The following is a 103,666-nucleotide window of genomic DNA, read 5'->3' as shown; positions in this document are numbered from 1 at the left end:
CTCTCCATAAAAGAAATTTGATTAGCTCAAATTGTTTTGCTGGCATCAATTTTGATGTCCAAAATTTTTGTTTCGTTCACTAACCGAAGTTAGCTTAGAAACTATATTGATTACGTCTTGCTTGTTCAGTTTTCAAGGTTCATTTTGTTTCGTTTAGTGCGTCACCTCTTGGCGACTCATTAATAATATCAAGATTCATAAACTATGTCAACACTTTCTCTTAAAAAAATAAAATAGTTTTTAATATCATACTATCACCCTTATATTAAGCCAATAAAATAAGGCAGTCACAATGTTTAGTGACTGCCTTATTAACACTTTCATTATTCTATTCATTTGTAATGATTCTTGAAATATAAAAAGTACGGTTTTTTCCTAAATCGAATATTTCACCAGTAATACTTAGTTTAATAATCGGACGAGTTGGTGCATATCTGTTTACAAACATAACTTCTCCTCGTTCTAGATTAGAAAGTTCAATAATTGTTCCAATAGGTAAGTCTGCCACTACATCGATTAATGCTCTTACTACTTTAATATCAAACTTTCCAAACTCAGACTCATTAATCATTTCGATTACTTTAAATGATGATTGCTTAGCTCGATAGACGCGCTCACATGTCATCGCATGAAAAACATCAGCAACCGCTATAATCTGTGCAAAAATAGAGATATTAGCGATTTTCTCACCCTTTGGATAGCCGCTGCCGTTTAGGCGCTCATGGTGCTGGAATATAGCTTCTTTTATAGTATCTTTTAAGATTGTTAAATCCTTTATCATATTATAACTATAAATAGGGTGTTTATAAATCTCTGAAAACTCTTGTTCAGTTAAAGTTGTTTTTTTATCTCGAATACGCGGATGAATTTTTGCCATTCCGCAATCTGCTAATAAACCACCAATGGCAATTTGAATCGTTAACCCTTTATCATAGCCTAATTTTTGCGCAATGACCGAAGAAATTAATGCTGTTCCTACACAATGATGATATAAATAATCTTTCGGATTCGAATACTCGTTTAAATTAAAAATAATCGTACGATCTTCTAATACCATATCTAATAATGGCAATAGGATTGTACGCGCTTTTGTAATATCTACCTTTGCTCCTGCTTCCCAATTTTTAAACTCTTTTTTAAATTGGTCAACGGAATTACTGTATACTTTTTTAAAGGTTGGGACTGCTTCTGGTTGGATAGCAACATCAATTTCTTTTTCACTCTCCACTGAAACATCCTTTAAATTATCTTTATATACAGGAGCTCTTGAAATATTAAAAGCACTAAAAACTTGCAAATGCTCATGTGATACGACTGTATCCTTAAAGATAATTGGATATTGTGTATTGGCAAAAATATCTTCAGAAATAACTTTTCCTAAGCGTAATTCTGAAATGGGGACAAGTACCGTTTCCACGAAATTAAACACCTCTTTACTATTTCACTTACTTTATTTAAGGTCTAAATATATATTATCACGAATTTCAAAATTATTACTTATTTTTCATGATATATAATAAAAACCGATGCGCGCAGCCACAAGTGCTGTCGTCATCGGCTTTTTTGTTATTCTTCTATTTGTTCATCTTCATCAGATGGATCTTCGTCTTCTTTTTCAACCTTCGCAACCGTAGCAACTAATTCATCATCACCTAAACGAATTAATCGAACACCTTGCGTGCTACGACCGATTAATGAAATATCATTCACGTCCATGCGGATCAGCATTCCATTAATAGTAATAAGCATTAAATCTTCAGAACCATCAACCGTTTTAACAGCTACCATAGGACCGTTTTTATCAGTAATTTGGATTGTTTTTAAACCAACGCCACCGCGACTTTGTAAACGATACTCTTCTTCGGTTGTACGTTTACCATAGCCTTTTTCGGTAACAACTAAAATTTCCTGTCCTGGTTCAACAATTTCCATGCCAACTACTTCGTCACCTTCACGAAGTTTAATACCACGGACACCACCTGCTGTACGGCCCATTGAACGAATGTCCTCTTCTTGGAAGCGCACAAGCATTCCATCACGCGTTCCGATAATAACTTGCTTTTGCCCATCCGTTAAACGAACAGCAATTAAGTCATCATCTTCTCGTAAACTAATCGCAATTAAGCCATTCGTACGTATATTAGCAAATTGTGATACAGGCGTACGCTTCGTAATACCTGTTTTCGTCGTAAAGATAAAGTAAGCATCCTTGTCAAATGAGTCAACACGAATCATTGCCGTTACTTTTTCACCTTTATCGATGTTCAGTAAGTTCACGATTGGTAACCCTTTAGCTGTACGACCATACTCAGGAATTTCATAGCCTTTTGCACGGAATACTTTGCCCTTAGTTGTGAAGAATAAAATAGTATCATGCGTAGATGTATTCATAAGATGTTCTACGAAGTCATCTTCGTTTGTACCCATTCCTTGTACACCACGGCCACCACGCTTTTGACTGCGGTATGTATTGGCAGCTAAGCGCTTAATATAGCCATTATGTGTTAAAGTAACAACTGAATTTTCTACAGGAATTAAATCTTCATCTTCAATCATTTCCATTCCGCCAGAAGTAATCTCTGTGCGTCGAGCATCATTGAAGCGCTCTTTCACTTCTAATATTTCAGTACGAATAATCTCAACAATTTTAGCTTCATCCGCTAAGATCGCTTTTAACTCCGTGATTAGCACTTGCAATTCTTGATATTCCGCTTCAATTTTTTCTCTTTCTAATCCACTTAAACGTACTAAACGCATATCTAAAATTGCTTGCGCCTGACGTTCAGATAAATTAAATCGCTCCATCAATTGCGGTTTTGCTTCTTCACCACTACGAGAACCACGAATAATCGCAATAATTTCATCGATATGGTCTAGGGCAATGCGTAAGCCCTCTAAAATGTGTGCACGATCTTCCGCTTTCTTTAAATCAAATTCAGTACGACGGCGAATAATGACCTTCTGATGCTCTAAATAATGATAAAGCATCTCTTTTAAGCCCATTACTTTAGGCTGCCCATTTACTAACGACAGCATATTAACACCGAAGCTTGATTGCATTGCAGTTTGCTTATATAGATTATTTAATACGACATTTGCATTAGCATCTTTTCGCACTTCAATAACTACTCGCATACCACGGCGGTCAGATTCATCACGTAAATTTGTAATGCCATCGATTTTTTTATCGCGAACGAGCTCAGCAATTTTTTCGATTAATTTCGCTTTATTTACTTGGTAAGGTAATTCATGAATAAGAATTGTTTCTTTACCATTTGATTTTTGTTCGATTTCTACTTTAGCTCGAATAACAATGGAGCCACGTCCAGTTTCATAAGCACGGCGAATACCACTGCGTCCTAAAATTAATCCACCAGTAGGGAAATCTGGTCCTGGAACAATTTCCATCAATTCTTCAGTCGTAATGGCAGGATTTTCGGATAATGCTAACACCCCGTCAATCGTTTCCCCTAGATTGTGTGGAGGAATGTTCGTTGCCATACCAACTGCTATCCCAGCTGCACCATTTACTAATAAGTTTGGATAGCGACTTGGTAAAACGACTGGTTCTTTTTCAGAGCCATCATAGTTATCTGTATAGTCAATTGTATTTTTATTAATATCACGCAGCATTTCCATAGCAATGCGAGACATACGTGATTCGGTATAACGCATCGCTGCCGCTCCGTCGCCATCGACAGAACCAAAGTTCCCGTGACCATCAACTAGCATATAACGATAACTAAAATCTTGCGCCATACGTACCATTGCATCATAAATAGAGGAGTCACCATGTGGATGGTACTTACCCATTACATCCCCAACAATACGTGCTGATTTTTTATACGCTTTATCTGCTGTATTCCCCAGCTCCTGCATGCCGTATAAAATACGACGATGAACGGGTTTTAATCCATCGCGTACATCTGGTAATGCACGCGAAACGATTACACTCATAGCATAATCGAGGAAAGATGTTTCGATTTCTTCTGTTATATTAACTCCTTTTACTCCGGAGCGTTCTTGTTCTGACAAAGTGTAGACCTCCCCTCAAGAAAAATTAAATATCTAAATTAGCGTATACCGCATTTTCTTCAATAAACTGACGACGAGGTTCTACTTCATCGCCCATTAAACGTTCAAAAGCTTCGTTCGCTTTAATTGCGTCATCTAACTCAACTTGCAATAATGTGCGGTGCTCAGGATCCATTGTTGTTTCCCAAAGTTGCTCTGCGTTCATTTCCCCAAGACCTTTATAACGTTGCACAACAGGCTTTGGCATACTTGATAGTCTTCCTAAAATCTCTTGTAGCGCTATATCGTCATAGCAATATTCTACATGCTTACCTTGCTTCACTTGATAAAGCGGTGGCTGTGCAATATAAATATAACCAGCATCTATTAGAGGGCGTAGGAAACGGAAGAAGAATGTTAAAAGTAACGTACGGATATGAGCTCCATCTACGTCGGCATCCGTCATAATAATGATTTTATGATAACGAGCTTTTTCTAAATTAAATTCTTCACCAATACCAGTACCGAACGCTGTAATCATTGCTCGAATTTCTGCATTGGACAATATTTTATCTAATCGGGCTTTTTCAACGTTCAAAATTTTACCACGCAACGGTAAAATTGCTTGGAAATGACGGTCACGTCCAGATTTTGCTGAACCACCGGCAGAGTCACCCTCTACAATATAAATTTCACATTCAGCTGGATTAGTAGAAGAACAATCAGCTAATTTACCAGGTAAGCTTGATACTTCAAGAGCAGACTTACGGCGTGTAAATTCACGAGCTTTCTTCGCAGCTACACGTGCGCGGGCTGCCATTAAACCTTTATCAATGATTTTACGCGCTACAGTTGGATTTTCTAACATGAAGCGTTCAAAACCATCTGAGAATAAAGCGTTCGTAATTTGGCTCACTTCCGAGTTACCAAGCTTTGTTTTCGTTTGTCCTTCAAACTGTGGATCAGGGTGCTTAACAGATACAATAGCCGTTAACCCTTCGCGCACGTCTTCACCTGTAAGGTTCGTATCAGCCTCTTTTAACAAACCATTTTTGCGTGCGTAATCATTAATAACACGCGTAAGTGCTGTTTTAAAGCCCGATTCGTGCGTACCACCTTCGTACGTATTAATGTTATTAGCGAATGAGAAAATATTCGATGAAAAACCAGCGTTATATTGCATAGCAATTTCAATTGAAATACCATCCTTTTCACCAAGAACATCAATTGGTTCATGGATTGGCTCTTTCGATTTGTTTAAGTGCTCTACGTAAGAACGAATACCACCTTCATAATGATATGTAGTAGAACGCACTTCATCTTCACGCTCATCTGCAATTGTTATGCGGATACCACGATTTAAATAAGCCAATTCGCGAATACGATGTGCTAAAATATCGTATTCATAAACAGTTGTTTCTTTAAATATTTCTGGGTCTGCTTTGAAACGAGTAGTTGTTCCGTTATGATCTGTTTCTCCAATAACAGTTAGCGCTTGTTTCGTTTGACCACGCTCAAATTTAATTTCGTGAATTTGACCTTCACGATGCACTTGAACAATTGTCTCAACTGATAAAGCATTTACAACAGATGCCCCTACACCATGAAGACCACCAGATACTTTGTAACCTCCACCGCCGAATTTACCACCTGCATGGAGTACAGTCATAATGACTTCAACTGCTGGTTTACCCATTTTTTCTTGAATACTTACAGGAATACCTCGCCCGTTATCTTCTACACGAATCCAGTTATCTTTTTCAATCGTAACTGAAATATCCGTACAAAAGCCTGCAAGTGCTTCATCTATACTGTTATCTACTATTTCCCACACCAAATGGTGAAGTCCTTTAGAGCTTGTTGAACCGATATACATCCCCGGTCTTTTACGAACCGCTTCTAAACCTTCTAATACCTGTATCTGATCGGCTTCATACGCTTGATCTTGTAAACCTTCGTTTTCTATAGCCACGGCTTCCATCTACTCCTTCATAACATCGTTGTGTGTAAATGAATGAACAGTCAACCGAGCTGACTATTACCATTCTTTTATAATCTAAAAAACTCCCTGGCTAACTTTCTTCAATCGCACCTTGTTTCACGTGGAACAGCTGTGCATGTTCCATCGTTTCATGATGAATACCATCCACACTTGTAGTCGTTACAAACGTTTGGACTTCACCTTGAATGGTATTTAATAAGTGCGATTGGCGATAATCGTCGAGTTCCGACAATACATCGTCTAAAAGTAGAATGGGTGTTTCATTTGTTTCTTGTTTAATTAACTCAATTTCGGCGAGTTTTAATGACAATGCTGTTGTACGTTGCTGCCCTTGGGAGCCATATGTTTGCACATCATAATCATTCACTAAAAATTGTAAATCATCACGATGTGGTCCTACTAGCGTGACACCACGATCAAATTCACGATCCTTAACCTCTACTAGCTTTTTAAGCAATTGATCTTCAATTTCACTCGTCGTATGCCCTTTATCAATACCAGCTACGGTGCGGTATTTAATCATGAGCCTTTCCTTGCCTTGTGAAATTCCAGCATGGATTGGTTCTGCCCACTCCTGCAATAAATCCATAAATTGAAATCTTTTTCGAATAATTTGGGTAGCTGCATGAATATACTGCTCATTATAAACATCATACATCACGTCATTTGCCATTATTTTACCCTGATTCATCTTCAAATAATGATTACGCTGTTTTAAAATCTTTTGAAAGGTTAATAAATCATGTAAGTAGACTGGCGAAATTTGCCCAATCTCCATATCAATAAATCGTCGGCGTATTTGCGGACTGCCTTTAACAACATTCAAATCTTCTGGCGCAAACATTACTACGTTCATCTGACCAATATAATGACTAAGGCGACTTTGTTCAATATGATTAATCTTACCTTTTTTGCCCTTTTTCGTAATAGTAAGCTCTATCGGTAAAATACCATGTCTTTTTTGAACGGCCCCTTCTATTTTACCATAGTCTGAATCCCAACGTATCAATTCTTTATCGTTCGTTGTGCGATGTGATTTTGCCATCGCTAATACGTAGATTGATTCCATAACATTTGTTTTACCTTGAGCATTTTCACCAATAAATACATTTATTTTTGGAGAGAAATTTAGCGTCAAAGCATCATAATTACGGTAATTTGTAAGTTTTAACTGCTCTATATGCATAATTTATTGTCCAGTTGGCCCAACAATTCGGAACCGGCCACATCCAGGGATATTTACAACATCTCCGTTACGTAATTTGCGACCACGGCGATCATCTACCTCGCCATTTACGTAAACATCATTTTCGTGTAAAAACCATTTGGCCATGCCTCCTGAGCTAATAGCATCGGTCATTTTTAAAAGTTGCCCTAACGTGACAAACTCAACATCGATTTCAATGTCTTTCATAGATGTGTTACCCTCCAAATACAGAATGTCTATCTCTCTATCATACCTAAAAATGCTCGATAAGTAAAAAAAGATAGCCGCAACTAGCGACTATCCGAAAGTTTATTAACTCAAGTTAGTTTTATTTCTCCCTAAACGGGGTAACAAATAAAGCAAAAGCTAATTAATATGTGCGAACTGGTAAAATCAATTGTAAAATGGCATCATCATGAACCGAACGTAAAATAAACGGTCTCATTGCGCCTGTAAATTGGATTACTACATCTTGGCCATCAATTGCTTTCAATGCTTCCATCATGTATTTTGCGCTAAAGGAAATTTTTAAGCTATCCCCTTCTAATGCTTCTACAGGTATTTCTTCTTGTACTTTACCAATCTCCGGAGAATTCGATGAAACTTCAACCGCTTGATTGTCTAAAATTTCAAATCGTACGACATTATTACGATCACCTCGTGCTACAAGGGATGCACGATCAATGGCTTGTAATAATGCTTTACCGTTAATCGTCACGTTTGTTTGATATTCATCTGGAATTAAACGTGATGTATCTGGATAGTTTCCTTCAAGCAAGCGAGAGAAGAATAGAACATCGCCTGTTTTAAATAATACTTGCTGACTTGTAATAACAATTTGTACAAGGTTTGTAGAATCTTCTAATACTTTATTTAATTCATTCAAACTTTTACCAGGAATGACTACACTATGTTCCACTTCTGGTAATTCTTCTAATTGCACCTTACGTCTTGCTAAACGATGACTATCTGTTGCAACACAGATTAATGTTTCATTTTTGATCTGCCAGTTTACACCTGTCAACACCGGTCTGCTTTCAGAAGTAGCAACGGCAAATACTGTTTCACGGATAATTGATTTCAGTAGGTCTGCAGGTATAGTAAATTTTTGATCCTCTGTTAATTCAGGTAGCAAAGGATATTCAGCAGCATCAGAGCCAATTAAATGGAATTCTGATTTACCTGAACGAATATGCGTTTGGAAACCTGTTGTTACTTGGATTTCAACCTCATTTGTTGGTAATTTACGTACGATTTCATTGAACATACGTGCTTGTACAACAATTGAACCAGTTTCTGCAATGTGAATAATTTGTTGTCCATCTTCTTCTACTGGGATAAATGTTTGGATTGTAATATCAGCATCACTACCAGTTAGACGAATTCCTTCGTTTGTTACATCCATTTTGATCCCTGTTAATATCGGAATAGTCGTTTTAGAACTTACGGCTTTCATGACATCATTTAAACCCTCTAGTAAACGGTCACGTAAAATATCAAATTTCATTTCTTTTCCCTCACATATTTATATTATTTATTTATTAAAATATAAAAGATATAGTAATAGGCCCTGTGGATTTGTGGATAAGTGTCTTTATGTGAATAAAATCAGTCTATCCACATGTAGATAGACTGTGTATAAGTTTGTGTTTAAATATTTGAGTTGTCCACAAGATTATTTCCCTAGCATGCTCCGTATTTGTTTAATATCTTGTTGAAGTTGCGTGTCATTTTTCAACATAGAAGATATTTTTTCATGCGCATGAATGACAGTAGTATGGTCGCGACCACCAAATTCTTCGCCAATTTTCGGCAGCGAGAAATCTGTTAATTCGCGTGATAAAAACATCGCAATTTGTCGAGGAAAGGCGATTAGCTTTGTACGTTTTTTAGCTGAAAAATCTTCTAAACGAATATTAAAGTGCTCTCCTACGGCATTTTGAATATCTAAAATCGTGACAGTTCTTGGCTTCGAATTCGGAATTATATCTTTTAACGCTTCTGCGGCCAATGTAGCAGTAATATCTTTATTGACTAGTGATGAGTACGCTACGACGCGAATAAGCGCACCTTCAAGCTCCCGGATATTGGAGTCAATCTGGTTCGCGATATAGAGCATTACTTCGTTAGGTACATCTAAACCGTCTGCTTTTGCCTTTTTGCGAAGAATAGCAATACGTGTTTCTAAATCCGGAGGTGCTATATCTGTAATAAGCCCCCATTCAAATCGAGAACGTAAGCGATCTTCCAAAGTAGGAATTTCCTTTGGTGGACGGTCACTTGAAATGACAATTTGTTTGGATTCCTCATGCAATGTGTTAAACGTATGGAAAAATTCTTCTTGTGTAGATTCTTTTCCAGCAAGGAATTGAATATCATCAATTAGCAGTACATCTACATTACGATATTTGTTGCGAAAATCGAGTGCTTTATTATCACGAATAGAGTTAATAAATTCATTTGTAAACTTTTCTGATGATAAATACACGACTTTTGCATTTGGATTATGTTCTAACACATAATGGCCAATTGCGTGCATTAAATGCGTTTTGCCAAGCCCTACTCCCCCATATATAAAGAATGGGTTATATGCCTTTGCAGGGGCTTCTGCGACAGCTAATGATGCAGCATGCGCAAAGCGGTTTCCAGAGCCAATAACGAACGTATCAAATGTATATTTCGGATTTAACATCCCTGGTGAAATATCATGTTGGTCGTCATTTTTAGCTTGGATAATCGGCGCTGGTAAGTCAAAATCGTCCGAATCCTGGTTTTTTTGAACAACAAATTTAATAAGCAAGTCTTCGCCTGTTAGCTCCGTTAATATACCTGTAATCAAATGAATATAATGATTTTCAAGCCAGTCCCGAGCAAACGAATTTGGCGCGGCAATTGTCACGGTTGAACCACTTCCATTGTAAGAAAGTAATTTTGTAGACTTTAGCCACGTTTCAAAGCTTGGTTTAGAAATTTTTTGTTCAACTTGAGCCAGGACATTATTCCATAATTCTTCTAAATGTTCCAAGCTGCTATTCTCCTTTACAGTTCAATACATATACAGCAATAAAAAATAAAGTGCATTTATGATAAGTAAATACGTTCATTTTACGACTAATCCACAAAATCACAAGCTGTGGATAATAGTTAACCAAAGGCTGTGATAAAAATTATCCACAGCATATCAACAGTTGTGGATAAAAGATTAGTTCGTTTTAGTTTTCAACAAAGTGAAGCACAGTTATCGTATCAGAAAAACAAAGCTATTTCAATAGTTTATGAAACTTATCCACATAACTTTAATTTACCCACTTTCAAGTTGTCCACAAGCACTGCTTATGTGAAAAAGCTGTAGATAACGGTTGTGGATAAAAAATAATGCAAAAAATACTATACACAGGTCTGTGTAAAAAAAACAAGTATTCTGTGGATAATTTAAAAGAGAGGAAAGGGAAAGATAGAATAGCTGGATTGAAAGAAATTTATAAAATACATTGACAAAATAGCTAATTACTTTATATAATATGCAGGTCTGTATGTTGAAAAATTCAACTTTCATTCAGGAGGTGTCTATATACAATGAAACGTACTTACCAACCAAAGAAACGTAAGCACAGCAAAGTTCACGGTTTCCGCGCACGTATGAGCACGAAAAACGGTCGCAAAGTTCTTGCTGCTCGTCGTCGTAAAGGAAGAAAAGTTTTATCAGCATAAAATAAGTCCACTGAGCCACATCAGTGGTCTTTTTTTTCTTTATTTTTTGAAGCCGATAAGGATCAAAAGAATAATTAGTAGCAGGTGAAAGTCATGAAAAAACGCCAACGAGTGAAAAAGAATGAAGATTTTCAAAAGGTGTTTAAAAAAGGTAAGTCTTTCGCAAATCGTCAGTTTGTTGTTTATTTTTTACCGAAAGAGGGACAAACGGAATTTCGCGTAGGTTTATCAGTTAGTAAAAAACTAGGCAATGCGGTAACACGCAACCAAATTAAACGTTATATTCGACAAAGTATTCATGAGTTAAAAGATGAAATAAAGCCGAATATGGACTATGTTATTATCGCCAGACATCCGGCGGCCACTATGGATTTTCATGAAGTGAAACAAAGTTTGCAGCATGTACTACGAATTGCTAGAGTATTGAGGAAATCGTAATACATACGGCAACCTAAGTGGCGGTAAAATACACTTTTAAAAAGATTCCACAACTACTTATGTAAAATTAGTTAACAGCTTTACTGCATGTGCATAGAAGATTTGGCATATTTAGTAGAGTGAAAGCTAATTTGCATGTTAAAATAACTGATAACTTTATTCAGTCGAAAATAAAATTGAATAGAGACAATGCATATAGATTTTAGAAAAGTGAATAGTATTTGTAGGGGGAAGACGGTTGAAAAAACAACTTTGGGTAATTTTGTCGCTAGTATCAGTAGCATTACTGCTATCTGGATGTACAGAATTTAACGAACCAATATCCAAAGATAGCCAAGGCTTCTGGAATGAATTCATTGTTTGGCCGTTAGTATCAGCGATAAAATATTTTGCTGATTTACTTGGTACGTATGCATGGGGAATTATTGCCGTAACGATTATTATTCGTTTAGCGATTCTTCCGTTGATGATTAAACAAACAAAGAGCTCGAAAAAAATGCAAGAAATTCAGCCGAAATTGAAGGAATTGCAGAAGAAGTATGCTTCTAAGGATGCACAAACACAGAAACAATATCAGCAAGAAATGATGAAGCTGATGAGTGAGTCTGGCGTAAACCCAGTTGCTGGATGTTTACCAGTAATCATTCAAATGCCGATTTTAATGGGTTTCTATCACGCAATTAGCCGAATGAATGCTACAGCTGCTTTTGATTTAGGGAATTTCTTTATTTTCCCATTAGCAGATCCGGCGCCAGCATTGGCAATCATAGCTGGTATCATGCAATTTATCGTTTTACGTACGGGCCCAGCAATGGATAACCCTCAAATGAAAATTATGATGTATATTATGCCTGTCATGATTATCGGTTTTGGTATAGCTTTACCAGCAGCATTATCACTATATTGGGTAATCGGGAACATTATCTCGATTCTTCAAAACCTTTATATTTATAAACCTTGGCAAAAAAATAAAACACAACCTGCTCAAAATGGAGGGGCTAAAAAGTGAAACAACTTACGCAAATAGGCGCAACAACACAAGAAGCGATCTCATTGGCGTTACAGAAACTTGGCAAAACCCGTGAACAAGTAGATGTTGAAGTTTTACAAGAAGGCAAAAAAGGATTTTTAGGTTTTGGAGCACGTTCTGCAGAAGTGCGTGTGACTGTTAAAGAAGTACAAGTTCGTCCAACAACAGAAGTCGCTGCGCAAGATGACACGGTTAAGACTGAATGGAACGAACAAAAAGTAGTGGAAGACGTTGAAATAGTAAGTTCACAAGTTTCAGAACAACCAATGAACATCGAAGCTGTCCAACAAGACGTAAAAGAGGCGAAAAAAGAGGAAGAAGATAACGCTGTTAATCCAATTGACGAAGCAAAAGCTTACTTAGTTAGTATTGCAGAGCAATTAGATATTCAAGATCTTGAAATTGAAACGACGCGAGAAGGTAAAAATGTGCTGTTTCAATTAAAAAGTGAAAAGGCAGCGCTATTAATAGGGAAACGTGGTCAAACGTTAAATTCCTTACAGCAATTAACGCAACTTGTCTTAAATAAAACTGCTAAACAGTTCTTAATGGTCAAATTAGATGTCGAAAACTACAGAGAACGTCGCCAAGTTGCTTTAGAGCAATTGGCGGATCGTATGGCTGATAAGGCACTTCGATTAAATCAACGTGTGGCATTCGAGCCGATGCAATCATACGAAAGAAAAATTATTCATAATCAATTAGCGAATCGCCTTGATATTGAAACATATTCAGAAGGCACAGAACCAAATCGCTATTTAGTTATTGAACCAGTAAAGCACGCTTAGACGTACTTTACGATCATGCATACAGACATATGCTATGATAAACGGTCATTTTATCGTTGGGATAAAGTGACCGTTTTTTGCTGTCTGGAAAGCTGGAATAGAAATGTGTCAGGACGATAAGTCGTAATTTGTCGGATATTGTGAGTGTTAAGTTAAACGCAATTAAAAGATAATTTAATTATCCACAATTGGCAATTATCCTTACTTTAGATTTTGTTGAAAATATGTTAGTCTAAGATGTTAGAAAGTGTTGCTCGGTTTTAATTATCCACATGTGGATAACGTTAAGGAGGTAATGAAATGGAGTTCGATACAATTGCTGCGATATCCACACCGATGGGTGAAGGTGCTATTGCCATAGTTCGTTTAAGTGGGGATGAAGCAGTAGCCATTGCAGATAAAATATTTAAAGCGCCTAGTGGGAAAAGTTTAACGAAGCAGGCATCACATACAATCCATTATGGACATTTAGTGGATCCTAAAACAAATGAGGTAGTAGAGGAAGTAATGCTATCGTTAATGCGAGGACCGAAGACGTTCACGCGTGAGGATGTAGTAGAGATTAACTGCCATGGAGGACTTGTATCAGTTAATCGCGTATTAAAATTAGTATTAACGAATGGGGCAAGACTTGCCGAGCCAGGAGAATTTACAAAACGGGCGTTTTTAAATGGTCGTATTGATTTATCGCAGGCCGAAGCGGTAATGGATTTAATTCGAGCGAAGACAGATCGTGCGATGAATGTAGCGCTTGGTCAAATGGATGGGAAATTATCTCGCCTTATCGGTGATTTACGCCAAGCATTACTAGAGACTTTAGCGCAAGTAGAGGTTAATATAGATTATCCAGAGTATGATGATGTAGAAGAAATGACTGTGCCGGTATTACTCGAAAAATGTACATGGGTACGTGATGAAATCATTAAACTTTTACAAACATCTTCTCAGGGCAAAATTTTACGTGAAGGTTTATCGACTGTTATTTTAGGTCGACCAAATGTAGGGAAATCTTCACTATTAAATAGTTTAGTGCAAGAAAATAAAGCGATTGTGACAGATATAGCAGGTACAACTCGTGATATTATAGAAGAGTATGTAAATGTACGTGGCGTACCACTACGTTTAGTTGATACAGCCGGTATTCGCGAAACAGAAGATATTGTCGAGCGAATTGGGGTTGAACGTTCCCGTGAAGCGCTACGTGGCGCAGATTTAATTTTATTCGTTTTAAACTATGCGGATGAGTTAACGATTGAGGATGAACGTCTCTTCGAAACAATTGAGGCGATGGATTATATCGTCATTGTCAATAAAACAGATTTACCGCAAAAAATCGATTTAGCACGTGTGAAAGAATTGGCAGGTCATCATCGCATTGTGACGACGTCTCTTTTACAAGAAGAAGGCATAGCAGAGTTAGAGGAAGCAATTGCTGCATTATTCTTCGAGGGTCAAATCGAAGCGGGCGATTTAACATATGTATCAAATGCACGCCATATTGCATTACTGCACCAAGCGCAGGCGACAGTAGAGGACGCATTAGCTGGAGCTCAAGCGGGTGTACCGGTTGATATGGTGCAAATAGATGTAACAAGAACGTGGGAGATACTTGGTGAAATTATTGGCGATACGATGCAAGAAAGCCTAATTAATCAGCTATTTTCACAGTTCTGTTTAGGGAAATAATTCTACTAGAGAAGGGAAGATACGAGCATGCCAACACAATATGAGGCAGGCACGTTTGATGTAATTGTTATTGGAGCAGGACATGCAGGCGCAGAAGCTGCGTATGCGAGTGCCAAAATGGGCGCAAACACGCTCATGTTAACAATTAATTTAGATATGATTGCATTTATGCCATGTAACCCATCCATTGGTGGTCCTGCAAAAGGGATTGTCGTACGTGAAATTGACGCACTAGGTGGCGTCATGGGGAAAGTCATTGATAAAACGCATATTCAAATGCGTATGTTGAATACAGGGAAAGGTCCAGCAGTACGTGCATTACGTGCACAAGCGGACAAAGTACTATACCAACATGAAATGAAACGTGTGTTAGAAGAAAATGAAAACTTAACGATTCATCAAGCAATGGTGGAAGAACTTATTATAGAAGATGGCGAAGTAAAAGGTGTGATTACCCAAATTGGCGCTATTTATCGTGCCGATGCAGTAATCGTTACAACAGGTACATTCCTTCGTGGTGAAATTATAATTGGTGACATGAAATATTCAAGTGGTCCAAATAACCAACAGCCTTCTATTCGCTTAGCAGATAATTTAAAAGAATTAGGTTTTGACCTTGTACGCTTTAAAACAGGTACACCACCTCGTGTTAATAGCCGTACAATCGATTATTCGAAAACAGAAATACAACCAGGGGATGATGTACCACGTGCATTTAGTTTTGAAACAACTGAATTCATCATGGATCAACTTCCTTGTTGGTTAACTTATACAAGCCCTCAAACACATGAAATTATTGAGGCGAATTTACATCTTTCACCAATGTATTCAGGTATGATTAAAGGAACTGGCCCGCGCTATTGTCCTTCAATAGAAGATAAAGTTGTGCGATTTAATGATAAGCCGCGCCACCAAATTTTCTTAGAGCCAGAAGGTCGCAATACAAGAGAAGTGTATGTGCAAGGTCTATCAACTAGCTTACCTGAGCATGTACAACAACGTTTACTAAAATCAATTCCAGGTTTAGAACAAGCTGAAATGATGCGTGCAGGTTATGCTATTGAGTATGATGCTATTGTACCAACGCAATTATGGCCAACGTTAGAAACAAAACGCATTAAAGGTTTATATACAGCTGGTCAAATTAACGGAACATCAGGTTATGAAGAGGCTGCTGCACAAGGCTTAATGGCAGGGATGAATGCTGCTGCTAATGTTCTTGGTAAAGAAGAGCTGATTTTAAGCCGTTCAGAAGCTTATATTGGTGTATTAATCGATGATTTAGTAACAAAAGGTACGAATGAGCCTTATCGTCTCCTAACATCTCGTGCAGAATACCGTTTACTACTGCGTCATGATAATGCAGATTTACGTTTAGTAGAACACGGTTATAGAATGGGCATGTTATCAGAACAACGTTACGAAAAATTCATGGAGAAAAAAGCGCTAATTGAAAATGAAATTGCCCGCCTTCGTGAAGTCATTATTAAGCCAAATGAAGTAACACAAGCTACTATTCGTTCAGTAGGTGGTAGTGAACTAAAAGATGGCATCCGTGGCGCAGATTTATTAAAACGTACGGAAATGCACTATGATTTAGTAGCGTCATTAATACCAGCTGATATTGAATTTTCAGAGGAAGTAAAAGAGCAAATTGAAATTCAGCTAAAATATGAAGGCTATATTGAAAAGGCATTGCAACAAGTTGAAAAGCTTCATAAAATGGAAAATAAAAAAATACCAGAAAACATCGATTATGATGCCATTTCAGGTCTTGCAACAGAAGCACGACAAAAATTAAAACAAGTAACACCACTTTCTATTGCACAGGCGTCACGAATTTCAGGTGTAAACCCTGCAGACATTTCGATTTTACTAGTCTATATTGAACAAGGTAAAATCGCGCGTGTAAGTGGCGAATAATAGAGTAACAGTAAAGTGAATAAGAGGCGGGCATACCATTGTGCCCGCTTCCTATTTTTAGGCAATGTTATGCTCAAGGTTCATTGTTTGCTTCCTAATGAGCATGGCAATGAACAATCAGACAAATACTGAGCCATTTTTTAAAGGAGACCTTACATGAACGAACAACAATTTATTGAGGCATTGAAGGATAAGGGCATCGAGCTTTCTGACAAGCAAGTCGCACAGTTCAAAAAGTATTTTGAAGTGCTTGTCGAGTGGAATGAAAAAATGAACCTAACGGCTATTACCGATTTAGAAGGTGTCTATTTAAAACATTTCTATGATTCAATTAGTGCCTCGTTTTATTTTGATTTTACACAGGTAACAACGGTTTGTGATGTAGGAGCAGGAGCTGGCTTCCCAAGCATTCCAATTAAAATCTGCTTCCCACATTTACAAGTAACAATTGTAGACTCGTTAAATAAACGTATTACATTTTTAAATCATTTAAGCGAAACATTACAGCTAGATGGCATGCATTTTGTCCATGCGCGTGCAGAGGAATTTGGTCAAAATGTAACCTATCGTGAGCAATTTGATGTTGTGACAGCCCGTGCAGTAGCTCGCTTGTCTGTACTTTCAGAACTGTGTGTGCCATTGGCAAAACAGGGTGGTTATTTTGTGGCATTAAAAGCTGCGGCAGGTCCAGAAGAATTAAAAGATGCTAAAAAAGCATTGAATACTTTAGGTGTGACATTAAAAGAAGAATATTCTTTCTCTCTACCTGTTGAAGAAAGTGAACGTACTTTATATGTTTTTGATAAAATAAAAGGAACACCAAAAAAATACCCGCGTAAGCCTGGTGTACCAAATAAAACACCTATTCAATAATTAGTGTTTCATGTGAAACGTCTCAAACTGGAAAAATATTTTTTCTAGTTTGAGCATACATACTAGTTATGGATGGTTCACGCAAATGACATCTATGAACTATATACATTTTAGGAAATATAATAAATAATAATAGAATGAGACAGAGCAAGATAGTTACTTAAAGGTGGTGCCACTTGGATGAAAAGTCCTTTTTCACGTTTTTTTGGAGGCGGAAATAAAGCAGAGCCTATTGTGGAAAATGAAGTAGAACAAGCAGAGGCGGTACGTACAGCAGAAGAGGTTATTAAGCTTCCAATCGATCAAATTGTACCAAACCGTTTTCAGCCACGTACTATTTTTGATGACGAAAAAATTGAAGAATTATCAAGAACCATTCATACCCATGGTGTGATTCAGCCAATTGTTGTACGTAGCACAGCAAACAACCAATATGAAATCATTGCTGGTGAGCGTCGATATCGCGCAATGAAAAAGCTGCAATGGACAGAAGTACCTGCGATAGTACGAAATTTAACCGATAAGGAAACAGCATCAATTGCATTAATTGAAAACCTTCAACGTGAAGAGTTAACAGCAATTGAAGAAGCAGTGGCCTACCAAAAATTATTAGAGCTTCATGAGTTAACACAAGAAGCTTTGGCCCAACGACTAGGAAAAGGACAATCCACGGTAGCCAATAAATTACGTCTATTAAAGCTTCCTGAAGAAGTGCAGCAAGCTATTTTAAAGCGTCAAATTTCTGAAAGACATGCACGTGCGTTAATTGCTATTAAAGATCCAACATTGCAATTAGAGATTTTACAGCAAACGATTGAGCATGATTGGAATGTACGGCAATTAGAAGAACATATCCATACATTGCTCCATCCAGAAGCGGTGGAACAAGAAGAAGAAACACCTAAAAAAGTGAAGCCGAAAAGAAAAGCAATCAGTAAAGATGTTCGAATTGCCTTAAATACCATTAAACAATCGCTTTCGATGGTGACGAAAAGTGGTATAACGGTGAAGACCGAAGAAGAAGATACGGAAGAATATTATCAAATTACAGTGAAAATACCTAAAAAGAAGAAATCTTAAATTATATTACAAAAGTAAATATCACTGTACTATAACGTCCGTACAGAGGAGGATCTTAGAAATAATTCTAAGATGCCTCCTTTTTTGTATATATTCTTAATATTTTATACAACTCTGTTCTGTTTTTTTGATAGAATGATAGTTAAGATAATGGTATTGAACAATGATTTTACAAATGGATTTATCAAAGTGAACTTTGATGGATGAAAGCAGGTGCTTTTAAATGGGTAGAATTATAGCAATCGCCAATCAAAAGGGTGGCGTAGGTAAAACAACAACATCAGTCAATTTAAGCGCTTGTCTCGCATACTTAGGAAAAAAAGTGCTATTGATTGATACAGATCCACAAGGCAATACAACAAGTGGGCTTGGCATTAATAAAGGTGAAATACAAAGTTGTATTTATGATGTCCTCATCGATGATGAAGATGTTGAAAATGTTGTGCTACAAACAAATGTAGAAAATCTATCAATTGTTCCTGCAACCATTTCATTAGCGGGGGCAGAGATTGAATTAGTGTCAACGATTTCTCGTGAAGTACGCTTAAAGCATGCACTTCAAGACATTAAAGAAGACTATGACTATATTATTATTGATTGCCCACCCTCATTAGGACTATTAACAATTAATGCATTAACAGCTTCTGATGCATTGATTATTCCTGTGCAATGTGAATATTATGCATTAGAAGGTTTAAGTCAGTTATTATCTACTGTCCGTTTAGTGCAGAAGCATTTAAATCAGCAACTTTATATTGATGGTGTATTGTTAACAATGCTTGATGCAAGGACGAATTTAGGTTTGCAAGTAATTGATGAAGTGAAAAAATATTTCCAAGATAAAGTATATAAAACAATCATTCCTCGTAATGTCCGATTAAGTGAGGCACCAAGTCATGGACAGCCTATTATCATTTACGATGCAAAATCAAGAGGTGCAGAAGTATATTTAGAGATGGCGAGGGAAGTGATAAAAAATGGCTAAAGGTTTAGGAAAAGGTATTAGTGCGCTATTTCCAGGGGAATCATTAGAACAAAGTGGGCAAGTAGAAGAACTACAACTACAGCTAATCGTCGCGAATCCATTTCAGCCTCGTAAAATATTCGATGAAGAAGCATTGCAGGAATTAGCAATGTCGATTCAAGAACACGGTATTTTACAACCAATTGCTGTACGCAAAAAGGCGCGGAAATATGAAATTGTGGCGGGAGAGCGCCGTTTTAGAGCGGCCCAATTAGCTGGGTTAGACATAATACCGGCAATTGTCAAAGAACTAACTGACTCACAAATGATGGAATTAGCGATATTAGAAAATCTTCAGCGTGAAGATTTAACCGTTATAGAAGAGGCTGAAGCTTATCAAAGTTTAATGGAAAACTTACACTTAACGCAGGAGGAGCTTTCTAAGCGTTTAGGTAAAAGTAGACCACATATTGCGAACCATGTCCGATTATTAGCTTTACCAGAAGATGTCCGAGCCTTAATGAATGATGGCACACTATCAATGGGGCAAGGGCGTGCATTACTTGGCTTGAAAAATAAACGGAGAATTCCTGAAATTGCACAAAAGATTATTAAACAAGGCTTAAATGTACGCCAAGTGGAAATTTTAGTGCAAAATTTAAATGAAGAAGTTTCACGTGAAACATCGCAGAAGAAGAAGGATATTTTCGTTGTGGCAAAGGAATCGCAATTGAGAGATTATTTTGGTACAAATGTCCAAATAAAAAAAGCAAATAATAAAGGTAAAATAGAAATTGAATTTTACTCAGAAGACGATTTGGAACGCATTTTAGAAATATTAAATATCCAAAATGATGATGAATAGATTATTAATGTAATTAGAGCGCCAACATGCTAGGCGCTCTCTATTTTTCTAGAGAGAAAGAAGGCCTTTATTGTGGTTATTTTAGGATCATTAATTAATGCACTACTCATCATAGTAGGCGCATTGATAGGGCGCATTTTTAAAAATATTCCTGAGTCGATGAAAGCCACAGTATTATCGATTATTGGCTTATCTGTTGCGCTATTAGGGATAAAAATGGGCTTTGAGAGTAATAATTTTATTATTTTAGTGGTAAGTTTAGTAGTAGGTACGGTAATAGGAGAATGGCTCGATTTAGATAAGCAAATGAATCGACTAGGTAAATGGGTAGAATCACTTTTTAGTAAAGGACGTAATAGTGACAATCAAATTAACATTGCAGAAGGTTTTGTTACTGCATCATTAATATTTGTCGTGGGCTCCATGGCGATAATAGGTGCACTTGATAGTGGTCTACGTCAGGATCATAATGTATTAATAACAAAAGGCATTATAGATGGCTTTACCTCTATTATTTTAGCCTCTACTTTAGGTATTGGCGTACTATTATCAGCCGTGCCAGTATTTGTGTATCAAGGAATCATAGCTGTTTTTGCAGGTGTTATAAGCGCTTATATTCCAGATGATGCATTACAAATGTTTATTACAGAAATGACGTCTGTAGGTGGCGTTATGATTTTAGCAATAGGTTTAAATATTGCAGGCTTAACAAAGATCAAGGCTGCTAACTTGTTGCCGGGTATCGTCGTTGTCGGCATCTTGGTTGCTATCATCTATCCTTTTCAATGAATAACGATGTGCAGCAAGTAGTAAAGCCCTTGAAAGCTTCTCAGCCATTGCGTAAGATATATGCAATCGCGTATTTTGTAATACGAGCATTTCCATAAAGCCTCCAATATTGACGATTCCTTTAACGGAAATGTCTCCAATTGGGGGCAATTCTTTTTTTACCGCTTTTCCAGGCAGTATAGGCCCATCTTGTACAGCAATATGCCCAACATTTTGTTCGCTACCGAGACATGCATCAATCGCAATAATAAATGGTTTCGTAGTATGATGGTGTAACTGTTGAATCGTCGTATCTAAGTTAAGGGCATGCAATGGATCTTCTAAAGTTCCTACAACTTCATATGGGAAACTAACAGATTTTTTCAAAAAACTACCTGTTAATGGTCCGAGTGTATCGCCAGTACAACGATCACTTCCGATACAGCAAAAAATAAGACGTTCGTGATGGAAGGGAATATACTCTAAAAATAATGTACTTAATTGCCAAACGGCATTTTTACTTTCGTGATGAAGCGAATAAGGTAGTACTAAATTAGAAATAGTATTCATAAAAAAACTCACTTTCATTATTATTTGGAAGAAGTGCTCAATTTTTATGCAGTATACGCAAATTTTTAACAAGTTATTCAAGAGGTGGTAACAATGAATTTATATACGAAATGGATACAGAAGAAATGGGATATACTGACGTCCGAAAAATTTTGGGACAATGTAATTGGGGCAAGTTTTAAGATTACAGTCATCCTCATTGCATCGTTTTTAGCGGTGAGGTTAGGTAAAAAAATTATTAAAAAAGCATTTTTAATAAGAATGCGTTCACCATTAAATCACTCAGAGCGTCGCCAACGAACAATTGCGCGATTACTACAAAGTGTGATTTCCTATGTAGTCTACTTTTCAGCTATAATAGCGATTCTCTCTGTGCTGCATATTAAAGTCGCTGGTTTACTTGCAGGGGCTGGGATTGTCGGGTTAGCCATCGGTTTTGGTGCACAAAGCTTAGTGAAGGATGTCATTACAGGATTCTTTATTATTTTTGAAGACCAATTCGGTGTAGGGGATTATATTAAAATAAATGCAGCAGAAGGAACTGTAGTAGAAATAGGATTACGTACTACAAAAATTAATGGTTCCACTGGGGAGCAATTTATTATTCCAAATGGTTCAATTGGCGAAGTGATTAATTACTCTATCAATAACTCGAAAATTTTTATAGATTTACAAATGACCACAGATGCAGATTTTGAAAAAGCGGAAGTTCTTGTTAGAGAATATTTAGGTTCACTTCAAGAAAGTCATAAAGAGCTTGTAGCAGTCCCTACCTTTTTAGGTGTACAAAATGTAAAAGGTAAAGAAGTAACGATTCGCATTGCTGCAGAAACATTACCACAACAACAATATGGCGTGGCACGTACGATTCGTCGTGACGTAACAAAACTATTTGAAGAACATAATATTCCTATGGCGTAACCTAAAGTGATGTTATATGGTGGAAGTGGAAAAGAAGATGGGAGAAGTGAATAATATGGAAGCGAAAAAATTTGATTTAAATGATATTGTCGAAATGAAAAAACAACATCCATGTGGCACAAATGAGTGGAAAATTATCCGAATGGGTGCAGATGTGCGCATTAAATGTGAAGGATGTCAGCACAGTGTGATGATCCCACGTCGAGAATTTGAGAAAAAAATGAAAAAAGTTATTAAGCATGCAAGTGAAGCCTAGCTTTTGTGTATTAGACTTTTTATGGGCGAATCAATATAATAGATAGGGTTATACAGAAAACTTTAACTTGCTTCAAAAAATCCTCACTCCTCTAGGTGAGGAAGAATAGCTACTAAGTACTTAAATTGATTGGGGATTCAACCTTGGTTAATTTAATTACCCCTGCGGATGTCACGGATTTTCAGACGAGCATTTCGAGCAGGCGCGGAAAAAATCTGGACGCCATTACGCGGTGGTACTTAAATGGCACCGATTTATTTATGTTATATTCTAAAAGTACTGCGTTAATGCTTACGCACACTTTGAAGTAAGAAACTTAGCACTCGTTATGAACGAGATAAACAGAACAAAATTGAACTGAGTATAGAAAGGTTGTGTCCATTTATGGCATTAACAGCTGGAATCGTTGGTTTACCTAACGTCGGAAAATCAACACTATTTAACGCAATTACAAAAGCGGGCGCTTTAGCTGCCAACTATCCATTCGCAACAATCGATCCAAACGTAGGAATCGTTGAAGTACCAGATGCACGCTTAGATAAATTGACGGAGTTAGTTGTACCAAAAAAGACCGTACCAACAGCATTTGAATTTACAGATATTGCTGGTATCGTAAAAGGTGCGTCTAAAGGAGAAGGTTTAGGAAACAAATTCCTAGCTCATATTCGTGAAGTAGATGCAATTTGCCAAGTCGTACGTTGCTTTGTAGACGAAAATATTACGCACGTATCTGGTGCAGTAGATCCAATTGATGATATTGAAGTCATTAACTTAGAGCTTGCGCTTGCTGATTTAGAATCAGTTGATAAACGTTTACAACGTGTAAGCAAAATGGCGAAACAAAAAGATAAAGAAGCGATGGTGGAAGAACCAATTCTTCTTAAAATCAAAGCTGAATTAGAAAACGGTCGACCTGCTCGTGCGGCTGAGCTTTCAGAAGACGAGTTAAAAGTTATTAAAGGTCTACACCTATTAACGATTAAACCAATGCTGTATGTTGCCAATGTATCAGAGGACGAAGTGGCAGATGCTGATAATAATGAATATGTTCAAAAGGTACGTGAATATGCATCAGCTGAAGGTGCGCAAGTCATTACAATTTGCGCAAAAATTGAAGAAGAAATTTCAGAGCTTGACGATGAAGAAAAAGCGATGTTCTTAGAAGAACTAGGCATTAAAGAATCAGGTCTGGATCAACTAATTCGTACTTCTTATGATTTATTAGGTCTTGCTACTTACTTCACTGCTGGGGTACAAGAAGTTCGTGCATGGACATTCCGTAAAGGCATGAAAGCACCACAATGTGCTGGTATTATTCATACTGACTTTGAACGTGGATTTATTCGTGCAGAAACAGTAGCTTTCGATGATTTAGTCGAAGCAGGTTCACAAGCTGCTGCGAAAGAGGCTGGTAAAGTACGTCTTGAAGGTAAAGAATACATTGTACAAGACGGCGATATCATGTTATTCCGCTTTAACGTCTAATTCGTAATTTTTAGATAAACGAAATAGGCTTTTCTTAACGTTGGATGGACGTTTGGGAAAGCCTATTTTTGGCTATATAAATATCAGAATTTTCTAATTCCAAAAAAAGGGGGGCACTATGGACTTATTAGAAGTAAAAGAACGAGCACTAGAAATCGAACAGCTAGGAAAGTTGCCGCAAGATATATTAGACATTATTTACGAGCAACAATTGTTTAAACTGTTTATAGCAAAGGAATTAGGTGGGAAAGATTTAGATTTACTAGAAGGCATCAAAGTGTTTCAGCGCATGTCTGCTATTGATGGCAACTTTGGGTGGCTCGTGACGATAGGAACAGGTGGTAATTTGTTTATTCCAACATTAACGCAAGAAATAGGTGAAAAGATTTTTTCACCAAATGATGCTGTAATAGCGGGGAGTGGCTATCCCAATGGCACTGCTGTAAAAGTAGCTAATGGCTATGTTGTAACAGGGCAATGGAGATTTTGTAGCGGTGCTGATTACGCAACAACGTTTACCATCAATTGTTTTGTCAAAGAAGATGGAGTCATGACAGATAACATCATTAGTTGTGCTGTGAATCGCGACCAAGTAGAAATCGTTAATGATTGGCAAGCGATGGGGTTAAAAGCTACAGCAAGCCATACAATTCGTGTTCATAATGTGTGGATACCGAACGATAAAACATTTCAGTTAGGTATTTGTAAAAATCATTACAGTAATGCCGTCCATAGTTTTCCGTTCGGCACATTTGCAGAAGCTTCTTTTTTAAGCGTTTGCCTTGGCATTACAGAAAACTTTTTAGAAGAGGCTCAGTTGCTGATCGAGCAAAAAACTAAACAATTACATCGTGCTGAACGTATTGGCGCATTGCAATTTCTATTTATGCAACAACAAAAGCGTTTTCGACAAGTGGAAGAGCAATTTTACGCTATACTGTCAGCTTATTGGCTACAACATCAGCAACAAATTGAACTGACAGCACAACAAATTCAAGATTTTACGTTAATGAGTAAGGAAAGTGCAGCCGTCTGTGTGGATATCGCAAACAATATGATTCGCAGTCTTGGCATGGATGCTATTATCGAGACGGCTACTATTAATCGTATTTGGAGAAATCTATGTACAGCTGCACAACACGGTTTTTTAACACCGTAAGTTTACTTTTGAGATAATGATTTTTTTGGTGGAGCATACACATAAAGCCTTGGTAATTGAGGATCATCCTGTATAAGTGCATTTTTAGGATATTTGCGCAATTCTTTATACATAGCGAAATCTCCTACTGCACCAGCAATTAAAAAGGCACCAGCAAGCAGTAAGACAGTACTATTGAAATAAAAACCAGCAACCGTTGGTACAATACCAGTTGTCCAAAATGGTAATAATAATGCTTTTTTCATTGCATGATTAGGGAGTAGCTGGTCGGTCGTTGCATAGGCAATTCCGAGCTCTAAATTAATACCATATTTTAATGATTTATAGGGCACACCACCAAAGACTATAAACCCTATTAAATGAAAAACTTCATGCAAAATAATGAGCACGATATACAGTAGGACAAAAAGGATAAAACCGCTTACCATACGCCAAAGGGAAAACTCAAAATCTTTTAAACAAATATATTGTATGGCAATAAATAAAATGGAGAGACCGCTAGTGATGACCACACTGTCCATCATTAGTTTCTTAATATCTAATTCAATTACATGAGGTTCTTGATCTGGTAGCATAATCGTCCTCCTTTATAATTTCATCAACTTTATTATATCGAATGAATTATTAGTTTGCGACTTGAAAGACAGATGCCAATGTGTTACAATTCATTGATGTGAGTAATATTTATTGCTTACTCCTTGCTCCCTGCAAACAGGAGAGCCTGAGTCCATAAGGAGGTGTAAACAGATGAGAAAATACGAATTAATGTACATTGTACGTCCAAACATTGAAGACGAAGCGAAGAAAGCTTTAGTTGAACGTTTCAACGAAATCTTAACTTCTAACGGTGCTGAAGTCATCGAAGCAAAAGAGTGGGGCAAACGCCGCTTAGCTTACGAGATTCAAGACTTCCGCGAAGGTTACTACCAAATCGTAAAAGTAAACGCTCCTTCAGAAGCAATCAACGAATACACACGTCTTGCTAATATCAGCGAAGATATCATTCGTCACATTGCAGTACGCGAAGAAGCAAAATAATTTTAAACAAAATGCTGAAAAGGAGGTTGCATTCTGATGATAAATCGTGTCGTATTAGTTGGAAGACTAACAAAAGACCCTGAGCTGCGCTACACACCGAATGGTATTGCGTCTACTCGATTTACAGTAGCTGTAAATCGTACATTCTCAAATCAACAAGGTGAAAAAGAAGCAGATTTCATTAGCTGTGTTGCTTGGCGTAAACAGGCTGAAAACTTAGCGAACTTCATGAAAAAAGGAAGTTTAATTGGAGTAGAAGGTCGTATCCAAACAGGTAGCTATGAAGGACAAGACGGTAAGCGTGTATATACAACTGATGTTGTGGCAGATAGCGTACAGTTTTTAGAACCTCGTAGTGGTGGAGGTGCTCCTGCATCTAACCAATACGGTGGACAATCTTACGCAAATAGTCAGCCGTCATATGGCGGTGGACAACCACAACAACAGTATGGTGGCGCGATGCCTCAGCAAGGTTCGTTTGGCGGCGGTGCTTCTTATCAACAAAATCAACCACCGATGAATCAGCCGAACTATACACGAGTAGATGAAGACCCATTTGCGAACAGCAAGGGACCAATTGAAGTATCTGAAGACGATCTTCCGTTCTAATCTTTAATCTACAAAAACTATAAACTTATAAGGAGGAGACATCACTATGGCACCACGTCGCGGAGGCCGCAAACGCCGTAAAGTTTGCTACTTCACTGCTAATAACATTACGCATATCGACTATAAAGATGTGGATTTACTTAAAAAATTCATCTCTGAGCGCGGTAAAATCTTACCACGTCGCGTAACTGGCACTAGCGCTAAGTACCAACGTAAATTAACTTCAGCTATCAAAGTTTCTCGTATTATGGGATTACTTCCATTCGTATCTGAAGATAAATAAGAGTTGTGAAAGTACAACAAAGGTTAATAAACCTCTGTTGTACTTTTTTTATTTTAATTAGGGATGGTTAACAATCTGATGAGTTTTGCAGTCATCTTACATATTTAAAAGACCAAAAAGTGGAGCCTTACTACACAAAAATTGTAGTAAGGCTCTACTTATTGGTCATTATTTTAACTTTCCTATTGATAAGTTAACACGATAGTTTCCGTACTTTAAGAGTCGTTCTAGAAAGATATCTAAGTCTTCATTTGAAGCAAAATGTGTTTTTAATAAATAACAACCATCACCACTTGTACGGTGTACTTCAGAAATTGCTTCTTCCTCTTGAAAGAAATTTTTAAATTCCTGATGATTAGTTGTTTTTACGAATACCGTAATAAATGCTGTCAATAATTGACCTAATTTCATTCGATTTATGGCGATTGTATATTGTTCAATAACTCCTATATCCTCTAATCTTCGAATGCGGTTTCCTACAGCCTGCCCCGTCATGTGTATTTTTTGACCAAGTTCTTTCCATTGTATTCTTGAGTTTTCGCTTAATAATTTCAGAATCTCCAAATCTGTTTGATCAATGATTTAAATCATTCCTTTCATCATGAAAGTAGAACGTCAGAAAGCGTTTCGCCAACTTATTCTGCTTATCGATACAATTCACTATACTTAGTTTATCCTCTTACATCACATTATTTATTAGTTTTATTTACTTAAAACATAGAGGACGTAACAATAATACATCTAGATTTGAAGGAGGTTAAAAATATGTTATTACAAGAAATTTTAGCATTCAATGAACAATTTGTGGGAAATAAAGAATATGCCCCACGTGAAGCGACAAAATTGCCTAAAAAGCGTATGGTAGTTGTTTCTTGCATGGATGCTCGTTTAATTGAGCTACTGCCAAAAGCTTTAGACATACACGATGGTGATGCAAAAGTTATTAGAAATGCTGGTGGTAAAATTCCATCAGCTTTCGATAGTGTGATGCAAAGTGTTGTAGCATCCGTATACGATCTAAACGCAGATGAAATATTCCTTATCGGACACCATAGATGTGGTGCTAGCCAATCCAATCCACGTGGAACACTTCAAAAAATATTAGATCGTGGGGCAGCTACACCAGAAATTTTATCAGCAATTGAATACGCTGGTGTTGACCTTGAAAAATGGTTATTTGGATTTGATGATGTCTGCGATTCAACGCAAGCGAATGTTGATTTAGTAAGAAACCACCCACTGATTCCAAAAGATGTTCCTGTACATGGTTTAGTGATTGACCCTCATACAGGCAAATTGGATGTAGTAGTTGATGGATATAAAGCATTAAATGGTGAAACAAAATAATTTATTAGATGGAAGGAAGTTATTAGTTATGAATAGAAAAGAAGCAACGCAAAAAATTATGGATGCCAAAATTGCAAAAGGTTTAACATGGGAAGAAATTTCAAAGGTAAGTGAAAACTCTGAGACTTGGGTTGTAACTGCACTATTAGGACAAGCTACAATGACTCGTCCAGAAGCAGAAAAAGTAGGTCAACTATTAGAGTTAGATGAAGAAGTAGTTCAAGCATTAACAGTTATTCCACTGCGCGGTGAAGTAATGCAAATGCCTCCTACAGACCCAATCTTATATCGATTATATGAAATGATGTTACAATACGCTCCAACGCTTCGAGAATTAATTCTCGAGAAAGTCGGAGAAGGTGTTATGAGTGCAATTAACTTTAACCTAGGTGTAGACACACAAGAAGATCCTAAAGGTGGCGACCCACGTATCGTTATTACACTTAACGGTAAATTCCTACCATTCCGTACATGGTAATTACTAAAGTTTAAATAAATTGCAAAAGCCTAATCATATATAATTTTAAAACAAAAAATCCATCCTTGTATCTCACTGGATGGATTTTTTATGACATTCTTTTTTAAAGGAGAATAATATGAATAAAAAATATCTTGATACCAGTTTTAGTATTTTACAATGGCTTATTTTTTTATTAGCAAATGCAATTGCATTACCTATCATTATTGGTGGCCTATTTCATTTATCAATTGAAGAGATTTCAACATTAATGCAGCGGACCTTTTTAGTTGTGGGAGTAAGCTCGTTTATACAAGCTTGGTTAGGACATGGTTATCCCATTGCAGATGGTCCAGCAGGTTCGTGGGTAAGCATTTTTGTCATCTTGGGACAGATAGCTCTGAATCAAGGACAAAGTACAAAAGATGCATTGCAAATTTTAGAAGGTGGATTAATAATTGCAGGTCTATTACTATTCTTCCTTGGTGCAACAGGACTTGTGCATCGATTTCTAAGATTATTTACACCATTAGTTACAGGAACCTTTCTTTTAATCTTGGCTCTTCAACTTAGTGGTGTGCTACTCAAAGGAATGTTGGGATTACAAGGAACTGAAACGCATCCTGACTATGCAACAGGTACTATTGCTGTCTTTGTTTTTGCCATTATTACTTTCTTATCAATCAAAGGGATAGGGTGGATAAAAAATTATGCTGTGTTACTTGGTATTTCATGTGGCTGGCTCTTGTATGTTGTAGTAGGCAAACCATTGCAAATGCCTACTCACACATCGTTTGTTAAGTTACCAGAAATATTTGCTTGGGGCATGCCTAGGTTCGATATTGGAATGACTTTAACTGCAACTTTATTTACTTTTCTTTTAGTTGCAAATACGATAGCCGCTATTTCAGCAGTAAAACAACTGGCTCCTTTATCTAATGAAAATGAAAAGCAAACACTGAACAGAGGTGTTGGCATCGGAGGTATATCACATCTTATCTCGTCTTTGTTTTCTACAATTGGCATTGTACCGTTACCTGCTTCAGCAGGATTTATTCAACTAACTGGACAAAAGAAAGTAAAGCCATTTCTTATAGCAAGTTTCATATTAGCGGTAATTTCCTTTGTTCCCTCGGTTGTAGGGTTTATATCCTTGCTACCGGGTCCGATAGCAAATGCCGCAGTTTTAGCAACATTTGTCCAATTGATAGGTATTGCATTTCAAACTATTTTAAGTGAAAAATTAAACCAACGTCGATTAACTATATTAGGAATAACTTTATTAATCAGTTTAGGAATAATGTTTCTTCCGGAAAGTACATTTATAGAAATTCCGCATTACTTACAATATATTTTAAGTAATGGAATACTTGTAGGGACGATGATTGTAATTCTCCTTGAACAGTTTTGGAAAGAGTAAGGGATTTGCTAGACAATGCACGTTCTGTTAGCCATATATTTTGAAATAGGTGTTATCGATTTCTAGCGCGATGAAATCTTATCACGTCGCGTAGCTGACATTAACCTAAGTACTAACGTAAATTAACGTCAGCTATCAAAGTTTCTCCTATTAGAATTTTAATCTAAATAAGCTTGTTAAGCACAACAAGGTTAATAGCCTTATTGTGCTTTTTTCCATTGAAAACAGACACTAAATAAGCCCGACAAGCAGTAGCCGATGTATATAGATAATTAAATAAAATGGCTATCAATTTTCATTTAATTTTGAATATTGACAAATAAATATATCACTATTTATTATAATATTAAAAATTATCAAATTTATTTTGTAAATCAAGGGGTGTTTACATTGAAAACTACAAAATGGATGTTGGTAAGTGCACTTACATTAAGTTTAAGCGGCACAATTTTATCTTCAGCAAATGCAGTAACACTAGATGACCCAACGATTTATGGCGGGTGGAGCGAAGATACGGGCTATTTTACTGTTCGGCAAGATAGTGGTTTTTCTTCATTTGCTGCTAGTAACCCTATACATAGGGCAACGAAAGAGTATACAAGAAGAGGTTCAGCTGTTTATGAGCGGGTCATTGCAGACACAACTTGGCCTGGAGTATACCATTATTCTAGAGCTCGTTACGAATCGGCTATTTCGGGTCGCGCAGAAGCAGATAGCGGCCGTGTATGGGGTTTCGGTACAACACAGGCAATTAGCGGTTGGCACCCTGGCGACTTAGGCTGGGTTGCGAAAACGTACTACGGAAAATAACATACACGAAGAGATAATCAATTGATTATCTCTTTCTTGCAATTTAACGGGATGAAAAAATATATAGTATCCACTAAGTTTTTGTTACTAACGTTACTATTGTTTACTAGCACCGCTGCCTTGCTTTATATAATGGACTCTGTTAGCTATACCAATATGATTAACAATGGCTATATCAACAAAAATGCCGTTGAATTCATTATCAATACTGAAGAGCGCTCACTAGACATCGACTTAAAAGAGCCTTATTTGTTAATGCAATATAAACTAGACAATCCACATTTTAAATATATTTATATTCACAAGTCAGTAAAGTTGCCACCTATAAGCTATAACAAACAGCCACGGTCAAAAGACTATATCATTACAGGTACTGTTTTTCCTGAAGGGACCCTTTCAAAAAATATGAGAAGCCTCGTTATTGGCCAATTTGCCACACCTGGCTCTTATTTGAATAGGGAGGCCTGGTATATATCAAAAACTCAACAAATCAATTTGGCCAATGGAACAAAGTTTATTCTCAATGTAGAAAGTGGAAATCCATATAAATTGATGCAAAAAATGTTCCCTAATACGAGTTATCAGCTACTTGAAAACGAAGATAGAGGAACTGCTATATTAAAGTCAAATGTTCTTTTAAATGGGTTCTTACTTATTTCTGTACTGTTTGTCATTATTGCGCAAGCTGTTACAGTCTATTATGCCATTCAAAGTAAAAAATCAATTGTGCAAATATTGTATTTAGCAGGTGGGAAATGGCACATCATATTTCATAAAGTTTTTATAGCAGAATTCATTGCGCTATTCGTGATAATGATATTGGAATCTTTAGTATTAATCGCAGTTAATCACTTCTATTTTATTTGGGGTAGTCATTGGTACTACCAAGCTGTTTTCTATATGTTCATAACAATTATAGGGTATTTTTTAGCCTGTCTACTAATGACAAAGTCCTTGATTAAAAAAGGAGTAAGATCATTTTGAATACAACTAGACTTCTACTAAAAAATAAAAAATTGTTTACGTTGATAACAGGATTACTTTCATTTCTATTTTCTGTCGTTTTATTTGTACTGTTAGTAAATCTAAACATTTCGAAAATAGAAATACGTACAGCAAATAAATTTCATAACTACAACATTTATCAAATTTCGGATGATTTAATCGGCGAAAGAGAAATTGAATTTTTTACAAATGTAAAAAACTATGATATCCTCAATGATTTTAATAATGGGGTATTTAAAAATAGTAAAGTTGTTTTTTATAATGCCGTATCGCAACAAATAGGCTTAAAAGAATATCCTCCTGATAAGAAGTTCTCCGCCTATTATGAATGGGGCTCTACTAATGATATTTATGAGTTCGAAGGTGCGTTATATCAAACCACTAAATCGATACAAGTGACTAAATCTGTATTTGATTATAATAACGTTGAACTGATGGAAGGACAGCCATTTGAGGATTCCGCTTATATCTATGTAGCAGGGAGAAAGGAAATACCTGTTATTCTCGGCTCTGACTATCGTCCATACTATAAGTTGCATGACCAATTAGAGATTCATTATTATTTTGAAAAATTTATTGGGCGAGTCGTAGGCTTTGCCAAGGAAAATTCATTTATTTTCACTAAAAATGAACCGCAGCAAGTACTCAATCGTTATATCTTGCTGCCATCCATGTCGCTTTCCGAACAGCCTTCTGAATTGTTACAAAAAACGGAGGTAAATGAAGTATTCTTTAGGGCACTTCTTTTAAGCAAAATGGGTGGTATTTTAATGACCAACTTAAACGCACTTGAAGTAAGAAAGGAAATTGGAGAGATAGAAAAATTTACGAATTTCACTGATTTTCAAATTATTGGTGCGAATTCGCTAGCAGTTGATCTTTTATATAAAATGATTGAAACTAATCAAACACTTATTGTTACAATATCGGGTGTTGTATTTATTTTTATTTTGTGTGCTTTCTATTTGTTTGTTAAAAGCTTTATAAAAAGACAATTCGATACGTATTTAGTGTTCATTATGAGTGGTGTTACAAATCATAAGATCAAGAAAACGATCCAATTTGAATTTTCAATTCTCAATGGCTTGAGTATAGGATTAGCATTGTTGTGCACCGTTGTATTTATGCAAGACACTACAATACTATCCATTTTAATAATTGCCGGGTTCATGGTTTGGTTGGTATTCAATGTCGTTGTTTATATGTTAGTGAATAACTTATTAGCAACAACGAATATTATTGAAAAGTTAAAGGGTGATTAATATCAAAGGCTTCATTACATTAGATAACATAGTAAAAGCGTATAATGAAAAAACGATATTAAATAACATTAATTTAAAAGTCGCCGGTAAACAATTTATCTCTATAAAAGGACCAAGCGGTGTCGGCAAAAGCACGCTGCTTAATATTTTTGCAGGACTTGAAAAGGCAGATAGTGGCCAGTACATAATGGATGGTATCGAAATGCATAAGCAAGGTCTTAATGAACTCTCGAATATAAGAGGCAGTCGAATCGGCTATATCTCACAATACAATCCAATGATTCGTAACCTCACAGTTCGGGAAAATATACTGGCACCATTAGTATTAGGTAAATATGATAAAAAGCAAAGCATAGCCTATAGCGATGAGCTGAGTGCATATTTAAAAATTGACCATTTACTTGATAAAAAAATTGAAAAGCTATCCGGGGGAGAAAGGCAACGGGTAGGGGTCATTAGAGCACTCATTAAAAAGCCTACATTGTTAATAGCAGATGAGCCAACTGGGTCATTGGACGACGATACGACTAGGTTAGTGTTTAATCTTTTTAAAAGGCTATGTGGCAATGACACGACGATCGTGATGGCTACGCATAGTCATTTAAGTTCTCAATATGCAGATCAAGAATATTTGATGAGTTCGGAGGGGATGTTGTTAAACGCCCAAACGGTAAGCGCTACATAGCCATTATTCGTTGAATGTCGATCATGTGAGTTCGGTATTGCACCGGACTCATTTTTTAATTTGCCTTTATCTTTCATCCCCTAAAAGCAGTAAAATTCAATGGCAATACCCTTGTTTGGACTAAAAAACTTTACTTTTGTCATGAATTCATCAAAAAGCATCTAGACAGTCTTAGCGATTTTTGTTCAATAGGGTGAAAAAATGGTACAATAAAGTTTAGTAAGTTTGACAGACAAAAAGGAAGGTTTTCAATGCCGAATAATCAAACAAAGGCGCTTGTACAAGGCTCAATGATGGTTGCAATGTTTACAATCTTAATGATGATTGCAACGTATATACCAATTATTTTTATCATTGCCTTAATTTTTTCTCCATTACCGATTGCTTGGTATAGTGCACATTACAAGCGTTCCGCATCGATATTCGTAGCAATTGTTGGCTGTATTTTAACAATGCTAACGAGTGGACTGTTCATGCTACCATTCGCCTTTATTACGGCGTTACTTGGGGTAGTTATAGGTAATGGAATTCAATTAAAGAAGAGTAAACTTTATTTATTCATGTCAACAGGTGTCGCGGTACTTTTATCGTCAGCGCTTGTCTATTTAGCATTTGTGCAAATAGCGAAAATTAACGTCGTTGAAATAAGTTTGAAAGTTGCGCGTGATAGTTACGAGCAATCCAATGAGCTTGCTAAAAGTATGACGGGTCAATACGCCTTCCAACCTGAAAAATTGGAGGCTACGCTTAGAGCAATGGAGCTAACGGTACCATCGACAGTAACAATTTCCGCATTTTTAATCGCGTTTATTGTGATTACATTAAATTTACCGATTTTAAAACGGCTAGGTTTAGCAGTCCCGAAATTTCCAGCGTTTCAACATTTGCGACTACCACGCTCGATTTTATGGTATTACATGATTATTTTGTGTATTAACCTATTTATACGTCCAGAAGCAGGCTCTATGCTAGATGTTATTGTATTAAATGTGTCATATATTTTATGGATGTTATTTATCCTTCAAGGGATAGCGTTTATCCATTACTTCATTGCGACCAAAGGCATGCCGAGTGTTGTCAAATGGATTGCTACTATATTAGCCATTCCACTGTCATCATTTATTATTTTACTCGGTATTATCGATTTAGGTTTCGACGTGCGTTCACTTGTGAAAGGGAAGACTAAGGAATAAGGGGCTGATGTAATGGGAACTTTTAGAAAACGACCAATCCGCTATCCGCTTTTTGTTCTTTCCATTTTTGGTATCGTGACGTTCGCGCTTCTTTGTATTTGGAATATCGGAATAGGTTTGGGCTATGGCATAGGCTTTGCAGTGTTAATGGTCTATACATGGAAAATTGAACAAAGTACTTTTGAAGAGACAGAAAAGCATATAGAGTCTATTTCCTTCCGCATGAAAAAGGTTGGAGAAGAGGCTTTGCTTGAAATGCCAATCGGAATCTTACTAGTGAATGAAGAGTATGAAATCGAGTGGTCAAACCCATATATGCAAAATGTGTTAGATAATGAGTCATTAGTTGGTGAGGGCATCGTCAATATATCCGATGACATCTATGTACTAATGAAGACCGAGGAAACTAAAGAAGCAACGATAACGCTTCGTGATCGCAAATACCGTGTCTTTTATAAAGAAGAGGAGCGCTTATTATACTTCTTCGATATTACGGAACAAATCGCTATTGAAAAACAATACTTTGCAGACCGCACAGTCATTGCCATATTATTTGTTGATAACTATGATGAAATTACACAAGCAATGGACGATCAACCGCGTAGCTTAACTAACACGATGGTTACATCCATTGTTAACGACTGGGCAGCGGAGCATGGCATTTTTGTAAAACGAATTTCATCGGATCGTTTTTTAGCAGTGTTAAATGAGTCGATTTTAACGGAGCTAGAAAAGAAGAAATTTACTATTTTAGATACAATCCGAGAAAAGACAGCGCAAAAAAATCTGTCGCTAACGCTTAGTATTGGCGTCGGTGCAGGCTCTTCTTCATTAGTGGAGCTTGGTGAGCTAGCTCAATCAAGCCTTGACCTAGTATTAGGTCGTGGCGGGGATCAGGTAGCTATCAAGCAACCTACTGGAAAGCTGAAATTTTACGGTGGCAAAACCAACCCTGTAGAAAAACGTACCCGTGTAAGAGCGCGCGTTATTTCACATGCATTACGCGATTTAATCCAAGACAGTGACCAAGTGTTTGTTATGGGGCATAAAAACCCTGATATGGACTCAATCGGTGCATCTGTCGGGGTTCGCAAAATGGCACAAATGAATGATGTAAAAGGTTATGTTGTCATTAATTTTGATGAATTAAACGGTAGTGTAACCCGTTTAATGAATGAAATTGAAACGAAATCCGACTTCTATGAACATTTCTTAACACCAGAAGAAGTTGCAGGCAAAATGACTGAGAAATCTTTACTTATTATAGTGGATACGCATAAGCCTAATTTAGTCATCGACCCACACTTATTAAAGCTGGCGGAAAAAGTAGTCGTGATTGACCATCACCGTCGTAGTGAAGACTTTATTGAAAATCCAACACTTGTCTATATGGAGCCTTATGCTTCATCTACCGCTGAGCTTGTAACAGAATTGCTAGAGTATCAGCCAAAGCGAGCAAAAATTAATATGTTAGAGGCGACAGCGTTGTTAGCTGGCATTATTGTTGATACAAAGAGTTTCACACTGCGCACTGGTGCACGTACGTTTGAGGCAGCTTCTTATTTACGAACAAATGGAGCCGATACCGTTTTAGTACAGAGGCTCTTAAAAGAAGATATTATTACGTACATCGAACGATCAAAAATTGTACAAACGGTCAAATTCGTCAAGCCAGGTATTGCAGTAGCAGTCGGTGAAGATGGTAAAATTTATGATTCTGTATTAATCGCACAAACAGCTGATATTTTATTAACGATGAAAGACGTAAACGCATCTTTCGTCATTGCCCATCGCTCTGATGGTAAAATAGGGATTAGTGCAAGATCGCTAGGTGAAATAAATGTACAGCTTATCATGGAAAGGCTTGGCGGTGGCGGACATTTAACAAATGCAGCTTGCCAATTAGACGCACTTTCCATAGATGAGGTTAAAAAATATTTAGAAGAGGCCATATATGAGGTACTCGAAGGGAGTTCTGAATTATGAAAGTAGTATTTTTAAAAGATGTAAAAGGTAAAGGAAAAAAAGGTGAAGTTAAAAATGTTGCAGATGGCTACGCACAAAACTTCTTAATTAAAAATGGTTACGCGGCTGAAGCAAATGCCCAAGCAATGAGCCAATTAGAGGGTCAAAAAAAATTAGAACAAAAAAATGCGGCAGCAGAATTAGCTGAAGCACAAGCTTTAAAAGAAAAGCTAGAAGCTTTAACTGTAGAATTAAAAGCAAAATCAGGTGATGGCGGTCGCCTATTTGGTTCAGTTTCTACAAAGCAGATTGCTGAAGCACTTCAAAAAGTACATGGCATTAAAATAGATAAGCGTAAAATGACTTTACCTGAAGGAATCCGTGCACTAGGCTTTACAAATGTACCTGTAAAACTACACCACGAAGTATCAGCAACATTAAAAGTGCAAGTAACGGAAGAATAAGGGGCGACTATCCATGAATGAACCGATGATAGACCGCGTTCCACCGCATAACCGGGAAGCGGAGCAATCGGTTATCGGTGCCATTTTTCTAGAACCACAGGCACTAATCACGGCATCAGAAATACTGCTTGCTGATGATTTTTACCAAAACGCACATAAAAAGATTTTTGAAACAATGCTGCGTTTAAGTGATCAAGGAAAAGCGATAGATGTTGTAACAGTTACTGAGGAATTATCAGCAAAAAAAGAGATTGAGGATGTTGGCGGGCTATCGTATTTACTAGAGCTCGCCAATGCTGTCCCTACGGCGGCAAACATTGCTCACTATGCTAAAATTGTTGAGGAAAAAGCGCTCTTACGCCGTTTAATCCGTGTAGCTACCAAAATAGTTGAAGATGGCTACACACGTGAAGACGAAGTAGAAGCACTACTTGGCGAAGCAGAAAAGAAAATGATGGAGGTCGCCAACCGCAAAAATGCTGGCGACTTTAAACATGTAAAAGACGTTTTAGTAGAAACGTTCGATAATATCGAGCAGCTACAATCACGAAAAGGCGATGTTACGGGTATACCAACAGGATTCCGTGATTTAGACAATATTACAGCGGGCTTCCAACGTAATGACTTAATTATTGTTGCGGCACGACCTTCTGTAGGGAAAACGGCTTTTGCGCTAAATGTTGCACAAAGTGTTGCTGTACAAGCACGTGAAAATGTTGCCATCTTCTCATTAGAGATGGGTGCGGAGCAATTAATCATGCGTATGCTTTGTGCGGAAGGAAATATTGATGCACAAGTTTTACGTACTGGTGCTTTAACAACCGAAGATTGGGGTAAACTAACGATGGCAATGGGAAGTTTATCGAATTCGGGTATTTTTATTGATGATACACCAGGTGTACGTATCAATGAAATTCGAGCAAAGTGTAGACGTTTAGCACAGGAGCATGGACTTGGAATGATTCTAATCGATTACTTACAGCTTATTCAAGGTAGTGGTAAGCCAGGTGAAAACCGTCAACAGGAAGTATCTGAGATTTCACGTTCGTTAAAAGGATTAGCGCGTGAATTAAAAGTACCTGTTATTGCATTATCTCAGTTATCACGTGGTGTAGAACAACGTCAAGATAAGCGACCAATGATGAGTGACTTGCGTGAATCAGGAAGTATTGAGCAGGATGCCGATATTGTTGCCTTCTTATATCGTGATGATTATTACGATAAAGAGTCCGAGAGTAAAAATATGATTGAAATTATAATCGCTAAACAGCGTAACGGTCCAACAGGAACAGTTACACTTGCTTTTAAAAAGGAATTCAATAAATTTATTAACGTGGATTGGTCACAAATGCCACCACCACCTCCACGTGATTAGTAATATTTATCTAAAAAAGAGATAATATTCATACCATTCCGTCATTAAACACGAACGTTAAATCATAGTAATTGATTTTATGTTCGTGTTTTTAACTATTTTTTGTTGACGAGTCGTTTCTATCATTGTTACAATAATTTACGGCTTGATTAATGAGATACAATTTGTATCTAACGGAGGTGCTGATTATGACATCAGTTGTAGTTGTAGGAACACAGTGGGGAGACGAAGGGAAAGGTAAAATTACCGATTTCCTTTCACAAAAGGCAGATGCAATCGCGCGTTTTGCAGGTGGCGATAATGCAGGCCATACCATTAAAATCGATGGTGAAACATATAAACTTCATTTAATTCCATCAGGTATTTTCTACAAAGAAAAAACTTCTGTAATGGGGAATGGGATGGTAGTTAATCCAAAGTCGCTTGTAACAGAGTTAAAAGGACTTCAAGAGCGAGGCATTAATACAGATAATCTTCGCATTTCAAATCGTGCTCATGTCATTTTGCCATATCACATTAAACAAGATATTGCAGATGAAGAAAGCCGTGGCGATAATAAAATCGGTACAACTTGCAAAGGAATCGGTCCATGTTATCAAGATAAAGTAGCACGTATCGGTATTCGTATGGCTGATTTATTAGATAAAGAAGTATTCGAAGAAAAACTACGTCATAATTTAGCAATTAAAAATAAATTGTTTGAGAAATTTTACGAAGTTGAAGGAATTACATTCGAAGAAATTTTCGAGGAATATTACGGTTATGGACAAGAAATCGCAAAATATGTAACGGATACTTCAAAAATTTTAAATGATGTGATAGACGAGGGCGGCAAAGTATTATTTGAAGGCGCACAAGGTATTTTACTGGATGTCGATCAAGGAACATATCCATTTGTTACATCTTCAAACCCTGTTGCAGGTGGCGTTGCTATTGGTTCAGGTGTTGGCCCATCGAAAGTTACAAGTGTAATTGGCGTATGTAAAGCCTATACGTCACGTGTAGGAGATGGCCCGTTCCCAACAGAACTATTTGATGAAGTTGGTCAACAAATTCGTGAGGTAGGTCGTGAATACGGTACAACAACTGGACGCCCACGCCGTGTAGGCTGGTTTGATACAGTTGTCGTTCGCCACTCACGCCGTGTAAGTGGTATTACACATCTTTCACTAAACTCTATTGATGTGTTATCGGGCTTAGAGACAGTGAAAATCTGTACGGCTTATAAATATAAAGACGAAACAATTACAGAGTATCCAGCAAATCTTCATATTATCGAACAATGTGAACCTATTTATGAAGAGCTTCCAGGCTGGTCAGAAGATATTACAGGCTGCCGTACATTAGAAGAGTTACCAGAGAATGCACGCCGTTACGTTGAACGCGTAAGTGAATTAACGGGCATCCAAATTGCTACCTTCTCTGTAGGCCCTGGTCGCGAACAAACAAATGTGTTAGTAGACATTTGGGAAGCATAAATAATAGTAAAAGCTACTGCCGTTGATTTCCGTTGCGTGCGGCGCTTTCCGCGGGCACAACGTAAGCCGCAACCCTCGCTAGCGCGCGGTTTGTTGCGTCTTACGTTCTGTGCGTTCCCGCAGGAGTCGCCGCTCTCCACTCCAATCAACAAGTGTTGTTTCTTATTTATTGTTTCCTAAACGTAATAATTAATAAAGCGCGTGCCAAAATGGGTACGCGCTCTTTCGTGTACTATTTTAGTGAATATCCTTCTTCTTGAAGCGGCCACCTTTTACTTCTGCAATATTTCCTATTGCGAGGAATGCATGACTATCTATCTCAGCGACAATTGTTTTCAATTTGGATTCTTCTAAGCGCGTAATAACTGTAAAAATGACCTTTTTGTCATTGCCAGTATAGGCACCCTCACCGTGAAGAAAAGTAACCCCACGACCAAGTCGGTCCATAATTGTTTGACCGATCTCATCAATCTCATCACTAATAATATATACAGATTTAGATTCTTCCATCCCTTGTATCACAATATCAATCATTTTATAGGCGATATAGTAAGCCATAATCGAATACATTGCTTGTTCCCACGTAAACACGAAACCTGCAACGGTAAAGATAAGAAGATTAAAGAACATAATAATTTCCCCTACCGAGAACGGGGACTTTCGATTAAATAAAATGGCTAAAATTTCAGTTCCATCTAAAGAACCGCCATAGCGGATAACGATACCAACGCCAATGCCTAAAATCATACCACCGAAAACTGTGGCGAGTAATGTGTCGGTTGTAAATGGTTCAAGATTATGTAAGAAGATTGTTGTAACGGAGAGCACGGTGATGCCAAGCCCAGTAGAAAGTGCAAAAGTTTTACCAATTTGTTTATAACCTAAAAAGATAAAAGGTAAGTTCAAGACGAAGATGAATATGCCTAGGGGTAAGCTTAATAAATGTGAGGCGATAATGGATACACCAACGATTCCACCATCCATAATGTGGTTAGGTACTAAAAATAGCTCTAGTCCTAATGCCATAATAATCGCACCGATGGCAACCATAATTGTTCTGGTGGTAATTTTCCGAACTGTATTCTTTTTTTGTTGCTTTGCTTTTAATACCTTCGATGAGGTTTGTGAATCAATCAAATCAATCGCTCCAATCAATAGTCTCTTACTTTATTTTATCGAAATATTTAAAAAGTAAAAAGTAATAAGTTTGAAACGTTTATAAAATAAAATAAAAAGAATAAAGTTTTATAATTTGTAATATACAGAGAGTTGAATCGATTCTGTAAATTAAAGGGATTATGTAACAATTAGTAGATAAATAATACATTTTCATTACAAAAAGGATAAAATATTCAAACAACATTTTCTTTATGATACATTATAATGGTGCAAAATTCTTTGTGGGTAATTAATCCTATGTTAGGTTAAAGTTGGAAGGGGCTTTATTGATGAGTTCGTCTTGGAATAAAAAAGAAGAAAACTATCGATCCACCTACAATTTTTCTTCTTTTAAAAAAGTATCAATTATTGCAGTATTAATGGCAAGTTTTGCAATGAATGTGGGCTTTACAAAAGAAAATAATCATAAAGAAGCATTAAATAAAATTTATCATGTCTATGTTGATAATGAATATATGGGCGCTGTATCTGATGATAAAGCAGTTCGTGAAATCATTGCATCTAAAGAACAACAAGCAAGCAATCAATATAAAGACATATTAATTGATGCGAATTCTGCAGTGAAAATCATACCAGAGCAAGTGTTTAGCAATGAAACGAAGGATGCAGAAACATTAGCAAACTTAGAGCAAACATTAGTAGCACAATCACCTGCTTTTGCTTTATTAGTAGATAATAAGCCAATCGCTTACTTAAAAGATGCCGCTGCTTACGAAGAAACAATTCGCATGCTAAAGCTACAATATGTTTCACCACAGGAGTTAGATAATTTACTGGCAAATCAACAATCTTTAAATGAATTACCAGCTTTGCAATCCGGTGAATCGCGCCTATTAAATATTACGTTTAAACAAGGGATTTCAGGTGTCAGTGAAAAGGTAGCACCAAAAAATATTGTTTCGCCTGAGGAAGCAGTAAAATATTTAATGACAGGTTCTCTAGAGCAAGAGTTATATAAAATTCAATCAGGTGATGTTTTAGGAGCAGTTGCTAAAAAGCATAACTTAACGACTGCTGAATTAATTGCATTAAACCCTGGTCTGACAGTTGATACAGTGTTACAAATAGGACAAGCACTCAATGTAACAGTGGCAAAACCATTTGTAACAATTGAAGTAAAACAAGAAAAGAAAATTACAGATACTATTGCATTTAAAAAAATAATTGAAGAAGACCCTACAATGTACAAAGGTGAAACTTTGATTAAACAGCAAGGCCTTAACGGAAAAAAAGAAACTTCGTACTTAATTACTGCTGAAAATGGCACGCGAACGTCAAAAGTAGCTTTAGAAGAAAAAGTCTTACAACAACCAGTAGATCAAATTGAAGTTGTAGGGACAAAAGTTATTTCTTCTCGTGGCACGGGTGACTTCGCTTGGCCAACAGTGGGGGGCTATATTTCAAGTGGAATGGGGCAACGTTGGGGTGCCAACCATCGGGGAATTGATATTGCTCGTCCTAGTAACTACAATATACTAGCTTCAGATAATGGTGTTGTAGTAGCGGCCGGTATTTCTGGAAGCTATGGTAACCGCATTGTTATTAATCATAATAATAGCTATACGACGCTATATGGACATTTATCTTCCATTAAAGTTAGCGTTGGACAAGTAGTTGAAAAAGGTTCTGTTATTGGGATTATGGGCTCTACAGGGAATTCAACAGGTACGCATTTACACTTTGAAGTTGAGAAAAATGGTGAGCTTGTCAATCCATTATCTTATGTAGGTCAGTAATGTAATAAATTCAGAGGGGGTTCCCCATACTGAATCAAATGAAGCCTTTGCGGATGTCATTAGATTTTAAGAGGAGCTGTTCGAGCAAGCTTGAAAAATCTGGACGCCATAACGCTGGGGCGAAATGGATCTTTTGTAAAAGGCAGTCCAATAGTGGGCTGCCTTTTTGTATAGTGTGCTTCAGAACAAAGATATTTCCCGAGAAATAATTGTCGAAATAGGGAAACTGTTCGTGAATAATGCATGGAAGCTAAAAGCATGTTAGAGTTAAGAGTAGTAACTTTACAAATACACAATGTTTAGAATAGATGAATAGCGAAAGGGAGAGAATATATGAGCAAAACAATATTAGTTGTTGACGATGAAAAACCAATCGCAGATATTTTACAGTTTAATTTAATTAAGGAAGGCTACAAAGTAATTTGTGCTTACGATGGAGATGAAGCGTTAGAGAAGGTTGAAGAAGAGCAACCGGATTTAATGCTATTAGATATAATGTTACCAAAACGAGATGGTATGGAAGTTTGTCGAGAAATTCGAAAAAAATACGATTTCCCTATTATTATGTTAACCGCTAAAGGATCCGAGATTGATAAGGTATTAGGGTTAGAAATGGGCGCCGATGATTATGTAACAAAGCCATTTAGTACACGAGAGCTTATCGCGCGTGTGAAAGCAAATATGCGCCGCCTGCAAGTTGTTGCACCAGCAGCTGAGGAAGAAGCAGAAGCATCAAATGAAATAGTAGTAGGATCTCTTGTCATTCAGCCGGACGCCTATCAGGTAATGAAGCGTGATGAAGCAATTGAACTGACACATCGGGAGTTTGAATTACTACATTATTTAGGAAAACATATTGGACAAGTGATGACGCGTGAGCATCTTTTACAAACTGTATGGGGCTACGATTACTTCGGTGACGTACGTACAGTCGATGTTACGATTCGTCGACTTCGTGAAAAAATAGAGGATAATCCAAGTCATCCAGCATGGATTGTCACTCGACGTGGCGTAGGGTATTATTTACGAAATCCTGAACAGGAGTAAAAGAAATGCAAAAAGTAAGCTTCTTTAAATCAATTCATGTCAAGCTTGTACTTATTTATATTTTGTTAATCATGTTAGCATTACAAATTATAGGGATTTATTTCGCGAAACAATTAGAGGAAAATTTAAAAAGTAATTTCCAAGACTCTATTTTTCAGCGTGTAGATTTGATGCAATATAGCATTCGTGAAGAAATTTTGAAAGAGCGCGATGAAAGCATGCCTTCACTTGAGGAAAGTCTAAAATCGATTGTAAAGGAATTTTCCACAGGGTTGAAGGATGTTTCAACGGGCGATATTTTAGAAATTCGCGTAATTGATAGTAGACAGCGTATACTTGCAACTTCAGAAGTAGATAATCAAAGTTTAATTGGACAGCGTTCGAATACAGATCTTGTCCGTCGGGCGATATCCGCAGAAACATTATTCGATCTTATAAAACTCGATAATAAAACAAGAAATCGTGTCTGGGTGTTGGCAACGCCAATCCGTGAAGGTGCTGGCCCTGATGATGAAATAATTGGTGTGCTTTATATTGAGGCAAATATCGAATCTGTTTTTGAGCAGATGAGTGATATTAACCGTATTTTCTTGGGTGGTACTGCCGTTTCATTAGTCGTTACGATTTTCTTAGGTATTTTAGTAGCGCGTACCATTACCCAGCCTATTGCGGATATGCGTAAACAAGCACAGGCAATGGCCAAGGGTAACTTTTCTCGCAAAGTACGAGTCTATGGAACCGATGAAATTGGACAGCTTGCCATTACCTTTAATCATTTGACCAATCGATTGCAAGAATCGCAGTCGACGACAGAGGCGGAACGGCGTAAACTCGATTCCGTTCTTAGTAATATGACAGATGGCGTTATTGCAACAGACCGCAAAGGACGCATTATACTAATTAATGATCCAGCATTAGAGTTACTGCATATTTCAAGAGATATTACACTAGGTCGTCCAATTGCCTCCGTTTTAGGAATCGATCAGGAATATAGTTTTGAAGATTTAATTCATATGAATGATGCGATTAATTTGGACTTTAGTACAGCAGATGCTCCGTATATTTTACGTGCCAATTTTTCTGTTATTCAAAAGGAAACAGGGTTTATTAATGGGTTAATTACAGTGCTTCATGATATTACGGAGCAGGAAAAGATTGAAATGGAGCGAAGAGAATTTGTCTCGAATGTATCTCATGAGCTGCGTACACCGTTAACAACGATGCGTAGTTATCTGGAGGCTTTAATTGACGGTGCATGGAAAGATGACAATATAGCGCCAACATTTTTAAATGTTACACAAACGGAGACTGAGCGGATGATTCGTTTAGTGAATGACTTATTGCAACTATCACGAATGGATAGTAGTAATTATAAATTGAATAAAGATGTCGTGTTATTTAACTCATTCTTTAATCGGATTATCGATCGCTTTGAAATGTCTAAATCAGAAAATGTTGCTTTTGAGCGATTACTGCCAGAGACATCGTATTATGTTGAAATTGATACGGATAAGATTACACAAGTAATTGATAATATTATTTCAAATGCTATAAAATATTCACCAGACGGCGGCAATGTGCGCTTTGGTTTTACCGTCCAAGGTAATATCCTGAAGGTCATGATATCAGATGATGGTATGGGTATTCCAAAGGAAAATGTAGGACGCATCTTTGATCGTTTTTACCGTGTCGATCGTGCGCGTGCACGTTCAATGGGTGGTACAGGTCTTGGATTAGCCATTGCACGGGAAATGATTGAGGCTCATGGTGGCAAGATTTGGGCTGAAAGTGAAGAAGGATACGGGACAACAGTGTTCTTCACATTACCATATGAATTAGACGATTTTGATGAGGCAGGTGAGTGGGAATGAAATATATAGAACCGGTAAAATCCATTGTTTTATTTCTACTCGTCGTGCTAAGTATTGTGCTAACTTTTAGTATTTGGACATATTCGCCTGATTATAATGTAATTGAGCAAACAGAGGGTAAGGAAATTTTAATTGGCTCACAAAAGAATGTGGAAGATGTTATTAAGCCGTATAAAGCGCTATATAGCATTGACGATAAATTTACTGGCACTGTATCCAATGGCGCAATGAAAGACATTATGAATGTTTTCGAAGGTTGGAACATTCTCGATTTAGTTCGGGTAAATAATAATATTTCACCATCCTATATTAATGAAATGATACGTGCGAATAATCGGATGACTGTATTTTTTGCCGGAGAGATTCCATTTTCAGAGCTTGGTACAATTTTTAAATTTGATGAAAAAGAGCTACCAGAGACAACGTTCAATCGTATTATTGTAGATTGGACGAATTACACAAATAAAGAAGTACAGTTGTATTTCGTTAGTAGTTCTAATAAATCGCTATTACGCTCACATGTAAGTATTACAAATACCAATCGATTTGCCAAAGATATTATTGAACCAGTAGAGCAGCAAAGTCCGTATAAAGAAATAGAACGTGAAGGCTATACGTCACTTTACGTTGCGAGTGACAAAATTGAATCTGTAAAATATACGTATTATATGAATGAACTATCACCAGGACTATTTAAAAATGTATTATTCTCAGATCCTAATGTCGTCCAACGTAATGTTGAAAGTGCGGCATTTGAAAAATATACAGATGGCTTGTCTCTTATGACGCTCGATACAAGGGCTAAATCATTAACGTATGTCTATCCAACTGCCGAAAGTAGCGAACGCGTTGAGCCATCGAAGCTCTTCCAGGATAGTTTTGATTTTATTAATGAGCATGGGGGCTTTACAGGTGATTACCGCTATGTATCAAGCAACCCAAGTAAAAATCAAATTGATTATCAGCTTTATTTACAAGGGTTCCCGGTCTATAGTGATCAAACAACGACACGTATTACAACGCAATGGGGAGATAATCGCATTTTCCGCTATCGACGACCATACTTCTCTTTAGACATATCGGAAAAAGAGATTAAAGAGCTTCCTTCTGGAACAGAGATCGTTGAAAAAATTCAAAAGCTCAATAATATTGTTTTATCAGATATAGATGAAATCTCTATTGGCTATTATTTAACGCAAGATGAAAATCTAAAATTATTTACGTTAGAACCGAGCTGGTTTATTATTCGTAATGGTTCATGGATTTTACTAACACCTGAAATGCTTGGGGGTGTAAAAAATGGATTGGAATAGAACAAAATCCATTTTTATTGTCGTCTTTTTAATATTAAATATTTTCTTATACTCATTGTATGTGAATCGATACAATGAGGCGCAAAGCGTCGAGATCACAGGGGAGAAAACGATTGATGCCCGTTTAAAAGAGGATAATATTACGTATGGTGTTCTGCCGCATAGTGTGGATTCTGCTACGTATATTAAAGGCAAAGTTCATACTTTTACGGCTACTGATTTTACCGACTCTAATCATCAAGTAAGTTTTGTAGATGGGAAGTTTGAAGGAAAAGAGGCGCGCGTAGATTTAGTAAATCCCGTAAAATTGCGCAATGTCAATGATGATGCAAGCTTCACAGAATTTGTAGAAGCAAATATTAAAGAAGGTGCTTCCTATGGATTGTGGAAGGTCAATCGTGATGAACGTATCGCCATCTTCTTTCAAAAAACAAATAATCGAATGCTTTATTACAATAAGAGTGGTCTGTTAAAAATACAATGGAATGCCAATGATGAAGTGACGATGTACGAGCAAACGAAGCTAGACAATATCGAGGAAGTGGAGCAACAACAAAGTGTGTTACCACCCATTCAGGTCATTCAAGCATTATATGCAAAAGGTCTTTTAAAGCCAGATTCACATGTTGAGCATATGCAGCTTGGTTATTCCACACTGGTCTACTTAACGCAAACACAAGTATTGTTGCCAACATGGGAAGTACGTGTAAAATTATCAGACGGTGAAATAGAAGAGTATTTTGTAGATGCTGTAAAAGGTATGATTATAGAAATACAAGAAGACAAGCAAGAGGTTGAAGAAGAAGACTGGGGAGTTTAATGATGCGATTTAGTGTTTTAGCAAGTGGTAGTACAGGGAATTCGATTTATGTAGAGAACGATAATCATGCATTTATTGTCGATGCTGGTTTAAGTGGCAAAAAGATGGAACAGCTCTTCGCAAAAATCGACCGTGATATGAAACAGCTAAGTGGCATTTTAGTTACACATGAGCATAGTGATCATATTAAAGGAATTGGCGTATTGGCACGTAAATATAATGTGCCGGTATATGCAAATGCAAAAACGTGGCAAGCGATGGATGGACTCGTAGGAGATATTCCTATAGAGCAACGTTTTGAGTTTGAAATGGAGACAGTGAAGCATTTTGGTTCATTAGCTATTGAATCTTTTGCTGTGTCACATGATGCCGCAGATCCGATGTTTTATTCATTTCATGAAAATGACCGTAAACTCGTGATTATTACTGATACAGGCTATGTTAGCGACCGTATGAAAGGCATTATTCGAGGTGCAGATTCCTTTGTGTTTGAAAGTAATCATGATGTCAATATGCTACAGATGGGACGTTATCCATGGTCGATAAAGCGTCGTATTTTGAGTGATGTAGGACATGTCTCGAACGAAGATGCAGCGATTGCTATGAGCGAGGTAGTGTTTGAAAAGCCAACAAATATTTATTTATCACACTTAAGTAAAGATAATAATATGAAAGAGCTTGCGCGCATGAGCGTTACACAAACATTGCAATCTTGTGGCATTATTGCAGGCGAGTATGTCCATTTATTAGATACGGATGCTGAGGAGCCAACGAAACTAGTAACGGTTTAATAAGGGACCAAATGATTATCGAAATGAAGAAAAGCTGTTCAATACATTTTATTTAATGTATTGAACAGCTATTTTTTATACCTATTTTATTTATTTTTCATGTAATTTTAATGTTTGAATCGTATGATAAGGGCAACAATTAATTAGATAGCAGTTTTAGAAAGGATGAGAAATATGAGCTATTTCAATGACGATGATAAAAACAGTGATTTTCTAAATAATGATGAAGTTCAGAAATCACCTCTTCAGGAGAGACTGGAACGTGAGGAAAAAGAGATGCAAGAGAAGCGTTCCAAAAAGAAAGGTGGTAGCGGCAACGGCGGTGGTAAAGGTGGCTATTTCTTCAGTGGTCTTGTTGGTGTCATTATCGGTGCCCTGCTTGTTTGGCTGATGCTGCCTGGGCTAGTCAATCAAATGCCAGGAACAACTTCAAGTAGTACAGGAAAAAATGAGACAACTATTAACCAAGTAGCAACAGAAGTGACAACTGATGTTATAAGTGCTGTTGACAAGGCATCCGGCGCTGTCGTAGGAATTACAAATATACAAGAAGTGACGAGCGGCGGTTTTTGGAATCAACAACAGACACAAGAAGCAGAAACAGGAAGCGGCTCAGGTGTTATTTATAAGGTAGATGGTGACAAAGCATTTATCGTCACAAATAATCACGTAATTGAAGGCGCGAAACAATTAGAAGTAACAATGCAAGATGGCTCAAAAGAAGAGGCTCAATTAGTCGGTAGCGATGTTTGGACAGACTTAGCTGTCATTTCAATCAGTTCAAAGAATGTTAAAACAGTTGCAACATTCGGTAACTCAGATGTACTAAAACAAGGTGAAACAGTTATTGCGATTGGGAATCCACTTGGCTTAGATTTTTATGGCTCTGTTACAACAGGTGTTGTGTCAGGTAAAGATCGTTCTGTACCAGTTGATTTAAACGGTGACAAAGTGGCAGATTGGCAACAAGAAGTATTACAAACAGACGCGGCTATTAACCCTGGTAACAGTGGTGGTGCACTAGTTAACTTAGCTGGTGAATTAGTCGGCATTAACTCCATGAAAATTGCCGAATCATCAGTTGAAGGTTTAGGCTTCTCGATTCCAATTAACTCAGCGATTCCAATTATTGAGGAATTAGAGAAAAATGGTGAAATGAAACGTCCAACAATGGGTATTTCATTAGTCGATTTAACAGACGTACCAGCATTCTATCAACAACAAACATTAAAATTACCGCAAGATGTAACAACAGGTGTTGTCATTACAGATGTAGTGGCGAACTCTCCAGCTTCAAAAGCAGGCGTGCAACAATATGATGTAATTGTTGAAATGGATGGCGAAAAAATCGAAACTTCTATTGATTTACGTAAACATTTATACAATGACAAAAAAATTGGCGACAAATTAACAATGAAAGTATACCGCCAAGGTAAACTAGTTGAAGTAACATTAACATTAACAAATAGTGATTCTTTATAATAACCAGCATTTAGATGGAGCAAAGAGAAAAGTGTTAGATTGATAAAAGTCAATCTAACACTTTTTGCTATACCGTTGATGTCCGCTGCGGCGGTGCTTTCCGCGGGCATACATGTAAGCCGCAACCCTCGCATGCGCGCGGCTTGTTACGTCTTACATTATGTGCGTTCCCGCAGGAGTCACCGCCTACGCTACCATCAACTAGTGTTTGTTTCCTTTAGTATTACTGCACAAGATAGAACAGATAAGTATCATTTTTGTTCATAGCGAACAAAGAGCATCAGTTAAACACTTTTTGCTATGTCGTTGATGTGCGCTGCGGCGGTGCTTTCCGCGGGCATACATGTAAGCCGCAACCCTCGCATACACACGGGCTGTTGCGTCTTACTAGGGTTGGAGCAGGAATCACTGTTTTATCCTAGACGATTACTTCAATCTAAGGTTTTGTCTAGAAGGCAGGTGCTAGCGTCGATTAGGATATAGCGTTTTGTAGCGACGCCAATTAGTAAATATAGGTGTGGATAACTAGATATTTGTGAATAACTACTTTACACAACAGAAAGCGGGTAAAAGCCTTCCTTTCCTACGCGCTATTCCTTTGTTACAATAGATTGTGGATAACATAGACCGAATTGTGAATAAGTTTGTGGAAATTTCGGAAAATAAGGAGACACGAAAAAATGGAAAAATACAGTTGTGAAAAGCATATAGAGCACGCTTTAGACATGTTTGTCGCGGAGCAAAAAGTATTCCCGATTATGGATAAAGTAGAAGAGCAAAAAAAGTTATCCACAAAATGTAGTTACTGTGAACAGCCAGCAGAATATATTGTATCAAGTAAATAACTTTACACAATATATAGAAAATGCTTGTGGATATGTTGATAACTTTTGTGGATAATTTGTTTGTAAATGAAATGTAAAGGTGGATAACGTGTGAATATAACAATTGTATCAGTCGGAAAACTAAAAGAAAAGTACTTAAAAATGGGGATCGACGAATACGTAAAACGGCTCGGTGGTTACGCAAAAATGGAGTTAATCGAAGTGCCTGATGAAAAAGCACCAGAGCAACTGAGCGATGCCGAAATGGAAATCGTAAAGAAAAAAGAAGGCGAGCGCATCCTTGCCAAACTTAGCCCAGACACATACGTTATCGCCCTAGCCATAAACGGCAAAATGAAAACATCCGAAGAAATGGCAGCTGATATCGAGTCATTAATGACTTATGGAAAAAGTAAAATTGCTTTTGTTATCGGTGGTTCCCTCGGCCTACACGATGATGTCCTCAAACGCGCCGACGAAAAACAATCATTTGGCAAAATGACATTACCACACCAATTAATGAAGCTTGTCTTAATTGAGCAAATATATCGTAGCTTTAGAATTATGAAGGGCGAACCATACCATAAGTAAGTGCGGTTTTTAGAAAGACCATTTAGAACATTGAAATGATAATGTTCTAAATGGTCTAGTTTTATATTTGATTTGCATATCCCTCTTTTTCGGCATTTCCAAGTAAATATAAAAAAGCGAATGCAGGAATTCGAATAACCGGGGTTGTCGTAATATGTTTAGTAATACCATAATCATCGTTATTCTTAGTAACGATAATAGCACCTTTAGTTTTGGAGTCATTTGCCCATTGAACAATAGCTTCATTTTCAGAAATTGTAGAGTTTTGTCTGTATTTTACTTCAATTAAAATTCTTCCTATGGGGAATGATACTATAACATCAATTTCTTTTTGAGTTTTTGCATCTCTAAAGTAACAAATCTCTAATTGCTGTTTATAAAAGAATGTATGAATATGTTTATAAACGGCAGTTTCAATTATAATGCCCATTTCTAAAGGATCTGTTAATACTTCTTCTCCCAACATTAGAACAGCATTCCTAATTGCAGGGTCAGCTAAATAAATCTTAGGTTTTGATTTTAAAAGTTTCTTTCCACTTAAATCTAATGGGCGGCTTGAGTAGATTAAATTTGCTTGTTCAAGTAACTCAATATAGTTACTTATAGTTTGTCGAGTTACGCCTACTTCTTTAGCAATTGTATCTTGTATCAAGATGTTACTACTCGTCATACATAAATATAAAAAAATCTTTTCAAATTCAGCAACATTACGGACATTGAATAGGGAAACGATATCTCTTTTTATAACTTTATCTACAACATCTTCTCTGATTATTTTTTGGGCGAAACTAATGTCATCGGTTAGAGCAATTTCAGGAAACCCTCCAATTAGTAAATAATTATGAAAATGTTTCTGTAAGGGCGTTAATGAAACCATTAAATCAGCTAATTCTTTTGGAGTTAATTGAGCGAGAGATGTAGGTTTAATTCCTAAAGGTAGTTTTGGTCGTTTAATATTTAAAAGTTCAATGTATTCATAAAAGGAGAGTGTTGGTATTTTTATTTGAGTCCATCTACCAACACCACTTTCAGCCATTTTAGATGAAATAATCGGACTAGCAGACCCTGTAGCTAAGATTTTATATTGTGGATGTTGATCATAAAGTGTTTTTAACCAGGTGTCCCAATCGGGTGCATATTGAATTTCATCGAAGAAAAGATATAATTCGTCAGTGTTAGATGAAATATTATTTTCAAAAACATCAATTATTTCTCCTATATTGGAAAGTTTTAGCATTGGATGGTCGAAAGATACATAAAGAATCTGTTTTGATGAAACAGTTTCAATTAATTCCTCCATCATTTGATACATAATTGTAGTTTTGCCAACTCGTCTTGGACCAGAAAGTATAATTTCACGACGTATTTGAGGATGGTAAAAAATCTTTTTAGCTTCATAAAAGGCGAGTCTTTTAACAGGGCGAGTTAAATTTTCTGGAATCTTTTCTGTATGCCACCATGGATTGAAGCCAACTAATACTTTTAATATTTGTTCTTGCGTAATAAAAGACATAAAACACAATCCTCCTTAATTTATGTTAAGTATATAATACATTTTGATTAAATAAATGTAAAATAAGAAGTTGATTTATAAAGAAAGCACTTACACATGTTACGCTGAACCGTACCATAAGTAAGTACAGTTTAAATAGGAATTTAAGAACAGTCTAATTTTAAAAAGATTAGACTGTTTATATTTTTCGAAATATACTATTAATAGATGTAATGGTTTTTAGTGGATACTAATGAATCCATATAGTATAAGTTTAAAGAATGAAGGTTAGCAAAATTATATAAGAGGAATTTGTAGGGAAAATTGTTTGGTGATAAATGAATAGAAGAGTAGGGAGTGGTTTAAATGAATCAATTTCTTCAGATGGGTGCAAATGTGGTTTTAAGTTCCCCGAAAGGTAATGTTACTGTTAGCTACGAAATTTCTAATTCGATAGATATTTCCTTAACTGCTTTCCTTTTGACTGATTCAGGCAAGGTACAAGGAGATAGCGGGATTATATTTTATAATCAACCAATAAGCTCTTCAGGTGTAGCTACGCTTATACCATCTGAGCAAGTAGGTAATACAAAAGTACATAAAATTAATTTTGATATGAGTAAAGTTCCGGAAGGTATTACTAAAATAGCGATTACTCTTACAGAGGATAATAGTACGGGGTTTTCAAATGTAAAAAATTTAAAGGCCGAGATAAGTACCGATAATACGATTATCCAGTTAACCCCATCTAGCTTCACAAACGAAAATGGAATCGTAGTAGTAGAATTATATCTAAGGAATGGTCAGACGAAGGCAAGATCAATCTGGCGTGGTTTTAATTCTGGGCTTGAAGGGTTATGTGAAAATTACGGAGTTGAGGTTGAAAATGATGAGCAAAACACGCATTCTGAACCTAAAACTATTCTAAAACAATCATCAATAGAACCTGATAAGACTCTAACTGTTTCTGAAAATAAACATATACAAAACTCGGTGCCATCGATAAGTCTTGAAAAGGTAAAGGGCCAGATAAATCTCGCCAAAGGTCAAAAGCCAGTTATCATTGATAAAACACCTGAAATTACCGCTACGGTATCTTGGAAGACGGGGACAGATTATGATATATATGCCTTAGTCTATACAAAGGATGGAAAACAGATAGATGTAGCTATGTTTGGGGCGGAAGGTACGCCTCCTCTCAGAAGTTTTGGCAACGGGGCAGTGGAACATATGGGAGATATTAGGGGGAATAATGGGTCAACTAAGACAGAAGTAATCAAATTAAGGTTAAATAATGATATTCTCGCAGTTGTTCCTGTGGTTTATTCTGCCCAGTCAAATGGAACAGGCTCTTTCTACAGATACAAGGTGTCCATGAGTATAGATAATCATGATGGAACCTCTGTTACCATAGTGGCCAAGAATGCAAATAATAATGATAGAATTTATTCCTGTGTGCCCGGAATCCTTCATAATACGCACGATGGAATTATAATAAGTCCATTAGAGCTTTATAGTACACCGAACTCAGAGTTTAGACCTAAACTTAGGATGGGATCCTCAAATATGGTAGAAGTCATAATGGATATAGGGCCAATGAATGATTACAAGTAGAAACCGCACTTATATTTATTACAGAGAACCGCACCTTCGTGAGCGAAAAAAGCGAGGCAAGCCTTTTAATAAAGCTTGCCTCGCTTACCTTTTTAGTATGAAATGTTTCGATCAATATAGCTAAATTTTCTTCAATGATTGCTAAAACGAAGGAATGGCGCTCAATTCTCTTGCCTAGTAAATTAAGGACATTCTTAATTAGTGGCTTAATGTATCGACTTCAAGGGTTAATTCCATATTTTTTCTTTTTTCTTCAGAATACGGCCAAATTTGGCTGGCTTTTTGGACTAGACTCTTTAATTGGTTGTTATCAATATTTTCGCCCTTAATGTGTAAGTTAATGGCTAACTTATATCCATCTTGTTCATCTTCTAACAATTGAACATTAGCTGTGACTTGTGATTCCAAATTCAATCTTTCCTTATTTGCTACTATTTGTAGAGCATTATCAAAACATGTGGCGTATGCTGCTGCGAATAATTGTTCTGGATTTGTAACTTGCTCTAACTTCTCATCTCTATCAGTTCCTGGTATAGCGGTAGACATATTTATAACACCGTCCGATGATTTAACTTTTCCCTCTAATCCCCCATATGTGGTTGCAGTTGAACTATAAAGAATTTCAGACATCTAATCCATCTCCTTAAAATAATGGTCATAACTATAATGATTATTCCCTATAGATGTCTTTTTATGTATAAAAATAGATGGACATATGAAATCAATACTAAAGTAAATTGGATAGTTAAACTGCACTTATACTTATTATGCAGAACCATATTATTAGACTAAAAGGAGCTATATACTATAAATTTGATGAAGTAAGTGTCAGGCACAATTAAAAGTGCCTGACACTTTTTTGTTTTATCGGAGGTAGATAGGGTATTAACCATCATAAGCAAGTTATTTAGCAAAAGCATGATAGGAATAAACAAAAGAGAAAGGAGTTAAAGGTAATATGTTATTGAAAAAAAAGCTAATATTGCTCTTTAGCATAATCGCAGTCTGCCTTGTATCTGGCTGTGCTGAGAAGCAGAAGCTTGAGGATGGTTCTGAACTGATAAATAAAAATCAATTTGTTTTTGCTACTTCTGGTGAATTTAAGCCATTTAGTTATATGAATAACGATCTCACAATGTCAGGCTTTGATATTGAGGTGGGTGAAGCGATTGCAAAGGATATGGGACTAGAGCCAATTCAGAAACGAATTAAGTTTAAAGGGATTGTAGAAGGGGTGAAAACAGGTCGAGCGGATGCAGCAGTTGCCAGCCACACGGTTAATCCACAGCGTAGTAAACATGTATCTTTTTCTACTCCGTATTATTATTCGGGTCCAAAAATTTTCACCAGACCGGATAGTAAAATCAAAACTGTCGAAGATTTAAAGGGCAAGGAAGTAGCTGTTGCAAAAGGTTCTACATATGCTGATACGGCTTCCGAGTTTACAGACAATATAAAAACATATGACAGTGATATTACAGCCTTGAAGGCGTTGAGTAGCGGACGTCATGATGCAGTAATAACAGATTTTGTTACAGGGAAAACTGCTGAACAGGAAGGATTTGAAATTAAAGGGCAGCAATTAATTAATCGCAGTGAACAAGCGATTGTACTGCCACAAGATAATCCGAAACTATTAAAACGAGTAAATGAATCTTTAGAACATCTTCGAGAAAATGGGACACTGACGCAAATCAGTATCAAATATTTTGGTGAAGACATAACCAAAAAACCGGAATAAAACAACGCTGTAAAGAGAAAGGAAGTAGTACTTTGCCAAGTTTTTCGCATTTTTTTAACATACTAATTGAAACAAAAGGTGTATTCTTTAAAGCTATGCTTTTAACATTAGAGCTGACAGTGGTTTCGATCTTACTTGGAACCATTATCGGACTTGTCTTTGCCTTATTTAAAATCTCTAATGTAAAAATTTTAGAATTTATTTCAAATATATACGTTTATTTAGTTCGCGGAACACCGCTAATTGTTCAAATATTTATCCTCTACTTCGGAATTAGTGGTATTTTTCTTCTACCTGATTTTTGGGCTGCTTCACTTGCTCTCGCGTTACATAATGGAGCATATATTTCAGAAATCCTGCGCGGAGCAATTCAATCAGTTGATAAAGGTCAGTTCGAGGCAGGACGTTCTTTGGGTATGAATAAGACATTGACATTAAGAAGAATTATTCTGCCACAGGCATTCCGACGTGCATTACCGCCTTTAGGCAACCAATTTATCATCAGTTTAAAAGATTCTTCGTTAGCCGCATTTATATCCATGAATGAGTTGTTTAATGTGGCGACAACACTTGGATCAAATAATTTTGACGAAATGACCTACTTACTCATTGTAGCCGTCTACTATTTATTGCTAGTAGCGCTGATGACATTAGTAGTGAATCGAATTGAACTGAAACTAGCAGTAAGTGACAGATAGGAGCTGAAAAGATTGAATGCTAAGGAAATGATTAAAATAAATCAATTGAATAAATCGTTTGGAGACTTACATGTATTGAAAAATATCGACATGACAGTCTACGAAAGCGATGTTGTTTGTTTAATAGGATCAAGTGGGTCAGGGAAAAGTACCCTCCTGCGCTGTTTGAACTTTTTAGAGAAAAAGGATAACGGCAATATTATTATTGAAGGAAATGAAGTTAATCCCCGGACAGATGACCTTAATAAGATAAGAGAAAAGGTTGGAATGGTGTTTCAAAACTTTAACTTATTCCCGCATAAAACGGTGTTAGAAAATATTATTGAAGCGCCTATTATGGTAAAGGGTGTAGACAAAGAGAAGGCTATTAACAAAGCAAAAGAATTGCTGGCAAAAGTAGGTTTGGAAGATAAGGCGGATGTTTATCCTAGTAAACTATCGGGTGGACAAAAGCAACGGGTAGCTATTGCAAGAGCGCTTGCGATGGAACCAGACATTATGCTTTTTGATGAACCAACATCGGCACTCGATCCCGAGCTTGTGGGAGAGGTTTTAACAACCATGAAAGACTTAGCTGAAGAAGGAATGACGATGGTTGTTGTAACCCATGAAATGGGATTTGCAAAAGAAGTAGCTGATTGGATTGTCTATATGCATGATGGGAAAATTGTTGAACGTGGCACGCCTGAACAATTTTTCAACCATCCGAAAGAGGAAAGAACGCGCGAATTTTTAACGGCGACAATGCTTAAATAATACGAAGAGGTCCTGCCTATATGTAAGGCAGGGCCTCCTTTTTACGTTATCACATCATTCAATTCCATAAAGCGTGTACAAAAACCACACTTAGACAAATGTTAAAACCTATAATGAACAATAATTAGTACATGGTATAATAATTTAACTATTATTTGGTAAAAAAGTAGGTGAATTCTATTTTGAAGAAGGCTGATAGAGAGAATTTAAGAAATAGAAAGCGATGGAATAAGACTAGTGTATTGAAACTAAGTCTATTAATATCTTTGTTAATTGTCTTACTGTGGATGTTTTTTCCTACATGGACTCCCCATATTAAAGGGGAACAAAGTATAAGTACGTTGGAGCAGGTTGTCATTAACGGAACAGGACATGAAATGATGATTCGAGGAAAAGATTCAAGCAATCCCATTCTTATTTTTGTTCATGGTGGCCCAGCGTGCTCGGAAATCCCTTACGTAAGAAAATACCAAAAGGAACTTGAAGAGCAATTTACTATTATCCATTATGATCAGCGTGGTAGTGGAAAATCCCATCACTTTTTTGAGGATTATTCAAATTTAACGACAGACTTGTTGGTTGAGGATTTGTTGGCATTAACCAATTACATTTCGGAGAGGTTTAAACAAGAAAAGGTTCTATTAGTTGGACATTCTTTTGGCACTTATATTGGAATGAAAGCTATCGATAAATCACCTGAGCAATTTTATGGATATATAGGTATAGGGCAAGTGGCAGATGTAGTTCAAAGTGAAATGGACAGTTTAGAATTTATATTAGAACAGGCCAAACTAGATAGAGATTCAGATAATATTGAAAAATTAATGCTAATGCAACCCTTGATTAAAATTGGAGAAGTTTCGACGCCGAGAAATCTTGTACGTAAATATGGTGGTGCATCAAGACTTATTAATGATAATACAGATTATCTAACAGGATTTCTTTTTAACCCTGAATATAATGGGCTCGATGTCATTCGTTATTTTAGAGGGATTCATATTACACAAGAAGCATTGTGGGGCGAAGGGGTAAAGCATAATATAACGGACATTGTAAATCGAGTGGATGTGCCTATCTTTTTTGTAATGGGGGAATTCGATTACATGACGTCTGTTAATGCTGCAAAAAAATATTATGATAGTATAGAAGCACCTGTAAAGGAGTTTATTATATTCGAGGAGTCTGCCCATTATCCACAGTTCGAAGAGAGAGAGAAATTTAATATATGGTTAAATAAAACCTTTAATAAGCTTAAGAAATGAGGCACCTAAAACATTAGAAGAAAAAATAAGCAAAAAAGAATCTAGTCTAGTTCTTTTTTGCTTAGTAAAGGATTTAAGGCGCCTTTATATATATAAAATCCTAAGGATAGGATGGAAACATTAGTTTAATATTGTGACCTTTAATTGTTTAACGCCAAAATTGATGGCATCTTGTTGAGAAGGGAAGAAGACATCGATTCGATTGCCTTTAATGGCACCACCAGTATCCCCTGCAATTGCTTCACCATAGCCTTCTACGTAAACTTTACTACCAAGTGGAATGATCGTTGGGTCAACTGAGATGACCTTCGCATTTGGATTTGCTTTAAGGTCAATACCAGTAGAGGTAATCCCAGAACATCCCTCACATGAAGCGGTATAGGCTGAAGCTTCCACAATAATTTCCTTAGCAGCAGTATTATTGGTTACTGGCGCAGTGGCTTCTGGTTTATTTTCCTTAGCAGCAGTATTATTTGTTGTTGAAGCGGTTGCTTCTGGTTTATTTTCCTTAGCAGCAGTATTATTTGTTGTTGGAGCGGTTGCTTCTGGTTCATTTTCCTTTGTAGCAGTATCATTTGTTGTTGGAGCAGTCGCTTCAGGAGCTTTCTCCTGTGAAACTTCAGGTTTACGCTCTATTGCATTTGAATTATTAGTTGCTGCATTTGTATTTTCCTTAGATTCGTGAGCTACAGCATTTATTGGTTTATCAGTTACAGCCGTACTCGTTTTTGCACCATCAATAATGGATAGAATTAAACCTGGATGGATGAGGTCCGTATGTAATTGGTTCCATTCTTTAATTTGCGAAACCGTTACTTGATGATCTCGGGCTATGTCCCATAATGTGTCGCCTTGCATAACGGTATATTGTTGTGCAATGGAAAGGACATCGCCAGGATGAATAAGGTTGGTCGAAATATGATTCAACGTTTTAATATTTTCTACAGATGTATGATGTTCACGGGATAAATCCCAAAGAGTATCTCCTTTTTGTACGGTTATTGTAGCAGCTTGAGCATTCGCACCTAAAGTTGCTGAAAGCATTGCAACTGGTACAATTGAAATAATTTTTTTTAGCATTCATTAATCCTCCATGTGCGTTCTTAGTTGTTAATGTAAATCATCGTAACATAGATTTTTGCGAGAAAAAGAACAAGGAGGTGTTAATTTGATTACGTCTATGGCATTTATATTGCAATAATATTAAATACAACTATTGCCCAGGAAATGTAATCAGAGCAATCGGAAGAACTTATATCTTTCGTTGCACTAAAGTGAAAGTATTAAATAATTCTTATAAAAAAATACAGCACTAGTCCTTTATTGGAATAGTGCTGTATTTTTTAATTAGCCTAATATTTCTAAAATACCTTGGCTCATTTGATTAATTTGCGCCATCATCGATTGAGATGATTGTAAAAGAACTTGATCTTTTTTTAATTTAGACATTTCTTTCGCTATATCTGCGTCACGTAAAGTTGACTCAGCTTTCGTTAAGTTTTCTTCAGCATTTTTTACGTTGTTGTAGGCATGTTCAAACATATTTTGATAGGCACCTATTGTTGACCTTGCTTTTGATGCTTTCATGATGGCATGTTCAACTTTAGAAATGGCAGAACTTGCGAGCTCTTGAGAATTAACAAGTAAAGGATCAATATTTAGTTGTTCTACCGTTACATTTGGTATTGAAATTTTAACACTTTGTCCTGCATTACTCCCTACTTGTATATTTAAATGTAAGAACAAATCTTTGTCTTGCCCAGTTTCACCAAATACATTAAGCTCAAACACACCACTATCATTCACTGGCCAATTAACACCAGCAAACTCAGGTCTATAATCGTATATATATATTTTCCCACCATCAGCTGCTAATTGTGAATAGTGCTTTACAAAATTTGTTGCGCCATTCGGTAAAATATTCGTATTAGGCGGAGTGGGATCATAGACAAATCCTGGCTGACCATAAGCTGTTTCCAGTATTTTATTAACTAAATCCGTTCCATTTGTAATTGTACTAACATCCACTTCCATCACGGGATTTGTATCATTTAAACGTGATGTATCTGGATTACCATTTACAAATTTAATACTATAAGCTTGATTACAAGAACAACAAGTATAGTAAACGCCTTTTCCCTCTAAATTCGCTATATCACTAGCTGAGTTAATATTGCTAAAATCAATAATGGCACTAGCATAATCAATGGAATTGTATGTATATGTATCTGTTACGCCTCCACTTGTTGTAACTTGTTGAACATATTGAGCTAAAGAACCAGAGGCTATACCATTTCCATCTTTATCAGCCGTTCCAGCCAGCAAATACATGCCATTAAATTGTGTTTTTGAAGCAATGTCACGTATTCCTTCTATTATTTGATCTACCTCTTGTTGAACTTTTTGTCTATCTTCATCTGTTAACGTATCATTTGAAGCTTGTACTGCAAGTTCTCTCAGTCGCTGTAGATTTGGATCCAAAATATTTGCTAACCCACCATCTGCAGTGTTAAGTAAAGACAAGCCATCTTGAATGTTCTCCCCAGCTTGATTTAATCCTCGGATTTGTGCACGCATTTTTTCGCTTATACTTAAACCGGCCGCATCGTCAGCTGCCTGATTAATTTTATAGCCTGAAGAAAGTTTATTTAAAGTATTATTTAATTCAGTATTCGTGTGGTTATAACGATTTTGTGTGAACAAACCTTGATTATATTGAATCTGCATTTACAAGCTCCTTCAAATAGACGTGTTAGTAAAATAATACTGTAAAATTCCAATATAGTCCATTTGTTTTGAGTAATTTGGTGTACTTTGTTTTGCTTGGAGCTTTATTTTGAACGGAAGGACCTATAGAATGGCCAGTACGAAGTCAACTAGAAAGTACCTTTAATTGTTTAGTTATTATTCAGAACTAAAAAACTTAAAAAGTGTTAGTTCATTGTGGGCAAGCACCTTTTTATAACTATAATCGCCAAAAAAATTGGTTATGAATTTAGTATAACGATGTATTAAATGAGGGCCTTTAAAGTTGAAGAAGGAGTGTTTGTATACGGACAAGTGGAAAAAAATTTATAAAGCATTTAAAGAAAAAGCGGGAAGAAGCACTTAAGTATATAGGTAATTGTTTATGAAATGAATGACCATCGTACAGGGGATTTAAACCATGCAAAAGAGCCTTTTAAAATGGATCCGATTAAAGTGCTTATAAAATAATAATTGAAGTGTAGTTTGTGAAAGGACAACTTAACTCATTTTAATCACAAAAAATGCCTATATAGAAAAAATCTACAGAGGCATTCACTTTTTACTATAACGATTCGCCTGTTAGCAATCTTCCTAAACTTAGCCAGTTTTCTTCTACTAAACTCGCAGCTCGCTCAATATCTTTTTGCTTGCACGCTTCAATAATGTCTTGGTGCTGTTGAACGGAGGTGTGTCCTTCAAGTGTTTTAAACTTTGCAAATTCAATGCGTCTTATTTTAGGAATAACACGTTCTAAAGCTAATGGAATTTCAGTGTTTTGTGAGGCATGGATAAAAACATCGTGATAAAGGTCATCCGAAAGTACAGCCTGCAAGCTATCCTTTTCGTCAAGAGAACGTTTTAATTGCAGATTATATTTTTCTAATAAAGATATGTGATTTTCATCTAATAAAGGGATAGCTAATCTAGCGGCTAGACTATGAAGTGTTGCCACAACAGGAAAAGCATGTTTTGCTTCCTTCTCATTTAACAGTGTTACTCGTGTTAAAGATCCAGGTAAAGACTCTACTAATCCCTCTGTTTCAAGTCGCTTAAATGCTTCCCTTACTGGTGTCCGACTTGTTCCGAATTGCTCTGCAAAATCCGTATCTTTAATACGCTCTCCGGGCTGTAACTGCAACGTAATGATAGCTTGTTTTAACTGATTATAAATTTCCTCTCTTAATGGAGGACGCGTAATTTTTTTAATAGTTTTCATAATTTTATGATATCTCGAGAATATAGCAGTGTCAATAAACGACACTAGTCAAAGCAGTAGTGGATTTTGTTAAAGGATTTGCGCATGTCAATGACTTTCTTTCTTACATTCTCCGTGTTTTCTCTACCAGTAAGAATGTTAACAATAAAGTCGGCGATTGTGCTCATATCTCCTTCTTTCATGCCAAGTCTAGTAATCTCAATCGTTCCAATTCTTAAACCACTTGGGAAATCCCAATCTTCAGGTTTATCACTCGGAATTAAATTTTTATTCGTAATAATATTTGCTTCTGCTAGTAAATGGGCAACTTTCAAACCGCCGCCAAAGCTTTTGACATCTAATATTACTTGATGTGTTGTAGTAAAGCCTTTATGTGATCCTAATACGTTGATGCCACGATTATGCAACTCTTTCCCTAATGTCTGTGCATTTTTCACAATTTGTGCCATGTATTCTTCACCATAAGCTAAAAATTCAGCTGCTGAAGCTGCTAATGCTGCAACTCTATTCACTTGGTGAGTAGCTGCTAGTGCGGGGAATATGGCATCTGACACAGGCTTCGTTAAACTAGGATCATCCCATACAATGATGCCACTTTGTGGGCCACTAAAGGTTTTACCAGCGGAACCTGTAACAATACAAGCACCCTCTCTTAAAGGATCCTGAAATTGGCCTCCGCCGATTAAGCCTAATTGGTGCGCCCCATCAAAGAATATTTTGCCGCCCCATTCTTTGACAATAGAAGCCATTTCTTTAATAGGGAAAGGGAATAAGGTCATCGATGCACCGAGTGTAACCAAAACAGGTTTGATTTTTCTAGCTTCGGCAGCAAACTTATCTAAGTCAACAATTAAGTCTACAGGATCCATTGGAATATCATGAATGTTTAACCCCCGAATGCCCGCAGGTCCATCCATACGATTGCTCGAATGTCCACCTAATGGCTGAGCAATCGTCATGATATGATCTCCAGGTTTTGTTAAGGAGGCATACACGGCCATATTCCCTACCATACTAGCCACAAGTCTATGGTCAGCATAATTACTGCGGAAAACTTTTTTCAGAAGTTCAACACAAAGTGATTCAATCTCATCAATATACTTAGTGCCTGCGAACCATCTCGCTGTAGGGCCGATATGTCCTTCAGCAGCCCGAGTCCCTACCTCAGCGGATAATAGTTTGCGTACTGTCGGACTTGTAGGAGCCTCAGGGGCAAGCAAATTAAGACACTCTTCCCCTCTATAAATAGCATTTCTCTCAACGGCATTGACTACTTCCAATTGCATCATGCGTGGTGAAGAGCATTGATCAAGTAAGTTTCGTGCCCATTCTAATACATTCGAATCATGCACATCGTTGTAAGCAGTTGTTATTGTCGCATTGCTCATTGTCGTAAAACCCCTCTCTCAAATAAGATTAAGTAAAATCCGATGAAATCCAGTAAAAACTTCCACCTATAAACCAATATATCGGTTTACAGGATAGCAGTCAATATAATTTAAAGAAAATTCTATTTATTTAGAAAATTCGACTTAGAGAAGTAGGCTGTTGGTACTGTATAGTTAAGGCTTGATAATTTTGATTATAATAAATAATATAAGTAGGCAATATTTAAGACAGTGTTTAACAATAATATAAAGATGATTAGGAGATAAACAAATGACAAACAATGATTTCAAAGAAACACCACATATTAAGCCAAATGGAGTAGAAATAGCAGAAACAATCCTGTTACCAGGAGATCCACTGCGTGCAAAATTTATAGCTGAAACCTATTTAGAAAACCCTGTTCTTTTTAATGAAATTAGAGGCATGCTGGGCTATACAGGCGTATATAAAGGAAAGAAAGTTTCTGTTATGGGTACAGGTATGGGAGCGCCTAGCATGGCGATTTATTCATGGGAATTAATTAATGTCTTTGGCGTAAAAAATTTAATACGTATAGGTTCTTGTGGGGCGATGCAAAAAGATATTAAGTTATATGACATTATTTTTGCAATGGGCGCGGCAACCAATTCAAATTTTGCACACCAATATAATCTCCCAGGACAATTCCCGATTACAGCCTCTTATGAATTATTAGAGAAGGCGAAGAAAGCTGCTGATGAAAAGGATTATAAGGTTCATGTAGGGAATGTACTATCTAGCGATGTTTTCTATAATGCGGATGTTACCGCAACAGAAAAGTGGGCGAAGATGGGCATATTAGCAGAAGAAATGGAAACGACGAGTTTATATTTAAATGCTGCAAGTGCAGGAGCAAAAGCATTAACGATTTTAACAGTAAGTGACCATATGATTACACATGAACAAACAACGCAGGAAGAGAGGCAAACTTCATTTACGAAGATGGTAGAAATCGCGTTAGATATGGTTTGAGGTTTTTCATGAAAGAGGTACCAACGAACAATGAACTGTTCTTGGTACTTCTTTTTATTCTATACAAGGAACAGATGAGGATTATAATGGTAATCGTAGCGCGTTTTATCAATCCAAAGATAATTGTGAAATATGGCAATAGGTAAACGCGGTAAAATAAAAGAAATAAGGTAATGGAGGTAGTAGTAATGAATATTAAAGAGCGAATCGACAAGTTAAGACAGCTCATGAAAGCAAATCAAATGGATGCATATATTATTCCGAGTTTTGATGCCCACCAAAGTGAGTATGTAGCAGAACATTGGAAAAGTAGACAATGGATATCAGGATTTACAGGTTCTGCGGGTACTGTCGTTATTACATTAGAGGATGCTGGTTTATGGACAGATGGTCGATACTATATTCAAGCTGAAAAACAACTTGAGCATACAGGTATCCGATTATTTAGAATGAAGGACCCAGGAGTACCGTTTTATTCACAATGGCTAGCAGATGTGCTGAAAGAAGGAAGTAATGTCGGCTTTGATGGCAATGTTTTTTCCATCGATATGGTTCGAAAGATGGAACAAGATTTTAAAGCAAAACATATCGAATTGAAAATAAATCAAGATTTAGTAGGTGATCTGTGGGAAGGTCGACCAGAGATTCCTAAAGGAATGATTTTTACGCATGACGTGAAGTTTGCAGGTAAATCTCGACAAGAAAAATTACATGCACTGCGAGAGGAAATGACAAAGAAAGGTGCCAATACGTTTATTTTAACTTCTCTTGATGATATTGCATGGCTTTTAAATATAAGAGGAGCAGATGTGCCAAACAGTCCAGTAGCAATAGCTAATGTTATCGTAGCTGAACAACAATGTTATTTATTTATTGATTCTTGCAAAGTATCGCCAACAGTTAAATTAGAACTTGAAGCAGAAGGTATTGAGTTAAAAGCAAGTGAGGAAATCCAAACAGTATTGGAGAATCTGTCAGATGCCGCTACAATTATGCTAGATACAAGTAAAACAAATATTAACTTATATAATGCCATTAACAGCAGTGCAAAGAAAATTGAATGCACGAATATTACAACGAATTTAAAAGCAATTAAAAATGAAGTGGAAATCAAAAATTTAAAATGGTGTGAAATAAAAGATGGTTTAGCTATGGTGAAATTTATTAAATGGCTAAAAGACGCTGTACATAAAACAGAAATTACGGAGATTACGGCAGAAGAAGCATTAGAAGGTTTCAGAAGTGAACAGGAACACTTTGTTGGTCCTAGCTTTGATACGATAGCAGGTTATAAAGAACATGCCGCAATGATGCATTATAAAGCGAATAAAGAATCCCAATATACACTTAAAAATGAAGGTCTCTTTTTAATTGATTCAGGCGGTCAGTACTATGATGGCACAACAGATATTACAAGAACGATTGTTTTAGGCAAACTTAGCGAACAACAAAAAAGAGATTTTACTTTAGTACTAAAAGGATTTATTGCTTTAAGCTCAGTAAAATTTTTATATGGCGCAACAGGCGCTAACTTAGATGTGTTAGCAAGACAACCAATTTGGCAGTATGGATTGGACTATAAGTGTGGAACTGGTCATGGAGTAGGGTTTTTCTTAAATGTTCATGAAGGCCCTCAAAGCATAAGAAATGACAGTAATGATGTTGTATTAGAAAAAGGTATGATACTGACAAATGAGCCTGGTATTTACCTTGAAGGGAAATACGGGATTAGAACTGAAAATATGATGTTAGTTGTGGAAGATGAGAAAACAGAGTTTGGTCAATTTATGAAGTTTGAAGCCATCTCATATTGCCCTATTGATTTAGCCGGAATAAACATCGATATGTTAACAGAGAGCGAAAAGCAATGGTTAAACAATTATCATCAAGAAGTATACACAAAGCTAAGCCCTTATTTAAATGAGGAAGAAAAGGCATGGCTAAAAGAAGAAACGAAGGCAATTTAAATAGTGCTAAGAACTGTATTTTAAGTAAGTGCACTTGTAGAAATAGCCACCTAAAAATGATTATTGTTATTGTTTTAGGCAGTTGTTGTAATAAGTCCCGTGAACTTTTATGTATGTAGGAAGAAAGCGCAAGAATGGGAGTTTATATGGAATTAAAACGTAATGTTATTTTGTATATAGGTACTTCTATAGATGGCTATATTGCCGATGCTGACGGTACGTTAGAGTGGTTAGAGTCTACGGAAGTAGAAGGCGATTCCGGTTACAATTCGCTACTAAATAGAATTGATACGGTTGTGATGGGAAAGGGAACATATGATACTATTCGAGGATTTGACATGGACTATCCTTATAGTCATTTTAAAAACTATGTGTTTTCAAATACTGTCAACGGTTCAGATGAATATGCTTCCTTTATTAATGATGATGTAAAAACTTTCATTAACAATTTAAAACAACAGCCGGGAAAAGATATTTGGTTAATTGGCGGAGGCAATTTAGCCCGTGAATTTTTTAAGGGGAATTTAATTGATGAATTTCAGCTAGCTATTGCCCCTGTTATTTTAGGAAAAGGAATTTCACTTTATAATGGAGAAGACATTACTCAAAAATATAGTTTAACGAAAGTAGAAAAATTAGGTCAACTCGCTATGCTGCATTACGAAAAATTAAGTACTAACATTCAAACTCGCCAATAACATGGCGAGTTTTGTTTTTTTATAAGCCCTTTTTGCTCGAATTTATATTTTGTTTATATTTGCGATATAGGTAGTTTAGAACTGCCCTTCATAATGAAGGATAAGCAAATGATAAAGGAGAGAATAATTGATGAATAACAAATTAAAATTCGCAACACTCGCTATTTTTAGCTCAGTAACAATATTAACGGCATGCTCGGATGCAGGGTCAGAGAAAAATGAAGCGGACAATGCTGTTGTGCAAAATGATCAGGCGGAAGCGAATAAAGCGGAGCAACAACTAACAAAGGGTCAAACAATGGCAAATATATTAAGCAGTACAAATTGGCAAGGTACACGTGTTTATGATAAAGATAACAATGATTTAACAAAGGAGAATACTGGATTTATCGGTTTAGCAAAATACGATGCTGCATCAGGCAAATATGAATTTTTTGATGCGCAGACAGGAGAGACTCGTGGTGATGAAGGTACGTTCTTTATGACAAATGATGGCACGAAACGTATTTTAATTTCGGATACAAAGAAATATCAAGCCGTAGTGGATATAACAGCATTAGATGAAGAAATATTTACGTATAAACGTATTGGCAAAGATGCAAATGGGCAAGACATTGAAGTGTTTGTAGAGCATATACCATACGAAAATGATTTAACCTTTACGAATCAAGATAAAACGTTAACTGCTTCTACAGGAGAAGTAAATACGACTGTAGATGGTGATGAAATCTTAGGTAAAACTTTATGGCGCGGAACAAAGGTACTTGATGAGAAAGGGAATGATGTTACAGCGTTTAATGGGAATTTTTTAAGTGTCGCGAAATTTGAAGCAAGCACAAATAAATACGAATTCTTTAATACTGAAACAGGACAAAGTCGTGGCGATTATGGTTACTTTGATGTTATTCATGACAATAAAATACGCGCACATGTATCAATTGGTGATAATAAATATGGTGCGGCATTAGAACTTACTGAATTAAACGATGACAAGTTTACCTATACGCGAGTAGGTAAAGATGCGGATGGCAATGATATTACAATTTTTGTAGAGCATGAGCCATATAAGGGAGACTTAAAGCCAACATTTAGTTTTTAACAAGTCCTGCGCTTGAAAAAGGAAGGCATCTCCTTTATAAATTGAGGAAAGGAGATTATTATGACAATTAAGAATAGATTTTTAACTTCTTATATCGGCGGTATTGTAATAGCAAGCGTCTCTATTCTCTCAATTTTATGCATTGTTTTTTATGTCACAACAGGGGCTGTTCCGACTCCGAAAACATTGTATCAAACCTTTACTAAGCAACGCTCCTTGAGTCCCGAAGAGGAGCTTGCATATGTAGAGCTCCGCAATATTGCCAAGCAGGATCCAGATAATTTATTGGTCGAGGATATGCAAACAAAATTGCAACAGATTGAGGACAAGTCTCTTGGGGTGGTCATTCGCCGTGAAGAGGAGATTGTATATTACTCCAAGGGATTAGTAGAAAAGTCGCTTATTGTACATTTTCCGATTTTTGATGCCAATAATATTGAAACGAAAGGCACGATAGATAATGCTGGGGCACTATATCGTTATATTAAGTTTGATTTTTATTATAGCGATAAGTCGAAGGGTAGCGTCCTCGTGTTGAAAAAAGAAAATAGCTTGTTAGATTTCCTAACAAAATGGGGAATTTTAATTATTTTTATCATTCTTCTTGTAGCCATTGCCGCAATGCTTTTTTTAAATCAACTTTTACACAAGACCATTATTACGCCTTTAGAAAGTTTAGGGCACACCATGTCTGAAATAAGACAGGGAGATTTAATGATTGAGGCACCTTCCCTACCTACTAATACAGCTAGGGAAGTACATGAACTATCGGCCAATTTCGAGAGTATGCGCTCTGCACTTTTAGATTCCATCCAGGAGCAGCGCAATCTTGAAAAAAACCGTAAAGACCTCATCGCCAATATTTCGCATGATTTAAAAACACCGATTACGACGATTATTGGATATGTTGAAGGATTACAGGAAGGTGTTGCCGAAACACCTGAAAAACGAGCAAAGTATTTAAAAACTATTCATTCTAAATCGCTCGCATTGAACAGATTAATTGAAGAACTATTCCTGTACTCTAAGTTCGATGCAGAGGCAGTTCAATTTCATTTTGAACGCATTCAGATTGGTAAATTCCTTACCCATATGGTGGAGGAGTTTCAGTTAGACAACCGGGATGTTCAGTTGGTATTGCATGTAGTGAAGGATGTTTATATAAATATAGACCGTATGCAGATGAATCGAGCAATCACCAATTTAATTGAAAATAGTATGAAGTTTAAAAAGCCAGCGGAACCTTTACGTATACTAATAGAAGTAATTGTTAGAGATGATCTAGTCGAAATTGTTGTAAAGGATAATGGGCAGGGGATTGAGGAGCACCAACTCCCCTATGTATTTGAGCGTTTTTATCGCGGTGAAGAAGCGCGTACGTCGACAACAGGCGGTAGTGGATTAGGACTAGCGATTGTTAAACAAATCGTCGAAAAACATAATGGACACGTAAACATTGAAAGTAAGCTACATTATGGTACAACGGTGACAATAATCTTGGAAAAGGCATAAAGGAAGTGTCAATCGTGCCATCACGTATATTAATTATTGAAGATGATATTAGTATTGCAGAATTACAAAGAGATTATTTAGAAATTCATGAAATCGAAGCCGAAATTGTAACGGATGGTTTTGAAGGGTTAAATCGTGCATTAAGCGAGCCTTTTGATTTAATCGTTGTTGATTTAATGCTTCCATCCATGAACGGATTTGAAATTTGTCGACGTATTCGTGAACAGAAAAATATCCCGCTTATCATTGTATCTGCTAAAAAAGAAGATATTGATAAGATAAGAGGGCTCGGCTTAGGTGCCGATGATTATATAACGAAACCATTTAGTCCGAGTGAGTTTGTCGCACGTGTACAAGCACATAGTAAGCGTTATAAGCAACTGACAGGTACAGAACAAACACAGGATTATTTAGAAATGAAAAATATCGTTGTTGATAAAGCTGCACGTAAAGTGTTTGTTTTAGATCAGGAAGTGATTTTTACAACGAAGGAATTTGATTTACTCGTGTTCTTTATGGAACATCCGAATCGCGTATGGACAAAGGAACAGCTTTTCCGTCAGTTATGGTATATGGATGATTTAGATGGAGATGTTTTTACAGTAGTCGTTCACGTAGGGCGCATCCGAGATAAGTTGAAAAAGGGAAAACTATCAGAGCTGCCCATTGAGACAATATGGGGCAGTGGATATCGTTTTAATAGTTAAAAAATCTCCTTGCGAGAGGATGGTTTTATGATGAAATATTTTATCGTTATAGTAAGCGTATTATTTATACTCACGGGGTGTAATAAGGAGGAGGAGAAGCAGATGAAGCCACAATCAGGTAGTCTTATTCAAGCTGTGGAAAACAATGATATAGAAAAAGTGCAGGAAATTTTACAGGATGCATCTTATCCAATTAATGAAACGAATAGTAAAGGAGAGACGCCTTTACTAATAGCTACACATAAAAACTTTATTGAGGTGGCAAAACATTTAATAGACGCGGGAGCCGATATTAATCAACAAGATCATATTCAAGATAGTGCTTATCTGTATGCAGGTGCGCAAGGGAAAACAGAGATTTTGAAATATATGCTTGAGCATGCAGAACCTAATCAAAAAGTCGTGAATCGCTATGGTGGCAATGCTTTAATACCTGCTGCAGAAAAAGGTCATTTAGACAATGTGAAGCTACTTTTACAAGATGGTAGGGCAGATATCGATCATCAAAATAAATTTGGCTATACAGCATTAATTGAAGCGGTAGCCTTAACGGATGGCTCACAATTATATCAACAAATTGTCCAAGAATTATTAGCCAACAATGCCAATCGAGAACTGCGTGACAATTGGGGGAAGACAGCGCTTGATTATGCAAAGGATATGGACTATACAAAAATGATTACTATGTTAGAAGAATAATCGAAAGTTAATAAAATTGAAAAGAGCATTTAGCACGTTATTAGGACAACGTTGCTAAATGCTCTTTTTTTGAAAAAATATTTAAAAATGAAGAATAAAAAACTTGTGTTTTTTGGTCCAATAAGCTACACGACGATGAGTGAAAACCGCTGTGTAGCAGGGTTTATATAGAAGTTCAACTGATAATAAGCTGGTTTTTGGTTTGAAATAACAAAGTTCATACATTTGACACATTATAAGTATCGAGTTAATATTGCGAAGGTAGTTTAATTTTAAACTAAATTTTTTAACGAAATAAATAGGAGGTAATTGGAAATAAAATAGGCAGTAATTTTTTAGAACGTTCTAAGTATATTAATATAATAAATTCTATTTGATGAATGACATATTCTATCTTTTTTGAACGAGAAAAAGATTTTATAGGGTTATGAAAAATGGAATAGGTGTTGTGTGAAAAGTAAAATCAATATACGAAGTGGGGACAGCAGTATGAGTCAGTCAAAGAAAAAAATCCACTATGCTTGGTGGGTGTTGCTAGGGTTAGTTGTGATGGTCGGTGCTGCAAAAGGTGGTATTGCGACTACAGGTGGACTATTTTTAACCCCAGTTACTGAAGATTTAGGTATTGGCATGGGCAGCTTAACATTGTACTTTAGTATAGCCTCAATTGTCACAATGCTCTCCTTACCGGTTGCAGGTAAGATGATAGCTAAATATAATATTCGAACACTGTTAGTAGTAGCTGTTACGTTGGAAGCAGGAGCCTATGCAATGTTTGGTTTTATGAATTCCGTTTGGGGTTGGTATTTGTTTGCGATCCCTATGGCAATGGGATCGGTAATTGTAACCCAATTAGCAGGTCCAGTACTGATTAATAATTGGTTTAAAAAACATAAAGGCTTGGCTTTAGGTATTATGGTAGGAGCTGGTGGTTTAATAGGTGCTTTCCTTCAACCAGTTGCAGGTAACTTAATTGCCAGTGCAGGTTGGCGAAATACTTATATTTTCCTAGGTGTAGGGGTAATGGCCGTTGTTATTCCTACTGTGTTATTAACGATTAGAAAAGCTCCCCAACAAATAGGGCTACAGCCATATGGGATGGATGAAGTGAACGAAGATAAGACAAATAATGCTCAAACTACAACAAATAGTGGTGTTGCAGCTAAGGTAGCTAAAAAATCAAGTGCATTTTATTTTTTAGTATTCTTCTTTTTCTGTGAAACATCAATAGCTGCCTTTAACCAACATGTAGCGCCATTTGCGATGGGATTGGGCTATGATGTGAAGTTTGCGGGTAATGCCATGGGTACTTGGTCGGTAGGCATTGTCATTGGGGCATTATTTTTTGGTTTTCTTAGCGATAAAATAGGCGTGAAAAACACGGCCGTATCGGCTATGCTTTTAGGGTTAGTTCCAGTAGGGCTTCTTTTATTAATGCCTGAAAATCCAATGATTTTTAAATTAGCTACTGGTCTCTATGGATTCGTTGTTGCATCTCTTGGAACATTAGGGCCACTTTTAACAACCGCGCTATTTGGTAATAGAGAGTTCAGCCAAATTTATGGACTTGCTATAACAGGCTTAGCTGTTGCAGGCATTGTTGCTTTACCTATCTATGGATTTATTTTCGAGTTTACAGGTAGTTACACGCATGTGTTGGAAACTATTTTTATTATGTTGCTCCTAAATGTGTGCGCCATTTTAATGGCCTTTAAAGGTAAAAAGAAATTAGAAAAAGCAGGTTTGTGGAATTAAAGATCTTTATTTATCTAATTATAAATAATAAACGAGGTTTATAAATTCTAATATATGTATATACAGGTAAAACACCTTTAAATCATTAGATATTCTATCTAACAATTTAAAGGTGTTTTATTTTTGCCCGTTTAAGAAATCAAAATCTATAGGATTAATTTTATATTGATAGTGCTCCAAGTTAAGTGTAAAGGTATGCGTGACCATAACCCCTTCCTCTTCTAATAATGCCTTCTGACGGGCTGCATCTTGTATAGTTATTTCCCCTTTGATATTGACAACACGGTGCCAAGGGAGTTGATATTTGTCGCTCGTTGTATGAAGTATTCTTACAACCTGTCTTGCTCCTCTAGGGCTACCTGCACATGCTGCTACTTGTCCATACGTCATGACTTTACCACGTGGTATGTTTTGAATTACAGTAATCACATTTTTAGTAAATGGTTGCATATGATACAGCTCCTTTTTACATAGGTTTTCAATCATTATGTGCTACCTACTACATTTACTCAACATTTTTCAAAAATACATAAAAAAAGAGCCCGTTTATAGGCTCTTTTTTCGTTTGAATTAGCCCTTACTTTAGCGTAAAGAGCATATAAAGCGAAGACAGTATTGTGATAATGGCGATCATTATCTTTAACAAATTCATAGGCACTTTATTGGCAAGGCGAGTACCAGCAAGGATACCAATCGTTACGCCAATTAAACTAGTAATGACTAAACCGTACATACTATCGATATTGGCGTATGCAAAATAGCCGAATATAGATGGGATAGCAATAAATACGGAATTTAAAAGACTGACGCCCACTGCCACACGAATATTAACTCCAAGGTTGACTAGTAATGGTACTAATAATATGGGGCCACCTGCACCTGTTAAAGCACATATAGTTGCCGTTAAAAAACCGATAATCACGACAATAAATGGATGACTCAATGCTTTCGATTTTTTTATCAGTGCATTTTCATTGTTTTTCTTAAAGATAATCGACAAACCAGCTAGCAGAATAAATATGTAGAGCAGCAGCTTTGCCAGATAATCAGAAATAAGCACATTAATTTGCACGCCTAAAAACGCGCCAGGAAGGCTACCGATGCTTAAAAATAGGGCTAATTTTAAATCCATATTTTTAGATTTCCAGTAGGAATAAGCCCCTAGTATACCCGAAACAGCAAAGGCTAAAAAGCTTAATGCCAACGCATCATGAACAGGTATTTCTAAAAAACCTACATAAATTAGCGGGAGAAGAAATCCAGAAATGCCGGACATCCCTAATAGAATACCAATTATTAAATTTGAACTTAAAACAATTGTTAAAAGTAGTGAGTTTGTTAACATAAATTAGACCTCAATTTTACCCAATAAAATAAAGGATTAGATGTTTGCACGAATGGCAAGATCCTTCATTGCAAGCTTACTTTCATATTTTATTTTTTCTTCATCCAGTGTCAGGACTTCTCTGTTTTTCATTAATATTTTACCATTTACAATTGAATCTGTTACGTCGCTGCTATTAACTGATTCGATTAGTGTATTGATTAAATTATGAGAAGGAGCAATATGAGGCTGATCAATGTTAATTAAAATCATATCTGCCTTTTTACCAACTTCCAGTGTTCCTAGCTGTTGCTCTTGCATCATAGCCTTAGCGCCACCTAATGTTGCCATTTCTAAAATGCTTTTTGAAGGCATAACGACTGGATCAAAAATAGGCACGCCTGAAAATGCCCGGATTAATGATTTAAACACTTTCATTTGATCAAATAAACTTAATCCTGAATGTCCAGCACCATCTGTACCTAAGCTAACGCCAATGCCTTTTTGTAACAAGCTAGGTGTTTTGGGTACACCTTTTCCAGAATTACTAATAGGGCAGTGGACTACTTTACTATTATACGTTTTAATAATATCCATTTCATTTTCAGAAAGCATGATGCTATGTGCACCTAAGAAGTTTTGATCGAGCACACCGATCGATGCAAGGTATTCATATGGGCGCATTTTAAATTTTTCTAGACAATAGCTTATTTCATTAGCGTATTCATTCATATGGGATTGTACACCCGTAGAGCATTCTTTTGCTGCTGCGAAAACTTCCTGTATTAATTCAGGTGTGCAAGTAATGATAGATCTAAGAGAATACCATATGTTTACTCGCTCATCACCAGCTCCGTGATAGTTATTAAATAGTGCCCGATTATTGCGGATATTTTCTTCAATAGAAGATTTCATTGTTGGTGGAATATCCATGCCACTATCCATCGTCGAGCAAGTTAGCACACCGCGTAAGCCTGATTCCACTACCGAATTTGCTACTTGATGCATATGTCTGCCACCGGCGTCAATAAAGGTTGTTGTGCCGGATTTAATCATTTCAAGGCAGCTTAACTGTGCGCTCATGTAGACATCTCGTTCCTGCAAATTACTTTCAAATGGAACCATGATGCGCGTCCAAATCATCGGATATTCATCTGTTATTCTTCCGCGTAAAAGTTGCTGACATGTATGGGTATGGGCATCAATTAGACCAGGTAGTACTAATTTGCCGTGCCCATTTAAAATCTCTTTCGATTGATAACTAGTAGCAAGAGATGCAGTAGACCCAATAGCGATAATACTATCATTTTTAATGACAATCGTTTGATCATCCATGATGTTAAAGTCGGGCGTTAAGATAGAACAATTTTTTATTAATAAATCAGCGTTATACGCTATAGCTTGCATAATAGGCCTCCATAAATGAATTGAATAAAAATAGAGAGGGGATGCCTCTCTATTCGTCTAAAATGAATCTAACGCATCGGTTAGGTTCAAGAATATTTGAGCAAAGATAGCCTGTGTAAGGAATGTGCCTGTAAAAACTAACAGAGCAATAATAACCATTTTCCAGCTTTGGCTAATAAACGATTTAAAATTAAGGCCGATGCCTGCAAGGGTACCAACAATTGTAATAGGCGCCATAAAGGATATTTTCGCCGTATACTCAATGACTGGCTGAGCAATTGGTGAAATCGGGCTGGCCACAATTAGCCCTGTTAGAACAACGTAAATAATAGCAGGGATTTTTAAAGGAATTAGTTTTCCTAAAGAGATACCAACAAAAGCGATGGTAGATAAAATTAATACTCCAGGAATCGATTCTGCAATAGATACATCATTACCGATTAAGTTTGCCACAAGCGTTGTAATAACCGATGTAAGTAAAAGAGAAATCGTCCAATCTCGCATGCTCATCGTCATATCAATCACCAACCTTCATGCTGTTCATTTGTTTGGCAACACGTGTATGCTTTGGGCTAATTCTTGGTTCAAGCAAGAAATATAGTTTTCTAGTAAGCGGAAGGGATATGAATAAAGTAAAGTAGATACCAACAATGGCAGCTAACGTATCACTGGCACCTGCTAGCATAATAATTTGATCAGCGTATTCAGGATAAATCGTTGCCAATGTACTTGATGCTGCCGCCATCATCACTCCGCTACCTATACCGCTAGCCATGGCTAACGCTAAAGGATGGAAAATATTCATAGAAGCGACAATACTAGCTAAAAATCCAATATAAATTGTGCCGATTAAAAACCCGATAATGTAAATCGATAGGGCACCTCTTGCTTCTGGTGAATTGGCGCCGTATAAATGACAAATTAATCCGTAATCTTTATCGCGACATGTGGAGCTTGTTGCCCCAATAGCTTCTTTTTTAATGCCTAACATTAAGGCAATAGGTAATGCTAATAAAATTGTGCCGACGTGTCCTAGTTCTTGGAACGCTAGAGCTGGACCAACTTCAACAAGCTTAGGAAGATTAGAGCCAGCGAGTACCCCGATTTTCGCCATAAACGGTGTAATCGCTACAAGAACAAGTGATGAAGCTTTAGTAGATGCCTTTTCTTTAAAAAATTTCAAAATATCCGGGCCAAGTATTACACTTATGACGATTGCAAAAAGCATCGGATAAATCACGATTAAAGCAGATCCTACATGGAACTGCTTTACTCCGATTAGTTCAGCGATAATAACAATAATAAGAGCCCCTAAATATAATCGGTAATTTTGTTTGATTACTTGCCCTATAGATTGATGTTGATCTGTTTTTTCCATGTTCTTTTTCCTCTCCTGGTGGTGTTGTTTTTTAAAATCATTACGTATATAAGAGTGAAAAAAGAAAAACTCTAGTTCTTTAACTAGAGTTTGACATACAGAAAAACAAAAAACGTAAATAGACTGAATACACCAAGCGCTTTCAGTACGAGTATAAGCTATCGTTTTTTGTTATTCCTCATAGTCAAACTATTTACGGTAGTTTGGTAGAAACTTTTGGACCATATTTCCAACTTTATACGAAGAATTTTAAATTTTAAAATACGAACATTGTACATCGTTATTTCAATATATGTTCGTGTATTTAACAATTTACACCAATGGTTTTAGAAAGTCAAAGTTTTTTTTGTGGAATTTTGCGAAACATAAAGAGGGAGAAGTAATAATAAATGAAGAAGAAAAGGAAGCGAAATACATGTATTTTACTATGTAAAACAGAGAAGATAGTAATAATAAGGAAAAAGCCGATTTTCCTTCCTAATAGAAAATCGGCTTTTGTACATTAATTATTGTGCAGTTAATCCGCCATCGATAACGAATTCTGAACCTGTTGAGTAGCTAGAATCATCAGATGCTAAGAATAATACCATTTTAGATACTTCTTCTGATTGAGCTACACGTTTTAATGGAATATGTTTAGAGAATTCTTCTACTGCTGCTTTTGTATCTTCTTGTACTACCATTGGTGTTGCGATAACGCCTGGGTGTACAGAGTTTACACGAATACCCATTGGAGCTAGGTTAAGTGCAGCTGCTTTTGTCATACCACGTACTGCGAATTTTGTATCTGTATAACCAATTGCACCACCAACTAGACCGTTCATTGAAGAAATGTTAACGATTGAACCGCCGCCAGCTTTTGCCATTGAACCTGCTACAGTTTTCATACCTAAAAATACTGATACTTGGTTAATGTCTACAATGCGTTTGTATTCTTCTAATGTTACTTCTAACATATTTTTCGCCATTGTAATACCAGCATTGTTTACTAAAACGTTTACTGGACCGAAAGCTTCTTCTGCTTTCGCAATTACTGTAGCCCAATCTTCTTCAGAAGTTACGTTTTGTTTAACGAAAATTGCGTTTTCGCCTAATTCAGCTGCAAATGCATTACCTTTTTCTTCGTTTAAATCTGTTAATACAACTTTTGCACCGTTTTCTACGAATAATTTTGCGTGTGCAGCACCCATACCTTGTGCTGATCCTGTAATAATTGCTACTTTACCTGCTAAACGACTCATTTAAAAAGCCCCCTAAATAATTTTAATTTGATAGTTAACTATCACTTTTATACTACCTAAGTTAACAACTTTCACGTTCGATTGTCAATTCAAAACGTTCACTAATTATTGTGGTCGAATATAAGATAAAAATACATCTTTCATTAATTCGAGCTGTTTGTCTTCAGAAAGAAACTGTGAAAGCTTTGTATCGTGGTTTGCTAAGCTTACTTTAAAGGTGAATAAGCTGAAGTTTTGCACCATCGTTATAATAAATAAATCTAAATCAATATCCTGTCTTAACGAGCCATCCTGCTTACCTTGCTGTGCTAATGTTAATAAAATATTAGCTAATTTGCTGCGTGCAAATAAGTATTCTGCATAATGCTCATTCGATTCCTCAGCAATTTTTTCGTGTAAATCAAAAGACTCGAAAAACTGTGCTAAGCGTATTTGAGGGTCCCTTGTTCCGCTAATATAATAATCTAATATCTGCTTCATTTTTTCATATCCAGATACCGTCTGTTCGACAATTTGCCCAATATCCGTAGCCATTTCTTCAGTAATGGTACTTGAAGCTGCTATCACTAAATATTCTTTTTTAGGGAAATAACGAAACAGTGTCGCAATACCAACGCTAGTCGCATCTGCAACATCTTGCATCTGAATATTTTGCACGCCTTGTTCCAAAAATAACTGCTTTGCGGTTTGGACAATATGTTGTCGGCGCTGTTGTTTTTGTTGTTCTCTTTTACTCATGCTCGTCACTCCAACTGTTGTTCATACATTTTTGTAGCCGTTTCACACCTGAATTTATGCTCTACTTTTCACATTACGCTTTATACATAAGATGAATTTGCTCGGCAATATAATCCGAACTTAAATGGAGCCCATTTTTTAGCCACCACATGATGACACCCACTATTGAAGCGGTTTTAATTTGAGAATCTACATAGGTTTTTTTTGTAGATTTAATATTATGTCGGCGAATCTCGATCAATTTTTTTAGTAATTGAAATAGATGGTTTTCAAATTGATCGAGTTGGAAAAGGATAAGTAAATGATGTCTCTGTGTATAAAGATAATCAAGTAATTGAACCAATTGTTTTTTTTCGTCGATGTCCTGAACTTGGATTAGAGCTTCGATTTTGTCAGTTAGCTCCTGTAAAATTTCCTGCGTTAATTGAGCAATTAAGCCTTCAATATCTTGATAATGTAAATAAAAAGTAGTGCGATTTAATAATGCTGTTTGGGTCACTTTTTGAACAGATAATTGATTGATGGATAGTCCGTCATTTAACAGGGTTAATGCAGCGTTTTTAAGCATTTCCTGCGTTCGAATAGTACGTGGATCCTCTTTTCTAGTCATATTTCTCCTTCTTGTCTATCTTCGTAAATTTTTATATACAGTTTATTTTGTATTGTCTAGTAGTCGACAGTATAGCCTACATTGTTCATGGTCAACTTAATGAATTTCTTGATAAAATATTTTTTAGACAAAGTGTCGATAAAATTATGATAGCGTTAGGAGTTCTAATATGCAAAATGAAATATCTGCTCGAACTAAGAAGCTATTGCTGATCGTGATGATTGCAGGATGCTTCTTTTCTACATTAAATCAAACATTACTAAATGTAGCGCTTAGTGATTTAATGGTTATTTTCGATGTAAGCCCTACAACCATTCAGTGGTTAGCAACTGGCTTTATGTTAGTAAATGGTGTGCTTGTCCCGATTACAGCCTTTTTAATGAAGCGTTTCTCCACTCGCCAGTTATTTATCAGTTCGATGCTTTTTTTATTAATAGGTTCTATTGTTGCAGCGAGTGCCATGAATTTCGGTATGTTACTTACGGGGCGTATGATTCAGGCAGTTGGTGCAGGCATCATTATACCGTTAATGATGACCGTCATTGTGTTTTTGTATCCAATGGAGGAACGTGGCGCTGTGATGGGGAAAGTAGGGTTTGCCATCATATTTGCTCCGGCAATTGCGCCAACTGTTTCAGGGTTTTTTGTGGACTATTTTTCTTGGCGATGGTTATTCATCGGTTTAATTCCATTTGTTTTACTCATTATTTTGTGTGCCTATAAATATTTATTTAATGTTGTCGAGGGAACAAAAGTAAAATTAGATAGTTTAAGTGTGGGCTATTCAACAATCGGGTTTGGATTATTGCTCTTTGGATTTAGTATTGCAGGCAGTAGAGGTTGGACTGATTGGCTTGTTATTGCCTCCATCCTGTTAGGGGTTTTCGTAACCTGGTTATTTTGTCAGCGTCAACTATCTTCAGATGAACCGTTATTAAATTTGACCGTTTTTAAATATAAAATGTATTCAATGACAACGATTGTGAATATAGCCATTACGATCTTAATGTATGCAGATTTGATTTTATTACCGATGTATTTACAAAACGGTCGTGGTTTTACAGCTTTTGAAGCAGGTCTGTTATTGTTGCCAGGAGCATTAATCAATGCAAGCTTATCCCCAGTCACTGGGAAAATGTATGATAGGTATGGCGCAAAGCCATTATTTATTGTCGGTATGATTTTCATTGTCTTGTCAATGTGGGCAGTAATTGATTTGTCTGCTACTACTCCCTATCTGTATATACTAATTCGTACCATTATATTGCGCATAGGATTAGCGTTTATAACGATGCCTTTAAATACAGCAGCCTTAAATTCATTACCGAAAGCATTAGCTTCACACGGCTCGGCGGTTAATAATACAATTCGGCAATTAGCTGGAGCAATAGGAACAGCAGTCATTGTAACCATTTATTCAATCCAATTAACAAAAGTCGCAAGTGGCACAAGTGAAAGTTATGCTAACGCAGCTAATACAACTTACTTCTACATGCTTATCGTAGCCATTATTGCATTTATTATTGTATGGTTTGTACCTAAAACTAAAAATACAAGGACCTAAAATGACAATTGCAACTGCGAGCGCTACAAATAAAAAAGCACCGTTCTAAATTTTAGATCGGTGCTTTTGTGTTATTTTAAATATTAATTTAGACACAAATAAAAATCACGTTTAATTCATTGAAAAAAACGAGAGCATATGTTAAATTTATAAAGATAGACACTTTATCTTTTGTAGGATATATTATCCCTACTTTAATTATAAAGCATAGTTTTTCATTAGTCAATACCTATACGTATATTTTTAAGGAGTGAATGCGATGAAATCGGAGTTTCAGCAAGAGCAACAACGTTTGGATAATGTAATGGGGACTATTTCTGAGCAAATGAGTAAGTTGGAGCAAGAAACTTTACAGCGTAAAAATGAAGTTGTCAATATTCGCAAACACTTTTGGGATGAAATTAAGGTCAATATGGATACTTTCGATGATTATCTTGAGACGATTATTGGCTTAAGACAAGAAACACAAGCACTGTCCGTAAGCCAAAGCACCCACAAACATGCATCGAAACGATTAGCGACATTACGTCGTATGCAGAAGAACCCTTATTTTGGTCGCATTGATTTTCTAGAGGAAGGTATGGCAGCTCAAGAGCAGGTCTATATCGGTATCTCTTCACTAATGGATAAAAGCGGCGAGGATTTCCTTGTTTATGACTGGAGAACACCTATTGCCAGTGTTTACTACGATTACATGCCAGGTCCTGCCCAGTACACAACACCTGGTGGCATTATTTCTGGAGAGTTGGAGAAGAAGTGGCAATATCTTATTCGTGACGGTGTGCTGCAATCGATGTTTGATACAAGTCTGACAATCGGGGATGAAATTTTACAGCAAGTTCTAGGGCAAGGTACAAACAAACATATGCAAAGTATAGTGGCGACGATACAACAGGAGCAAAATCGAATTATCCGCCATGATCATGGAAGATTGCTAATTGTACATGGTGCTGCTGGTAGTGGCAAAACATCAGCAGCGTTACAACGAATTGCTTATTTACTTTACAAATATCGAGACAGACTGAATGCAGATCAAATCATATTATTTTCACCTAACGCAATGTTTAACAGCTATGTCTCTAATGTGTTACCTGAACTTGGCGAGGAAAATATGCAACAAGTCACATTTCAGGAATACTTACATCACCGACTAAGTAAAGACTTCGAGGTTGAAAATCCATACGAACAATTGGAATACGTATTAACAGCAGCCGATAGCCCAGCTTATAGATCTAGGGTGGCAAGTATCCGATTTAAAGCATCTACGCGCTTTTTTGAAGTGATTAAGGCATATAGAAAGTCACTTGAGTACTCGGGTATGATCTTTAAGGTCATCAACTTTAGAGGGCAACCAATAATAACTGCGCAACAAATGGTAGAGCAGTTTTATAATAGCGATACATCGATGAAGTTTCATAATCGACTGGAAAAGTTAAAAGATTGGATTTTAAAAGAAATAAAAGAAATTGAGAGAGTCGAATGGAAGAAGGAATGGGTGCAGGATGAAATTGAGTTGCTTAGCAACGAAGAATATCAAAAGGCACGTGTTTATTTAGCTAAAAAGCAAGGCTTTGCAAGAGAGACAATAGCTGATTATGAAATGGATACTAAAAAACTTGCGCAATTAATTGTATCGAAGAAATTAAAGACATTGCGTAAACGTATTCGGGCATTGCAATTTATTGACGTCAAGGAAATATATAGGAAGTTGTTTGTAGACCCTATGCAAATTAAGCAATGGATAGGGGGAGAAACACCGACGGAGTGGGAGACGATTTGCCAGGCGACGCTACACATGCTAGAAGAAGATAAGTTATGTTACGAAGACGCTACGCCATTTTTATTGATAAAGGAGCTAATACAAGGTTTTCAAACTAATAGTTCTATCAGGCATATTCTTGTTGACGAGGCACAGGACTACTCACCATTTCAATTTGAGTTTTTAAAGCGATTATTCCCTTTTGCGAAAATGACAGTGTTAGGTGATTTTAATCAGGCAATCTTTGCACATGCGAGTGAAATGCTTGATTTTCACATTCTAAGTAATCTATATGGAGCGGATGAAACCGAAGTTATTACGATGACGCGTAGTTATCGCTCGACAAAGCCAATTATCGATTTTACACGCAAACTAGTGCCAAATGGTGAGCACATTATTCCTTTTGAACGTGCTGGCGAGCTACCTGTGCTAACACAATTAGCCGATCAAGCAGCTTTGCATCATGCTATTATGGCAAAAGTCGAGACTTTGCAACAGGATGGTTATAATAGTATCGCCATCATCTGTAAATCAGCTGAGGAAAGCAAACATGCATATGAAGCATTGTCCAATATTGTGGATGTAAAGCTTATAAAAAATGGCACACCGGAGTATGAGGAAGGGGTTGTTATTATCCCGTCCTATTTATCAAAAGGAATTGAGTTTGAAGCTGTGATTATTTATGATGCATCTGAGCACATATATAGTGATGACAGTTTACGTAGGGTTTTCTATACAGCCTGCACGCGCGCGATGCACCATTTGCAGTTATATAGCGTAGGTCAACCAAGCCCGCTGTTAAGTGATGCTATACAGCAAAATCTCCTGTCAGTACAGTGATAGAAAATAATATGAAAAAGCCGATTCTAATGACAATCTAGAATCGGCTTTTTTATAGTGGTTGTATTTATAAAATCTCTACCAATTAGTGTGGAAAACGCCTTCTTTATCAAGACGTTGATACGTATGAGCACCGAAATAATCGCGTTGAGCCTGTATTAGATTGGCGTTCGATAATCCAGTTCGGTAACCATCATAATATGTTAAAGACGTACTTAAACATGGGAATGCATTACCTGCTTGAATACCTTCACAAACAACTTTTCGTAGGCTGTTTTGATATGCTTTTGTCTTTTCTGCAAAATAAGGGGCTAGTAATAAATTGTCTAGAGCAGATTGCTTTTGATAAGCGTCACTTATGACATTTAAAAAGTCAGCACGAATGATGCAGCCACTACGGAAAATTAAAGCAATATCATGCAATTGTAAATTCCAGTTATAAAGCTCAGATGTCATTTTATATTGGGTAAAACCTTGTGCATAGGCGCAAATTTTCCCCATATATAATGCTTGTCTAACGTACTCTACCCATACATCTTTATCTAGATGTTGCTCGCTTAGTGCGGGTCCTGCTAATATCGTTTCTGCATGAACTCGTTCCTCTTTTAACGAGGAGATATAGCGAGCAAATAAGGCTTCGGTAATAATAGATGTAGGGATGCCATTATCAATGGATTGTATACTTGTCCATTTCCCTGTTCCTTTTTGATTGGCTTTATCAAGAATAATATCAATCAGTGGTAATCCTGTTAAATCGTCTTTTTTTCTTAAAATTTCAGCGGTAATTTCAATTAAATAGCTTTTCAATTCGCCTTGATTCCATGTTTCAAAAATATCGGCAATTTCCTCAACGGATAGACCTACATTTTTTCTTAAAAAGGTGTAGGCTTCAGCGATTAGCTGCATATCAGCGTATTCAATGCCATTATGAACCATTTTAACGAAGTGGCCAGCACCTTTAGGGCCGATATACGTACAGCAAGGTTTACCATCTACTTGTGCCGCTATCTTTGTCAGAATAGGAGCCACTTTTTCATAGACTTCACGATCACCGCCAGGCATGATAGAAGGCCCTGTTAATGCACCTACTTCACCGCCTGAAATGCCGATGCCTAAGTAGCCGATACCAAAAGTCTTCAGTTCATCATATCGACGTTCTGTATCACTATAGTGAGAGTTACCGCCATCCATAATAATATCGTCCTTCTCAAGTAAAGGGATTAAAGACTGAATAACGGAATCTATCGCTTGTCCGGCTGTCACCATCAAGAAAATTTTTCTTGGTTTTTCTAATGATTGGATAAATTCTTCTATTTTATAATATGGATTTAATACTTTTGCTTCCTCTTTTTGTAAAAGCTTGTCGGTTAAATCCGGTGTATAATTATAGACTGCTACTTGCTCGCCCTTATTGGCCATGTTTAAAGCAATGTTACTGCCCATAACGCCTAAACCAATAACGCCTATTGTATTCAACATGATGTGTTCGCTCCTTTTTCCCATTTCTATACGAATAAATTAAGTAATAAAATAAACACTAAACCTGCAACAGAGACAACTGTTTCTAGCAATGTCCATGTAGCAAATGTTTCTTTCATACTTAAGCCAAAGTATTCTTTAAACATCCAGAACCCTGCATCATTGACATGGGAAGCAATTAAACTTCCGGCACCAGTTGCTAGTACCATTAGAGCTGGATTGACATCATTTTGACCTAACATAGGGATGACTAGTCCTGCAGTTGTTAAAGCAGCAACTGTTGCAGAGCCCAATGAAATACGTAAAATAGCAGCAATAATCCATGCTAATAAAATAGGTGATATGGTTGTACTATGGAATAAATTTGCTACATAATCTCCCACACCGCCATCAATTAAAACTTGTTTGAAGGCACCACCACCACCGATAATTAACAGCATCATCCCTATATGGGTAATGGCTACTGTACAAGATTCCATCACCTGTTTAATAGGGATATTTCTCGCAATCCCCATTGTGTAAATGGCAACTAATAGGGAGATTAACATCGATGTTCCTGCTTCTCCGATGAAACGGATACCTGCTAAAACGCTGTTATCTTCAAAGCCCATTGTTTTTTGGAGCAGTGTAATAATAGTCGCGATGGACATTAAAATAACAGGCAATAATGCAGTGAAGACACTAATAGCGAAGCTTGGCGTATCTTCCAGTTTAAATGTTTTTTGTTCACCTAGAGAGGCGATATTACCAGTTTTGTTAAATGATTCGGGCACTAGCTTTTTCGTCACTTTAGTAAGGACAGGTCCTGCTAAAATAACAGTTGGAATCGCGATAATAAAACCATAAAGCAATACTTCACCGATATTTGCCCCAAATTCTCCAGCGATAACGGTAGGTCCTGGGTGTGGAGGTAAAAATCCATGTGTGACAGATAATGCTGCTGCCATTGGAATACCTAGATATAAAATGGATATCTTTAATTGTCTTGAAATAGCAAAGACAATAGGAATTAATAGCACAAGCCCTACTTCAAAGAACAGAGCGATACCTATAATAAAGGAAGCCGCTACAACGGCCCATTGAATATTCTTTTCCCCAAATTTGTTGACAAGTGTCATGGCAATGCGTTGCGCACCACCGGAATCAGCGATTAACTTGCCTAGCATCGCACCTAGACCAAATATTAAGGCTAAGTGTCCTAGCGTACCGCCCAATCCTGCTTCAATTGTCTTGACGATGCTATCTAAAGGCATCCCTAGAGCCAAAGCGACACCAAATGACACGATAATTAATGAGATAAATGTATTTAATTTAAACCCCATTATTAAAATTAACAGAGCGATAATCCCAATACTTACAATAACTAAGGGCATATATTCTCCTCCTTTTAATTCGAGCTTAATAAGCTTCTTTGATAATTAGATATAGATGTATACTCGTCTGTTAAGACCCTCGATAAACGAATGAAAATAGGGAGTAACTGTCTATATTCTTTTGCTGCTTCTTCTATTGGTGTATGTGTATAGGTGTCACCAACCATATCAGCAGCAATCTCAAAGGAATCAATTTTTCCGAGAGCATATAAACCTAAAATACAAGCGCCAAGGCATGAGCTTTCATAGCTTTCAGGTACTGTTACTTCTGATTCGAAAATATCGGCCATCATCTGTCTCCAAATGACAGAACGAGAAAATCCACCTGTTGCTTGAATGCGTGTGACAGGGCTTTCCATATATTCTAGCAATGCTAAATAAACCGTATATAAGTTATAGATAACCCCTTCAAGAGCCGCACGTATCATATGCTCTTTTTTATGTGATAATGTTAAACCGAAAAATGAGCCACGAGCATTAGGGTTCCATAAAGGCGCACGCTCCCCTGATAAATAGGGGTGGAATAGCAATCCATCTGCACCAGGTCTTACACGTTCCGCAATTTTTGTTAACACTTCATAGGAATCAACACCAAGTCTTTTAGCTGTTTCAACTTCGGAAGAGGCAAATTCATCACGAATCCAGCGAAGAACCATGCCACCATTGTTTACAGGTCCACCAATCACCCAATGATTTTCAGTTAAGGCATAGCAAAAAATTCTACCTTTTACATCAGTTTTAGGTTTATCAATAATGGTGCGAATAGCACCGCTTGTTCCAATTGTGACGGCAATTTCTCCTTTTCGAATGGCATTCACACCTAAATTAGAGAGTACGCCATCACTAGCACCTATGACAAAAGGTGTTTGCGGGTCAATGCCCATTTGTTTGGCTAAATCAACATTACAGTTAGTGAATAATGTAGTAGTTGGTACGAGTGTTGATAATTGTGCTCTCGTAATACCTGCAATATTTAAAGCTTCGTCATCCCAATCTAATGTTTCAAGATTCATCATGCCCATAGCGGAGGCTAGTGAATGATCTACAACATATTGATTGAAAAACTTTTTAAAAATATATTCTTTTATGCCAATATATTTTTTTGTTCTACGGGCGATTTCAGGATGGTCATTGACAAGCCAAGTAATTTTGCTTAAAGGGGACATTGGATGAATAGGTGTGCCTGTTCTTTTATAAACCTCGAGACCATTCCATTCATTTTTAATTTTAAGTGCCCATGCTTCACTGCGATTATCTGCCCAAGTAATAACGGGCGTTAACGGTATGTCGTTTTCATCTACAGCGATGATACTATGCATCGCACTGCTAAATGACACAAATAATAGGGGCTTTTCTGCGTGGTGTTTCATAATGTTCGTTATCACTTGAAGCACTGCTTGAAAAATCTCTTCAGGGTTTTGCTCAGCCGTTGAAATATCAGGAGTATATAATGGATACCCGATACTATCTTGGTGAATAACTTCTCCGTGTTCGCTAAATAATACGGCTTTTGTGGTCGTAGTACCGATATCAACACCTAACATATAGCTAGTCATGTTCTAGTTCAACTCCCTTAGATAGTAATTGTTGTGACCGCCATAAGTCATCAACTTTTCCTTGAACATCTTGGAAATTTTCATGTAAAGATTTAATCATAAGCTCTCGATCTTTTTGTCGAATGGCCTCAATATACAGTTCATGATTTTTTAGAATGCGCGTAAAATCTTCATGTTTTTCTTTAAAGCGCATTCGCATCGATAACAAAATAAAGCCTTCCATAACTGGCTTTAAATTCGTCCAAATCATCGTAATATAGGAATGCCCAATAGATTGAATTATAGTCTCGTGAAAAATAACATCTTGATAAGAAAACTCATCCGCATCATTATATTTAACCGCGATTTTCATCATCTCTAAAATTTTGCTAAGTTCCAGCGCTAAAGTAGTTGTATCCATTTTGATAAGACGTTCAAAAACAAATGTTTCAATGAGTAAACGAACATCATAAATTTCTTCAATTTCCTTTTCGGGTAGGCCGATGACCACAGCACCCATTCGTTCTAATCGAATGATATTTTCGGATGCTAGTATTTTCAGGGCTTCACGAATAGGTGAACGGCTTACTTCAAAATCGGCTGCTAATTTGTTTTCAGAAAGAATGGTACCGCTTTCAATCAAGCCAGAAAGAATGCGCATTCTCAGCTCATAAGCTACGCGATCGCCTGTCGAAGCCTTAGAGAGCCATTTTTGAGGATATAAATAATCCTTAGAATCATTCATAAGTTCACCCTTTTTATAATTTAGTATACTTGTATACAAGTATTATAGTCAGAAAGAAAATAAGATTGCAAGCGTCTTACTAGCAACCTAATGTAGTAGTGTTATTTTGAAAGCAAACGAAGGCACTCGGACAAAGAAATAAAGTGTTAGATTGACTGTAATCAATCTAACACTTTGTTGATGTCTGCTACGACAGTGCGTTCTGAGCAGGAGTCGCCCAACAGCTCCAATGTACCTCTATTTAAGATGTTAAGGTCATATCAAAGTCTTTTTCTATAGCACTTACTATTGAAGTTTTACTTGGAGTCGACCAACACCGTTTAAATATTGCTCGTAGCGCGCTATCACAAGTTTTACAGGGTTTACAGGGAGTTTTCCGGCATTTTCTATATCAAAATGCTGACCAATAAACATATAGTTTTCTTCCTCGGAAATCCACTCGCTATTCGACTGGTAAATATCATTATTTGCATCGATTAAATGATTAAATACACTTTTAAATTCATTTTTTTGATAGGTTAATACTTTATATTCAATATCAAAGTTATCTTTTATTTCAAGCTCGATGTTAATATTCATAGGCTGCGTAATAACCTTTTTCTTTTCAAAATCAATTTCGATAAATTGATCTGCTTTATCGATAGCTTCGATTTCTCGGAATTCAATTGTAATACTCTCTGGTATTCGGAAATAATTGCTCTCAAGCAGGATACTGAATTGAGTATCTTCATAATTACCAAATCCAGAATAGCCGTTTCGAATTTTGCCCCATTCCTCTTGATGCTCATCATAAATGCGAATGTCTTCAAAGCTTAATATTTTTTTAGAATTCGATGAATCTAACGACATTTTCAATTCCGTTCTAAGCGGAGAAATAATCAGCTCATGAATAGTAAAGCTCTGCCTATCGACAGTTACATGCTTATTAATAGGATATTTTTTCGACGCTTTAATAGTATTTTTTAATGTAAAGGACATGTGGAAGGCCGTTTCTGGCTGATCTCTAGGTGATAATATTATTTCAAAATCTAGCGATGAATAATCCATACCTTGGCTTGCAGCCACTTCAATCGTATTTTCTACTTCAAACGTTCCTTCTGGCTGTGCTGGCCAACTACTGCCATAAGAAGCTTCGATTGGTTCACCATGCTGTTTAATTTCTGTACTTATACCGGTGAAGTTTGCCAAGTCTTCGTCTGATTGAAGTTTATAGGAAATAATCATGCCGGACTCATCTGCTACCACACTTGTAATCGTCAGTGTTTTGCCATTAATTGTTTGGCTCACGTTAATAGGCTCGTAATATTCGTTATGGATAATATCTTTCATGCCTTTATCATAGGTAATCATTTCGACAAGTGGCTTTAATATTGGAATTTGCGCCATTGTATAGGCAAAAGCAGGTGATATTCTGATGGAGCTAATAAGGGCAATCATCATAATTGCAGCAGTAATCGTAATTTGTAGCAGTCGTTTCTGACGAGCCCTTTTTTTTAATTGCTTGTAAGCCATGAATTGTTTAGTTGATTGCAATGTTTCTATAGGCACAGATTCAAGTAATTCTATATATCTTTGTTGTTGTTCATCATTCATCTGACTCATGAAATGCCCCCCTCTCCTAGTAAGTGACGAAGCTTTTTTAATGTTTTATGTAATCTTGATTTGACCGTGCCCTCAGGTATTTTTTGTATTGTTGCAATGTCGCTATTTTTTAAATCTTTAAAGTACTTTAAATGGATAAGTTCCTGTTGCTCAACGGGCAGCTTTGTAATCACATCATTTAGTTCAAATAGTTCTGCCATCTGCTGAGGCTGCTCCTCAAGATTTTCTGTTACAACAATGCGCTTTTGCTGTCGTTTCATCATTAAACAAGTATTAATAACAATACGTACAAGCCACGTTTTAAAATACTGAGGCGTTTGCACTTTATGAATGTTTTTTAAGCATTGATAAGTCATTTCTTGTAGTGCATCATTGGCATCATGTTCATTTTGCATGTAACTATAGGCAACGCGATACATAGAATCTTTATATATTTCTAGAAGAGTTAGTTGTGCCGCTTTACTGCCCTTAATGGCTAGTTCTGCAAGCTCGATTTCGTCCATCACCATGCCTCCTTTAATGATTAGATGCACCAACTAAATAGTTCGTTCATTTTATTTTATAAAAAATTTACCAACGTAGTATGTTAAATATTTTTTTACAGCTAATGTTTTTGTGCACAAAAAATCCCCTTTAATTAAGTAATTAAAGGGGACATACAGCAAGTTTAAATTTGCTTGTCTTTGTTCATTTTATCGATCCCAGAATCGGCCATCAGCTATGCCTTGAATAAATGATTCAATCGTATCGGTTTTTAAATTATAGACGCCTGATCCATCAGGGTTTATTCTGCTTGAATCCAATGCATGTGCATCGCTAATGTTAAAGGCTATAGGCTTACAATGTTTATAGGCCGTTTCCATGAACTCAAACACAGGTGTCTGAATAAGCGATTCACTACTAATAACTAATAGAGCATCAAAAAGGCTGGCATCCGTTGTATCGTAAGTATCGGTTACTTTAAGGTTGTCATTGAATTGATTAACCTTTTTGTCGACAATACTATAATTTAGTCGATGTTTCGCTAAAGCTTGAATCCATTTCGTTAAAAGCGGTAAATCCGGTTTGCCATTTAATAAAATGGCTACATTTTTTGTGTCTGGTTTAAAGATTGTATTAGCCATGCTAAGTGCTGGTGATTTTTTATTTGAATGTACTTCAAGATTTTCCTTAGGCAATTGCGCGCCAATATTGCCTGCTACTTCTTGAGCCAATTCATGATCTATATGATTTATCAGGTCGATTGCCTTCGCTTTCACTGCACTTGATTTACATTTACCTAGTTCGAAACTAAAGGCTTTTTTAATATGCTGTTTCTCAAAAGGAGCCATGCTGTTATAAAATAGCTTAGCTTGCGAATAAAAATCTAGGAAGCTTTCGCTACGGTTGCGAATCTTGCGCCCATCTATTTTTTCTTGATAATGCTCATAGCCACCTTCTTCTACTGGAACAGGGGCTGGTTGATTGTCATTTAAGCCGTTGCGATGATAACTTGTTTGTCCTCGATAGATTGCCATTTGATGCATTCCGTCTCGTTGATTATTGTGATATGGGCAGACAGGCTGATTAATAGGGATTTGATGAAAATTAGGCCCACCTAATCGCGATAATTGTGTGTCGGTGTAAGAAAATAATCGCCCTTGTAAAAGCGGATCATTTGAAAAATCGATTCCAGGTACAACATGACCTGGGTGAAAAGCAACCTGCTCTGTTTCAGAAAAGAAGTTATCGACATTGCGGTTCAATGTCATTTTACCAACGATTTTGACAGGAACCTCTTCTTCAGGCCATAGTTTAGTAGGGTCTAATATATCAAAGTCAAATGCATGCTCATCTTCTTCTGCAATTAACTGTAAACCTAATTCCCATTCAGGATAATCGCCTTTTTCAATTGCTTCATATAAATCTTGACGATGGAAATCTGGGTTTTTCCCTGCGATTTTTTGGGCTTCGTCCCAAACCAATGAATGTACACCTAAAGTAGGCTTCCAATGGAATTTCACAAAATGGGCTTGTCCTTTAGCGTTGATAAGACGGAAAGTATGAACACCGAAGCCTTCCATCATTCGTAAGCTACGTGGAATGGCGCGATCACTCATATGCCACATAACCATATGGGCCGTTTCAGGGTTCTGACCAATAAAATCCCAAAATGTGTCATGAGCACTTGCACCTTGTGGAATTTCATTGTGGGGTTCCGGTTTGACTGCATGGACAAAATCAGGGAACTTAATGGCATCTTGAATAAAGAAAATAGGCATATTATTGCCGACTAAATCATAATTGCCTTCGTCTGTATAAAATTTAGTGGAAAATCCTCGTACGTCCCTAACTGTATCATTCGACCCTCTGGAACCTTGTACTGTCGAGAAGCGAACAAATACAGGTGTTATTTTGGATGGGTTTGTAAGGAAATCTGCCTTCGTATACGCTTCTAACGATTCATAAACTTGAAATACACCATGTGCGCCAACACCACGTGCATGCACAATTCGTTCAGGAATACGCTCGTGGTCGAAGTGCGTCATTTTCTCACGGAAATGAAAGTCCTCCATTAGAGTAGGGCCTCTTAACCCTGCTTTCAAGGAAAATTCATCTTCTGCCATCTTTAAGCCTTGATTCGTTGTTAAGCCATGTTTTCCTTGGTTATCGATGATAAACTGCTGTAATTGTTCAGATTTTTTATTTTCCATGTGAATCCTCCTCCATAGACTATTATTTTGTACATTCCCTTTTTAAAGGAATAAAAACATAGCTGTTGTTGGGAAGAGGTTGAACATGAAAGTGTTCATATTATCCATGTGGTCTAGCGCAACCTCTACATTGGTTTTGATAAATTTCTGCTAAGAAAAAGTGGTAAATATTATTTATTATTCTTTTGCAATGAATAATAAATAAGAAGGGAAAACTAGTTGATGGTAGCGGAGGCGGTGACTCCTGCGGGAACGCACGCAGCGTAAGACGCAACAAACCTGCGCGTTAGCGAGGGTTGCGGCTTACGTGCGTGCCCGCGGAAAGCACCGCCGTAGCGGACATCAACGACATAGCAAAAAAGTGTTAGATTGATTGCAGTCAATCTAACACTTTTTCTCTTTTGTTTATGGCACCTATTATTTACCATCGCTAATTAGCGTTTTATTTTGCTATTTCTACAGCAGGTCGTTCTTTATGTTGAAGGTGACTTGAAATCCAACCGATGACCACTGCGAGTAAAAGATATATGAGTAAAATCGCGCCTTGTGTGACTAAGTTTGACCAGCCACCGAGGGTAATAACTTCTTGGAAACTTTGGAGTGAGTGCGCCATCGGCAACACTTGACCAATTTTAGCTAGTACAGGGTTGGCAAGCACACCAGGGAATGTGCCGCCACACGTTGCTAATTGTAATACTAATAACGTCACGGCTAAAAACTTTCCGACATTTCCTAAAACAATAATAAGCATGAGAATAAGCGTCATGAATGTAAATGATACGATAATACTGGAAAGGAAAAAGAGAGGTACACTAGCTACTTCTAACTTAAATCCTAACAGTATCACGAGGTCTACAATAACGGATTGAATGAAACCGACTACGTAAACTAATCCTAATTTATTGATAAAGTGAACGGTACCAGTTACTTTTAGCAGTTCTCTGCGACCCAATGGCAGAATATTAGACGCCATTATGCCCCCTACAAATAAAGCAAGCGATAAGAAATAAGGTGCAATCCCAACACCATAGTTCGGCACATCCGATAAATCAGATTCTACTAATTCAATTGGTTGAGCAAACATCGACGTCGTTGCATCATCAGATTGAAGATTTGCGGTTTGTGATGCCGCACTATTAAGCTTCGATGCTAGCTCATTTGATCCCCCAACTAAAGAGGACAAGCCTTGTTGCAGTTTTGGGAAACCGCCTGACACTTCATTAATGCCGCTAGATAAATCCGTAATACCTGTATTAAGAGTGGTAAAGCCTGTCGACCATTTGGCAAATCCACTGGCAAATGCAACTGCTCCTTGTTGTAGCTGTTGTGCACCAGCAGTAGCTTCAGTCATTTTTGTGCCGAACGTATCCATATTAGTTTGGAGGGTAGTTTGACCACTAGCAATTTTATTAGCAGCAGCGCCTACTTGCTGTTGTCCAGCTGTTAAAGTAGTTTCTGTTGCAGATAATGTTTCTGCTAAAGCAAGAATTTGTTGAAATGCTGGATCTTGTTTTATTTCTGGATTAGCTTTGCTATATTGGGCTAATTGCTCGTTCAAATTATTTGCCGTAGTAGCTGCTTGTTGTTGTCCTTGGACTAGCTCTGTATTTTTAGAGGACCAGGCTGTCATACTTTGGCCCATCTGCTCTATTCCTGATTGAAGGGAATGTTGCGCGCCAGTTAGTTGCTGTAGTCCGCCAGAAAGGGCGTCAGAACCGGCAATAAGTCCTTGAGCGCCATGCGATAAGCTGTCTTGTCCTGATGATAGATTTGTACTTCCTGTTTTAAGCTTTTGAGCACCTTCATCTAATCTTTCTATGCCATCTGCTAGCTTATCGCTACCACTTTGTATTTCAATTGCTCCTTTAGAAAGCTTTTCAGCGCCAATTCCTGCAGTAGCAAAACCTGTAGAAGCATCTTGAAATTTAGTGAGTACAGATTGTGAGTAAAACTTCGTGATACTCGCGTTAATTTTTGTTTTCATTTTTTCCACGGCTGTTGTCGTAATTTGTGATGCGACAAAGTTTTTCCCTGGATTGATTTCGTATGATAATTTAGCTGTTTTTGGGGTTTCTTCCATTAAAGTAGTGACGTTTTGAGAAAAATTCTTTGGAATGGTAATAACCATATAATAGTCGCCTGCTTTTAGCCCCTTATCAGCCGTTTTAGCAGAGACAAAGTGGAAGTTTAATTCTTTGCCATCCTTCAGTTCGTCAATAAAGTCATCCCCGACATGTAATGGTTCGTTATCGATAGTAGCTCCTTCGTCGAGATTAACGACAGCTACTGGGAGTTTGTCTAATTGTCCGTATGGATCCCAATAGCCGGCTAAAAAGAAGCCAACATAAATTAAGGGAACAAGGATAAGAAAAATAAAAGCCGTTCGCCCATGTTTATGTTTCCATATGGCTACTAAGTCTTGCAATATTAAGTGAAATCCTTTCATGAAATAATCCTACCTTCCTATTTTTAAAAGATTATTTCATAATAATCTATTGTATTAATGTTGTATAATACATAAATCGTTATTACATAATAGATTTAAAGCTATGGAATAGGGGGTCAATATGGAACTTTTGCAGTTAAAATATTTTCAAACGGTTGCTCGACTCGAACATATGACAAAGGCAGCAGAACAACTACAAATTGCACAGCCATCACTAAGTAAAACGATTGCTCGTTTGGAGGAAGATTTAGGCGTAGCGTTATTTGATCGAGAACATCGGAAAATTACTTTGAATGAAGCAGGGAAAATTTTTTTAAATAGAGTGGAACGAGCGTTTGCAGAATTAAATGAGGGACAAAGAGAGCTTACGCAATTTACAGAACAGGATCAAAAGAGTATTACATTGGCAGTGACAATTCCAAGAGTGTTACCTGCATTATTAGGTTCATTTCTATTGAAATATCCAGATGCACGATTTCAACAGTTTCTAAAGTCAGTATCTTCTATGAAAAAATTATTAATGGAAGGGGAGTTGGATTATTGTATATCATCCGTTCCTATTGAGGGTGAGGGCATTAAATGGGAGCCGCTTATTACGGAAGAAATATTTTTAATCGTACCTCCTAATCATCGTTTAGCAGGCAGGGAGAGTATTCGGTTAGCTGAGGTAAAGGATGAGGCATTTATTAGTATGAATACTGGTTTTGGTTTTCGAAATTTAACCGATCAATTTTGTCGTGAAGCGGGGTTTGTCCAGAATATTGCCTTCGAGGGGGATGAACCTTCTGTTATTTCGGACTTAGTGAGACAAGGATTAGGTGTTGCTTTCGTCTCTGCCTTATCGTGGGCTTCAAAGTCAGAGGAGTCTCCTTATAAATTGCGAATTGATGAACCATCTTGTCAACGAACAATTGGACTTGCATGGTCGGAAAAACGCTATTTCAATCCTATGGCTAAAAAGTTTCGGTTATTTGTTTTAGATTATTTTTTAACAATTGCTTCACTTCATAGATGACCCAGCTAACATGTAGGGTCATCTAAAAATGAACTAGTTATTAGTTAACGGACGATACATTTTACTCATGGAATTATAAAAATCCTGTAAAGTTGGATTACTAAGATTTTTAGTTAAGGCAATGAGTTTCACAGGAATGTTTGAAGTATATGTTTCTAAAACCGTCGCTGTGCCTTCGTCAATTTCTTTTTTTATTCTGCTTGTCCCAATTACGCCGAGATACGGATGATTGAGGACGGCATTTTTTATGCTTTCATCGCTATTACAGTGAATAGTATTTGGGAAATGTATGCCTTTGTTCAATATTTCAAATTTTATAAATGGCGCTCTCAGGTCGACTAAAACTGGATAATTTGCTAAGTAGTTTTCAGTTTGAGAAGTATCATTCGCTACTTTACTGGAAGCAAATAATACTAGGCTTTCATAATCAATGCATTGGTTGGAAATATCAGCGTTTAATGTTCTTCCATTAACAATCGCAAAGTCCATCTCATTTTGAATTACCTTCTTTAAAGCTTCATCGCTACTATCTACAGCATACACCTCTATTAAAATGTCCGGATTCTTTTTTTGAAAGTTTACTATATGTGGTAGAAAAAAACGGTCGCAATGTTCATCTAATGCACAAATACGAATAACTTGTTTTTCTCCTTGAAATTCTTCGATTTTCCTTTGTATTGTAAACATCTCATTTAGAATGTTTTTTGCATGTTCATAAAGAATTTCCCCGGCTTTCGTTAGCTGTCTTTTATTATCTACTTTTTCGAAAAGGGGTAGGCCAATCTCATCTTCTAAATGCTGTAGATGCTTTGTAACAGTCGGTTGTGAATAATTAAGACGCATCGCCGCTTGTATTAGTCTTTTTTCTTCTGCTACGATCTGAAATGTCTGAAGGTGTCTAATTTCCAATTAAATAACAACCTTTCCTGTTAATTTCTAAAGCTACATAGTAAGTAAAACGATTATAAATCGCTGATTTAATTTTTGAAATATAATTATAACGCTAAATATTTAAAATAGTAATATAGAATATTCACTATTAGAATATTAATAACCTGTAATGCATTATAAAATAAAACACATGAAAGCGTTAGCAATATTGGGTATTTTCTAAATTTTTCTAAATTTATTTTTTAGCTGAAAGGATGGTCAAACTCACTCGTTTTAAGAGTTAATTCATAAGAAAAATAGATTGCTTTATTATACTAATCACAAAGGGGTGTTATATTTGAGTACTGCCAAACCAATGAAGATAGAAGAAGGTACTGAAAAGAAGAAGAAAAAAGGCGGGTTAAATGCATATGTCTTAATGTTTTTAATCATTGCCGTGCTTACTGTATTAACCTATATCATACCTGCTGGTCAATATGCTAGATATGAGGAAAATGGTAGAACAATAATTGACCCTACGAAATTTGAATATATTTCAAATACACCTGTAGGCTTGCTCGATATGTTTAATGCATTCCACCAAGGGATGGTGAAAGGTGCGCCAATTATTTTATTCGTTTTACTTATTGGTGGTGCTCTTGGCATAATGCAAGCAACAGGATCGATTGATGCTTTAATTCGCTTTACTGCACAAAAATTTGGGACAAGAAAAAAATTAATCATTCCAGTGATGGTACTACTGTTCTCGTTACTCGGTACGCTGATCGGAGCTGCTGAAGACGCATTAGTCTATATTACAATCGTGGCGCCGATGGCAATCGCCTTAGGGTTTGATGCATTGACGGGTGTGGCAATTGTCTTCCTCGGTATGATAGGTGCAGGATTTACTGCCGGCATTACGAATCCATTTACAATTGGTGTTGCGCAAACAGTTGCTGAGTTACCTATGTACTCAGGTATTGGCTTACGTATTGCCATTTACGTTATATTCTATATTTTATCGGTTGGCTTTATTATGCGTCATGTTAATAAAATCGAAAAAAATCCTGAACTAGCTGAATACGGGAAGTTTAACCCAAATGAAAGAATTACATTTGATGATGATTATAAGTTAAGTAAAAGACATGCACTTTCTTTATTAGTATTTTTAGGATGCTTTATAGCGCTGATTTATGGCGTTATTAGTCTTGGCTGGTATATTAGTGAAATTGTAGGGATTTTCTTATTAGGCGCTATTATTATGGGCCTTATCGGAAGACTTTCTGGTAATGAAATGACGGATGCATTTTTAAAAGGTTGTTCTGAAATGATTTCAGGTGCAATGATTATTGGTATTGCCAATACGATTCTTGTCGTTCTTACTTCAGGTAACTTATTAGATACGATTTTACATGTTACTTCTAATTTACTAAATGGTTTATCGCCAAGCGTTACAGCCGTAGGGATGGCAGTAGTCAATTTCTTTATCCATTTCCTAGTGCCGTCAGGAAGTGGACATGCATCTTTAGTAATGCCTATTATGGCTCCTTTAGCTGATTTAGTTGGCGTAACAAGACAAACAGCTGCATTTGCTACAGTAATGGGTGGCGGTGTTTCAAGTTTAATTATTCCAACGGGTGGTTTATTGTTAGCAGCACTCGGTATGATGGGCATTCCTTATTCAAAATGGGCTAAATGGGTACTTCCATATGTAGGTATTCAAGTTGTTATTGTTATAATCTTTTTAATTATTGCCCAGGCAATTAATTATGGGCCGTTTTAATCATTAAGATAGCGCGGTTGGGGCGTTCATTCTTTTCTATTTTCGCCATTTACTAAGGTAAGATGGCGAATGAATAGAAAGTTTGCAATAAAAATATACTAATGGGGTGAATGAATTGGATTATCGTCAAGCTGTATCAAACATTATTGAAGAAAAACGACAAACATTAATTTCTGTAAGTGATCAAATTTGGGGCTATGCTGAAACAGGCTTTGAAGAGTTCCAATCAGCAGAATTATTATGTAAGACGTTAGAAGAAGAAGGCTTTACTGTAGAAAAAGGTGTTGCAGACATCGATACTGCCTTTATTGGTAGCTTTGGATCAGGAAAGCCAGTAATTGCTGTGCTGGGAGAATTTGATGCTTTAACGGGTTTAAGTCAAGTTGGTGGAGACATTCAATATAATCCTGAAAAATCAAATGGCAACGGACACGGCTGTGGACATAATTTACTTGGGACAGGCGCATTAGCAGCTGCCATCGCTATTCGCTCTTATTTAAAAGAAAATAATCTTGAAGGCACGGTTCGTTATTATGGTTGTCCTGGTGAGGAAATCGGTAGTGGTAAAACCTTTATGGTCAGAGCGGGATTATTTGATGATGTAGACTTTGCGGTATGCTGGCATCCATGGTCTCGAAATGCTGTATGGTCTATGGCATCTCTAGCTTGCTACGAAGTTTCTTATCGATTTAAAGGCAAAAGCTCTCATGCAGCTAGTACGCCTCATCTTGGCAGAAGTGCGTTGGATGCGGTTGAACTAATGAATGTAGGCGTTAACTATTTACGAGAACATATAATTCCTGAAGCAAGAGTTCATTACGCTGTTACAAATACGGGTGGCGTTTCGCCCAATGTTGTACAAGAGAAGGCAGATGTCTTGTATTTTATTCGCGCACCACGTGTATCTCAAGCTGAAGAAATATATCAACGTATTTGTGATGTCGCAAGAGGGGCTGCCCTGATGACTGGAACAGAGGTAGAAATTGACTTTGCTTCAGCTGCGTCTGATATATTGCCGAATAATACATTAGAAAAGGTAATGCATGATAACTTTGTTGAATTAGGCGTGCCACAGTATGATGAAAAAGAACAACAATTTGCGAAAGCCATTCGTGCCACGCTATCTGAGGCCGATAAAAATGAAGATATTAAAGCGAATAAAGAACTTGCAGGGCAAGATTTAGCACATGTCATCGATCCATTTATCCCATCTAACGGTATATTGCCAGGTACAAGTGATGTTGGCGATGTAAGCTGGGTTGTCCCAACGGTTCAGTGCATGGTAGCGTGTGAGCCGGTTGGAACACCTCTGCATACTTGGCAGATTGTTTCTACGGGTAAAACTTCAATTGCCCATAAAGGTATGCTGCATGCTGGTAAAGTAATGGCGGCAACTGCTATTGAAGTGTTGCAAAACCCTGAAGTCCTTGAAAAAGCGAAACAAGAGTTAATTGAACAACGAAATGGTGAGGACTATGTATGTCCAATTCCCCCTGAAGTGAAAAAATATAAACTTCAAACAGTTTAAGAAGTTAGAAAATCCACTGTGCCATATAAAGCACAGTGGATTTTTCTGCTTGAATGTAACGGATAGTATTTTATCGATGGGATTGCATTCTTACAGATGATAATGTTAGTAGATGTTAACGTGACCCTTACTTGTATTGGAGGAGTTCATCATCGATAGTGTGAGCCTTACCTGTGATTGTAGAGGCTCTATAAGCAATTCCCTCTGTTCACAGAAAACGTAGTGATTTTTACGCTATATAGGCTATTTTTATAATAAAAGGAGAGGCTGATGGGATAGCTTCATTTTATAATGCATAGTCTTTGCAAAGAATTATTTCTAAGTAAAAATCCACGAAGACTCCAGCGGGAACAGCACAAAATGTAAGACGCAACAAGCCGCGCGTTAGCGAGGGTTGCGGCTTACGATGTGCCCGCGGAAAGCATAGTGGATTTTTACGCTATAGGCTATTTTATAATGAAAGGAGAGGCTGATGAGATAGCCTCGTTTTATAATGCATAGTCTTTGCAAAGAATTATTTCTAAGTAAAAATCCACGAAGACTCCAGCGGGAACAGCACAAAATGTAAGACGCAACAAGCCGCGCGTTAGCGAGGGTTGCGGCTTACA

General features: G+C 36.8%; 90 protein-coding genes, 1 pseudogene and 1 riboswitch. Of the genes and pseudogenes, 57 read left to right on the top strand and 34 right to left on the bottom strand.

All coding sequences use genetic code 11. The annotated features are described in order from the left end of the window. Positions 1–328: 328 nt before the first annotated feature. The 7 genes from ACIQXI_RS18220 to dnaA all read right to left on the bottom strand — a co-directional run bounded on the left by ACIQXI_RS18220 (position 329) and on the right by dnaA (position 10,248). The gene (locus tag ACIQXI_RS18220; protein ID WP_402927549.1) at positions 329–1,417 is read right to left on the bottom strand and encodes an HD-GYP domain-containing protein; all 1,089 of its coding nucleotides are present in this window, start codon (positions 1,415–1,417) and stop codon (positions 329–331) included. A gap of 149 nt (positions 1,418–1,566) precedes the next feature. After that, on the bottom strand, positions 1,567–4,035 hold the full coding sequence (gene gyrA / locus ACIQXI_RS18215) for a DNA gyrase subunit A (RefSeq protein ID WP_402927547.1): 2,469 nt from the start codon (positions 4,033–4,035) through the stop codon (positions 1,567–1,569). Between the two features lie 25 nt (positions 4,036–4,060). Then, on the bottom strand, positions 4,061–5,995 hold the full coding sequence (gene gyrB, locus ACIQXI_RS18210; protein WP_402927546.1) for a DNA topoisomerase (ATP-hydrolyzing) subunit B: 1,935 nt from the start codon (positions 5,993–5,995) through the stop codon (positions 4,061–4,063). A gap of 91 nt (positions 5,996–6,086) precedes the next feature. Continuing rightward, the gene (recF, locus tag ACIQXI_RS18205; protein WP_402927545.1) at positions 6,087–7,202 is read right to left on the bottom strand and encodes a DNA replication/repair protein RecF; all 1,116 of its coding nucleotides are present in this window, start codon (positions 7,200–7,202) and stop codon (positions 6,087–6,089) included. 3 nt (positions 7,203–7,205) lie between these two features. Continuing rightward, positions 7,206–7,430, bottom strand: coding sequence for a S4 domain-containing protein YaaA (gene yaaA, locus ACIQXI_RS18200; RefSeq protein WP_024364626.1), 225 nt, complete (start codon positions 7,428–7,430; stop codon positions 7,206–7,208). A 163-nt stretch (positions 7,431–7,593) separates the two neighbouring features. Next, on the bottom strand, positions 7,594–8,730 hold the full coding sequence (dnaN, locus tag ACIQXI_RS18195) for a DNA polymerase III subunit beta (protein WP_402927543.1): 1,137 nt from the start codon (positions 8,728–8,730) through the stop codon (positions 7,594–7,596). A gap of 168 nt (positions 8,731–8,898) precedes the next feature. Next, positions 8,899–10,248 (bottom strand): chromosomal replication initiator protein DnaA, encoded by a 1,350-nt coding sequence (gene dnaA, locus ACIQXI_RS18190; protein WP_402927541.1) that lies wholly within the window; start codon positions 10,246–10,248, stop codon positions 8,899–8,901. 551 nt (positions 10,249–10,799) lie between these two features. On the opposite strand from dnaA, the gene rpmH reads away from it, so the two are divergent. From rpmH to ACIQXI_RS18135, 11 genes are all read left to right on the top strand, one after another. Then, positions 10,800–10,934 carry a 50S ribosomal protein L34 gene (gene rpmH / locus ACIQXI_RS18185; RefSeq protein WP_004233310.1) on the top strand — a complete coding sequence of 45 codons (135 nt, stop codon included), beginning with the start codon at positions 10,800–10,802 and terminating at the stop codon, positions 10,932–10,934. Positions 10,935–11,027: 93 nt separating this feature from the next. Beyond that, a complete protein-coding gene (gene rnpA / locus ACIQXI_RS18180; RefSeq protein ID WP_402927540.1) occupies positions 11,028–11,372 on the top strand; it encodes a ribonuclease P protein component in 345 nt (114 codons plus the stop codon). A 238-nt stretch (positions 11,373–11,610) separates the two neighbouring features. Continuing rightward, the gene (yidC, locus tag ACIQXI_RS18175; protein ID WP_402927538.1) at positions 11,611–12,381 is read left to right on the top strand and encodes a membrane protein insertase YidC; all 771 of its coding nucleotides are present in this window, start codon (positions 11,611–11,613) and stop codon (positions 12,379–12,381) included. Continuing rightward, entirely contained in the window at positions 12,378–13,190 is an 813-nt protein-coding gene (jag, locus tag ACIQXI_RS18170) for an RNA-binding cell elongation regulator Jag/EloR (RefSeq protein WP_402927537.1), read from the top strand. Before yidC ends, jag begins: the two co-directional genes overlap by 4 nt. Before the next feature lie 300 nt (positions 13,191–13,490). Continuing rightward, complete coding sequence (gene mnmE / locus ACIQXI_RS18165; protein ID WP_402927536.1) at positions 13,491–14,876, top strand: tRNA uridine-5-carboxymethylaminomethyl(34) synthesis GTPase MnmE; 1,386 nt, start codon at positions 13,491–13,493, stop codon at positions 14,874–14,876. Positions 14,877–14,903: 27 nt separating this feature from the next. After that, positions 14,904–16,799, top strand: a complete 1,896-nt coding sequence (gene mnmG / locus ACIQXI_RS18160) for a tRNA uridine-5-carboxymethylaminomethyl(34) synthesis enzyme MnmG (RefSeq protein ID WP_402927534.1) — start codon at positions 14,904–14,906, stop codon at positions 16,797–16,799. 156 nt (positions 16,800–16,955) lie between these two features. Next, entirely contained in the window at positions 16,956–17,672 is a 717-nt protein-coding gene (gene rsmG, locus ACIQXI_RS18155; protein ID WP_402927533.1) for a 16S rRNA (guanine(527)-N(7))-methyltransferase RsmG, read from the top strand. Between the two features lie 180 nt (positions 17,673–17,852). Further along, positions 17,853–18,752, top strand: coding sequence for a nucleoid occlusion protein (gene noc, locus ACIQXI_RS18150; protein WP_402927532.1), 900 nt, complete (start codon positions 17,853–17,855; stop codon positions 18,750–18,752). 223 nt (positions 18,753–18,975) lie between these two features. Further along, complete coding sequence (locus ACIQXI_RS18145) at positions 18,976–19,737, top strand: ParA family protein (RefSeq protein ID WP_402927530.1); 762 nt, start codon at positions 18,976–18,978, stop codon at positions 19,735–19,737. Further along, positions 19,730–20,581, top strand: coding sequence for a ParB/RepB/Spo0J family partition protein (locus ACIQXI_RS18140; protein WP_402927528.1), 852 nt, complete (start codon positions 19,730–19,732; stop codon positions 20,579–20,581). The genes ACIQXI_RS18145 and ACIQXI_RS18140 overlap by 8 nt, the downstream gene beginning before the upstream one ends. A gap of 72 nt (positions 20,582–20,653) precedes the next feature. Then, a complete protein-coding gene (locus tag ACIQXI_RS18135) occupies positions 20,654–21,370 on the top strand; it encodes a DUF554 domain-containing protein (protein ID WP_402927526.1) in 717 nt (238 codons plus the stop codon). On the opposite strand, the gene yyaC is transcribed toward ACIQXI_RS18135, so the two are convergent. Continuing rightward, the gene (gene yyaC / locus ACIQXI_RS18130) at positions 21,287–21,919 is read right to left on the bottom strand and encodes a spore protease YyaC (protein WP_402927524.1); all 633 of its coding nucleotides are present in this window, start codon (positions 21,917–21,919) and stop codon (positions 21,287–21,289) included. The genes ACIQXI_RS18135 and yyaC overlap by 84 nt on opposite strands. Positions 21,920–22,012: 93 nt before the next feature. On the opposite strand from yyaC, the gene ACIQXI_RS18125 reads away from it, so the two are divergent. From ACIQXI_RS18125 to ACIQXI_RS18110, 4 genes are all read left to right on the top strand, one after another. Continuing rightward, positions 22,013–22,840: a mechanosensitive ion channel family protein gene (locus ACIQXI_RS18125; RefSeq protein ID WP_402927522.1), complete on the top strand. Its 828-nt coding sequence runs from the start codon at positions 22,013–22,015 to the stop codon at positions 22,838–22,840. 55 nt (positions 22,841–22,895) lie between these two features. Continuing rightward, positions 22,896–23,096 carry a DUF951 domain-containing protein gene (locus tag ACIQXI_RS18120; protein WP_402927564.1) on the top strand — a complete coding sequence of 67 codons (201 nt, stop codon included), beginning with the start codon at positions 22,896–22,898 and terminating at the stop codon, positions 23,094–23,096. Positions 23,097–23,480: 384 nt separating this feature from the next. After that, on the top strand, positions 23,481–24,581 hold the full coding sequence (gene ychF, locus ACIQXI_RS18115) for a redox-regulated ATPase YchF (RefSeq protein ID WP_402927520.1): 1,101 nt from the start codon (positions 23,481–23,483) through the stop codon (positions 24,579–24,581). 118 nt (positions 24,582–24,699) lie between these two features. After that, on the top strand, positions 24,700–25,740 hold the full coding sequence (locus ACIQXI_RS18110; RefSeq protein WP_402927518.1) for an acyl-CoA dehydrogenase family protein: 1,041 nt from the start codon (positions 24,700–24,702) through the stop codon (positions 25,738–25,740). A 2-nt stretch (positions 25,741–25,742) separates the two neighbouring features. Here the strand turns inward: ACIQXI_RS18110 and ACIQXI_RS18105 are convergent, their stop codons facing one another. Next, entirely contained in the window at positions 25,743–26,315 is a 573-nt protein-coding gene (locus ACIQXI_RS18105; RefSeq protein WP_402927517.1) for a DUF3267 domain-containing protein, read from the bottom strand. A 172-nt stretch (positions 26,316–26,487) separates the two neighbouring features. Between ACIQXI_RS18105 and rpsF the strand changes: the two genes are divergently transcribed. Genes rpsF through rpsR form a run of 3 tightly spaced genes read left to right on the top strand, consistent with a single transcriptional unit; the run spans position 26,488 to position 27,670 of the window. Next, positions 26,488–26,778, top strand: a complete 291-nt coding sequence (gene rpsF / locus ACIQXI_RS18100) for a 30S ribosomal protein S6 (RefSeq protein ID WP_024364644.1) — start codon at positions 26,488–26,490, stop codon at positions 26,776–26,778. 36 nt (positions 26,779–26,814) lie between these two features. Next, the gene (gene ssb / locus ACIQXI_RS18095) at positions 26,815–27,387 is read left to right on the top strand and encodes a single-stranded DNA-binding protein (RefSeq protein ID WP_024364645.1); all 573 of its coding nucleotides are present in this window, start codon (positions 26,815–26,817) and stop codon (positions 27,385–27,387) included. Between the two features lie 46 nt (positions 27,388–27,433). Next, the gene (rpsR, locus tag ACIQXI_RS18090) at positions 27,434–27,670 is read left to right on the top strand and encodes a 30S ribosomal protein S18 (protein ID WP_010860721.1); all 237 of its coding nucleotides are present in this window, start codon (positions 27,434–27,436) and stop codon (positions 27,668–27,670) included. Positions 27,671–27,838: 168 nt separating this feature from the next. Here rpsR and ACIQXI_RS18085 read toward each other — a convergent pair whose 3' ends face one another. Beyond that, entirely contained in the window at positions 27,839–28,252 is a 414-nt protein-coding gene (locus ACIQXI_RS18085) for an Lrp/AsnC family transcriptional regulator (protein ID WP_402927563.1), read from the bottom strand. 183 nt (positions 28,253–28,435) lie between these two features. Here ACIQXI_RS18085 and ACIQXI_RS18080 point away from each other — a divergent pair, with 183 nt between their 5' ends. From ACIQXI_RS18080 to ACIQXI_RS18025, 12 genes are all read left to right on the top strand, one after another. Next, positions 28,436–29,017 (top strand): beta-class carbonic anhydrase, encoded by a 582-nt coding sequence (locus tag ACIQXI_RS18080; RefSeq protein WP_402927516.1) that lies wholly within the window; start codon positions 28,436–28,438, stop codon positions 29,015–29,017. 28 nt (positions 29,018–29,045) lie between these two features. Continuing rightward, positions 29,046–29,495, top strand: coding sequence for a cyanase (cynS, locus tag ACIQXI_RS18075; protein WP_402927515.1), 450 nt, complete (start codon positions 29,046–29,048; stop codon positions 29,493–29,495). A 118-nt stretch (positions 29,496–29,613) separates the two neighbouring features. Continuing rightward, positions 29,614–30,894, top strand: coding sequence for a purine/pyrimidine permease (locus ACIQXI_RS18070; RefSeq protein ID WP_402927514.1), 1,281 nt, complete (start codon positions 29,614–29,616; stop codon positions 30,892–30,894). Between the two features lie 390 nt (positions 30,895–31,284). Continuing rightward, positions 31,285–31,704 (top strand): hypothetical protein, encoded by a 420-nt coding sequence (locus tag ACIQXI_RS18065; RefSeq protein WP_402927513.1) that lies wholly within the window; start codon positions 31,285–31,287, stop codon positions 31,702–31,704. 21 nt (positions 31,705–31,725) lie between these two features. Then, positions 31,726–32,688, top strand: a complete 963-nt coding sequence (locus ACIQXI_RS18060; RefSeq protein WP_402927512.1) for a hypothetical protein — start codon at positions 31,726–31,728, stop codon at positions 32,686–32,688. Then, positions 32,685–33,971 (top strand): hypothetical protein, encoded by a 1,287-nt coding sequence (locus ACIQXI_RS18055; protein WP_402927511.1) that lies wholly within the window; start codon positions 32,685–32,687, stop codon positions 33,969–33,971. The genes ACIQXI_RS18060 and ACIQXI_RS18055 overlap by 4 nt, the downstream gene beginning before the upstream one ends. Then, positions 33,964–34,656, top strand: a complete 693-nt coding sequence (locus ACIQXI_RS18050) for an ABC transporter ATP-binding protein (protein WP_402927510.1) — start codon at positions 33,964–33,966, stop codon at positions 34,654–34,656. Before ACIQXI_RS18055 ends, ACIQXI_RS18050 begins: the two co-directional genes overlap by 8 nt. 251 nt (positions 34,657–34,907) lie before the next feature. Continuing rightward, a complete protein-coding gene (locus ACIQXI_RS18045) occupies positions 34,908–35,849 on the top strand; it encodes a YybS family protein (protein WP_402927509.1) in 942 nt (313 codons plus the stop codon). A 12-nt stretch (positions 35,850–35,861) separates the two neighbouring features. Beyond that, entirely contained in the window at positions 35,862–37,835 is a 1,974-nt protein-coding gene (locus ACIQXI_RS18040) for a DHH family phosphoesterase (RefSeq protein ID WP_402927507.1), read from the top strand. Next, positions 37,832–38,278, top strand: coding sequence for a 50S ribosomal protein L9 (rplI, locus tag ACIQXI_RS18035; RefSeq protein WP_402927505.1), 447 nt, complete (start codon positions 37,832–37,834; stop codon positions 38,276–38,278). The genes ACIQXI_RS18040 and rplI overlap by 4 nt, the downstream gene beginning before the upstream one ends. Positions 38,279–38,291: 13 nt before the next feature. Continuing rightward, a complete protein-coding gene (gene dnaB / locus ACIQXI_RS18030) occupies positions 38,292–39,653 on the top strand; it encodes a replicative DNA helicase (protein ID WP_402927503.1) in 1,362 nt (453 codons plus the stop codon). 188 nt (positions 39,654–39,841) lie between these two features. After that, the gene (locus ACIQXI_RS18025) at positions 39,842–41,131 is read left to right on the top strand and encodes an adenylosuccinate synthase (protein WP_402927502.1); all 1,290 of its coding nucleotides are present in this window, start codon (positions 39,842–39,844) and stop codon (positions 41,129–41,131) included. A 237-nt stretch (positions 41,132–41,368) separates the two neighbouring features. Here the strand turns inward: ACIQXI_RS18025 and ACIQXI_RS18020 are convergent, their stop codons facing one another. Beyond that, positions 41,369–42,181 (bottom strand): YitT family protein, encoded by an 813-nt coding sequence (locus ACIQXI_RS18020; RefSeq protein ID WP_402927561.1) that lies wholly within the window; start codon positions 42,179–42,181, stop codon positions 41,369–41,371. A gap of 398 nt (positions 42,182–42,579) precedes the next feature. Here ACIQXI_RS18020 and ACIQXI_RS18015 point away from each other — a divergent pair, with 398 nt between their 5' ends. The 9 genes from ACIQXI_RS18015 to rlmH all read left to right on the top strand — a co-directional run bounded on the left by ACIQXI_RS18015 (position 42,580) and on the right by rlmH (position 52,785). Next, positions 42,580–44,046: a peptidoglycan DD-metalloendopeptidase family protein gene (locus tag ACIQXI_RS18015; RefSeq protein ID WP_402927500.1), complete on the top strand. Its 1,467-nt coding sequence runs from the start codon at positions 42,580–42,582 to the stop codon at positions 44,044–44,046. A 333-nt stretch (positions 44,047–44,379) separates the two neighbouring features. Continuing rightward, on the top strand, positions 44,380–45,093 hold the full coding sequence (gene yycF / locus ACIQXI_RS18010) for a response regulator YycF (protein WP_402927499.1): 714 nt from the start codon (positions 44,380–44,382) through the stop codon (positions 45,091–45,093). A gap of 5 nt (positions 45,094–45,098) precedes the next feature. Further along, positions 45,099–46,964 carry a cell wall metabolism sensor histidine kinase WalK gene (gene walK, locus ACIQXI_RS18005; protein WP_402927497.1) on the top strand — a complete coding sequence of 622 codons (1,866 nt, stop codon included), beginning with the start codon at positions 45,099–45,101 and terminating at the stop codon, positions 46,962–46,964. Next, entirely contained in the window at positions 46,961–48,277 is a 1,317-nt protein-coding gene (locus ACIQXI_RS18000; protein ID WP_402927496.1) for a YycH family regulatory protein, read from the top strand. Before walK ends, ACIQXI_RS18000 begins: the two co-directional genes overlap by 4 nt. Beyond that, the gene (locus tag ACIQXI_RS17995) at positions 48,264–49,097 is read left to right on the top strand and encodes a two-component system regulatory protein YycI (protein WP_402927494.1); all 834 of its coding nucleotides are present in this window, start codon (positions 48,264–48,266) and stop codon (positions 49,095–49,097) included. The genes ACIQXI_RS18000 and ACIQXI_RS17995 overlap by 14 nt, the downstream gene beginning before the upstream one ends. A gap of 2 nt (positions 49,098–49,099) precedes the next feature. Beyond that, positions 49,100–49,888 (top strand): MBL fold metallo-hydrolase, encoded by a 789-nt coding sequence (locus ACIQXI_RS17990; protein ID WP_402927492.1) that lies wholly within the window; start codon positions 49,100–49,102, stop codon positions 49,886–49,888. A 174-nt stretch (positions 49,889–50,062) separates the two neighbouring features. Continuing rightward, positions 50,063–51,370 (top strand): S1C family serine protease, encoded by a 1,308-nt coding sequence (locus ACIQXI_RS17985; protein WP_402927491.1) that lies wholly within the window; start codon positions 50,063–50,065, stop codon positions 51,368–51,370. Between the two features lie 680 nt (positions 51,371–52,050). Continuing rightward, positions 52,051–52,215: a CxxH/CxxC protein gene (locus ACIQXI_RS17980; protein ID WP_402927489.1), complete on the top strand. Its 165-nt coding sequence runs from the start codon at positions 52,051–52,053 to the stop codon at positions 52,213–52,215. A gap of 90 nt (positions 52,216–52,305) precedes the next feature. Continuing rightward, on the top strand, positions 52,306–52,785 hold the full coding sequence (rlmH, locus tag ACIQXI_RS17975) for a 23S rRNA (pseudouridine(1915)-N(3))-methyltransferase RlmH (RefSeq protein WP_402927487.1): 480 nt from the start codon (positions 52,306–52,308) through the stop codon (positions 52,783–52,785). A 61-nt stretch (positions 52,786–52,846) separates the two neighbouring features. On the opposite strand, the gene ACIQXI_RS17970 is transcribed toward rlmH, so the two are convergent. Continuing rightward, a complete protein-coding gene (locus tag ACIQXI_RS17970) occupies positions 52,847–54,298 on the bottom strand; it encodes an ATP-binding protein (protein ID WP_402927486.1) in 1,452 nt (483 codons plus the stop codon). A gap of 345 nt (positions 54,299–54,643) precedes the next feature. On the opposite strand from ACIQXI_RS17970, the gene ACIQXI_RS17965 reads away from it, so the two are divergent. After that, a complete protein-coding gene (locus ACIQXI_RS17965) occupies positions 54,644–55,891 on the top strand; it encodes a TerD family protein (protein ID WP_402927484.1) in 1,248 nt (415 codons plus the stop codon). A gap of 198 nt (positions 55,892–56,089) precedes the next feature. Here ACIQXI_RS17965 and ACIQXI_RS17960 read toward each other — a convergent pair whose 3' ends face one another. Further along, positions 56,090–56,521 carry an Ohr family peroxiredoxin gene (locus tag ACIQXI_RS17960; protein WP_402927483.1) on the bottom strand — a complete coding sequence of 144 codons (432 nt, stop codon included), beginning with the start codon at positions 56,519–56,521 and terminating at the stop codon, positions 56,090–56,092. 328 nt (positions 56,522–56,849) lie between these two features. On the opposite strand from ACIQXI_RS17960, the gene ACIQXI_RS17955 reads away from it, so the two are divergent. The 4 genes from ACIQXI_RS17955 (at position 56,850) to ACIQXI_RS17940 (ending at position 60,348) form a co-directional block, all read left to right on the top strand. Then, a complete protein-coding gene (locus tag ACIQXI_RS17955) occupies positions 56,850–57,632 on the top strand; it encodes a transporter substrate-binding domain-containing protein (protein WP_402927482.1) in 783 nt (260 codons plus the stop codon). A 32-nt stretch (positions 57,633–57,664) separates the two neighbouring features. Continuing rightward, positions 57,665–58,330 carry an amino acid ABC transporter permease gene (locus tag ACIQXI_RS17950; protein ID WP_402927481.1) on the top strand — a complete coding sequence of 222 codons (666 nt, stop codon included), beginning with the start codon at positions 57,665–57,667 and terminating at the stop codon, positions 58,328–58,330. Positions 58,331–58,357: 27 nt separating this feature from the next. Continuing rightward, entirely contained in the window at positions 58,358–59,086 is a 729-nt protein-coding gene (locus tag ACIQXI_RS17945; RefSeq protein WP_402927559.1) for an amino acid ABC transporter ATP-binding protein, read from the top strand. Between the two features lie 287 nt (positions 59,087–59,373). After that, positions 59,374–60,348 (top strand): alpha/beta fold hydrolase, encoded by a 975-nt coding sequence (locus ACIQXI_RS17940; RefSeq protein WP_402927558.1) that lies wholly within the window; start codon positions 59,374–59,376, stop codon positions 60,346–60,348. 120 nt (positions 60,349–60,468) lie between these two features. Here the strand turns inward: ACIQXI_RS17940 and ACIQXI_RS17935 are convergent, their stop codons facing one another. From ACIQXI_RS17935 to ACIQXI_RS17920, 4 genes are all read right to left on the bottom strand, one after another. Beyond that, complete coding sequence (locus tag ACIQXI_RS17935; RefSeq protein ID WP_402927479.1) at positions 60,469–61,428, bottom strand: LysM peptidoglycan-binding domain-containing protein; 960 nt, start codon at positions 61,426–61,428, stop codon at positions 60,469–60,471. 267 nt (positions 61,429–61,695) lie between these two features. Next, the gene (locus tag ACIQXI_RS17930) at positions 61,696–63,075 is read right to left on the bottom strand and encodes a flagellin N-terminal helical domain-containing protein (RefSeq protein WP_402927477.1); all 1,380 of its coding nucleotides are present in this window, start codon (positions 63,073–63,075) and stop codon (positions 61,696–61,698) included. Between the two features lie 583 nt (positions 63,076–63,658). Then, positions 63,659–64,312: a GntR family transcriptional regulator gene (locus ACIQXI_RS17925; RefSeq protein WP_402927475.1), complete on the bottom strand. Its 654-nt coding sequence runs from the start codon at positions 64,310–64,312 to the stop codon at positions 63,659–63,661. Between the two features lie 44 nt (positions 64,313–64,356). Next, positions 64,357–65,700 (bottom strand): serine hydroxymethyltransferase, encoded by a 1,344-nt coding sequence (locus tag ACIQXI_RS17920; RefSeq protein WP_402927473.1) that lies wholly within the window; start codon positions 65,698–65,700, stop codon positions 64,357–64,359. Positions 65,701–65,971: 271 nt separating this feature from the next. Here ACIQXI_RS17920 and deoD point away from each other — a divergent pair, with 271 nt between their 5' ends. From deoD to ACIQXI_RS17880, 8 genes and pseudogenes are all read left to right on the top strand, one after another. Then, positions 65,972–66,691, top strand: coding sequence for a purine-nucleoside phosphorylase (gene deoD / locus ACIQXI_RS17915; protein WP_402927472.1), 720 nt, complete (start codon positions 65,972–65,974; stop codon positions 66,689–66,691). Between the two features lie 188 nt (positions 66,692–66,879). After that, complete coding sequence (locus ACIQXI_RS17910) at positions 66,880–68,658, top strand: aminopeptidase P family protein (protein ID WP_402927470.1); 1,779 nt, start codon at positions 66,880–66,882, stop codon at positions 68,656–68,658. A gap of 146 nt (positions 68,659–68,804) precedes the next feature. After that, positions 68,805–69,356, top strand: coding sequence for a dihydrofolate reductase family protein (locus tag ACIQXI_RS17905; RefSeq protein ID WP_402927468.1), 552 nt, complete (start codon positions 68,805–68,807; stop codon positions 69,354–69,356). A gap of 271 nt (positions 69,357–69,627) precedes the next feature. Next, positions 69,628–70,455: pseudogene (locus tag ACIQXI_RS17900) on the top strand (DUF4822 domain-containing protein); the annotation flags it as partial. A 60-nt stretch (positions 70,456–70,515) separates the two neighbouring features. Further along, the gene (locus ACIQXI_RS17895; protein WP_402927466.1) at positions 70,516–71,967 is read left to right on the top strand and encodes a sensor histidine kinase; all 1,452 of its coding nucleotides are present in this window, start codon (positions 70,516–70,518) and stop codon (positions 71,965–71,967) included. 14 nt (positions 71,968–71,981) lie between these two features. Next, the gene (locus ACIQXI_RS17890) at positions 71,982–72,674 is read left to right on the top strand and encodes a response regulator transcription factor (protein WP_402927465.1); all 693 of its coding nucleotides are present in this window, start codon (positions 71,982–71,984) and stop codon (positions 72,672–72,674) included. Positions 72,675–72,701: 27 nt separating this feature from the next. Beyond that, complete coding sequence (locus tag ACIQXI_RS17885) at positions 72,702–73,373, top strand: ankyrin repeat domain-containing protein (RefSeq protein WP_402927463.1); 672 nt, start codon at positions 72,702–72,704, stop codon at positions 73,371–73,373. Between the two features lie 489 nt (positions 73,374–73,862). Then, positions 73,863–75,128, top strand: a complete 1,266-nt coding sequence (locus tag ACIQXI_RS17880) for an MFS transporter (protein ID WP_402927462.1) — start codon at positions 73,863–73,865, stop codon at positions 75,126–75,128. Positions 75,129–75,245: 117 nt separating this feature from the next. On the opposite strand, the gene ACIQXI_RS17875 is transcribed toward ACIQXI_RS17880, so the two are convergent. The 8 genes from ACIQXI_RS17875 to ACIQXI_RS17840 all read right to left on the bottom strand — a co-directional run bounded on the left by ACIQXI_RS17875 (position 75,246) and on the right by ACIQXI_RS17840 (position 81,826). Further along, complete coding sequence (locus ACIQXI_RS17875; RefSeq protein WP_402927460.1) at positions 75,246–75,578, bottom strand: MGMT family protein; 333 nt, start codon at positions 75,576–75,578, stop codon at positions 75,246–75,248. A 127-nt stretch (positions 75,579–75,705) separates the two neighbouring features. Continuing rightward, positions 75,706–76,473: a sulfite exporter TauE/SafE family protein gene (locus ACIQXI_RS17870; protein WP_402927459.1), complete on the bottom strand. Its 768-nt coding sequence runs from the start codon at positions 76,471–76,473 to the stop codon at positions 75,706–75,708. A 36-nt stretch (positions 76,474–76,509) separates the two neighbouring features. Continuing rightward, entirely contained in the window at positions 76,510–77,859 is a 1,350-nt protein-coding gene (locus ACIQXI_RS17865; RefSeq protein ID WP_402927457.1) for an amidohydrolase family protein, read from the bottom strand. Between the two features lie 57 nt (positions 77,860–77,916). Then, entirely contained in the window at positions 77,917–78,375 is a 459-nt protein-coding gene (locus ACIQXI_RS17860) for a hypothetical protein (RefSeq protein WP_402927455.1), read from the bottom strand. 1 nt (position 78,376) lies between these two features. Then, positions 78,377–79,237, bottom strand: coding sequence for a DUF3100 domain-containing protein (locus tag ACIQXI_RS17855; RefSeq protein ID WP_402927454.1), 861 nt, complete (start codon positions 79,235–79,237; stop codon positions 78,377–78,379). A 161-nt stretch (positions 79,238–79,398) separates the two neighbouring features. Then, positions 79,399–79,500, bottom strand: a riboswitch (purine riboswitch). A 243-nt stretch (positions 79,501–79,743) separates the two neighbouring features. Further along, positions 79,744–80,478, bottom strand: a complete 735-nt coding sequence (locus ACIQXI_RS17850) for a glucose 1-dehydrogenase (RefSeq protein ID WP_402927453.1) — start codon at positions 80,476–80,478, stop codon at positions 79,744–79,746. 105 nt (positions 80,479–80,583) lie between these two features. After that, positions 80,584–81,216 (bottom strand): TetR/AcrR family transcriptional regulator, encoded by a 633-nt coding sequence (locus tag ACIQXI_RS17845; RefSeq protein WP_402927452.1) that lies wholly within the window; start codon positions 81,214–81,216, stop codon positions 80,584–80,586. A gap of 73 nt (positions 81,217–81,289) precedes the next feature. Beyond that, positions 81,290–81,826, bottom strand: coding sequence for a TetR/AcrR family transcriptional regulator (locus tag ACIQXI_RS17840; RefSeq protein WP_402927450.1), 537 nt, complete (start codon positions 81,824–81,826; stop codon positions 81,290–81,292). Positions 81,827–81,995: 169 nt separating this feature from the next. Between ACIQXI_RS17840 and ACIQXI_RS17835 the strand changes: the two genes are divergently transcribed. Together ACIQXI_RS17835 and helD are read left to right on the top strand one after the other, a co-directional pair. Further along, positions 81,996–83,390, top strand: coding sequence for a DHA2 family efflux MFS transporter permease subunit (locus tag ACIQXI_RS17835; RefSeq protein WP_402927448.1), 1,395 nt, complete (start codon positions 81,996–81,998; stop codon positions 83,388–83,390). 259 nt (positions 83,391–83,649) lie between these two features. Further along, positions 83,650–85,989, top strand: coding sequence for an RNA polymerase recycling motor HelD (gene helD / locus ACIQXI_RS17830; protein WP_402927446.1), 2,340 nt, complete (start codon positions 83,650–83,652; stop codon positions 85,987–85,989). Positions 85,990–86,067: 78 nt separating this feature from the next. On the opposite strand, the gene gnd is transcribed toward helD, so the two are convergent. The 8 genes from gnd to ACIQXI_RS17790 all read right to left on the bottom strand — a co-directional run bounded on the left by gnd (position 86,068) and on the right by ACIQXI_RS17790 (position 97,862). Beyond that, complete coding sequence (gnd, locus tag ACIQXI_RS17825) at positions 86,068–87,468, bottom strand: decarboxylating NADP(+)-dependent phosphogluconate dehydrogenase (RefSeq protein WP_402927444.1); 1,401 nt, start codon at positions 87,466–87,468, stop codon at positions 86,068–86,070. A 26-nt stretch (positions 87,469–87,494) separates the two neighbouring features. Next, positions 87,495–88,841 carry a GntP family permease gene (locus ACIQXI_RS17820; RefSeq protein ID WP_402927442.1) on the bottom strand — a complete coding sequence of 449 codons (1,347 nt, stop codon included), beginning with the start codon at positions 88,839–88,841 and terminating at the stop codon, positions 87,495–87,497. A gap of 14 nt (positions 88,842–88,855) precedes the next feature. Beyond that, positions 88,856–90,397 (bottom strand): gluconokinase, encoded by a 1,542-nt coding sequence (gntK, locus tag ACIQXI_RS17815; RefSeq protein WP_402927440.1) that lies wholly within the window; start codon positions 90,395–90,397, stop codon positions 88,856–88,858. Continuing rightward, positions 90,390–91,121: a GntR family transcriptional regulator gene (locus tag ACIQXI_RS17810; protein WP_402927439.1), complete on the bottom strand. Its 732-nt coding sequence runs from the start codon at positions 91,119–91,121 to the stop codon at positions 90,390–90,392. Before ACIQXI_RS17810 ends, gntK begins: the two co-directional genes overlap by 8 nt. Positions 91,122–91,406: 285 nt before the next feature. Continuing rightward, the gene (locus ACIQXI_RS17805) at positions 91,407–92,723 is read right to left on the bottom strand and encodes a DUF4179 domain-containing protein (protein WP_402927437.1); all 1,317 of its coding nucleotides are present in this window, start codon (positions 92,721–92,723) and stop codon (positions 91,407–91,409) included. Next, the gene (locus ACIQXI_RS17800) at positions 92,720–93,226 is read right to left on the bottom strand and encodes a sigma-70 family RNA polymerase sigma factor (protein WP_402927435.1); all 507 of its coding nucleotides are present in this window, start codon (positions 93,224–93,226) and stop codon (positions 92,720–92,722) included. Before ACIQXI_RS17800 ends, ACIQXI_RS17805 begins: the two co-directional genes overlap by 4 nt. Positions 93,227–93,415: 189 nt before the next feature. Then, positions 93,416–95,416: a catalase gene (locus ACIQXI_RS17795; protein WP_402927433.1), complete on the bottom strand. Its 2,001-nt coding sequence runs from the start codon at positions 95,414–95,416 to the stop codon at positions 93,416–93,418. Between the two features lie 442 nt (positions 95,417–95,858). After that, the gene (locus tag ACIQXI_RS17790) at positions 95,859–97,862 is read right to left on the bottom strand and encodes a YhgE/Pip family protein (protein ID WP_402927432.1); all 2,004 of its coding nucleotides are present in this window, start codon (positions 97,860–97,862) and stop codon (positions 95,859–95,861) included. A gap of 121 nt (positions 97,863–97,983) precedes the next feature. Between ACIQXI_RS17790 and ACIQXI_RS17785 the strand changes: the two genes are divergently transcribed. Then, the gene (locus tag ACIQXI_RS17785; RefSeq protein WP_402927431.1) at positions 97,984–98,877 is read left to right on the top strand and encodes a LysR family transcriptional regulator; all 894 of its coding nucleotides are present in this window, start codon (positions 97,984–97,986) and stop codon (positions 98,875–98,877) included. A gap of 33 nt (positions 98,878–98,910) precedes the next feature. Here the strand turns inward: ACIQXI_RS17785 and ACIQXI_RS17780 are convergent, their stop codons facing one another. Beyond that, the gene (locus tag ACIQXI_RS17780; protein ID WP_402927430.1) at positions 98,911–99,786 is read right to left on the bottom strand and encodes a LysR family transcriptional regulator; all 876 of its coding nucleotides are present in this window, start codon (positions 99,784–99,786) and stop codon (positions 98,911–98,913) included. 319 nt (positions 99,787–100,105) lie between these two features. Between ACIQXI_RS17780 and ACIQXI_RS17775 the strand changes: the two genes are divergently transcribed. Together ACIQXI_RS17775 and ACIQXI_RS17770 are read left to right on the top strand one after the other, a co-directional pair. Further along, positions 100,106–101,530 (top strand): YfcC family protein, encoded by a 1,425-nt coding sequence (locus ACIQXI_RS17775; RefSeq protein WP_402927429.1) that lies wholly within the window; start codon positions 100,106–100,108, stop codon positions 101,528–101,530. Positions 101,531–101,645: 115 nt separating this feature from the next. After that, positions 101,646–103,058, top strand: a complete 1,413-nt coding sequence (locus ACIQXI_RS17770) for a M20 family metallopeptidase (protein ID WP_402927428.1) — start codon at positions 101,646–101,648, stop codon at positions 103,056–103,058. Positions 103,059–103,666: the final 608 nt, after the last annotated feature.

Source organism: Lysinibacillus sp. NPDC097195 (assembly GCF_044762075.1).
In the GTDB taxonomy this organism is placed as follows: Bacteria; Bacillota; Bacilli; order Bacillales_A; family Planococcaceae; genus Lysinibacillus.
Note: the sequence above shows the minus strand (reverse complement) of the source record. Positions and strands in the feature narration are given on the sequence as shown.

Bases quoted from the DNA above. Each gene is read 5' to 3' on its own strand.
- ACIQXI_RS18025 (WP_402927502.1), top strand. From the start codon at position 39,842: ATGACATCAGTTGTAGTTGTAGGAACACAGTGGGGAGACGAAGGGAAA.
- ACIQXI_RS18125 (WP_402927522.1), top strand. From the start codon at position 22,013: ATGAATTTATATACGAAATGGATACAGAAGAAATGGGATATACTGACG.
- ACIQXI_RS17980 (WP_402927489.1), top strand. From the start codon at position 52,051: ATGGAAAAATACAGTTGTGAAAAGCATATAGAGCACGCTTTAGACATG.
- yycF (WP_402927499.1), top strand. From the start codon at position 44,380: ATGAGCAAAACAATATTAGTTGTTGACGATGAAAAACCAATCGCAGAT.
- ACIQXI_RS17850 (WP_402927453.1), bottom strand. From the start codon at position 80,478: ATGAGTCGTTTAGCAGGTAAAGTAGCAATTATTACAGGATCAGCACAA.
- yyaC (WP_402927524.1), bottom strand. From the start codon at position 21,919: ATGAATACTATTTCTAATTTAGTACTACCTTATTCGCTTCATCACGAA.
- ACIQXI_RS17840 (WP_402927450.1), bottom strand. From the start codon at position 81,826: ATGACTAGAAAAGAGGATCCACGTACTATTCGAACGCAGGAAATGCTT.
- rpsF (WP_024364644.1), top strand. From the start codon at position 26,488: ATGAGAAAATACGAATTAATGTACATTGTACGTCCAAACATTGAAGAC.
- ACIQXI_RS17865 (WP_402927457.1), bottom strand. From the start codon at position 77,859: ATGCAAGCTATAGCGTATAACGCTGATTTATTAATAAAAAATTGTTCT.
- noc (WP_402927532.1), top strand. From the start codon at position 17,853: ATGAAAAGTCCTTTTTCACGTTTTTTTGGAGGCGGAAATAAAGCAGAG.
- ACIQXI_RS17960 (WP_402927483.1), bottom strand. From the start codon at position 56,521: ATGTCTGAAATTCTTTATAGTTCAACTGCAACCACATATGGGGGATTA.
- ychF (WP_402927520.1), top strand. From the start codon at position 23,481: ATGGCATTAACAGCTGGAATCGTTGGTTTACCTAACGTCGGAAAATCA.
- gnd (WP_402927444.1), bottom strand. From the start codon at position 87,468: ATGTTGAATACAATAGGCGTTATTGGTTTAGGCGTTATGGGCAGTAAC.
- rsmG (WP_402927533.1), top strand. From the start codon at position 16,956: ATGAACGAACAACAATTTATTGAGGCATTGAAGGATAAGGGCATCGAG.
- ACIQXI_RS17905 (WP_402927468.1), top strand. From the start codon at position 68,805: ATGGAATTAAAACGTAATGTTATTTTGTATATAGGTACTTCTATAGAT.
- ACIQXI_RS17805 (WP_402927437.1), bottom strand. From the start codon at position 92,723: ATGAGTCAGATGAATGATGAACAACAACAAAGATATATAGAATTACTT.
- ACIQXI_RS17970 (WP_402927486.1), bottom strand. From the start codon at position 54,298: ATGTCTTTTATTACGCAAGAACAAATATTAAAAGTATTAGTTGGCTTC.
- ACIQXI_RS17990 (WP_402927492.1), top strand. From the start codon at position 49,100: ATGCGATTTAGTGTTTTAGCAAGTGGTAGTACAGGGAATTCGATTTAT.
- ACIQXI_RS17930 (WP_402927477.1), bottom strand. From the start codon at position 63,075: ATGCAGATTCAATATAATCAAGGTTTGTTCACACAAAATCGTTATAAC.
- ACIQXI_RS18120 (WP_402927564.1), top strand. From the start codon at position 22,896: ATGGAAGCGAAAAAATTTGATTTAAATGATATTGTCGAAATGAAAAAA.
- ACIQXI_RS17925 (WP_402927475.1), bottom strand. From the start codon at position 64,312: ATGAAAACTATTAAAAAAATTACGCGTCCTCCATTAAGAGAGGAAATT.
- helD (WP_402927446.1), top strand. From the start codon at position 83,650: ATGAAATCGGAGTTTCAGCAAGAGCAACAACGTTTGGATAATGTAATG.
- rpmH (WP_004233310.1), top strand. From the start codon at position 10,800: ATGAAACGTACTTACCAACCAAAGAAACGTAAGCACAGCAAAGTTCAC.
- ssb (WP_024364645.1), top strand. From the start codon at position 26,815: ATGATAAATCGTGTCGTATTAGTTGGAAGACTAACAAAAGACCCTGAG.
- ACIQXI_RS17810 (WP_402927439.1), bottom strand. From the start codon at position 91,121: ATGAATGATTCTAAGGATTATTTATATCCTCAAAAATGGCTCTCTAAG.
- ACIQXI_RS17875 (WP_402927460.1), bottom strand. From the start codon at position 75,578: ATGCAACCATTTACTAAAAATGTGATTACTGTAATTCAAAACATACCA.
- ACIQXI_RS18000 (WP_402927496.1), top strand. From the start codon at position 46,961: ATGAAATATATAGAACCGGTAAAATCCATTGTTTTATTTCTACTCGTC.
- ACIQXI_RS17885 (WP_402927463.1), top strand. From the start codon at position 72,702: ATGATGAAATATTTTATCGTTATAGTAAGCGTATTATTTATACTCACG.
- ACIQXI_RS17965 (WP_402927484.1), top strand. From the start codon at position 54,644: ATGAATCAATTTCTTCAGATGGGTGCAAATGTGGTTTTAAGTTCCCCG.
- ACIQXI_RS17855 (WP_402927454.1), bottom strand. From the start codon at position 79,237: ATGGAAAAAACAGATCAACATCAATCTATAGGGCAAGTAATCAAACAA.
- gyrB (WP_402927546.1), bottom strand. From the start codon at position 5,995: ATGGAAGCCGTGGCTATAGAAAACGAAGGTTTACAAGATCAAGCGTAT.
- ACIQXI_RS18110 (WP_402927518.1), top strand. From the start codon at position 24,700: ATGGACTTATTAGAAGTAAAAGAACGAGCACTAGAAATCGAACAGCTA.
- ACIQXI_RS17920 (WP_402927473.1), bottom strand. From the start codon at position 65,700: ATGAGCAATGCGACAATAACAACTGCTTACAACGATGTGCATGATTCG.
- gntK (WP_402927440.1), bottom strand. From the start codon at position 90,397: ATGACTAGCTATATGTTAGGTGTTGATATCGGTACTACGACCACAAAA.
- ACIQXI_RS17785 (WP_402927431.1), top strand. From the start codon at position 97,984: ATGGAACTTTTGCAGTTAAAATATTTTCAAACGGTTGCTCGACTCGAA.
- rpsR (WP_010860721.1), top strand. From the start codon at position 27,434: ATGGCACCACGTCGCGGAGGCCGCAAACGCCGTAAAGTTTGCTACTTC.
- ACIQXI_RS18040 (WP_402927507.1), top strand. From the start codon at position 35,862: ATGGGAACTTTTAGAAAACGACCAATCCGCTATCCGCTTTTTGTTCTT.
- ACIQXI_RS18080 (WP_402927516.1), top strand. From the start codon at position 28,436: ATGTTATTACAAGAAATTTTAGCATTCAATGAACAATTTGTGGGAAAT.
- ACIQXI_RS18020 (WP_402927561.1), bottom strand. From the start codon at position 42,181: ATGGTTGCCATCGGTGCGATTATTATGGCATTAGGACTAGAGCTATTT.
- ACIQXI_RS17820 (WP_402927442.1), bottom strand. From the start codon at position 88,841: ATGCCCTTAGTTATTGTAAGTATTGGGATTATCGCTCTGTTAATTTTA.
- ACIQXI_RS17845 (WP_402927452.1), bottom strand. From the start codon at position 81,216: ATGAGTAAAAGAGAACAACAAAAACAACAGCGCCGACAACATATTGTC.
- rplI (WP_402927505.1), top strand. From the start codon at position 37,832: ATGAAAGTAGTATTTTTAAAAGATGTAAAAGGTAAAGGAAAAAAAGGT.
- ACIQXI_RS17940 (WP_402927558.1), top strand. From the start codon at position 59,374: ATGTTTTTTCCTACATGGACTCCCCATATTAAAGGGGAACAAAGTATA.
- rnpA (WP_402927540.1), top strand. From the start codon at position 11,028: ATGAAAAAACGCCAACGAGTGAAAAAGAATGAAGATTTTCAAAAGGTG.
- yaaA (WP_024364626.1), bottom strand. From the start codon at position 7,430: ATGAAAGACATTGAAATCGATGTTGAGTTTGTCACGTTAGGGCAACTT.
- cynS (WP_402927515.1), top strand. From the start codon at position 29,046: ATGAATAGAAAAGAAGCAACGCAAAAAATTATGGATGCCAAAATTGCA.
- walK (WP_402927497.1), top strand. From the start codon at position 45,099: ATGCAAAAAGTAAGCTTCTTTAAATCAATTCATGTCAAGCTTGTACTT.
- ACIQXI_RS17955 (WP_402927482.1), top strand. From the start codon at position 56,850: ATGTTATTGAAAAAAAAGCTAATATTGCTCTTTAGCATAATCGCAGTC.
- ACIQXI_RS17790 (WP_402927432.1), bottom strand. From the start codon at position 97,862: ATGAAAGGATTTCACTTAATATTGCAAGACTTAGTAGCCATATGGAAA.
- dnaB (WP_402927503.1), top strand. From the start codon at position 38,292: ATGAATGAACCGATGATAGACCGCGTTCCACCGCATAACCGGGAAGCG.
- ACIQXI_RS18145 (WP_402927530.1), top strand. From the start codon at position 18,976: ATGGGTAGAATTATAGCAATCGCCAATCAAAAGGGTGGCGTAGGTAAA.
- ACIQXI_RS17935 (WP_402927479.1), bottom strand. From the start codon at position 61,428: ATGCTAAAAAAAATTATTTCAATTGTACCAGTTGCAATGCTTTCAGCA.
- ACIQXI_RS18070 (WP_402927514.1), top strand. From the start codon at position 29,614: ATGAATAAAAAATATCTTGATACCAGTTTTAGTATTTTACAATGGCTT.
- ACIQXI_RS17880 (WP_402927462.1), top strand. From the start codon at position 73,863: ATGAGTCAGTCAAAGAAAAAAATCCACTATGCTTGGTGGGTGTTGCTA.
- ACIQXI_RS17795 (WP_402927433.1), bottom strand. From the start codon at position 95,416: ATGGAAAATAAAAAATCTGAACAATTACAGCAGTTTATCATCGATAAC.
- recF (WP_402927545.1), bottom strand. From the start codon at position 7,202: ATGCATATAGAGCAGTTAAAACTTACAAATTACCGTAATTATGATGCT.
- mnmE (WP_402927536.1), top strand. From the start codon at position 13,491: ATGGAGTTCGATACAATTGCTGCGATATCCACACCGATGGGTGAAGGT.
- ACIQXI_RS17860 (WP_402927455.1), bottom strand. From the start codon at position 78,375: ATGACGATGAGCATGCGAGATTGGACGATTTCTCTTTTACTTACATCG.
- ACIQXI_RS17910 (WP_402927470.1), top strand. From the start codon at position 66,880: ATGAATATTAAAGAGCGAATCGACAAGTTAAGACAGCTCATGAAAGCA.
- ACIQXI_RS17985 (WP_402927491.1), top strand. From the start codon at position 50,063: ATGAGCTATTTCAATGACGATGATAAAAACAGTGATTTTCTAAATAAT.
- ACIQXI_RS18015 (WP_402927500.1), top strand. From the start codon at position 42,580: ATGAGTTCGTCTTGGAATAAAAAAGAAGAAAACTATCGATCCACCTAC.
- ACIQXI_RS17835 (WP_402927448.1), top strand. From the start codon at position 81,996: ATGCAAAATGAAATATCTGCTCGAACTAAGAAGCTATTGCTGATCGTG.
- dnaN (WP_402927543.1), bottom strand. From the start codon at position 8,730: ATGAAATTTGATATTTTACGTGACCGTTTACTAGAGGGTTTAAATGAT.
- ACIQXI_RS18045 (WP_402927509.1), top strand. From the start codon at position 34,908: ATGCCGAATAATCAAACAAAGGCGCTTGTACAAGGCTCAATGATGGTT.
- ACIQXI_RS17800 (WP_402927435.1), bottom strand. From the start codon at position 93,226: ATGGACGAAATCGAGCTTGCAGAACTAGCCATTAAGGGCAGTAAAGCG.
- mnmG (WP_402927534.1), top strand. From the start codon at position 14,904: ATGCCAACACAATATGAGGCAGGCACGTTTGATGTAATTGTTATTGGA.
- ACIQXI_RS17895 (WP_402927466.1), top strand. From the start codon at position 70,516: ATGACAATTAAGAATAGATTTTTAACTTCTTATATCGGCGGTATTGTA.
- deoD (WP_402927472.1), top strand. From the start codon at position 65,972: ATGACAAACAATGATTTCAAAGAAACACCACATATTAAGCCAAATGGA.
- ACIQXI_RS17995 (WP_402927494.1), top strand. From the start codon at position 48,264: ATGGATTGGAATAGAACAAAATCCATTTTTATTGTCGTCTTTTTAATA.
- ACIQXI_RS18105 (WP_402927517.1), bottom strand. From the start codon at position 26,315: ATGCTACCAGATCAAGAACCTCATGTAATTGAATTAGATATTAAGAAA.
- ACIQXI_RS18140 (WP_402927528.1), top strand. From the start codon at position 19,730: ATGGCTAAAGGTTTAGGAAAAGGTATTAGTGCGCTATTTCCAGGGGAA.
- ACIQXI_RS17945 (WP_402927559.1), top strand. From the start codon at position 58,358: ATGATTAAAATAAATCAATTGAATAAATCGTTTGGAGACTTACATGTA.
- ACIQXI_RS17870 (WP_402927459.1), bottom strand. From the start codon at position 76,473: ATGTTAACAAACTCACTACTTTTAACAATTGTTTTAAGTTCAAATTTA.